This is a genomic window from Nocardia sp. NPDC049149, assembly GCF_043197455.1.
GTDB lineage: Bacteria > Actinomycetota > Actinomycetes > Mycobacteriales > Mycobacteriaceae > Nocardia.
This window is the reverse complement of the sequence record NZ_JBICTD010000018.1, coordinates 1-115,343: the sequence shown is the minus strand read 5'-3', so window position 1 is coordinate 115,343 and position 115,343 is coordinate 1. Positions and strand designations below refer to the sequence as shown.

The window sequence follows — 115,343 nt, the reverse complement described above, 5'->3', positions numbered from 1 at the left end:
AGGAGGCGGGTGGCGAGAAAGAACGTCTTGCCATGGCGGGCGTTGAGTAGTCGGCAGGCCTGATACGACGCTTGCAACTGCGGATCGGTGATGCCCGCGGCCTCGAGTTCTGTGCGTGTCATACCGCTGCTCCTCAGAGGATGGTGCGAGTCGATGTGGCGGCGCGGCGCCTGATGTAGGAGTGCCCGGTGATGCGGTCGGCGGCCAGGCGTCCGGAAATGAGCACCGGCGGAATACCGACTCCAGGAACAGTGGAACCACCAGCTAGCACGACGTTGTCGAAGCCGCGAATCATGTTGGCGGGCCGGAAGGGGCCGGTCTGCGCGAAGGTGTGCGCGAGGGCGAACGGGCTACCCGCGACCATATCTTTGCCTGCCCAGTCGGTCGGCGTGACGACGCGCAACAACTCGGCGTTGCGCCAGGCCCTGGTACCGAGGCGCCGCTTGGCGATATCCATGACCTGTTCGGCGTAGGACTGCTGGAAGCTCGGCCAATCAATCAGCCCGCGTTGCAAATTCGGCGCTGGGGCCAGCAAGAACAGCAATTCGCGCCCGTCCGGTGCCAGGCTGGGATCGCCCGCAGTGGGGCGAGTGAGCAGCAGCGACGGATCCGACATCACCCGCCCCTCGTCGATGATCTCGCGGAAGGCCGACTGCCACGCCGCACCGAACAGCAGTGAATGGTGCGGGATCTCGTGCAGGCCGGGATCACCCGCGATGTGTAGAACGACGGCGGAGGGTGCGGGCCGGGTTGCGAGCGGGCGTCGTGAGCGGTGGCCGAGCAACTCGTAGGTGCGATGCAACTCGGTGGTCAAAACGATGGCGTCACAGGCGATTCGCTCGTCCTCGTCAGTTCGCACAGCGGTAACTCGGCCGCCTGCGCACTCGACCTGGGCCACCGTGCTCTGGTACCGGAAACGCACCCCGGCGTCGGCGGCCGCGGCGGCGAGTGCGTCGGGAACCGCGCGCATGCCGCCGCGCGGAAAGAACACTCCCGACATCGTGTCCATGTGGGCGATGACCGCGTAGGCAGCCAGAGCCTGGTCAGGTGCGACGCCGGCATACAGCGATTGGAAGGTGAAGACTCGGCGCAGGTCGGGATCGGAAATGTACTCGGCCACTTTGCTATTCCAGGTGCGGAAGCCGCCGAGCGCCGTCAAGCGTGCCAGCGCGGGCGTCACCATCGACAGCGGCGAATCGAAATTCGCCCCGATGAACCGATCGAACTCGGCTCGATACAGTTTGTTCAGCCATTCGCGCAGCCGCCGATACCCGGCGGCCTGCTCAGGACCGGCGAATTCGGTGATCGCGTGCACCATGGTTTCCTCGTCGCTGTGCACGTCGAGGGTGCGTCCGTCCGCGTAGACCGCATGGTAGGCGGGTGTCACCGGGCGCAGGTCCAAGCGATCCTCGGTGCGCTCACACACCGCGTCGAAAACCTCGTCGAGCAGATCAGGCATCGTGAGCACGGTCGGGCCGGTGTCGATACGGTAGCCGCCCAAGTCCAGTCTGCCCATTCGCCCGCCAGGCACCGCTTCTCGCTCGACCACGGTGACCTCGCGACCTCGCCCGGCCAGATGGATTGCGGTGGACAGCCCGGCCAGTCCGGCGCCTACCACTACGACCTGATCACTACGTCCGGTCACGGTGCGCATCGTCTTCTCCTCATCACAGCTGCCGTGCGGTGCACAGCAGCGCCATCTCGTGCAGTGCCGAACGCTGAGCGGGATCCAGTCGGGCGGTGTCCACTGCCCGCTGTGCGTCCTCCACCCGCTCGGCGATCATGGATTCGATCCGTTCCGGGGCACCCGACGTCGCGATCAAGTCACGGCACCGTGCTATTGCGTGGGCATCGAGTTCAGGTAGGTCGAGCAGGGCGGTCAGCTCGTGCCGATCCGCAGCGTCCGCGAGACTCAGCGCGGTCACCACAACGCTGGTCGCTTTGCGCTGTCCCAAGTCGCTGTCGCCCGGCTTGCCGGTGGTCACGGCCGAGCCGAAGATGCCGAGCAGATCGTCGCGCAACTGGAACGCCTCCCCGATCCGTGCTCCGTACCGGCCGAGCATCCGCAGTGTTCGATCCGAGCACCCGGCCAGGTCCGCACCCAGTTCCAGCGGGCGCAACACGGTGTAGTTCCCCGACTTGGCGCGCGCGATGGTAAGCACCGTATCCAGGGTCGGCACCGCGCGCACGTCGTTGGCGAGGTCGGCGAACTGGCCGACCGCGAGCTCGATCCGCATGGCGTCGTAGCGTGGCCATATTCGTTGCAGCGCAGACGATTCCACACCGCTGGCACGCAGCATCTGCTCTGCCCAGACCAGACACATATCGCCGAGCAGGGTGGCGGCCGAGGCACCGAAACGGGCGGACGAGCCGGGCATTCCTCGATCGCGGTGGCGGTCGGCCAGGCGCAGATGGGCCGCAGCACCGCCGCGCCGCAACACGCCGTCGTCCATCACGTCGTCTTGCAGCAACGCGAACGCGTGCAGCAGTTCCAGTGCGGCCGCCGCGCGTAAGGCCGCCGGGTCCGGTTCGGCGCCGCACAGCCAGCCCAGGTACATGAAGGTCGAACGCAGGCATTTGCCGCCGATTGCGTACTGGCGCAACACTTCATCCACGCCTGCACCCTGCAGTTCCTCGACGCGGACCGAGGACAGGAAGGAATCCAATTCGCTCAGCACCCGCTGACGGACGACCACGCGCCAGCGCTGGAAGTCTGTGCCGATATCCGTGTCGTCGGCCGGGCTCAGCGCGCTGACCGAGAACGGGCGGCCTCGATCGAAAGACAGTGTGCTCATGGGCTGTTCCTCTGTCGACCGGCGGCGATGTCACTCACTGGCGGGCATTCCCGTTGTCGCACAGCGGGTGTGGCGCCGAGCTCCTCGAGCACCGCGGCGATGGTGTCGAACGGTGATGATCGGGAGATTTCGGCGGCGATGCGCTGTGCCGCGATACGAAACCGCTTGTCCCCCAGTACCTGATCCACCGCCGAGGCGATGGCTGCGGAACTAGGGCGCGCGCGCCGCAGGTCGATGCCCGAGCCGGTGTACGCGACTCGTGCCGCGATTTCTGGCTTGTCGGCGTTCTCCCCCGCGACGATGAGGGGGACGCCATAACTCAATGCCTGCTGTACGCCACCGTAACCACCGTTGGTGATCATCACATCGACGTGTGGCAACAACTGTGGATACGAAACATATTTGCTGACATAGGCATTCGAGGGCAACGGCCCGAGCCGATCGCGTGAGCCGCCGGTGCTCGCCACGACCACCAGATCGGATCGCCGACCCAGCGCGGCCAGCGTCGGCCGGAGCAAGTGGCCGAGATCGCCGTTGTCCCAGGTTCCTTGCGTCACATGGATGATTCGCTTGCCGGTCATCAGCGCGTCCCACCATGGCGGCAGTGCGGTCTCAGCAACAGCCGGACCGGGTATCGGCCCGGTGAACACCACCGAGTGTGGTAGGTCCCGTCGTGGGTATTCGAAGCCGGGCACGCTGAACTGCAGCAGACGATCGGCTAGCACGGGCCAGTCGAGCAGGAAGACCGACGCGGATCCGGCGCCGAGTTGACGGATGGCGGCGTCGAGCCGACCCTGGTCGGCACGGAAAAGCACTTGCCGCACAAACGTATTCATCGCCGAGTAATCGCGTCCCGCCACCGGTTGCCAGCCGATACCGAACGGTGGGCAGTCGGTGCTGCACAGCGTCAACGGGCCGACCCCGCACACCAGCACCGGCGGGCGCGCGCCGCCCGAAACCAATAGCGGAATCGCGCCGGTGAACATCGAATCGACCAGCACGGCATCGTAATCCGCGCGGCCGAGCTCGGTGACCAGCGCCGCGTACTGTGCGGCCAGCGGTGCGAGGAATGCCGAGCGGAGTTCAGCGCGGCCGGTTCGCCACCGTCGTATCACCCTTGGGCCGTGTCTCGATGCGGTCGGCCTGACCACGGGTTCCGCGGGCAGCGCCGACAACAGCAGATTCTGGTCGGTGGCGGTGTCCCGAAACGCCGCACCGCTGAGCATCCGGACTCGATGCCCACGCTGCCGCAAGGCACCGGCGACGGTGATCATGGGCAGAACGTGTCCCGGAATCGGGCTCGCGGCAACCAGATATCGACCCATCCAGACATTCCTTCGCTGATCCGTCATCCGACGACGATGTGTCCGCGCACGGCCGCGGATCGCGACATCGTGCGGCCACACGACGCTGTGCGGCCGCACCACGCCGGCACCGACCGGTACCGCACTTCCGTGCCGCATCGAGCACTCCCGCGACCCGCCGCGGATCGCGAATGGCGAGCGAGTAGGTCCGGCCAGATGGGGAACGCCTCCGCACGATGGACCCACATCGACTCCTTTCGAGTGCGGGCACAGCACCATCGTACGCCAAAACGATGCATAAGTGATGCACACATTGCTGACAACTATTTCAGAAATTTAACTATCTGACAACCTCGCGGGCAAGGGCGACATCGAACCGTGCGACCGTTCGACCCGCCCATCAGACAGGACAAGCGAGCCGAGCCACCCGCTCGACAGCGTCCTCCAACGAGTTCACATGCTGTATTCCGGCAGGCAGATCACCGCCATACCATCCGGGCCCAGCCGCGACCACGCCGGAGGCACCGGCCTGCGCGACGCCGACCGATCCCAGGTCCGCGGTGGCGTTCGATTGCGACCACAGCACAACCACCGGCGTCCGACCAGGACGCGAGACTGCTTCGGCGAGAGCCGATTCCGGCATCGACTGACCGAGAAACACAGCGAGGATCCCGCGTTCGGCGAGCGCGGCGCGCAGCACCTCGAGTGGCAGCGCGTGATTCTCCCGCGTCGTACACGCCAGCAGGACCGGCACCTGCCCGGCACCGTACTGCGGTGGTGGAATCACCCGGTGCAGGCTTGTCGCAACCGCCCAGGACAGGTGATGTTCGACGTCGATGAACCCGCCGCCGCGCTCTTGACGGCCGACGATCTCGGCAAAAGCAGGGCGGCACAGTCGATTCCAGGTATCAATCACCCCGTGATGGATCATGTGGGCGGTCAGCACGGCCAGCAACGCCGCCGAGTCGAGCTGTTGCGCCGCGTCGAGCACGGGAGTGACATCGCCGAGTACGGGCACCGTGCTGGCCACCCGCGCTGCGCTGGCCGGGCTCATACCGGCCCGCACCAATGCCACCATCTGACCGACAACCGCGACGTCGGTCCGGGTGTAGAGGCGATGCTTGCCTGGCCGGTGCCAGCCAGGCGGAAGCCCGTAACGCTGATTCCAACTCCGCAACGTCGCCACCGGAATACCGAGCGTTCGCGCCACGGCACCGACGGTGAATTCACCGCCGGACTCTGACTGCTGCCGCGAGCTCGTCACCAGCGCACCAGGAACACACTGATCGGCCACCCCGCGAGGACATCCCGTTGTCGATCGTGGGGCGAGCCGCGACGACCGGCCCCCTGCGTATTGCGCGGGGCGGCGGTGCTCTGCTTGCTGCCGTGCATTCATCCTCGCGCCGTTGTTGCGTGATATAACGAATACCCAGCCTATCTCAGATATGATGCAGTAACGATGCACTCGATAGGTAGCGTTGAATTCCTGGAGTGAGGTTATCGACGAGGCGTAGCGGCCCCAAGCACTCAGCCCGCAAACATTTCAGATTCTTAACTATTAAGCAAACAAGGTGATCGCGAGCGTTAGGCTGACGCTCATGACGGAACAGGATGTACCGCCGGCCCCAACCGGGGTGACCTCGAACGAACGCGCGGCACTCGAAACCGAGATTGCGACCGACATCCGCGCGCTCACCGCCGTCTCCGATCAGCTCGGGCACCTGTTCGCACGATCGAACGACCTGCGCCCCAATGATTTCCGGGCACTCCTGCACATCGCGACCGCCGAGTTCGCCGGCTCGCCGATCACGCCCGGCCAGCTGGGCAAGCTCATGGGCATGACCTCCGCCGCGGTGACCTACCTGGTAGAACGCATGATCGAATCCGGCCATCTACGCCGAGTCATCGATACCAACGACCGTCGACGGGTCATCCTGTACCACGACGAACGCGGGTCGACGGCAGCGCATGAGTTCTTCATTCCAGTGGGCACGCGGACCCGTGCTGCCATGGCGGAGTTCCCCGATGCCGACCTGCGCGCCACTCACCGCGTGCTGTCCTCCGTGATCGCCGCACTGCGAGCGCATTTGGCAGATCCCACAGGTTCGCAGTAACCGGATTCAGCTCCGATACCGCCGCCGTCGCAGGCGGAGGCACCATGACCGTCCATACATCCCGCGAACTCGGCGCAGCCACAGCCGCTTTCGAAGCCGTGCCCACCGCACCCACCGGCCACACCTACCAAATGTGGTTGATCAGCCGCGACGGCCGAGGAGTGCTCGACACCCTGCCCCTCAGCGGTGCGCCCATGCTCGTGCGAATCGGTGACGCCGGACAGGTCGCGATGTCGATCGAGCCACTTGGCGGGTCACCCATGCCCACCGATCCCCGCGTCATGGCGTCGCTGCGCTAGGAGTAGCGGATTTCGTTCGAACGCAGCACAGTTCGACGCACGTTACCGACAGCGCCATCAGCGAGCGGATGGCACTTCCGCGAGTTCGGTGTCGATGGCGCCCGGTGGATTGGCTCGGCCAGAGCGCTGAACGCACACTGGGTGGCACGGCGACGACTGGTCTGAGTAGCCTGGCGAAGCACGGCCTGACAGCTCCGGGGCTTCACTCCACCCGCTACGGACAGGATGCGCCAATGACAGTGCTCGTCGCGGGCTCGACCGGCTTCGTCGGCAGCCGATTGTGCCAGGAACTGGCCGCCACTGGCCATGCCGTTCGTGCCATGACCAGGCATCCGGAGTCGTATCGAGGCAGCGGTGACCCCGTTGTCGGCGACGTTGCCGAGATCGGCTCGCTGCGTTCCGCCCTCGCCGACTGCACCGCCGCGTACTACCTCGTCCATTCACTGGCGGAAACAGATTTCGAGCGCCGTGATGCTGAAGCAGCCCGCAACTTCGGCCGTGCCGCCGCCGATGCGGGCGTGCGCCGGATCATCTATCTGGGCGGGCTCGGCGAGGATTCCGACGACCTGTCCGCGCATCTGCGCAGCCGACGCGAGGTCGAGGGGCTGCTTGCCGCGGCGGGCGTTCCGGTCACCACGCTGCGTGCGGGAATCATCGTCGGCCATGGCGGCATCTCCTGGGAGATCACCCGGCAACTAGTGGAGCATCTGCCCGCGATGATCACGCCACGCTGGGTCCGCACCCGGACTCAGCCGATCGCGGTCGACGACGTGGTCCGCTACCTGGTCGGAGTTCTCGATTCGCCCGAAACCATCGGGTGCACTTTCGACATCGGCGGACCGGACGTGCTCGAATACATCGACATGCTGCGCCGGGTCGCCCGGATCGAGGGCCGCCCTTTGCTGGTGGTCCCGGTCCCGCTGCTCTCGCCACGACTGTCCTCGCTGTGGCTATCGCTGGTCACCGACGTGGACACCACCACAGGGCGCGCACTCGTCGATTCGATGAGCAACGAAGTGGTCGTGCGGGACAACAGCATTCGAGGTCTGGTGCCCTTCGAGCCGCTGGGCTACGACGACGCGGTGCTGCGGGCACTCGGCGAACGCGCCAAAGCCGGGCGAACCACATGACTCGTGAACTCAGCCTCGCCGCACGGCGACTCCGGGTCGCCGCCGGCGCGGTCGCCGGTACCGGACTGCTTGGCGCCTCGTTTGCTGCCGAACCGGATTCGCCCGAGTTCTACGGTCTCACCCTCACCACCGCCGCCTCCTGGGCGCTCGGCGGTCTTCTCCCCGACATCGGCGACGTCAAACCGGAACGGCCCATTACCTCGCCTATCCTGATCGGCGCTGGAGCATTCGCCGTCTTCTACGGATGCGCCCTCATCGCCCGCCGAATCCCCTTCCTGCGCAAGGAAATCGCCAGCGTCCTCCGGTACGCCGAAGAAGGACCGACCCCGCGGGTACTGCTGATCACCCTGGCCAACGGCGCCGCAGAGGAAATCTTCTTCCGCGGCGCGGTCTACTCCGTCGCAGGCAGAAACCCCGTCGTCGTCTCGACCGGCGTCTACGCCTGCGTCACCGCCGCAACCCGCAACCCCGCACTGGTGCTGGCCTCGATATTCATGGGTGCCCTGTTCGGTATGCAGCGCCGAGCCACCGGCAGCATCCAAGCACCCCTACTAACCCACATGACCTGGTCGGCCCTGATGCTGCGTTATATGCCACGCCTGTTCCGCTGATTGTGTATTCAGCTGGGCAGCTGTTCGTCGTCAGTAGGTCACGGAGGCTTCCACCGAACGGTCGAGAATCTCGCTGTGTCGACTGCCCCAACTCGCGTTTGCGCTGGTCGAGCCCGGGTATTCGGCCGCAGAAGGAGAGGTTGCGCGATGCCGATTCAAGACGTTGTGGCAGAAGCGAAGTCGACCGGACCGCTGGATCTGCGGTGGCGAACCTGGCGGGACGCGTTGTGGCGCACGGTGCTGCAGTTCTGGAACGATAAACTTACCGATTGGGCTGCGGCGCTTACCTATTACGGTGTGCTTTCGCTCTTTCCCGGCATCATCGTGCTGACCGCGATACTCGGGTTGCTGAGCCCCGCCGCGACCCAGTCGTTGATCGCCGCCATCCAAGACGTCGGATTCGGAAGCGAGACCGGCGTGGTGGTGGACTCGATCAAAGAGCTGCAAGCCAGCCGCTCGTAGCAGGTCCCGTGGCAATTCTCGGACTTCTGGTGGCGTTATGGACGGCGTCAGGATACGTAGGAGCATTCATCCGCGCCGCGAACTCGATCTACGAGGTCGGCGAAGGCCGCCCAATGTGGAAGACGCTTCCCCTGCGGATCGGGTTGACCTTGGGGCTAGTACTTTTGGTGACACTGTGCGCATTCGGGATCGTAACCACAGGTACCCTCGCCGACCGTCTCGGACAATGGCTCGGCATCGGCGCGGCCGGAATCACCGCATGGGAAGTCTTGAAATGGCCGGTCCTCGCACTGGTGATCGGACTGGTGATCGCGCTGCTGTACTGGGTGGCACCCAATGCCGAACAACCCGGATTCCGTTGGCTGACACCAGGTAGCGCGCTCGCGGTCCTCCTCTGGATCGCGGCCTCAGCCGGATTCGCCTTCTACGCCGCCAACTTCGGCTCCTTCAACAAGGTCTACGGATCCCTCGGCGGCGCAGTGGTCTTCCTGATCTGGTTGTGGCTCACCAACTTAGCGGTGCTGCTCGGTGCGGCATTCGATGCCGAACTGCTGCGCGGGCGCGGGATCGAGCAAGGCCACTCCCCCGACAAGACGCCTTTCCTGCCACTACGCGACGACCCGACGAACTAGTGAACTCCGGCAGCAACGGCTCGACCAGCGCCCACAACCCGTCCGGTGCCAGCCTGCGCGGCAACTCGTCGATCACGGCCGGACATCATGCCGCGCAACCGAATCCGACACACGGCAAACGAGGAGCGGCAAGCTCAGGAGCCGATGGGTCGGAGCTTCTCGCCTTGGACGGAGGGACTCGTCACGCAGACGACATCGGGTTGCTTGCCCGTCGCGGCGAGTCGATCCACGGCAGCAAGACTCGGAGGATTGCTCGGCCAGCCGTTGGGGCCGGCCCCTGCCGTCCGATCAAGTCGAGGCGATACCGAGTTGATGGGCAACGTCACAGCGGATCGACCCGATCGATGCTCGGCGGCTCGGGCAGGGCGGCGCCTTCTCCGCGGCAGCGACGGAAAGGCCTCTCGCGAGTTGGGCGATACCTCCATCGGCGATCCGTTATCTGATTGTCTTGCTGGGGCTTTGGCTGTTCTCACGCAGAGTGGTGTTGTCGTCGCGCAGGCGAGCGTTGTCTGTATGAAGGTCAGCGTTGGCGTCCTCGAGGTCGAGGATGCGGCCGATGCCTGCGAGATTCACTCCAGCGGCCGCCAAGGTGGTGATTCGCCGTAGGCGTGCGATGTCGTTGCTGCTGTAGCGGCGGGTGCCGCCCTCGCTTCGAGCCGGGGTGAGCAGGCCGTGGCGTTCGTAGAGCCGCAGCGTCTGCACGCCGATCCCCGCCAGATCGGCAGCCACGGAGATCCCGTACACCGCTTGATCGGGGTTGGGCAGATGTGATTCCAGCTGGGGCTCCTCGGGCATCGCTCTCCTCATCTGTCGGCCTAGGTCAGTTTTTCTATTGTAGCTACTTGCATTCATCTGTCGATAGTGCTAAAACAAATCTATGCCAGATGACAGAGGTTATCTGGCCCGATGATGAAGAATGGAGTGTGTTGGAGGTGGCGACCATGCTGATGCGTACCGATCCTTTCCGCGATCTGGACCGTTTCACGCAGCAGGTGTTCGGCACAGCGGCGCGGCCCGCGGTGATGCCGATGGACGCCTGGCGTGAGGGCGACGAGTTCCTGGTCGAGTTCGACCTGCCGGGAATCGACCCGAAATCGCTTGACCTGGACATCGAACGCAATGTGGTGACCGTGAAAGCGGCGCGCCCGGAACTGGATTCGGGGCGGTCGATGATCGCCGCGGAACGCTCCCGTGGCGTGTTCAGCCGCCAGTTGTTCCTCGGTGAGGGTCTCGATACCGACCACATCCGCGCCGACTACACCGATGGTGTGCTGCGCCTGGCGATTCCGGTCGCGGAGAAGGCCAAGCCCCGCAAGATTCAGATCGAACACAGCGATCGGCGTCAGGCGATCAACGCCTGACCGGCCCGCGCTGGGCGGCCCCGACAGCTGGGCCGCCCAGCCATCATTCGACAACGGCGGCCAAGAGGCAGGCTATGACCACCACCGACTACGTCGGGCAGCGCAGCGTCGCCCATGATCCCGACTCCGCAGCGGCAGTGACGCGATGAACGCCGAGTCCCGCGCAGTGAAAATGCGCCTGAGCTGGGTTCACTCGGCTGCGGTGCTCACCGTGTCCGGTGAGGTCGACGCAGTGTCGGCACCACAGCTGCAATCAGAGATCGAGAATGCACTCGGTTACGAACCATCGTTGCTCGTGGTGGATCTGTCCCAGGTGGGGTTCTTCGGATCTGCGGGGCTCAGCGTGCTGCTTCTCGCGCTGGAGACGATGAGAGAAGACAAACTGCGAGTGGTCGCGTCTCCGCAGGTGCGGCGACCCATCGAGGTGACCGGGCTCGACGCGATACTCGGGCTGTTCGAAACATTGCACGCCGCGCTGACCTTTGGTGAAACCCCCAGCACCACTGGCTAACCCGCGATTTCGACATCAGGACCGGATACCCCGCGAATACCGCGTATCGACCAGGGTGAGATCGCGCCGAAATCATTGCGCGGTAACCCGGATCGTGCGCAGTCGTGCCGCGCCCCTGCCGATGGCCCGGCGGAGTGAATCCGTATCGGCCCCGATCGTGGCCAGCGCGTCTACGAGGGGTGCCTCGGTGTGGTCGTGCGGGCTGTTCGTCACGTGCACCTTCCAAGACGGAGCGTCAACCGCCGCCGGCCTTCGCGTGAACCAAGGTTCTGTATCGAAGGTTTCGCCGGTTCCAACGCGGGAAAGCCGGGCATGAACCCAGCTCGAAACCGTTACCCTAGCTAGGAGTTCCGATGTCTACCGACGCAATAGTGCTGTTACGCGACGACCACAAGGCCATCCGCAAGCTTTTCCGCGACTTCAAGAACGCAGGTCCCACTGCGCATGCGACCAAAGGCAAACTGGTCGACAAGATCATCGAAAAGCTGACCGTGCACACCTACCTCGAGAACGAATGCATGTACCCGCAGGTCCGCAAGCTGCTGCCCGACCTGAGCGACGACATCCTCGAATCCTACGAAGAACACCATGTTGCCGACGTGCTGGTGATGGAACTGCTCGGCATGAGTCCCGACGACGAACGGTTCACCGCCAAAGCGACGGTGCTGATCGAGAACGTCGACCATCACATCGATGAAGAAGAAGGCGAATGGTTCCCCAAGGTGCGAGAACGGTTGGGGCGCAAGGAACTCCAAGAGATCGGAGAACAGATGATCGAGCTGCGCAAGAAGGCGCCGACCTCCCCGGCGCAGCCGTCGGCACTGAAGAAGACCGTTGACGCGGTGATCTCCTGACACGGCACTCGGGCCTGCCCGATCGACGGGTTTACCTCTCCCGTCCTGAGGTAGTCGGCCGAAGAAATGGCGTAACTGTCGACGAAGGAGTTGGTCATGGGATTTGCTGAACAGCAGCAGCCGGTTCCCGGAGTACAAAGCCAGATGAGCCCGGTCCCGGATTGCGGTGAAAACAGCTACCGCGGGTCGGGCAAACTCACTGGCAAGGCCGCCGTCATCACCGGCGCCGACAGTGGGATCGGTCGAGCGGTGGCGATCGCCTTCGCCCGCGAAGGCGCCGACGTGCTCATTTCTTACCTGAACGAGGACGACGACGCCAAGGAGGTCGCCGATCTGGTGACCCAGGCCGGCCGCAAAGCGGTCCTGGTGTCAGGCGATCTGGCTGACGCGGGTCATTGCCGGGCAGTCGTCGAGCGAGCTGTGCAGGAATTCGGCAAAATCGATGTGCTGGTCAGCAATGCGGCCTATCAGATGACGCACGAGACGTTGGAAGAGATCAGCGACGAGGAATTCGACTACACCCTCCACGTCAACGTCAGCGCCTACTTTCGCCTGGTCAAGGCCGCATTGCCGCACATGCCCGCAGGCGGGTCGATCATCGGCAGCTCTTCGGTCAATTCCGATATGCCCTCGCCGACCCTGGCCCCCTACGCGGCGACCAAGGCCGCCATCGCGAACTTCTCGGCCAGCCTGGCACAGCTACTCGGCGATCGCGGGATCCGCGTGAACAGCGTTGCGCCAGGACCCATCTGGACACCACTGATCCCCTCGACGATGCCCCCGAAGAAGGTCGCCAACTTCGGCGACGATGTCCCGCTCGGCCGTGCCGGCCAGCCCGCCGAACTCGCCGCCACCTATGTCCTGCTGGCCTCGGACGACGGCAGCTACATCTCCGGCGCGCGCATCGCCGTCACCGGCGGCCGCCCGATCCTGTGAACGACGCCATTCGAACCCCGATGACAGCGAAATCGACCGGGTATCCGCAGCCCAGGAAGGCTATCAACGGCCGCTCGAAGATGGACACGAGCCAACTAGCGAGGTAGTTGTCGAGCTCGGATCGGGGCAGATCCTAGAGCGCGGCGACGATGGCTACGGCACGGTCGATCTCTTCCTCAGTGTTGTAGTAGTGCGGCGACAAGCGCACGGCCGGGTGGATGCCGCGTTGTTCGGTGTCGAATTGGTTGTGTTCTGCGACGGTTGTACTGACGTTGATCGAGTGTCGGGCAAGTTCAGCGGCGACGTGGGCGGCGCTGCGGCCGGTGACCGTCGCGGTAACCAAGGCACACTGCACCGCGCCGAGGTCGTGCACGCTGATGGTGTCCAACTCGCGCAGGCCATTACGCAGACGGGCACCGAGTTGCTGAGTACGTTGCCCGATCACCTCCAGACCCAGATCGAGCGCTTGGGCGACCGCCGCACCCAGCCCGACCACGTTTATGTAGCTGTTCTCCCAAGTCTCGAATCGCCGCGCCCCCTCAGCCCAGGTGAAGGAGCGGCCGCCATCCCAAGTGGCAGAACGAATTTCGGCAACATGAGGATCGATGCGCGACAGCGCCGCGGTGCGAGCGTAGAGAAAACCGGTGCCACGGGGGCCACGCAGGTATTTACGTCCGGTGCCGGTCAGGAAATCGCAACCGAGTTCGACGACATCGGTGGGGAACTGACCGACCGCCTGTGTCGCATCGAGTAGGTAGAGCACGTCGGCGGCGCTGGCGATTCGACCGACCTCAACTGCGGGATTGACCAGACCTCCACTCGTCGGAACCCAGGTCAGTCCAATCAGTTTGACGCGCTCGTCGATCAAATCGGCTAATGCCGCCGTATCGATCTGCCCGGAGTCGTCGTCGGGAACGACCACGACTTCCGCTCCCTGACGCTGGGCTGCCTGCAAGTACGCGAGCACGTTGCTGCCGTACTCATTGCGGCCGGTGAGAATCCGATCACCAGCGCGCAGCGGGATCGAGTAGAACGCGGCGTTCCACGCATGTGTGGAGTTATCGAACAGCGCAATCTCTGAACTGTCGGCGTTGAGCAGGCGCGCGAGCGCTCGATAGGTCCCCGCGATCTGATCTGCCGACTCCTCGGCCGCCTCGTAGCCACCGATAGACGCCTCCAACTGGAGGTACTCAGTCATCGCCGCCAACGTCGCGCGCGACAGCAACGCCGCGCCCGCATTGTTCAGGTGGATCCGGTGCGCACACCCAGGTGTATCCGCTCGCAACTGTTGGATATCGAACTCGCGCACGATTCTCCTTTTGGCCCACCGGTTTTCGCGAGCGTACCTGGTCACCGCATTGCTCGCGCACCGGTTTCATAGGTCGGCCCCTCGGAGTCGTCATTGAGGAAGAACTTCCAGGGCGCACTCGACCAGTCTCAGCGGGAAACGCGTTGGCCACAACGGAACACAGCACGGACTTCATACGGCACCTACCTGTGGCAGAACAGCGCTCGCGACTTGTTCGACATCGCCATCCGACAGCAAGGCCGAGTCAATGACGCCCGACTATGGGCAGGCCACCATCTGGCAGCTGCGGCCCTGGAAAACGGTTGGGTGGCGGTGGCGGTGTCCTGGCGAACGGCGGCCTTCTTCCACGGTGGCCCCGGTGCCGGCGAGTACCTTCGGATCGAGGGCTACCAAACTGGGCGGTCGATTCGCCGATCGAGAGCGCGACCTTGGGAGGCTTCCATTGCTCGAACATCAACGGGCGCATATCCCCCATGACTGGAATCTGCCGGGAGCTCCCCCGCATGCAGACCGCACCAGTCGATTCGGTGATCCTGATCGACGCCTTCGGCCGCCGGCAAGTGTGGCCACTGTCCGCCGGAACCGTGAGCCCGGCAGCCTGGCGAGAGGCGAGAAACGTCACCCGATGAGGATGAACCGCTCACCATAGGCTACTGTTGATCAAGCGCGTGACATGTCACGCCAAGCGTCGTAGATCGCATTCGCTTCGCAACCAGCGCTTGCCGCATCCGCTCTTCTTACGGCGATCGATTTTGCCCATCGGCAATCTCGCCATTCGTGCCCCCGGCGCGGACCCGCAGGTCCGCAGACGGCTCGGGCACCACCTGATGCCCGAAAGGCACCGCAATACCTATGACTTCTGCTGACATCTCTTTTGCCGCGCTCGGCGTGAGCGCACCCCTGGTGAAGGCGCTCACTCGCGCCGGAATCACCGAACCTTTTCCGATCCAGACCGATACCCTGCCCGATTCGCTGTCCGGACGCGACGTGCTTGGCCGCGGCCGAACCGGCAGCGGCAAGACGCTCGCGTTCGCCATTCCGATGGTCAACCGTCTGGGCGGCGGCCTCGCCGGCAGACGCGCACCCAGCCGCCCCACCGGCCTCGTGCTGGCGCCGACTCGGGAACTGGCCACCCAGATCGCGGCCGCGCTGGAACCCCTCGCCGCGGCCTATCGGATGACCGTCACCACGATTTTCGGTGGCGTCCCGCAGAACCGGCAGATCCGGGCGCTGCGCGCCGGCGTCGACATTGTCGTCGCCTGCCCCGGCCGGCTCGAGGATCTGATGAACCAGCGCCTGATCTCGCTGGATGCCGTCGAGGTCACCGTTATCGACGAGGCCGACCACATGGCCGACCTCGGCTTCCTGCCCGGCGTGACCCGTATTCTCGCGGCCACCCCGAATGATGGTCAGCGCCTGCTGTTCTCGGCCACCCTGGACAATGGCGTCAACAAGCTGGTCAGCCGCTTCTTGCCGGATGCCAAGCTGCATTCCGTCGATGAGGCGAACTCCCCGGTCGCCGCCATGACCCACCATGTTTTCGAAACCGCGAGCGTCGAAGCCAAGCGTGAGGTCGTACACCGGCTTGCTTCGGGCTCCGGCCGGCGAATCCTGTTCATGCGCACCAAACATCAGGCTCGCAAACTGGCCAAGCAGCTGACCCTCGCCGGAATTCCGGCTGTCGACCTGCACGGCAACCTCTCGCAGGGCGCCCGCGACCGCAACCTCGCGATCTTCGCCGCCGGTGACGCCCGGGTGCTGGTGGCGACCGATGTGGCCGCACGCGGCGTGCACGTCGACGACGTCGAGCTGGTCGTACACGTGGATCCGCCCGCCGAACACAAGGCATACCTGCACCGTTCGGGCCGTACCGCACGGGCAGGCAACTCCGGTGAAGTGATCACCCTGGTGCTGCCCGGCGAACGACGCGACCTGGCCGACCTCATGCGCAAGGCCAAGATCACTGTCACCCCGCAACGGGTCACCGCCGATTCGCCCGTGGTAGCCGAGCTCGTCGGCACGATTGCCCCATTCGTCGCCCCCACATACAGTGAGCGGGCAGCACGGGAAGACGACCGCCGCAGCAGTGGTGGACCGCGCCAAAACAGTGGCGGACCGCGCCGGAGCAATGGCGGACCGCGCCAAGGCGGCGGCCGTCGCAACGGCGGTCTGGCGCAAGGGCAATCGCGCGCCAAGCCGCGCGCTCACTCCGCGCGCCGAGCGGCCGTATAGGGCCGATTCGGCGACAAGACCGCACTGCAGCGTTCGATCCCATCCCCGGATGAGAAGAGCGACAGCGGTATGAGCTGATAGCGAATCCTGTGGAGGTTTGTCGGCAGAAGCGCGTCGAGGCTGCTGAATCTGCCTGTTTCCCAACGCAGTCGAGCTGGTCAGGTCTTGACGTGTGCGCCTGCGAGTTTGACCTGACGGCCGATGAGTGACGACTCGACTCGAAGCACGCCGTCCAGGGCGCCGATGCGGCTGGCCAGATAGTCGTACAGCGCGTCGAGGTCGTGGAATACCGCGAACGCCACCAGATTGGTGGTCCCGGTGGTGGCCGCAGCGTAGGCGATCTCCACGTGCCTGGCGAGTGTGTCTGCGACGCAGGCCAATTCGGCGGGCGCGACGGTGAGCCACAACATCGCGTGACAGTGGTAGCCGAACCAGGTTGGATCCAGGTCGATGTCGAAGTAGAGCACTCCGTCTTGCCGCAGTTGCGCCAATCGCCGCCGCACGGTGGACTCCGAGCAGCCCGTCACGGCGGCCAGACCCGGGTACCCGGTCCGGCCGTCCACCGCCAGGGCCTGCATCAGCGACCGGTCCGCATCGGTGAACTCGACCGGCTCGGGTTCATTGGAACCACCGGTGCTCTCGACTGGGCGCAGGCGCGCGACCTGGTCCGGACTCAACGCAACGAGCCGACCGGGCCACCCACCCACGCCGGCTACCCCACGCAGCATGCACTGTGCCGTGACGCCGATGATTCGCGGTGTGCGACTGAGCTTTTCCAGCAACAATTGATCTCCGGCACCGCGCGTCCGCGTGATGCAGACGATTTCCGTACCGCCCGACGCCAGGTGGACCCAGAATGTGTCGTCGCGGCGCGCCAGCGCGGTCGCCACCTCAAGCGCCGCATCCGGGGCACAGCTGATGCGGATCAGCCATTCGACGTAGCCGAGTCGTCGACCGTCGAGGGCACCGACCACTCGTAGCCCCGCAGCCCTGAGCTTGCGGTATCGGAACGCGATCGTCCGGTCCGAGCAGTCGAGCACCTCCGCGATCGAGCTGAATGACGCTCGACCATCGACGGCAAGCGCATGTACCAACTGCTTGTCGAGTGAATCCACCAAAGTTGCCCCCGAATCTTCGGAATCCGTCACGTTGGACGTGCATCCATCCCGGATCTGCCAACTCCGCGTGACACTCCCACTATGGCAGACCATGAGCAGACCTCAGATTCCACCGGCACCGACACCCTCGACCCGGTAGCTCTCACCGGGCGACTGACAGCCCGCATGCGCGCCGTGGAGTCGGCGCGTCCGGACCGCCTCTTCGATGATCCGTTCGCGGCCCGCCTCGCGGGGGTGGCCGGCCAGGAGCTGCTCGACGAGTTCGGCGACAATCCGGCCATCGTGGTGCGGACGCGATACTTCGACGACATGCTTGCCGCGCCAGGCCCGTTCCAAATCTGCATCCTTGCCGCAGGTATGGATTCCCGCGCCTTTCGGCTCGATTTTCCGGCAGGCACCACGGTGTTCGAACTCGACCGGCCTGCCGTGCTCGCGGTCAAGGCTGAACTCATCGACGCAGCACCCCGATGTGTCCGAGTGCCGGTGGGCGTCGACCTGGCGAGCGACTGGACCGGACCACTGCTCGCCGCCGGTTTCGATCCGAACGCACCAACGCAATGGCTGATCGAGGGCCTGACCCAATACCTGCCCGAGTCCGACGTGCTTCGCCTGCTCGACCGGGTCACCGCGTTGTCGGCGCCCGGCAGTCGCCTGCACATGGATGTCGTCGGACGGTCGTTCCTGGAACATCCGGCCATGCGCCCCCTACTCGACCGCATGGTGACACTGCAGGCACCGTGGCTCTTCGGCACCGACCGGCCCGAGGACCTGCTCACCACACGCGGCTGGCGACCCGAAGTCATCCTGATGAGTACCGTGGGAACCCAATTCGGCCGTTGGCCGCATCCCGACCTCCCCCGCGACACCCCTGGCGCGCCGCACGGCTTCCTCGTGCGCGCGGAATGCGGCGCCTGACCGCCTCGACCACGCCGCAGCGCGATGAACCCTGCCCGGTACCCGTTCGTGCGCGCGGCGGTCACGCAGCTGCGCGAGCACGACAACGCGAACAATTCCTCGTTGGAAGCGACATTGTTCTGAAGGGCATCTCAGCCCTGCGCTGAAAGGACCGCGAGCACGCGCTGACGGTGGGATCGACGGACACTCGCGCCGGAATTCCTTTCCCTATCTGCGGGAATGAGATCGATGACGGGCTCATGACGGCTTAATGACCCCCGAGCGGTCGAGTGCTGGTTCGCTGGAGAACGTGTTCCGCCGTCAGGCAAGGTTGAGTCGTTGATGGTGGGTCGTTGGGTTAGGTACTCCCGCGGACGGTACCGCGGGAGTACAGCGGTGCGTTTGAGACAGATCAGGAGTCGGTGTGCAGTTGCGGGTGGGAGCGGTTTTCGCGGGCTACACCATTGAACGGCTCCTCGGTGCGGGTGGTATGGGGTCGGTGTATCTCGCGTGGCATCCGCGGCTGGATCGTCGTGTCGCACTGAAGGTTCTCCACGATGGGTTCGCGGCCGATGCGAAGGCGCGCGCCGCGTTCGAGCGTGAGGCGGCGCTGGCCGCGCGGCTGGATCATCCCAACATCGTTGCGGTGTATGACCGCAGCGACCCCGGCGACCCGGCGCTGTGGCTAACGATGCGACACATCGAAGGTGGTGACGCGAACACGCTGTTGGCCGAGGCGCCCGAGGGGCTGGCCGCGGAGCGGGCGGTCTCGTTGATCGTCGACGCCGCGCACGCCCTGGACTTCGCGCATCGCAGCGGCGTGCTACACCGGGATGTGAAACCCGCCAACCTGCTCGTCGATCGCGACCCACGTGCCGGGGAACGCGCCGTGCTCACCGACTTCGGTATCGCCCGCACCCTCGATGACACGGTCACCCTGTCCAGCGTTGCCGCAACGCTCGCCTACGCAGCGCCGGAACGTTTCCTCAACGAGACCGCCGACCATCGTGCCGACATCTATTCCCTCGGTGCCACTTTCTACCAGCTACTCACCGGGCAGCCGCCGTTCCCCCGTGCTGACCACATCGCCGTCATGGCTGCCCACCTCCACGACAACGCTGCTGCATTGAGCAGCCTGCGCCCTGATCTGCCTGCCGGCATGGATGTGGTGATCGCGACCGCACTGGCCAAACGCCCCGCCGACCGCTACCCCACCTGCACAGACTTCGCCGACGCCGCGGCGCAGGCACTGTCGGTCGGGAGTACGAGCGGGTCGGGCAGATCTCGGCTGCGCACGCAGTCGCGCGTCGCTGTGCCGACACCCGATACCGGACCGGCCGCGGTCACCGCCGTGTCTGCTATGCCACCGGTGCCGAAACCGGCGACCGCGTCGCGTCGGGTCAGCCGCCGGCTGCTGATCGGTGCTGCTCTCGGGCTGCCGGTCGCCGCTGCCGGGGTTGCCGCCGGAACCGTCACGTTCCGATCCGGATCGGAACCAGCCCCGAACTCGGACAACGGAATCGCCACGTTCCGATCCGGATCAGAACCAGCCCCGAACTCGGACAACGGAATCGCCGTCCTCACCGGGCACACGAATCGCGTGAACTCGGTCGCGTTCAGCCCCGACGGGACACTGCTGGCTTCGAGCAGTGCCGACACGACGGTGCGACTATGGAATGTGCGCAGTCGCCAACTCGACGGAGCGCCGCTCACCGGCCACACCAATTCCGTTGCCTCAGTGGCGTTCAGCGCCGATGGATCCTCGCTGGTATCCGGTAGCTATGACACGGTGCGGTTCTGGAATGTGCGCAGTCGCCAACTCGACGGGCCGCCCCTCCCCAACGACCTCTACACAGATGAGGTGGCGTTCAGCCCAGACGGCACCCTGATCGCCCTCGGCTGCCACTGCTATTGGGTGCAGATATTGGATGCGCGAACCCGTGCACAGGTGCAGCTCTTCCACAACAACACCAACGTCAACTTGGGTGCGATCGCGTTCAGCTCGGACAGCGCGCTGCTGGCCGTTTCCGGCGTCGGCGACGACGATATGGTGCAGTTGTGGAACGTCCGTACCGGCCAACCCGACGGACAGCCCCTCAACCAGCGCCGCGCTCGGTCGATGGCGTTCAGTCCGGACGGCACACGACTGGCGATCAGCGACAACAATGCGGTGCAGCTAGTGGATGCCCGCACCCGTCAACCTGTCGGACCACCATTGACCGGCCACACCGACCATGTGCAAACGGTCGCGTTCAGCCCGAAGGGGACGCTACTGGCCTCCAGCGGTGACGACAGAACCGTCCGACTGTGGAACACGACCACCGGTCAACCTGTCGGCCAACCTCTCACTGGCCACACCGACAAGATTTGCTCAGTCGCATTCAGCCCGGACGGCACACTGCTGGCCACCGGCAGCGCCGACAACACCGTGCGGGTGTGGGCGACTCCGTAACCATCACATATTGCCGGGTAGGCCGGGCGCATTGCTGCGCCCGGCCCCCCTCAGAACCGGACGTGCACGATTTCCATGCATCCGGCTCAAGGCAAGCCCTTGGCGGGCTGATGTGGTGTCGGGCTGCCGTTGTCGGCAGCGTGTGTGGATGAGACGGAGTTCGGATTGGTTCGGTGCCCGGTCCCGTAAGGTGATGGCGTTGTTGGTGATTGCCTTGCGGGTCGCCGCCAGCCACTGTTCCCATTCGCCCGGGGTTTGTGGCGGGTGCTCGGCGTGCAGGAGTAGCTCGCCGCATCGTGTGCAGTGGCCGTGCTGGGCTTGGAGTAGCTACGCCGACCACGCCGCGATCGGGGCATCGGCGTTCTCGCCCAGCTCACGCTGATGCCATTTGGCTTCGGGGTGTTCGTCGATGTACTGGATGAGCATCCCGAATTGAGTTCCCCAGTCTCCCAGATGATTCTGCCTGATCACCTCAGCGCCCAGGAACGTCAGCACCCGAACCAAAGCGTCCCCGATGACAGTGGTCCGCAGATGGCCGACGTGCATCTGTTTGGCGATGTTGGGTGAGGAGTAGTCGATCACTATTCGTTGGCCGAGCAGGGGTCGTCCCACACCCAAGCGGGAACCGGTGCGGTCACGCAACTGGTTCCAGATCGGCGCATCGTTGAGATCGATATTGAGAAAACCCGGCCCGGACAAGGCGACCGACGCGACGAAGTCATCGACGATGCGTTCGCGGATCGCCGAGGCCACCTCGCCGGGCGGCTGTCGGAGTCGTTTGGCCAGCGAGAGTGCAACATTGGACTGGAAATCGGCGTGTTCCGAGCGTCGGATCAGCGGGTCATTGCCAGCGACCTCCGCGGGAAGCGCGGCTGACATTGCCTCCGTCACCGCAGCAGCGACCGCTGCTGCCAGCGGACGCACCGAATCCTGCACTCCAACGCCGCCTCAGGCTCGGCCTGGAGTTTCGACGCAGTCGGAATGAGGCGGTATGCAATCAGCTGACTCAGCTCTGCTGGATCACCCCCCGCGTGCAGGCCAGGAAAATCCCGCCGGTCTAATTTTCGACCTTGTCGGCGAAATGCTCGATATCGTTGCCTATACCTTCTATCCTGCTTGCAGCTGCCCTGCCATAACGCGGAAGTGAATCATTCTGCAACCGCGTCCTAAGCTGACGGAGCAGTTGAGCGGCAACGTCGTCCATCGGCCTCACTCTGACGCGGCTTCGTCGAGAAGCCCGGTTGACTGTCGAAGGAGATACCGTGAGCACAGACCGCATTGCTGTAGTCACACGAAGGCATCAGCGATGCATCATAGCCGCAATGTCGCTCGCTCGGAAAATGGCCCACTACCTTCACCGGTGGAGAGGTCTTCAGTTATAGACAGACTGAATCAGGTAGACCCACTACTACCTTCGCCAAGAAAACACAGTTACGCCTGGATGGATGGCCTGAAACAGCAGCGGTGCTGGATTCACTCCACATATGCAGAAGGTACTGCCGCGCAACTGTTAGCTGGTCCTGTCGTCAGCCGAGAATACCGGTGCGCGGGCATACTTTGCGCAAGCTTGAAAACGGAGTACCACCGCATTCTGGTCGACTCTGGATGGTGACGTCCGTCGCGTATTGCGCTGGGACGCCACAGCGGTGAATGGGCCGGAACGACGGTGATGCCCCGCAGCAGTGCAGTGCGGATCTCCTTACGCACCCAGTCGTCCGGGTCGGCGAGGTGTCGTTGCAATATTAGGTCAGTCGGACTGCGATCCGGATTCTGTCGAGTCCGGACGTTCGAGGGCGTCCTTTCGCCACTGGCTCGGTGTGATGCCGTAGGTGGCGCGGAAACGTCGGGTGAGATGGGAGGGATCGCGCAGGCCGTGGCTGTAGCCGATCGCCGCGATCGAGCGGTGCCTATTGCTGGCCAGCGCGAGGTCGCTGTGCACGCGCGCCAAGCGTTGGTCGATGATCCACTGCTCGAGGCTGAATCCAGCGCGGGCGAAGACCTTGTACATGTGGCGCACCGAAATGTTGTGGTCACGAGCTACTTCCGCCGGACTCAGATTGGGGTCACTGAGCCGACGCTGAACGTAGTCGCGAATCTGGGTCATCAGGATATCCTCGGGAAAGGATGTCCCGTCCTCGTTTCCGCGCGCAGCTGCCGACATCAAGAAAGTGCGCGTCAATTGAGCTAGCGAATCCCCTAGTTCTGGCGCAGCGAAATCGCGCTCGAGTTCATCTGCGGAGTTTGCCAGCAGGACAATGCTGTTGGCAGTCATGTCATACAGTGGACTGTGTTGGCATCCGCTGAGGGCGGCGCGAATCGTTTCGATCGGCAGATCTATTTTATCGGTTGGGACAATCAGGTTCGCTGACTCGCCGCCCCGCCAGTCTACTGAGTAGGGCAGATCGAGGTACATGACGAACAATCGACCCGCTGAGGCCTCGTATTGCGTGTCAGGATAGGTCAGGCGAGTAGTGCCCCTCGTCTGCACTATGACCAAGAGTCCCGGAGACGACGAACTCCGGATCTGTTTCGGCGTGCGGGTGACGCCGAGTCCGGAATTCGACGACCGCTGCAGGCCGACCTGCCCGAACTGCCAGCGGTGGTAACGCGCGTGGACCACTCCGCCCGAACGTTGAACCACCACGTGCGACGGCGCGGTAGACTCCTGCACAGCGGTCGCTACCACATCGACCCGGTCCCGCGGATCATATCGGTCGGTGTCCAAGATCAGCGCCAAACCGTCCTCCACCTACCCACTCGGGTTCAACCGTGCACGGTCGGCCAATGAGCGTGCACTGACAACCAATTATCGGTTGCCCTGGCGTCGTATGGTTCAAATCCGGGGAACTACCGGAGTAGCTGCGCTACCACGGCAGCCAACCGCGCACTGAGAACCACCTCGCACGGTGTTCTGGTGACGGTGTCTGCTGCACACCCCGCCAATGATGCCGTCGATGTGGAGCAGGCACCGGTCCGCGCGGTGGTCGATCAGTGAAAATCGTTGCACCAGCGCGAGTCTTACCCGCCTGCGGGAATTTTGGACAGTGCCGGGGGTGCCTCTTTAGTGACTCCGAAGCGTGGCGACCGGTCTGCGTCTTTCCAACAAGATCATGCAACTCACCGGAGCATTGCCCAGCGCACCCTTGCATCCACGCTGACGATCCGCGCCGCATCCCTCCGAGGATGTCTGCTACACGCCTCGACGTGTAGCAGACACCCGATACCAGAACACCGTGCCGTGGTTGTTCTCGACTAGGCAGATCACCGAGGAGGGGGGTCGATGATCCGCCCGAGCTGGAACACTACGTTGCATTCTGGTCCGCCAATTGATTGTCGGTGCACGAAGATTGAACGACAGTGCACGCCGTGCCGCTGAACAACGTACAGACTGGTACGCCAATTGCTTTGGATACCAACCAGTTCGGCCACACGGCGACTATCGATCGCACGTCCCACTCGAACGCATCCGGCCGTAACCTGACTCGGATAGCCGGGAAGGCCGCGTCGACCGCCCTCGATGTCGCCGCCCTCCGGAATACATCCGATCACCGTGCCGCGCCTCGGGCAGAAAGCACGGGAAATCGCCGAAAGCTCCACGGCAACGGCGCCGACCCGAGAGTGTGGTTCGGCGATACCGAAGTGGCGATCACCGCGATGAACATCGCGATACAGCTCGGCCACGCCGATGACGCGATACGACTCGCCGCTGAGGTGGAGCTACCGGAGGACGCCTCAGCCGACTTGCAAGCCCTCTACTACCTGACCACCGCCTACGCGTACAGCCTGCGCGGAGCAGACTTCGCCGCCGTCTTCGCGCTGCAACAAGCCGAGCGCGCCTGCCCCGAAGGCATCCGGTACGACTCGATGGCCCACCAGACCCTGCAACGCCTGGCCCGCCGCAACCATCACCTGATCAGGCGAGACTTGGCGCGGCTGCTGAAGGCTTCCGGACTGGACTAGCTACGCAGTCGAGTCTTCGTGTGGGACAACGATGTTCACAAAGGCCGCACATCCGATGGCGGTATCACAGAAGACGCAGTCGGCCGACACGCCTGCGGAGATGCGGTGCCGCTGGGAGCTGGTGGCGTGGTTGGAGAATGTGTCATCCGGAACCATCCGCGCTCGCCCCGGCAACGAAGATCACATCGACACCTCTCGTCGACGCAAGATCGCGTCCTGCTGTCGAAGGGGACTGCTTACCGGCGTGCACTGACGGCCGATCGGAACACGAGCGTCCCCATGTTTCGGTCCGCCGAGAGGTAGCGAGAACAGCGACACTCGTGAGCGCCGGCTTCGGAGGTGTTCGGCAATCGGCGGGTGTCCCGGCTCTGACGACACAGGACAGGAGTTCATCGATGCATTGCCTCAGACCCGCGCTCGGCGCCGCACTGCTGGTGCTTGCCGCGGTGAGCGTACCGGCACTCGCACCGCAACCCGCCAACGCAGATTTTCCGAAGGTCCCCTTCAGCATACGATCCGAGAAATTCAACGACCGGTGCTGGACAATCGTGCCGCTGGAAGACCACCCTGAAGAACCCAACATTTTACAGCAGAAGTGCGACATGTACAACAGTGCACAGCGGCTCCGATACGAACCGGCCAGCAAACATATCGTCAACGACAAGACCGGCGACTGCATAGGAGTCACCTCGACCATTGGCGCGTTTCTGAGCGCGGGCGAATGCTCCAAGTTCCGCTGGAAGCCCGGCAGTCTGCAATGGACATTCGACCAGCAGGGGCGGCTTTCCGTCGGTCCTTTTGATCGTCAAGGCTTTATTTCGTGCGCGGACGCCGGGATAGCCGACCTGCAGGGTCGGCTGTGGGTCCCTGCCGTGGTTTGCCGGGATAAGGCCAGTCAGAAGTGGCGGGCCGACACCAACATCTGACGCTGACATACGCCCGAGGGTCTGCATCGGAACATGTGGCGCTTCAACTGGATTGGGGTAGTACGTGACTCCAGGATCCCCCGGGAGTCTTTATACGCACTGCCCCCGTTCAGGATCGAAATGTGTTCCTGGTGGGCAATTGCGCTCGTAGCGTGCGTACGGGTTACGCACGACATGAACTTGGTGGTGTCGCCGGCCGGATGTGGGTAGTCGCCGTCCTCCTTGCCCGACCAGTCGTACCAGTCGACCAAGCGATCCTCATCAGGCATGACAGGCGTCCCTTCGCGGTGCTGGCGTGCGGCTTCTTCATCAGAGCACGCAAACGACTTCAGCGTCCGCGTTATACGCGAATTACCCTCTCCCAGTTACGTTTACACTCGATGGACGACACGACAGGTAGCCGATGCCGTTCGACCAGGTAGCCAACCACCGCGCGTCGGACACTCGGCAGGGTTATGCGGCCTCGTGGTACAGGTGCTCGAACACTCCCCCGCTCAAGGTCACACCGGTGAGCCTGGCTTCGGCGATCCTCAGCAGATCCAGTGCTACCGATCGATCCGGTGACACGGTGCGATGCACATGATAGAGCCAGCCCGAGGCCCGCAGTAGCTCGACAACCGCCTTGTCGAAATCGGAAATGGCATTTGCCAGATCGAGATTGTTCACGAGAGCCCTTACGCCGTACAGAACAATGGACGCTACTCCCCCGCGAGACGGAATTCGAGAACGAGAGGTGGGATATCACTCACACCACCTCGGGTAGCGCGCCAGATATTTCGCCCGTTCGGCACGTTCACGTTCAGAGGGCCGGGAGCTCACCACACAAGCGCCGATAGGCGGCAAGCAGGGACCGAGTGCCGGAAGCGCCTGTGGGCACACCCGTTTCGTTCCACTCGGTGAAGGCGGCGAACAGGACCGTGCCGGCGACGGCGAGCATGAATCGCACCCGCGAGCGTTCCGCGGCGGGAATGGTTTCGAGCAGTCCGTCGGTGCGCTCGTTCGCCCTGGCCGTTGCCGCCCCCATCAGCTGCGGCGAGGACATGAGGATCTTGTACATGGACGCCGTCGCCTCGACGTCCGCGCTGTCGTCCATATTTGCCAGCACACTGCCGAATGCCTCTTCGATATCGCGCAACCGCACTTCGTGAGGAGCCTTCCGAGTGAACAGCTCGTCGATGGCGTCGTCGAACCCCCACCGGTCGTGCACGAGCGCGCGATCCCTGGTGGCGAAGTATCGGAAGAACGTGCGCGCGGACACCCCGGCGCGCGCGGCGATGTCATCGACGGTCACCTGGTCCGTGCCACGCTCAGCAGCCAATGTCACTGCGGCCGTGTGAATCTCGAGCTCGGTCTGCCGTCGCCGGCGCGCCCGCAGATCCGGACTTCGGCGCTCCACTGAAGCATCTGTGTTCTGCATCACTCCACCCTAACAAAGTGACAGAAATTACCTACATGGCAGATATAGACAACATGGCAGAGTCTGACACAGACGGTTAGCCTAAGGGTAGCCGACCTCCCCTATCAGTGCCGCTGGGGGTTGGTTTCAGGCTTCTCTACCCCGTGCAGTCGAAGGAGCCGAGTCATGACGTCACCACAACTGTTGGTTCGCACGCTCGCACCGAGCGAGGTGTTCTATTTCCGGTCCGGGGTCTACATCGGATATGCCACGCAGGTCCGCGGCACACTCGACTCGGCGGCACTGGCGCAAGCATTCGAAATCCTGCGCAAGACCTATCCGATCCTGTCCGCCCGACTGGTGCTCGACCCCACGAACCAGCCGTCCATCGAGGCGGCCCCAGGACTACCTGCCGCGATCGATGAAGTGGCGGGCCCTATCGATGACCCGCTGTTCGGACTACCTGAGCTGAAAGGCCATGCCGCAGCGATACATACGGTGCACGGAAACGGCGACACCGCCGTGGTCACATTGCTGACCCATCACTCCATCGCCGATGGCCACCACTCGCTGTACCTGCTATCCGAACTGTGGAAGCTCTATACCGCCTGCGCCGCCTACACCGCGACCGCGCCGCAGCGTCATGACTTCCCCTATTCGCTCGAGCAGCTACTCGATCAGCGCGGCATCGACGCCGTTCCCCTCACCGACCTATCGGACCTGGACGCGTTCGCAGCCTTCCCCGGCGTCGACAATCCGCCGCACCCGCCCGAACGCGTTCGCATTCGACTGTCTGCCGCAGACACCGTGGCCCTCCTCGCGACCGGGCGTAGCCATGAGACCACGATCAACGGGCTGGTCTCCGCCGCACTGCTGGCGGCCACCGCACAAAGCCGCGGCATCGACATCGACACCCTCCACTACACCTACCCGGTCGATCTGCGGACCAGACTCACCCCGCGGATCGGCTACCCGGAGGGGACCAACGTGCTGGGAATCGCCCACTTCGTCGCCGACCCGCACAGCGACGACGACCTCCTCGCGCTGGCCCGGAGTGTCACCAGCACGCTGCGCGAGGGACTCGCCACCGGTGAATTGTTCACCGGGAGTGACCAGTTCATGAGCAGCGCCGACGAACTACTCACCAGCGCCGAAGGCCTGTCGAGAATAGTGGTGTCGACGAATTGGGGCGTCATTCCCCGGTTCGCCACCCCCGCCGACCTCACCATCGAAGACTTCCTCCCCGCCATGCCGAACACGCTGATGTCACCGCTGGCGGCACACGTCATCACAACCTACGACGGCCAGCTCACCATTGATACCGCAGATTCCGCCCCCGACGAGAGCAGACTCCTCGCCGACCACCTCCACAATTTGGCGCGGCTCGCCCAGTAAGGCACCGCGTGATCGGGTAGCGACTTCATGGCTCCAGTTCGAGGCACAGGCCGACCTGGTGGCCGCCTGCTCTGGTCTGAACAGGTGCGGGCATGCTCGAGCCATCTGTGCCCAGCGGAACCGGCGTGGTGGACAGCATCGAATACGCCTGGGCGAGCTGGTACAGCGCCTCAGATGCCTTGCCGTGCTTGGCGTCACCGATCGCACGGGCCTCCAGAGCGATGGCTTCGAGCAGAGCGGTGCGGGCGTCGAGCGCAGCGGGGACTTCCCGCACCCGGACCACGGCAGGGGACAGATCGGATTCGGCAGCGGGTTCGATGGGTGTCACGTCTTGAATTTCCACAGTGCTCCTTCGAACGGAAGAGTCTGTCCAAGGCTAGCGTTGCGAACATCCAATGAAACGCGAAAACGTCTTACCGGCACGATAGTTGCCCGTGATGGGATGTTGCGCGGCGTACGCCTCACGTCGATGCAGTTCGTCTCTCGGGCCGTAACCCGTTGTGCCGCATAGTCGGCCGACCCTGGCCACGGCCATGAGGGCGGCGGCTGTGCGTCGCCCAGTTGCTGCTCCTACATTAGGAGTGGTCACTGCGAAAGCGCAAGCGTTCCTACTCGGATGATCCGATGCTTGGCTATGACGACCCGTGTGGCATCGCCCGAGCGCTGGGCCTCATCGGGGAGCGCTGGGCACTGTTGGTGGTACGTGAACTACTCCTCGGTCCGAAACGGTTCAGCGACCTGCGCCGCGGACTGCCAGGCATCAGCGAAAACGTTCTGTCCCAACGCCTGCGCGAGTTGGAACACGCGAACCTCGTGCGCAGGCGCAGGTTCGCGCCGAGCAGCACCTCAGCCTACGAACTGACCGACCGCGGTCGCGAACTCGAGCCCGTGCTGATGGCACTGCGTCGATGGGGCGAGGATGCTCCCCTCAGCGACACCACCAGTCCGGATCTCGGCGTCGACGCCCTGATCCTCGCCTTGACAGGCAAGTTCACCGTCAACGATGCGCCCCTTCCCGACGCCGTCGTCCAGCTACGCCTCGACGATGACCATTTCCGGCTGACGATCAAGAACAGGCAACTCCTGGCCAAACGCGCCGAGGTCGACGGCGCCGACATCACTATCACCACGACCGCTACCACCATGCAGTCACTCGTGTTCGCCGAACGCACAGTCGCCGACGCCGAACGGTCAGGCGACGTGACCATCACCGGCGACCGCGACACCGCCGAGCACCTGCTGCATTCTTTCCAAGACAGTAGGAAAAGCATGTCCGGCACCAAGCACGACGGAGTCGTCATGTGATCCGACAAGGTCCGACCCAAGGATGATTTTCGAGCCGCATGGACCGATTGTCGCGATTGTTTGCCGTGCCACAAGATGTCAATACGCCTGATAGGAGGGCAGGCATCATGTTCGACGGCTTCACTGAGTTCGACCTCACTGTTACCGGTACCACCATCCATGGACGCTGCGGCGGCGAAGGGCCTCCCGTCCTGCTGCTGCGCGGGATTCCGGAAACGCATCTGATGTGGCACCGGGTGGCTCCCGTGCTCGCGCAACACCACACCGTTGTCGCGACCGATCTTCGCGGCTTCGGTGACAGTGGAACTCCGGCGAGTACCGAAGACCACGCACCTTACGCTATGCGCGCCATCGCGCTCGACCAGGTCGAGGTGATGGCAGCACTTGGATTCACCAGTTTCGCCGTCGTGGGCCATGACCGGGGTGCGCGGTGCGCCTATCGGATGGCGCTCGATCATCCCGATGCGGTCACCCGTCTCGCCGTACTCGACATCGTCCCCACCCTCGACGCGTTCGAGAACGCCGACATGGAGTTCAGCCTCGGATACTGGGTCTGGTCGTTCCTGGCTGCGCCGGCACCGATCCCGGAAACGCTCCTCCGCAATGCTCCCGCGATGATCGTCAACCATATGCTCGACTCATGGTCGGCGCACCCCGAAGCCTTCTCCGAAAGCATTCGGGCAGAGTACATTTCGAAGTTCTCGAACCCCGCGACCGTGCATGCGATCTGCGAGGAATACCGCGCGGCCGCGACGCTGGATTGCCAGAACGACCACACCGATCGCGGGAACAATCCGATCCGGTGCCCGGTACTCGCGCTCTGGGATCGTGAAGGCGCAGTAGCCAGCTGGTACGACAGCCCGCTCGACATCTGGCGACGATGGGAGTCTGATGTTGACGGAATGGCGATCGAGGGAGGTCACTTCCTCCCCGAAGAGAATCCCCGCGAGGTAAGTGCCCAGCTACAACGATTCCTCGCGCCCTGAGCGAAAGGGCCGATCACGGCTACCGCACGGTCCTCGGCGAGGAACCCCAGCGCCAGATCTGCAGCAGTTTCTGCACCGACTCGAAATCTCCGACGACACCGGCCATAGCAGCACGATGATCGAGGCGTATCGCTCTCGCACCGCCGCGATACCGGGATTTTCCGATGGATTGCGAAAACGAGACCAGTTCATCGGTGACAACGTGGTCGGCGCAGCCCGACGGTGTAAGGACGGTCAGTATTGCATAGGTATTGATGACGTAGATATTGATGACATACCTATGCATATCTGGACACTCTCAGGCCATGCTCTCCAGTCGAAATATTCCAACGCCTGCCGATGGATTCGCCGCGAAAACGCGCTACCATGCCGATGTGAACTTGGGTATTGTTACTGCGAATCTGGCAATTTCTCTCGACGGTTATACCGCCGGTCCTCAGCAAGACGCCGAACATCCGTTCGGCGTTGGCGCAGACGCATTGACGGCGTGGATGTTCGAAACTGAGCAGCCAGGTCGGGAACGAGACGGACAGCTGCTGACCGACCTACATGCCGGCACCGGCGCGCACATCATGGGTCGCAACATGTTCGGCCCCGGTCGCGGCGAATGGGATCTGACATGGAACGGATGGTGGGGCCCCGAACCGCCCTACCATGCACCGGTATTCGTGCTCACGCACTACCAGCGCGCGCCCGTGACCATGGAGGGCGGCACCACATTCACCTTCGTCGACGACGGCATCGAGTCTGCGCTGAAGCAAGCACGTGAAGCCGCTGGCGGCAAGGATGTCGAGATCGCCGGTGGAGCTGGCGCCGTTCGGCAGTATCTTGCCGCCGGACTACTCGACGAACTGGTCCTGCACCTTGTACCGACGGTACTCGGTGCTGGAGAAAGACTCTTCGACGGCGTGGACGGCCTCGCGCTCGAGCCAGTAGAAGTTATCGCGTCCCCGACCGTCACCCACTTGCGGTACCGCCGACGCAGCTGACAGCACGACACAACTCTGAACCGGATGAAGAACCGCCCGGAACAACCTATCCGGGCGGTTCTCCAACGAACACAATTGGTCCAGGCGGCGCAAACAGCATCGTCGAACGTGTGCAGCAGCACCGCCTCATCATCTTCACCACTCTCGCATCGGGCCACCCGTTTATGCCGATCCGGCCATTCCCCTCCACCCTGCTCGCTCCGCACGATCGACGCGACATAACCGAACCGAAAAGCACTCCGATACGCAAAGTCGTCCTCTACGAACTGATGTCCCTCGACGGGTTCGCCGATGACCCCGGTCGAAGCGACTGGATGGGCGGCGCCGACGAACGCCTCGTCGACAACCTCGGCCGCGTCATCGCAGACCAGGACACCGTCATGCTCGGTCGCCGCACTTTCGATGCCTGGTCGGTGGACTGGCCGGAGTCGACGATGCAACCGTTTGCCGACATGACTGAATGCCCGCTGCCACCCGGCCTTCTGGCTGTCCGCTCGGCCATGGACGCTTCCATCAGACCGGTCGCGAGAGCCTGACCTGACTCAGGCCGGTTGTGCCCTCGCGGTCCTCAATTCGCGGTGCGGCTCGTTTCGGCACCTGAGCACGGGGGCGCGAACTACCGTGACCACGGGTTCGGCCGGGGCGTATCCGGACCCGAGCGAGTCGCATCTCGGTCCGCCGGAGGCGGCGCTTCCCCGCTCCGACCCCACACCCGATGACCCGTAAACCGCCTGTCCGCGAACGCGCCCGGCCATATTTCGGACGGCGGTCGCCACGCTTGCGCACCATGCTCACAGGCGTACGCGTATCCCAACAAGCTCGTCTCTGTACCGGGCCGACCGACCCACGTTCCGGACAGCGGATGGCCGGTGCGGGGGTTGTATCCGATCGGCTGTGTGATCACAGGATACCGTGCTCGGCTGTACACCCGGTGGACGCTGGCCTGCACAAACAGCAATGCATCCGCGCCACTGACTGCGAAGGCATGTTCAAGTCGCTCTATCGCATCAGTCATCACAGACGCGCGATGAGCGTGGTAATTTTCCAACACGGCGGGGTCGGTCAGGTCGATACCCGCTGCAGTGATCAGCCTGTTCTGCCCGTAGGGGATTGCGCGGCCGAAGACGGACTCTTGATTGAATCGGATCAGATCATCCAGCGTTTTGATCCGCGCACTCTCGGGCATTCTAGCCAAGTAGCGATCGAAATCCCGCTTGAATTCGTACGGAGCGAGCGCTTCGGGCAGATCGGCCTCATGCACCTCGACCGAAATCAGTGTGGCGCCCTGTTCCGCGAGTACCGTGTGCATTCCCCCGAAGAAATAGGGTGCACCGACGACCCCGATTCTCGCGCCACGCAGAGCGTCGACGGTCAGCGAGGCGGTGTAGTCCGGCAGTCCGGCGTCGGAGTCGACCGCCGGATCCTCCGGGTCCGCGCCGATCATCGCGTTCAGCACGACCGCCGCGCCGTACACTGTCCGCGCCATCGGCCCCACGGTATCCAAAGTATCCGAAAGCGGCATGACCCCCGAACGGCTCACCTTTCCCGGGAATTTAATGGTGACCACCGAGTTCTGGGCTGCCGGGGAAATGAGCGAGCCCGAGGTATCGCCGCCTTGGGCCACTGCCGCAAAACCCGCTGCCACGGCTACTGCCGATCCGGTACTCGACCCACCCGGCTCACCACCTCTGTCGTAAGGGTTGCGTACCTGGCCACCCAACGCGCTGTAGCCGTTGGGCAGCCCGTCGGCAAGGAAATTTGCCAGTTCGCTCATGTTGGTCTTGCCGAGCACAATCGCACCTTGCGACCGCAACTGACGGACCACAAAAGCGTCGCCCGCAGGATACAGATCACGAAGCCCTACCGCTCCGCCCGTCGTAGGCCAACCAGCCACATCGACGTTGCTCTTTACCAGGATGGGAATCCCGTGCAGTGGCCCTCGCACCCGACCACGTCGCCGTTCGGCATCCAGAAGTTCGGCTTCGGCGAGCGCATCCGAATTCAACATCTCGATCGCGTTGAGGCGCGGGCCTGCCTTGTCCCACAGCGCGATCCGCTGCAGATACGCCTGCACCAGCTGCACCGAAGTCAGCGCGCCGTCGGCCATCGCCCGCTGCAACGTATCGACATCGGACCGTCCCACGTCGACCGTCGCGGTTCGCGGCGGTACGCCCGCCCCGACCCGCAGGTCGGACGGAAACCCACCTGTTTTCGCGTGCAGCAAACGCAACGCACTGCCTGCCTGGTCGAAACCCATCAGCCAGCGACGCCGAACAGGGATGTCATTGATCGTCGTGACGTCCCAGGGCTCGTACTGCACCGTGACCGGGTCCTGCAGCTCGATCCAGTCATCACGCCCTCGCTCGTCACAGTGGTATGTCAGGCAATAGGCCAAGGCATCGACTCCATGCTGCGCGGCCTCAGCTGTCTCGTCGACCACCACAACCGTGACACCGGCACGTCGCTGCACGGGTAAGCGCGACATCGTCGTACGGAGTGCCTGCTCGACCGTCCAATACGGACGTTCCGCCTCGACAGCGACTTCCTGCGGTTCACCGTGCAGCAACGACGCGAAGCGTTCGAACGACAGGCCCGGCCTGGCTCGCTCCGAGGCGACGACGCTGCCGCCCCTGTCCCCCAGCAGCACCGCTGTCAACGGCACGCGTCCATCCACCGCATCACCGCGGTGCGCATCGGGCACGTCACCGAACGGCCGAACGAGGTCGGCAGCCTCCGCCGCGACATCCAACGCCGTAGCCAGCCACTCGTCCAGATCCGCGTCGAAGCGCGTTGCCCGGTAGCCGATCTCATCGGCGGTCGCAGCGTCGTCATGTCGGCCTCGGACCATTCGGTCGAGTGCCTCGCCAAGCCGGTGCAATTCGTGGTGGCGACGCAGCCACGGGGTTTCGGCATCGAACGCGTCGATCAACCGTCGCAAGCCGAGATAGCGCTCAGCAGTATGCATCTCGCGATCGGCCGTGCCGCTGGCTCGCAACGCGGCTACCCGCGCCCGTACCTGGTCGAGCGTCGACTTCCCCCACCCGGCGCCCCGCAGTTCGGCCTCGCACTCCCGTAACGCAGCCTGCATACTCATCGGATCAGGCTCGAGCTCACCCCTGCTCATTTGCCGATCCTGCGGATACCTCCGCAGATGGTCAGCCTGGAGGCGCATGCGCTTCTCCCGCGCGAGTTTCCGCCGATGGTCTGTCTCATCCATTGCCGCGGCCACCGTGGCGATTCGCGCGAGTTGGTCTCGGGTGCGGGCGATTTCGTGCACGAGACCGATGGTGGTCTCGAGCCGGCGCGATCTTGTCGACTGCAAACCCATCAACCGCATGAGTTCTTCCCCGCCCGCACCGAGTTCATCGAGCACTGGCAGGTCGAGCTCGAACTCCCTGGCGAGCCCGTCCAGCAGGGCGACGAATCCGGCTCGTCTCCGCCGCGCGACGCCATCTCGTACGGCGGCCAGAACTTCGCGGATGCGGGCCAACCCTTCGCTCGATTGCGTTGGCTCAGGTAGGCAGACCGTTCCGGATGCTCCCACCGCTACACCGGCCAGCGCCTTCGTTACGTGCTCGATCGCAGCGTCGAGATCCGCATTCAGTCGAATACTCGCCGCATAGAGTTCGGCAACCGTAGTGGCACGGTGCATCAGCCGGCGTAGTTCGTCCTTACTGGACACACCTTCGGTGGTCAGCAGGCGCCGGAGGCGCACAACCAGCAGCGACATCCCGGCCGCCGAATCCTGGGTCGGCATCCCGTATTGGCTTGCGATCCAAGAGATCTGGCGATAGGAAGGCCCGAGAGTTCGCTGCGCCTGCTCGTAGTCCTCCACGACCACACCCAGCATGTACAGCGACTCGGCATGTCCCTCCAAACGACGTGTTGCCTCGTTTTGTTCAGTTACCGCATCGAGGATTGCCCCAACCAGTCGAACCGAGGCACCCAACGGGCCGAAACCGGCAGCGACACCAGCCAGCGCGTATGCACCCGCGAGGGAACCGAACGCCCGCGCGGCCCGCCGCGCCAACTCCACTTCGACCGCATCGACCGTCCGAGCCCACCGATTCAGACGGAGGATCTCGTCGACAAGTCTTGCGGCGGTACTGGATTCAGTGAATCTTCGCCCGAGGGACGTGAGTTCGGGTGCCAGGTATCCCGATTGCTGTCGTTGCGACAGAACATACTGTACCCATTCGTCGTCCACGGCGAGACCGCCTTCGATACCGAGCCCCGCGACCAAGTCAGCGCGCAGTTGCCGACACGCGCCGAACCACGTCTCACAGGTGGGCGAGCCTGCACGCAACAGTTCGTCGATGTCGATATCGTCGGGCCGAAGCAGTTCGGCCAGTTCCTGCCGCAGCGTGGCAGCCCACTCATCGACCCGACGGGCGACCGACCACCGGACGTTCGAGTCAGAACCGGCGATCTCATGCAGTTCGAAGGTTCCTGACGGCCGATCGCCTGGTCCGGCCACACCAGCGACGTCCCGCTGTCCGAGACTTCCCGCAGGGTCCGCACCACGCCGCGATGGATCAGCCTCTTCCGCAATGATGTCCCTACCTACCTCAGCGCTCGCGGTCCGCGTCGCGGACGACCGTGTCCACGGGGTCGGCCGCGCCGAATCCGTACTCGGCCGAGTCGCAGTTCGATCGGCTGCGGACCGCGCAAGCCCGCTCGGCGGCAGCAACTGCTTTCCGGCAAACGCTGCCGGATTGATCTCGGACGGCGGACGCCACGCTTGCGCGCCGTGCTCGTAGGCATACGCGTATGCCAACAAGTTCTTCTCTGTACCAGGCCGACCGACCCAGGTTCCGGACAGCGGATGGCCGGTGCGGGGGTTGTATCCGATCGGCTGTGTGATCACCAGATACTGTGCCCGGGCGTACACCCAAAATGCACTCGCCTTGACAAACAGCAATGCATCCGCCCCAGTGCTCTCGAAGGCATGTTCAAGCCGCTCAACCGCATCAGTCATCACCGCGTCACGATGAGCGTGGTACTTCGCCAGCACGGCTGGATCACTCAGGTCGATAGCGGCGGCGGCAATCAACCGGTCTTGTCCGAATGGGATCGCCCGGCCGAAAACGGATTCCTGATTGGCTCGGATCAGGTCGTCCAGCGTCTTGATCGGCGCACTCGCAGGCAACCGGGCCAAGTAGCTATTGAATGCCTGCTTCTGTTCAAAAGGGTAGAGCGGTTCGGGCATACCGGCCGCATTCACCTCGGCCGAGATGAGTATTGCACCTTGCTCTTTGAGGACAGCCTGCATTCCTCCGAGGAAATAGGGTGCACCGACGACCCCGATTCTCGCGCCGTGCAGAGCGTCGACGGTCAGCGAGGCGGTGTAGTCCGTGTGATCGGTGCCTGCGTTGACCGCTGTCGCCGGATCCTCGGCGTCCGTGCCGGCCATCGCGTTCAGCATGATCGCCCCGTCGCGCACTGTCCGTGTCATCGGCCCAACGGTGTCCAATGTGGGGGAAGTCTGCATGACTCCAGAACGGCTCACCTTTCCCGGGAATTTGATGGTGACCATCGAATTCTCCGCCGCCGGCGAGGAAAGCGAGCCCGAGGTATCGGTGCCGACGGACGCTGCGGCAAAACCCGCCGCCACAGCGACCGCCGATCCGGTACTCGATCCACCCGCCTCGCCGCTTCTGTCGTACGCATTGCGTGTACGGCCGCCCAGCGCGCTGACACCGTTGCTTAACCCTGTGGCGAGGTAACTCGCCAGTTCGGTCATGTTGGTCTTGCCGAGAATGACCGCACCTTTCGCCCGCAACTGACGAATCACAAAAGCATCGCCCGCCGGATACGAATCACGAAGGGCCCACGCTCCACCCGTCGTAGGCAAACCACTCATATCGACGTTGTCCTTGACGACAACGGGAATTCCGTGCAGGGGGCCCCGTACCTGGCCTCGCCGACGTTCGGCATCCAGGAGTTCAGCCTCGGCGACCGCATCTGGATTCAGCACCCGAACTGCATTCAGACGTGGGCCCGCCTTGTCGAACACCGCGATCCGCTGCTGACACGCCTGCGTCAACTGCGCCGAAGTAGTCACGCCATCGGCCATCGCCTGCTGTAACGTCGCGAAATCCGCCCGCTCGAGATCGACCGCCCGCGCCGGAACACCCGCACCGATCCGCAACTCGGACGGAAACACACCCATTTTGAGGCTCAGCAAACGCAATGCATTGCCTGCCCGGTCGAAACCCATCAACCAGCGACGAACAGGGACGTCAGATATCGTCGAGGAATCCCACGGCTCGTACCGCCCACTGACCGGATCCTGCAGTTCGATCCAGTTGTCACGCCCTTGCTCGTCACAGTGGTACGTCAAGCAATATGCCAAGGCATCGACTCCATGCTGCGCGGCCGAACGCGTCTCGTCGACCACCACGATCGTGATACCGGCACGTTGCCGCACGGGAAGGCGCGCCACCGTGGTGAGGAGTGCACTTTCGGTCGGCCCTGGCCAATGCTCTGTCTCGACAGCGACTTCCTGCGGTTCACCGTGCAGCAACGACGCATAGGTTCCGAACGACAGGCCCGGCCGGACTCGGCTCGACGCGACAACGGGTTCGTTGCCTGCCGGATCCGTCAGCAGCACCGCGGTCAACGGCACGCTTCCACTCACCGCAGCCCCAGGAGAACCGGACACTGAGGGCACGTCACCGAACCGGCGAACGAGATCCTTGGCCTCTGCCGCCATGTCGAGTGCCGCATCCAGCCACTCATCCAGATCCGCCTCGAAACGCGTTGGCTGGTAGCCGATCTCGTCGGCCACGTCGACTGTCGCGTCGTCGTCTTGTCGGCGTTGCAACAGCCGGTCGAGCGCCTCGCCATGCCGGTGCAGTCTGTGATACCGATATATCCACGGGGTTTCGGCATCGAAAGCATCAATAAGCCGACGCAACCCGAGATAGCGCTCCGCAGTGCGGATCTCGCGATCGGCCTTGCCGCTGTCCCGCAACGCGGCTACCCGCGCCTGCACTTCGGCGAGCGTCGACTCCGCCCACCCGGCTCCTCGCAGTTCGGCCCCGCACTCCCGTAACGCAGCCTGCATACTCATCGGATCGGGCTCGAGCTCAACCCTGCCCAGTCGTCGATCCTGCGGATACCTCCGTACGTGGTCCGCTTGGAGGCGCAACCGGGTCTCCCGCGCAAGTTTCCGCCGATGGTCCGCCTCGTCCATCGCCGCGGCCACCGTAGCGATCCGTGCGAGTTGGTCTCGGGCACGAGCGATTCCGTGCACGAGACCGATAGTGACGTCCAGCCGCCGGGAACTCGTCGACTCCACGGTCATCAACCGCATCAGTTCTTCCCCGCCCGCACCCAGTTCATCGAGCGCAGGCAGGTCGAGCTCGAACTCACGCGCAAGCCCGTCCAACAGGGCGACGAACCCGGCACGCCTCCGCCGCGCGACATCGTCTTGCACCGCGGCCAGAACCTCGCGAACGTGGGCCAACCCTTCGCTCGATTGCGTTGAGCCGGGCAGTTCGGCCGTGCGCGACAGCGCCCCGGCGGCTCCCACCACTACTCCGGCGACGTGCCCGATCGCAGCATCCAGATCTGCATTCAATCGAATGCTCGACTCATAGAGCTCGGCAACCGTGGTGGCTCGGTGCATCAATCGACGCAGTTCCTCCCTGCCCGCCACACCCTCAGTGGTCAGCAGGCGCCGGAGGCGCACAACCAGCAGCGACATCCCGGCCGCCGAATCCTGGGTCGGCAACCCGTATTGGCTTGCAGTCCAGCAGATCTGGCGATACGAAGGCCCGAGCGTGCGCTGCACTCGATCGTAGTCCTCCACGACCATACCCAGCGTGTAGAGCGACTCGGCTTGCCCCTCCAGACGACGCGTCGCCTCGATCTGTTCAGCCACCGCGGTAAGCATCGAGCTGACCAGGCGAACCGGCGCGCCCAACGGGCGCAGGCCAGCAGCGACACCGGCGACCGCGTACACCCCCGCGAGCGACCGGAACGCCTGCACGGCACGCCGCGCCAACTCCACTTCGACCGCGTCGATTGTCTGAGCCCACCGACTCAGGCGCACAATGTCGTCGATAAGCCTTGCGGCCATTGCAGATTCGGTGAATCTCCGCCCAAGGGCCACGAGATCCGGAGTCAGGAACCCCGATTGCTGTCGTTGCGACAGCACATGGTGTATCCATTCGTCGTCCACGACGTAGCCGTGCTCGATACCGAGCCCCGCGACCAGGTCGGCACGCAACTGTCGATACGTGCCGAACCACCACTTCCAGGTGGACGAACCTGCGCGCAACAATTCGTCGATGTCGAGGTCGTCGGCCCGAAGCCGTTCGGCCAGTTCCTGCCGCAGTACGGCGACCCGCTCATCGACCCGACGCGCGACTGCCAGCCGGATGTCCGACTCGGTACCGGCAACATCGTGCTGTTCGAAGGTTTCAGACGGTCGTTTGACTTGTCCGTCCTCGCCCGCATCGCCCAGTTGTTCAAGGCTTCCCGCTGGGCCAGCACCACCGGGCAACGGATCCACCGCGATCGCCTCTTGCTCCGTCGCCGCGTTCGATTCGCGCCGGTGCTCGAACACGCCGCTGCTCGCCGACGCCCGGGCCCACGGGGTCGGCCCGGGCGAATCCGGACTCGACCGATCGGTGCTCGCCGGGTTATTCGCTACTCCCGGCCGTCCATGCGTCGCGTCGGTCCCCACCACATCGGGTGTCTCCTGGACCGGATCGAGATGGTCGATCGCATCTCCTGCTTCGCCGTCTGAGCTCATCGGCGGCGGGCCATCGGGAAGAACGGAGTTGGGCTCGGAAGTCGAGATTTCGTCCGGGGTCGCCACAACGAACGACGAGCCGAGCGTCGCGAATCCCTCGATCGGCTCGGACGAACGCAATGCCCGATGGAATTCGGTGACCAGGTGGCCCTCGAAATAGTTGCCCGGCGGGAAGGGACGTTCCGTGCCACCGGCAGCCCAATACCGCTGCCGCACCGACTCCAGCTCGAACAAGGCGACAGGGTCGATCGCCGGATCCGATTCGACCCGATCCCGCCACCTCTGGTATCGCGAACTTCCCCGGCGGACTTCCTCTGCCCACTCCTGTGGCGTGCTGAAGATGTCCTTGTTGAAGTCGGGCAGCGCACTGGGCGGCTCTCCGACACGCTCCAGCGCCCAAAGCAGGGCCAGCCGCGAGGCACGGCCATTCAAATCGACGCTGAACGGGTGCAGTGAAATCACACCCTGCTGTAGATCCCCGGCCACTCGGTACGGGCCGGCCCCAGGTTCGGCGGCGGCCTCGTTGTATCGGATACAGAGCGGCGTCAGTTCGTCGCGCATGGCCGCGGCCGAGCCGTACCACGGATAGACGATGAACGCTGCTGAGGCCAGTCGCATGGTCTCCTGGGTCGTCCGCCAGAAGCCGACGAGCGGGTCGGACAACAGATCCGCCAGTTCCCGATCAGACAGCGGTGACGACACAGGCCGCACAGCGAGAGCACCGGGTACCCCAGTGATACGCGGAACGGCCACAAACCCGTAAGGTTGGGTCCCTCGTCCGTACGGTTCATGAACATACGTGAGCAGCGGATTGCCTTCGACCGCGCTGACTTCACGCGCCGTCAGTGGAACTCCCTGGCAGGCCACCAAGACGTTGGTGTCCGCGGCCTGTTCCGAAGTGTCATCGCCCCGGAACCGACCGGCGATCCCGGGAGCCACTCGCCATGCCAGCCGACGATGAATCTCCGTAAGGAAATCCACCGACAGTTCCGCATCCGACCTCGATCGTGCGAAGAGGCGCGCATCCAGCCAGCCCGCCCATCCCTCGGGACCATCGAAAATGTCCTCCGGCCGATCTTGGCCCGAGACCAAGACCACCTCGCGGTATCGGTCCTCCATGAACAGCGTCAATTCCAAAGCACGCTCCGCGGCAGTGGTGATTCCCATCGCATGCTCGAGCACCCGAATCTGATCGTGGATCTCCAGGTCCCGAAACCCTGCGGCGCCGCCAGGATCCGCCATACCGGCGTAGCGTGCGCGATCGGCAGCTTCGCCCGAATTCCCCGGCGAGCCCTCGTCCCTGCCAACCCGCAAATCCGGCGGCGGAGTGTCGTCGTCTTCTGCCCCGGGCAAATGCAGAGAGCGGCCCTTTCGGTCGAAGGCCATCACCCAGATACCGGCCAACTCGGAAGGAGGTGACGAGTCCCGCCAGACCTCCAACTGCCCTTTGCCGGGATCCTGCAGTTCGAACCATCCGTTGCCCGCGGGTTCGTCGCACCGGTATTCCAGACGGGAGATGTGGGCGCCAACGCCGTGTTCGTCGGCCTCGTGTGACATGTCGATCATCACAAGTGACATCCCATTGCGTTCCTCCATGGGCAGCGTGGCGATGAGCGCCCGTGCCGATTGCTCCAGCCGGAAATGAGGAGTGATCGGATCCGGAGCGAACCGTTGCAGAGTCCCGTGGAACGCCTCGGCACACCTCCCTATCGACACACCGCTCAGGCCGACAGTGTCCGGAATGGCGACATCGATTCTGCCGGTTCGTTGCCGATGCAGCTCTGCCGTCAGCGGTACGCAATGGTTCTCTGTTGGCGAGTCCGTCGGCGGGTAGGGCCCGATGCCTTCGCCCTCGACGGCCTGCACGAATGGCGGAAGCGGCGTCGGATCCAGCAGAACACCGAATTGATTGTCGAGAACAGCCAATTCGTCGCGCCAGGACTGTAGCGCAGCGAGACCTTCCTCGTTCGTGCTCGAGCCTTCGAGGTCGACACCAGCGTCGGTAGCGAGTCGGCGTAACTCGCCAGATGCTTTGACAAGTCGCGATTCGACATCGTGTATCCGAGAGACCCGTTCTTCAAGGCCTTCCGTATCGGCCCGCAAGCGATCCCGATAATCGGTCCACCGTGTGCGGTGGTCATCCAGCTCGAGGATGCGGCTAAGCGCGCGGTATCGCTGAGTTACCGCATACGTCTGGGTCGGCTCGGCGTCGACACCCGAGATATCGGACGATCGAGGCGATGCGCTGCCACGGCCCATCGCCCAACCTCGCACACTCCGCCACAACCCAGAGGGAAGCACGGTCGCGCGCGACGCCGATCGGTCGCTACCGGATTCCATTCGGAAAAGGTTGCGATGCAGCGGAAAACGCCGGAGATGATCCGCAACGAGACCGGCAAACCGATCATCAGCGGCACGGATCTGTTGCTCGGCCTCGCCGTATGCCGCCGCAATCGCATCGATCTGGTCCATACGCACCGTCGCGCGCACCAGCAGATTCGCCGTGTCGATCGCGTGGTCGAGCGAATCACGCCACTCCGCGTCCGCATGTTCGGCAACCAGCTGTGCGCGCAGCCCACTCAATCGAGTCAGCTCGTTCGCGCCGACTATGCCCGAATCCAAGCGGGTCGGGTCGATACCGAACCGTGCGTCCGCAGTTGTCAGCGCTGCGAACAACGCGCGACGCCGCACCACAAGCGCATTTCGTGCGGAGATCAGTTCGCTAGTCAGCCTTCCGGAACTCGGTGCTCCACTCGTCCCGTCGACAGCCGTCGGGCGGCCGGCCAGCTCTGACTCCGCCAGCGCCAGCGCTGCAGAAATGTCTTCTTTCAACCGGTGGGTTGTGTCGTCCAGTGCAGTGAGCAGCTTTGCGTCTCGAATCATGTGCCGAAGCTGTTCGGCACCCTCGGATTCCGGCTCGTCGGCAAGCAAGCGTTCTTCCAACACCAGGGAGATCGCGCGAAGTTCCTCTTGTGGCAGACCTTGGTCTCGGACAGCATCGTGAAGGGCCGCTCGTGTCCCCTCGCGCGAGAGGCGTTGCGCCTCGGCATCTTCCAAGGCTGCGCCGAGCTGATACAGCTGGTGTGCTCGGGACTGCCACTGCCGGAAGAGGGCCGCTTGATCGGCCACCCGCGCCAGTGCATCCCGAAGGGTATCGAGCTGCACGTCATATCGACCGAAACCGATGCCGGGCATCAGCCCGTACGCCCACGCCAGCGACCGGAACAGGGACGCACCATGCCGGGACAATTCCTGCTCGACCGCATCGACCGTTCGTGCCAACCGCTCCAGGCGATGTATGTCATCGTCCAGTTGCGCAACCGGCTGGAGCTCGACGAAATATTTTGTCGCAGTATCGAACTCGGGCGCAGTAGGCCCCAGGGACCGCAGCCGCGCCGCTGCGCGCGCGACCCACTCGTCAGTCGCTACGCCGTCTTCGGCTCCGAGCAGCCGCCGCAACCGATCACGGACAGCGCCATATGACGTGAACCAGCTTTCCCGGGCAGGTGAACCGGTGTGCAGCAGTTCAGACGGAGTGACCTCGCTGCGCCACAGCAGCGTCTTCAACTCCTGTCGCAACGCTACGGCCTGTTTCTCGACGCGACGGGCAACCGCCAGCCGGACTGCCGCTGCGGTCCGACTCTCGCTCGGCCGCAGTCTTCTTACGATGTGACACCGCGTTTCAGCGATCAAATCACGGCCGAGATGAGGATTGTCGCCGGTCAGCCGGATCAATTCAGTTGGCCTAGGGAAGTCGGCCGTTCTTCCTGCGAACTGGTGCACCACATTTTCCAGAAGTGCCTGGTCATTTTCGGTGCTGTGCGCGCACAGATATTTCGCCGACTCTCGCACATTGACAAGCACACCGTTGAGGTCGATGGGATCGTCGACCGGCCAGTCCACCCCCGCCAATATTGCTGCGGCGCCATATTCGTACAGAGTCGTCCCGACGATCCGATCTACCCCGTTGTTCCTGAAGTAACTTTCTGTCCGCGCCGCCAAAGCGGCATGGAATCCGTTGTCGGGCACACCCTCGAAAAGATACGTCAGGTCGTCGACGACAATGTCTCCGGAACCATCCAGCTGTATGTCCAGATGGAAGATTCCGACGTCGCCACCGCGGTCGTCGACCACCTGCCCGAATATACTGAATCCCGTAACGGTCGAACTCTTCGGCTGCGTCGAAACATAATTGCCCTTCGAAATTACGAACTCCCAATTGACGGAGTACGTAGACCTCGTCGAGAGCACCCGATACGGCCCGCAGTGCCAGTTGCCGGGTAGCACGCCGTGCAGCAGCGCGCTGTAAGGTTCTTCGTGTGTCAGCAACTCTCGGAATGAAAGAGTTCTGGTCGATGCTGCCGAACTCGGCACCTTCGGGTCGATCCACGCCGACGCCGGGGAGGCCGTGCGGATAGCAGGATCTGCAGCCATATACTCGTCGTAGTCACGGACGAGATACACGGAGGCCGCCTGGAGCAGTCGTTTGCCGAGTTGCGGATCATCGGCACCTCCGAAATGGAGCACGTCAGCAGGTGACGAACCCCCGGGGCCCGCTTGCTCGAGCTGCGCCAGGAAGGCTGTCACTCGGTTGCGGTCTGCGGGAGTGAGATCGGTGAATCGCGACCGGACAGCTTCATTCAACAGTTCGAGACTCTGTTCGAATCGCTTCTCGGTCGGATCCCAGCGTACGCCGGGCTCCCCCACGACCAGCGGGGCCGCACGGAGCGGGGCGAACTCCATGCGGTCGGCATACGATCCGAAATATAGATTGTCCAGTCGAGCAATAAAGGAATTGTAGATCTCTATTTCATACCGAAATTCCGCTGCATTGCCACTGCGGAACCGAACCACGATTCGGGCCAAATCATCGATATCGACATCAAATACAGGCCACCACACCACCTCGCCATTCTCCGAATTGACGATCGTGCCGGAAAAGGCTATTCCATGGCCTCTGTGTCCCGAGGGGACGGCGACATTCTCCGCCACACGATAGCGGGCAGCGGTAACCTGGAAGACGAGACGGCCATATCGCCCGTCGAGTTCTCCGAGCCTGCGCAAGAGCAGAGAGTCGTCCGGCTCGGTAACGGCAAGCAGTTCGGTCAGTGGGGTTGCCGAAGCCGGGTCCGCAGTTCGCACGCGAGGTGTCTGGGCGGCCGATTCGGCGCTGTCTCGGTAGCGGTCGATCAGTCGATCCAGTCGCACGCACTCGGTGACGTCGTATGTCAGCGCGGAAGTTTCCAGGTATTCGACCACAGCAGTGACCAGGCGTGCGGTCTCGCTTCCGCCGAGAGCCGCCAATCGCCTGAGATCGGCGAGCGGGTCGGCCCCGCGGTCGGGCCGAGGCTCGTACGGTCTCGGCACGCCCGTCATCTCGATCAGCGCGGCCGCCTCGGAGGCCTGGCGCGCTGGGAGCGAGGCAGCGAGGGTGGTGTCGCCCTCGATGACCTGGGCGGTCGCCGCCTGCGTGTCGTTCTCCAAGCGCATCGCGTCGACAATCCACGCCCGAAGGGCGGTGGGATCGGCTTCGCTCGCTCGCGTCCATCCAGCGCCGTCAAGCGATCGCAAATGGCGCTGCAGTCGCTCGACCGGCTCCGCGAGGATTTTGCGGTCCGCCAGATCCGACGGATCAACCACAAGTAGCGCGGCCAACCTCGTACGCGCACCTTTCGCGTGCTCCTGGAGCGAGTCGAGCGTGGCGGCATTTGGCTCGAACGACGGCATGCCAAGCCGAGCCGTCACCGCATGCAGCCGCTCCGCGGCCGTTGCCCGTTGCCGCCGAGCTTCGTCGAGATTTCGCGCGGCAATTTCGTGCGAGGGATCCGGATCTTCTTCAGGAGGTGCCCCCATCGCGGATTCACTGTTCGGCGCGAACTGCCACCGTCCGTCGTGGTGTTCGACGGGGATCCCCACCGCCTGGGTGTCGCCGAGATTCCCCTGCACGAGAACGATATCCAGCGGTTCCTGGGGGTCGGGGCCGCGCACAGGCAAAGGCGGGATTTGCCGGGTCCACAGCCGGTGCAGCACGTACGCGGGATGCGTCCGCTCGATCATTGGTTCCGCCCGGACCATCTGATGGCCCAGCCACGCCAGCCGATCGAAATCGCGGAGCGGATCTTCGACCGCGAGCATGCCGAGCCACTGACGGAATCCGAGCGGCGTGACGCCGTCCGTTCGAAAGCTCAGGTAGTGGTCGAGCAGCTGGGCGAGGATCTCAGCGCCGGACTGCTTGCGGCGGTGTCCCTCCGCCTCGGCTGCGGATATTGTCCGAACGTCGACGCGGCCGTCCGTGCCCGTGGTCACCTCGAGGTAGCGCTTCTGCAGCTCGTCGCGCCAGAGTGCGTCGGCGAACTCGGGACGCTCGGCGGCCAGGCTCAGCATCCTCGTCATATGGCCGCCCGGCGGAGCGGCGACCAGCAGCAGACCGCTCGCGCCGTGCGGCACGTGACCGATCCCTTCACTCACCATGTGCCCCGCACCGCGCGCATGCAGATCTGCGGCGACGACCCGGCCGGCCGGGAAGCTGTCGCGGCGGCGCGTGGTATCGGACGACTCGGCCGCCGCGTTCGCCCGCTGGGCGAGCAGTTCGGCATAGTCACGCAAATCCGTTTCGCGCCGCACGATCTCGTTGCGGCGAGAGGCAAGACCGTTGTCCGACACCGGTATTGACGTCAATTCCGAGGCGTCGACGCCGAGTTCATCGGCCAGATTCGCTCGCTCGTCGAGCACCTGGTCCCACAGCGCAGTCACGGGATCAGGCCCGCTTGCACCCTGTTGTGCCAAGCCGAGCCGTGCCGCCATCGCGTCGCAGGCCAGCTGCCACGCACGCAGCCGGTCCGCGGCCGCGTCAGCGTCCCGGACGAGATCGTCGTATCGGCGAACCTCTTCGGGCGACATCGTGACGTCGAGGTCTATAGGCGTGAGAAGAACAGAATCGCGGCTCCGCGCATGCACCTGCGCGGCCACCCGCCACACCAGCGACGGCAGGTCGGGTTCGACGATTGGTTCGAGGGCGCCGTCACGTTCGGCTTGCGCTGTCGGCACGGCCCACCACCCGTATTCGCCAAGTCGGATGTTGACCGTGAGTTCCTTGGAACCTGTTGTCGCGGACAGCTCCCAAAAATGACGCGGAGCTGCCGCATTCACCTGCGTCGTTGCGGGCGCCGCACCTGCGGCTACCGCCTCCTCGATCCGCCGCAACAGCCGGTCGGGATCGCGATCCGACATCCCACGCAGCCATCGGTTCAGCACATCGCCCGCGCCGCCGTCGCCCCGGGGCGGCGCGACGCGCCAGAGCAGGCCGTCGGGGGCGATCTCGACCACGGGCCGCACCACGCCGAGATCGACCTCGCCACGTAAGACAACCCGCCCTGCTGCACGGGCATCCGGCTCGGCAGGCAAAGGAATCTGGCGGGTTGCGGCCCGGATCAATACTGCCGCCGGATGCGGAAGATCCATGATCGCTTCGGAATTCGCCTCGGCAGCCGAGTAGGCGAACAACTGCAAAGTACGATCTCGCTTGAGACGCCCGGCAACGACCGCGTGTCGGGTACCGCGCGACTTTCGCGCTTCCTTCCTTCCGTAGAAAACGTGTGTGCCCAGCTGACCGACCCAGTCGCGGAAGCTGTTGGAGATCAAGCCGAGCCGGCGGAAACGCAGGTACTCGTCAAGCAGGATGCCCTCGAGTTCGGCGTGCGTCGCCGCACGATATTCGCCTTCGGCGATGCGAGCGGAGACGGCCTGTACAACCGGCCCCTCCGCGCCAGTCGTCACTTGCAAGTATTGCCGGTCGAACCGCGGATGCCACCGTGCCGCAACGAATCTCGAATCCGCGATCACCGCATCCAACAGCGCCCGGCGATGCAGACCCGTCGGCGCGGCGACCACCAGGCGTCCGCCGTCACCCGAGGACAGGAACGCCACAGCCTCGGTGATCCGCTCGCCCTCGACTCCCTCCAGCCGCCACGACTCGAGCTGTCGGTCGATGGCCGCGTGTGCCGCAGCCCATTCCGCGTTCGTGGCTCTGTCCGGCGGCGCGACAGCGAGTGAGGCGGGGGTTGGCGTGGCAGCGGAACCGGAGGTCTTTGCGTCCACAGTATCTTCTGCCACAACAGGTTCGACGGCAGGCCGGATGTCTCGAAGGAACGCCCGGCCCTGTTCGTCGATCGTCACCTCGGTGAAATGGAATCGGGCCCTCTGCTCCGACAGGGCAACACGGACATCAGAGGGAACCGAGTCCATCACACGATCCAGCCCGGTCACCGCCCCGGCGACGAAGACCTCGGGCGGGACACCATCCTTCTCGACGACCGCCACCTGAGACGCCAGCCAGCGCCCGCCTCGGCCGTCGATCACGTTCTGCGCGAGCAATTCTTGCGCCACGTTGGCGGCTGCTTCGGCGCGCACGGCGCGCTCCGCGCCGAACCCGTGATCGAACAGCGCGAGGTCGCGACGAACGATGTCACCGAAGGCGCCGACTTGCGCAGCCAATTCCTGCTCGGACTCGGTTCCCGGCGGGTGCGACGCCGCGGCGCGGAAGGCATGTGCCCACTCGACGAGTTCGGCGACGGCGCAAGCGAGCTCGCGCGAACTCGCCTGCTCTGGGCTCGCCACCCCTAGCCGACGGGCACGCCGCACCGCCGCTTCGAACAGGTACCGGCGTTCGCCGGCCGCTTCCGCGATCCGTTCGCCCCACTCCCGCAGCACGCCGATCTGCTTCGGCCGGAACTCGCGCGGATCGCCGACTTGCACCCAGCCTCGCGGATCATGCTCTGCGGGCTCATATTCCGAACTCGGCGATGCATCAATAGTGGGCAACTGCCGCAACGCGGCATCGATCGCCGATTCCATTCGTTGGCATGTGCCGATATACCCCAGCAGCTGACCGAGCCTGCGGTGGCGCGCGGCTCGGGCGGGTAGGTCATGCCGCACGGTGGCGTGCGCGTCCTCGACTTGACGCAGCAGGTCGGGGGTGAGTTCGGCGTCAGCCGAGAGTATCCCCTCGGCGTGCAGGTCCGCAGTGAGACTCGTTGTCAATTCCCGCAATTCGCGACGCAAGCGAGGCGTGGCGAAGTTCGCGTCCGCGCGCTCCTCGCCACAGAGTTCCAGCCAGTGGTCACGCAGCGCACGCACCCGGGCGAGCGTATCGATGCTGCGCGACAGCTGCTCGAGCTCGACTCCGGTTTCCGCATCCCCGGGAGTCGGACCCGATCGAAGTCCGTCCTCCATCGTGCCGATGCGGGCGAGGAGCTTGCGTTCTTTGTCCAGTCGCGACGGAATTTCGACCAGCCGGGCGAGCTCCAGGTATTCGGTCACCGTCTCGATCAGGCGCCCCGGTTCGGAGGTTCGGCCGATCTTTTCCCCCAGCACGCGCAGCTCCGCGACTGCGTCTGCGATCCATTCGTGTGCCGTGTTCTCCCCGGTGTCGGGGTCAGGCACGTCGAGGACATCGGTGAGGCTCAGCGCGGCATCCGGATCGATGATCGAGCGCATGAACCACACGGGCAGGTGGCAAAGCGCGCCGTCCGAAGCCCCCTCGACCACGTGCTGCCACTGACCAGGAGCCAGGTGGCGAAGTCCGTGCTGGAAGAAGGTGGCGATCCGCAGCACCAACTGGGGCCCGCCGTCGTACCGGCCCAGACGCGCGGATAGCCGCGCGCGGCTATCCGGCCCGTCCCAATCCCCGGTATCAGGATTGCGACGCCAGGCCACCAACATCGAATCGGCCAGTTCCCGCGCTTTGGCATCGAAATCCGCCAACCACTGTCCGAGGTATTCCGAGATCGGGGTCAGCCGATCGGCCTGCGCTCCCCGCATCCCGGCCGCCTGGTCCAGCTCGGCGGACAGCCTCTCGGCTCGTTCCTGTGCAGCACGCCTGGCGGTGGTAAGAGTGCGCAGGACCGTCGCGTCGTCATATCTCGCCCGCAGCTCGGACAGCCGATCCTGGTACAGCTCTGCCGCCAGCACGTTGCCCGCGGTCATGTCCTGTACCACCCTGGTGATGTCGCTCCGCGTGAACTCCGGCAGTTCGGTTCGAGGCGTGGTTCGGGCGCGCATGATCTCGGTGTGCCGAGCGATTTGCTGGTCGGCGCGCAGCGGTGTCCATCGGCCGGAGAGCAGGTTCTCACCGATGAGCTGGGACTGCTCGGCGTGGATGAAACGGGACCGGATGTTTTTCAGGCTCCAGTCCTCCGGATACTGATACCCCTTGTCCGGATGCACGAACTTCGCGTTCGACAGATAGAACAGGCCGAGCGCCTGCCCCAAGCTTCGCTCCGCGAGCTGGCCATTGCCCATGGCAGGACGTAGATCGCGGTACTCATGGAGGAAACGGGCAGCGTCCTCGTGGGAGGTGATCCTGGCCGATTCCTGCTTCAACGCGTAGGCAAGTATCTGCGAGAAGAATCGCGCCGTCCGCAGCGAGGCGAGATCTTCAGGAGCCAGCAATCTGGCTACGGCCAACGCATCGAATTCCGAGAGGTGTTGCAGGTCGATGCCGCACACGGCGCGCACCACCGGATGCGGATGGAATCGTCCCTTCTGCCTGCCGGCACGTTGATCGTAGGCGGTGTTTTCCACCGCCTCGAACAGCAGCTGCGCCTCGTCCCGCGCGTCCGGCGCCAGGGCAAGCGCCCGCTGCCGCAGGATCGTCGCCGACACCAGTTCGTCGTACGCTTCCGGCCGGTCCGCCATCCGGCCACCGCCGAATTTCAAGTCGCTGTTGGCATCGGCAGCCATCGCGAGGAGCCGGTCCAGGGCGCCGGCCCGGATGTTCGCCATATGGTCCTGCAACCGCCGGAGACCATCTTCGAGACCGAAACCATTGTGATACGAAGCGGGCACCAGGAATTCGGGCTTTTCCAGCTCCCCTACTATCTGCAGAATCGTGCCGACCTCGGGGTCTCCGTACATGGCGTTCACCGCATGCATGCCATCTGCGGCGAGCCGCACCGCCACCCGAGCATACGGATGCTCGAGGACCCAGTCCGGTAGCGTCGCCCGCACCTTCCGGATCTGCCGCTCCAGCACATGGTCGGGCAGCGGCGGCCGCTGCGGATCGAGCAGTACTGCCCGCACCCAGTCCAGGTCTTTGAAGTCCTTCGGCAATCCCCGCCGCCATTTCGCCGCGGTGATATCGGACAGTCCCGCAACCTGAATGCCGCTGTCCGTTCGCCACCCGCGGGCAATCAGATCGCCGTGGGAAATGCCGCTCCACCCCACGGTGGCCTCGATCTCGCCGTTGGTCACGACTACGAAGCCGTCCGCGAAACGTCTTTCGGCCCAGCCCTGTTCGCGAAGGTGGCGGAACACGTTTTCCGGTACCGAGATATCCGTGTCCTGCGCAGGCCGGGCCCTATCGGGGAAGGTGGCCGCGATCGCCGAACTACCCACCACCACAACGTGTCTCGCGGCATCTCCGAGGCTCGCGAGAGTTGCTTCCAATGCGCGGCGCTGCGCGGGCGCTGTCGCACGCCCACCGTGCTCGCTGGTACCCGCGACAGCGCGCCGCGACGCGGCGATGCCCTCCCCTACCCAGACCGCTTTCCATGTTTTGGCGGTCGCGCCGGCCCGATACAGCTGGGCGAGGCGGTCGGGAAAGGCTGTCTGGTCCTTTTTGGCGCGCTGCCGGATGTTGACGACGAGGCGGCGGGTATATCCTGCCGCAGTGTGCTGGCTATCTCCACGCTGCTGATACTCGAGGTAGCGGTCGAGAACGAACTTTCTCGCATCACGCGCTACAGCTGGATCACACTCGGCAGACTCCACATATCCGAGTGCCTGGAGCAGTTCCTTCGGCAAACTCGTGGACGTGCTCGGCTCTCGCGAAAAGTCACCTGTGGCGTGCGTCGCATCGCGCTGTACCTCGCCTTCGCGCCGGCGGGTATCGATACCGGCGACCGGGGCCGGGGCGGGGCGGAGCCATTCCTCGCCGGTGATTCGGCCGTTCTCACGGATCTCCTCGAAACGGCGCAGCACGCCGTGGATGGCCCCGCGTTCGAGGCCGATGTCAGTCATGATGGCCTCGAGCTCGGCGGGGTTGCGGGCGCGGTCGCGGGCCTGGTCGGCCGGGTCGAACGGACGGTTCAGCGCATCCTCGACGAAGACCGACATGAGTTGGCGGCGGGCGTCGATCATCTCGGCTTCGGACAGTCCCTCCGGCAGGAAGGACTGCAGGTCGACGGGTGCGCACTCATCGTTGTCGATGGCGAGCGGACGTTCGTCGGGCTTGGTGAGCCAATTGCCGACCCGCAGTTCGCGGTCCATGATGCCGGCGATGTAGTCGGTCTTCGCGAGCAGATTGCGGTCCGCGAGTAGGTAATTCGGGACCCAGCCGCTTGGCGTGGTGTCGGGGACGAATCGCATCAGCGAACCCTTGCCGCGCGGGCCCTCCCACAGCACGGTCTCCGGCACCAGCCCGGCACGAGCCGCCTCGTGCGGACCAGCCAGCCATTGGTAGAGCTTGTAGTAGAACACCGCGCGCGACGCGAAACCAGAAGGCGGGGTGACCATTTCGCCGACCGCTTCGCCTTCGCGCGGCTTGTAGATCCATTCGCTACCGTCCTCGAACCGGACCCGGTAAGCCTCGTTCATCGCGGGCCCGCTGTTCAGCGGCGCCAACTCGACAATTCGACCCCGGTCCACCCCGGCAATCACGTTCGGCCGATCACCGATCGGCGCGGACGGGCGGCCCGGCTCGGCCACCGCATGGCCTTGCGCACCTGGCATCGTCGCGCGATCCTCCGGCGACGGCGGTTCAGGCGCCGCCGAACGATCGTCCGGCGGCCGACTGCCCACCCGCCCGCGCACCGTCGCCGAACGCATTGATTTGCCGATCTCCCGGATTTGTTCCGGCGACAAGCCGACGTCGGCAGGCACGACCCGATCCGGAACGAGATCACCGTTGCGGTCGAAATCGATGGTCCAGCAGTATCGTTCGGACTCAGGCAGGCCTGCGATACGTTCCCGCTGGCGGCCCAGCCAGTCGTCGAAAGCGATGGCTTTGTCCAGCAATGTGTTTCGGTCGGCCAGAGCGGGCGCGTCGAAGTCGAGCCTGCCGTTCTTGTCGGCGGCGAGATCGATCACGACCAAGTTCGGGCGGGCCAGGTCCTCGCTGTTGTTGACCACCAGCACCAAATGGTCGTAGCCCTGGGGACTGTGGCCGTCTTTGGTGTGCTGCCACTTGTAGACCAGGACCTGAATGCCGCCGGGACGCCCCTCCAGGCGCTGCACCGCTCGGTCCACGGAGCCGGCCCACGTGGGCGTACCACCACGGAACGAACGTCGGATCGTGTCTCGATCGTGTCCGCGCAACGGTAGTTCATCGGGCGGCATGATGAATCGGTCCCGGTTGCCCTCGCACAGCACTCGCATTGCGGTGACGCCATTGTTGACGCAGTTGTCGGTGGCGCGTCGATGCATCTCGGTGACCAGGTCGAGCAGAGCCGCCGTGGCTACGTAGTAGGAAGCGGCAGTGACCATTTCGTCGGTGACCGGGCGGTCGGAGGTGGTTTCGTTCGGGTCGGCCTCGGTGGTGGCATGGTCATGGAATGCCCCTTCCGGCAGCTTCCGGGCGACCGCATCGCCGAGAAGATCGCGGGCGGTTACCGCCGTGACGTCGGCGGGTGCTGCCCCCAGTGCATTCGCGAGCTCTGCGTGTGCGATGCGTAGCTCCGCGCCGACATTGCGGAGTCCTTCCGCACCCTCGATCCGATCGCGTTGCCAGTGCAAGTGCTCGGCGAGGATGTCACGGCGTTGGGTGAGGTCGTCGAGTGCCTGTTCTCCGGTGCGCAAGGAGTGGTGGACGGCGGATTCGGGTGATCCCGCGTCGATGTGCCGCCATCGGCCTTTGACCGCCGATTCCGACTGCGGCGCAGTCACTTTCGGCAGACTCGACGGCGTCGATCGCAGGTAGAGCTCCTGCCATCGCGTACGCAGATCTGCCGCGCTCATCCGAACCAGACGCTCGAGCCAGTCCGATCCCGGCTTCGGCCCGTCCGGTACCGGGGAGTTGATCTGTGCGGACAACCGGTTGAACATCGTCGCCGAGTACAACAGCGACGTCATGAGCAAATAAGTCCGCGCGAGGTCGACCACGCGTTCGAGCTCGTCTCGCTCGCGCTCGGGTGGTGCGTCCTGCTCGCCGAGACCGCGAAGAGCAACCGACGCTGCCTCGAACGCCTCCTCGACCTGACGCGCGTCCAACTGGTCCGCGGTGGTACCGAGCAGTCGCGCGAGTTCAGCACCCACGTCCGCGTGCTGCTCACGCAGGCGTGCCAGCTCCGCAGAATCCTGGCTGAGCGCCCAAGGATCGACCGTGTGGTCTGGCGAGATCCGTGCGAGCTCACGGGCCTCCTTGCCGCGCTTACGGCCCCACCAGATCCACCCGTCGCGTAGCAGCGAGGTCGACCACGAAGAGGCACCGGCCGGTGGCACCGAATTCACCGCTGGCGCAGGCTGTTCCGGCGTGCCGGACGGGCGCGTCGGCGCGTCGGCGGTAGGCGTGAAGTCCGTGCGCACCGATTGGTGCGACGCGGGCCGCATCGATGCTCGATCCTGCTGTGCAGCAGCGTGTTCGGATGACCAATAGTCCGGAGCCCAATACTTGGCGGTGCCATCCTGGTGGTACCCGCCCGACTGCTCGAGCTCGACATCGGCGGTGAGATAATGCTCGAGCGCGTCCGCGATCTCCGCCACCGCGGCCGACTCCGCCATGGCGGCGAAGCGGCGCAGCTCACTCAGCCGCTCGGGTTCGGGTCGGTCTGGCGCTGTATCGGTCGGCGCAGACAGCGGCCGATCGTAGTCCGGATGCCGCGCTGTCTGCGCACTGCGCCACTCTCGCCCGAGCAGCTCGCCGAGGTCCGCCGTCAGGCCCGCGCGCGCAGCCGGGCTCAGCTGCTGCCATCGCTCGAAGTCCAACGCCCGCAACGCCTGTTCGAACCGGTCGATCGCCTGTTCCAGCTCGGGCCGCCCGGCGAACCGCAAACCCTCCGGCGACTCGCCGAGCATCGCTGCCACGGCGGCGCGTGCCGCATCACGCCAGCGCACCAGCTCGTCCGTGTCCGGAGCGACCGACTCGACCGTGCCCGGAGCAGCCGACTCGACCGTGCCCGAAGTGACCGGCTCGACCGTGCCCGAAGCAGCCAGCTCGACCGACTCGACCGTAGCGACCGACTCGACGGTAGCGACGACCGGCGCGACCGGAGTCGAGTCTTCGGTGAAGTCGGGCTGTGACGACGAACTTTTGCCGGAGCGACCGGAAACGGACTCCTGGTGAGTCGCGTCGGGCTCGGCATGGGTCGAGTCGGGTTGCGGCAGGGTCGAATCCGGCTCGGGACGCCCGGTACCGCGCTGCAGGGGCGGCGAACCCTCCCGGGGTAGCGACGAATCGGACGTGGTCTGGCCGGAATCGGACGGGGGCAGCTGTTCGCGGCGCTGTGCATCGGCGAGTTGGCGATACAGGGCCGCTTCGTGGTCGGCGGGCACCTGGGTGAGCTCGGAAAGCGGGGCGGGGCGCTCGCGCACCTGGACCCCTGGAGCATGGTCCGCGCCGGTACGCGGGCTGGCCTGTGTTGCCGGGGTGGGTGCTGCGGGCTGCCGACCGACGCCGCTGTCCGGCTTCGAATAGTGCGCGGCCCCATCGAATCCCGGCCTCGGCGTTGCCGCGGAGGGCGCCGCTCCGACCGCCGGAGCGCCGGAGCGTGGCGTGACCAATGCATCGGCGGCAGCGTGTGCATCTGTCCAGCGCTGCAGCGCTTTCACCAGTTCGGCATTGCGCACCGACCCGCCTGCCTCGACCACGCTGGAGAGCTGGTCCCGTAGTGCTGCGGTCAGCACCTGCGAACCGCGCAGCTCACCGGTCGAGATCCGCCCGGCATTGCTGTCAGCGGCCAGGTCGGTGCGGATCAGCTCGCCGACCAGTGGCCCGACATCGCGGCCGAAGCGGTCCTGCAGCACCTCGGGCGGACCGTCGAGCACCCGGTTCAGCGCCTCGCGCAACTGTGCCGGGTTCGACCGCGCGAGCTCCGCCCCGCTCATGCCGAGCTGTTCGGCCAGTCCCGCCCGTGACTTGCCGAGCTCGCTCCAGACGGCCGCCGGATCCTGTTGCACTGTAGGTTCTTTCACCGGTGCCACGGCTTCACCGGGCTGCTGCCCGGCCAGCCGCGCATGGTCGTGTGCGGTTTCCGCCGGTTCTCGCTGATTAGCCTGTCTGATCTGCTCGTAGAGACTGTCCTGGTGCCTGCGCTGAGCTTCTCGGGTCTCGGCCAGCTCCCGAAGCTGTGCCTCCCTGATCTGCTGATAACGTTGCGCCTCCCGGTCCTGCTGCTCGCGCCGATCCTGCTCGGCCTCGGCCAGTTCGCGCAGGCGAGCCTCCTTGATCTGCTGATAGCGCTGGGCATCCCGGTCACCCGCTGCGGGATCGGACCGCGCCGGATCGGCGGGCGAGGGCTCGCTCGGCAGCACGGACTCAGGGCGCGCCCGCTGCTCCGGCACTGGGTGATCGCGATCCACCGGATAGTCGAGCGCATACTTGGACGCCCCGTCGTGCCTGCCACCGCCGAGTTCCTGTAGTTGTGCGTCGGCCGCGGTGTATCGGTCGTAGGCCCCGACCAGGCGAGCCAGGGGCGACTCAGGGCCGGCATCGATAGCCATGTGCCGCAACGCATCCAGGCGAGCGCCACCGGATTCCGGCGCCGTACTCGGCGGCGGGTTCTCCCCGTGGCTCAGGTGCTCGAGTGCCCGCTCGTGCTCCGCCTGACCGGACCGGCGCAGCTCCGGCGCAATGAGATCGGGGCCGATCTGCGCCAGCGCCTGCTCGCGCACCTCCGGTGCGAGCCCATCCCACCACCACGCGCCCGACGACGATTGCCTGCTGAAACGCTCGACCGCGCCCTCCAACGCACCGCGCCCCCACAGCTTCAACGCCCCGGGCTCCAGCCCCAGCAGCCCCTCTACCTCGGCACGGTCGGTCGCGTGCTGCGCCACCAAAGCTTCCACATCGGAAACGGGAGTCGGCACCGCCTCGGCGACCGATCCCGGGTCTGACGGTGACGGCGCCTCGGTTGGCTTCAGCTGTCCGTCACCGGTCGCCTGCCCCGCGCCATTCCCCGAAACCGGTAGCGGCGCTGTGGTTTCCGTGTTGACAACCGCTGACGGCACCGAACCCGGCGGGAGCGGCACAGGGTCCGGGTCCGCATGCACGCGCGGCTCCGAACCTTCAGTAATCGCCGTGTCCGGGACCGGTGTCCGTGGCTCTCGCGCGGTCTCCCACGCCTGCCGCGACTCCTCGGAGATCTTCATCGGCGACCCGGCAATCGGCGGATCAGGGCGGGTGAACACCCCGCTGCCGTCGACCGCAGGGCCGCCGCCGGGACCAGGACTGGGGTGCGCGCCGGGTTGCGCACGAACTGTCCCGGCGAAGGCGCCGTTGAGCAGGGGCGCCAGCACGTGGTCGAAACCCTGCGGCCAGCCGGTGACCATCGCGGCTGCGCCCAGACCCGCACCCGCACCCGCGATCCCGTGTACCAGTCCGGCCAACGTCCGGCTGGTCTGCATCCCAGGAATCACCGCAGGCGCGAACCGCGCTGCCAGCCTGCCACCCACTGCACCACCCGCACTTGCCACCCCCGCAACGAGAATCGAGGTCAAGTCCATTCCGGTCGGATTCTCCCGATCAGCCCCGATCGGAGACAGATTCCGGTCGCCCGCCGCAGCCTGCAGCAACTGCACACCCCCGTCGACAGCCACCGGCAACCCCACCGTCATCGCGAATCGCACCGGCCCCAACGCCGACAACCTGGCCATCGTTTTCGCCGCGAGGAGACGATAGGTCTCCTTCAGCCCCGCGCGCATAAGCACGACCTGAGCCCGGCCTTCTAACAGTGTGGCCTCCACCGCCGGTCCCGCCGCCACCTGCCCAGCGGGCCCGGCCGCGGCGGCGGCCGCCAGCATTCTGCTTATCCGCCAAGCCAATTCGATACCGAACACGTACATCACACACAGTGTCTTCTCCGCGTCGTTGGCCGCACCACTCACTTGGTCGGCCAGCGTCAGAGCCTGCTGACCAAGCGTGCCTGCACCCTCTTCGGTCGAGCGCAATACCGCGCGCAATCGGTCCCCGAACACCCCGGTCGAATCCTGCCGCGCCCCGATGACGCCCACATCCTCGCCGTGCTCGGCCAACGCCGCAGCTTGCTCCCGCAATTCCGCGGCGAACTGCCGCATCCCGGAGATGTCGGCCCGGGGCAGATCACCACCGAACACCACCATCTCGATCGGCCGCCGCAAGAACTCCAGCAAGCTCTCGAAGATTTCCCGCACCGCCACAACAGAGTTCGACGACGACACTTCGCTCATTCGCGTCGGCCAGCCGACAAGGTTGCCGCATCGACCAGCGCTCCATGGAGAGCCTTCGCCGGCGCAGTCGCTTGTGCACCATTCAGCACAACATCAGCGAACGCGCCACCCAAGGCACGGCGCGTATCGAAGCCACCGTGCTCGTCGGTCGCGCTGAACAGCTCGGCCCGCCAACGCCGATATCCACCCAGCAGCTCGGCCAGTGTTGTGTATCGCCCGGCCACCTCGCGGAAGTACGCGGTGACAAGAGTGCGTTGGGCGGACTTGCAGGCTACCCCGCCTCCAGCGTCGTTCAGCGCAAGGCCGAGTTCACCCAACGTCGCCCGATAGATCGCCATATCATCGAAACCGGTTCCCGCTGGCTCTGTTTCGGTGTCGCCATGCAGCGAGCAGGCGACCCGTCGATCGAGGGTGATCGACCGGACAGTGGTGGAATCACGCCACTCCCGCTGCCACTGCACGGTGGTGTCATCGCCCAGTTCCGCCACCGAAACGACGTCGAGCTCGATCATCGGATAGTCGGTGAGTACTCGATCCACCGCCGCCACGAACTGGCGCACAGGCGTTTCCTGCAGGCCTTGCAGGTCGAACCCAACGACGGCAACGCTGTGCCGATCAGCCAGTGCCCGTACCAACCAGGCAAGAACCGGTGATGCCCGCCGCCCGCCGGTCGGCCGTTCCCTCTTGCGTCGCTGAGCAGGGTTACGCTGCTGACCCGCCTGCGGCGAACGGGACGGGACGTCGGAGCGAGGGCTGGCCGGAGGCTGGTCGCTGGACGCGGATCCACGAGGCACTCGCGACGGCGGTTCAGCCCACGGCGTTGCGCGGTTGGCACCGCCGACATATCTCGGATCTCGCGCGGGTGTCACGCTAGAACCGGCGGTGGGGGCGATACGAGGCACATCCCGCCCGGTGGGCGGCGAAGTCACCTTCGGCTGACTGGGCGCCACCTCGGCGGGCCGGGGCCGGCGACCAGGATCCCCAGCAGGCGTTGAACTCCTCGGCAGATCGGGTCGCTGCATACGAGGATCCGCTGCTGCCGGTTTCTGCGCTGCAACCGGCCCAACGGGCCGCGCCTGCGGTGTTGCGGATCGCGACAGTGGACCCGGATCGGAAACTGCGGGTGCTTGCGCCCCGGCGTCCGCCGCGACGGGCACAGAAGCCGTTGTAACAGAACGGTTCTCAGGCGCTCCCTGGCGGCCGGGCGGCACGGGCCGCGCGGCTGCGGAGTGCGGTTGTCTCTGCGTTCCGTTCTCGAATGTCGACGGTTCCTCAGCCGCCCGACGGATTCGATGCGCACCCTCGAGATCCTGGGATACGAAGTCGTTGGCGGCGTTCGCGATGTGCTCGCCGGTAGCACGCAAGCTTTGCTGCAACGCCTGGATATTGGCCAGCAACTGATCGAAGTGTGGAGTGAAGTCCCTGGCGAAGGCCGCGCCGAGATCGTCACTGCCCCAGTAACCCTCCGCATCGAGCTCGCCATGGCGCAACAGGGCATGGGTGCGACCGACACGGTCGCTCAATTCGGTCAAGTCAGCGCTGCCCTGCCGCAAAGCCTCGGGATCCAGCCGAACCTCATCGCTCACGGCGACTCCTCCAGCGCGCAACGACCGTCTCGGCGGACGAACGCAAACAGCCTGCATTTCTGTACATCGAAAAGCCAACGCCAAAGAGATCGAACCTCGACCGCGATCTCACACCACCACTCGAACGAACGTCATCACCGGCATTCGACGCATCCCACGAACACACAGCATTTGCGAATCGATCCATCGTGATCGACGCACACTCCTCCAGCCCGAATTAATTGCTACAAGCTTGCACGGATAGGTAGCCCCTGGCCATCGGGTGCGCATATACACCCGACTGCGCAACTCGTGCGGCCACGAATCCCCGACGGCTCGATCGGCACGTACCGCGGCCACCGCCGACCTCGGCGAATCCGTCGAGAAACATTTTCGTCCATTCCCCACGAATGGGAAGTATTATTAATGTATAGGTAGTGCAGGAACATCACACCTAAAAGCTTCTCTACCGATCGTTCGCTACGATATGCATTCAGCCTGCACAGCGCCCATAAGGAAGCGCTGAGTGCCATGCGTGAAATCGCTACCGGAACCACTCTGTGGCGAATCATCACCATGCGCTTAGTCATGGAAGGTATAGGTATTCCATTCCCTCAATTCGTAACGCCACCGATGACGATCCGGATGCACTCAGGATGGCTCGCTCGATAAAGTTTCGCCGATGTGCCAACCCCACCGACGCCGTTCCCCTGAGACCTCCGGCGCCCCGCCTGGACATTGCGCTGGTCGAGGACTTGGCCCTGTCCAACAGACAAGCGGTCCGCTGTTTCTCCCCCTCGCACAAGGATCGCCCGGAACCTGACGGCGCGTTCGTGACGAGGACAAGACGGAAGCGTCTGCCCCGATCTGGCGCTGCGGTAGATACGCGAGACAGACATCGTGCAACGGCTCGGAGACCGTGAAGACGGGATCTGGGGAAGAAAGACCTGAATGGGATGAGAATCCGGTGTCCTCCCACTTCAATTTATAGCCGACTGGGGGCCTTGCCGCAAGACCCGGGTCGTGCCGGACAATGGCCGTTCGGCTGGCCAGAACCTGCGGAAATGGAGGCGCGGAGTGCGTGCGTGACTACCCCCGCCATCGCCGCGCACCTCGCCGAAGCCGTGCCATCGCCGCGATGACAGCGCCGCACGAACCTGATCATCACCGACGCTTCGAAGGGATTGAAGACGAGATGTCGGACCAAACCCGACACCACACGATCGAACCGCCCGTGGTGAGCGTCGGGTTCCTAGGCCGTGACATGGAGCTGGACACCGTGCTCCAGTTGTTGATGAACAGAGGCCAGCTCATCACCCTTTCCGGCCAAGGCGGGATCGGCAAGACACAGCTCGCGGCCGCAGCGATCCGCCGATACCGCAAGGCCTTCGGTGCGTCGGTGAAATGGGTGAGACTCGCGTCGCTGACACGAGATGCCGACCTTGCCGCGGTCGAACAGCAGATCGGTAGTGCTGTCGCGAACGCAGGCAACTCGGGGCACTCGGCGTGGAGTGCGATCGTCGACGCACTCGCCGACACCAACGCGATAACCGAGCGATCGCCGCAAGTACTGGTCCTCGACAACTGTGAACACGTCCGCGTCGCCGTCGCCTCAGTCCTCACCCGCCTACTGGACGAACTGCCGCGATTGACCGTGCTCACCACGAGTCGTCAACCAATCGGGATCATCGGCGAAAAGGTGGTACCTGTCCCGCCGCTGCGGCGGCGGGAGTCGTTGGCGTTGTTTCGGCATCGGGCCGAAATTGTCGATCACCCGCTCTCCGACGACCAGATCGAGACGGCGACCGAGATCTGCCGTCACCTCCACGACAATCCGCTCTACCTGCGATTGGCCGCAGCGCGGCTGGTGCGCCGCCCGCTTCGCGGCATCCTGGCCGAGTTGAACGGCGAGGTCGACGTCGACCAGCGGCTGCGATGGTCGAGCACATCACTCGTCGGTGCGGAGGGACGACACCGCAGCGTCGGGGATTCGATCGCATGGTCGTACGAGCTGTGCAGCGAGCGCGAACGCCTGCTGTTCGAGCGTCTGTCCGTGTTCGCTCCGAGCGGAATCGGGCCTGCTGAGCATGCCACTTCCGACGACTCGGTTGGGGTCAGCTTGGCTGCGATCGAGGCTGTCTGCGCTGATCTGCCCTACGGCGGATCTGCGACCGATACCTCAGCTCGGCTGTCCCGCAACGACATCGGCGACCTGCTCGCTCGTTTGGTGGATAAGGCGCTGGTGCACGTGCACATTTCGGAGAACCAGGCGCGGTACGGATTGCTCGAATGCACACAGGTTTTCGCCATGCAGCGCCTCCGGAATCGTCCAGCCTGGGAGGCAGGTGATCAGCTGCGCAGGCACCTGAGCTATTACCACGACAAGGTCACCGACCTTGCGGCCGACTGGTTCGGGCCGCGAGAAGTCGAGCTGGCCGACTGGATTCCGTCTATTTGGCCGAACGTGCTGATCGCGATGCACACGAGCTTTCGTACACCCGCCGACAGTGCGCTGGGACTGGAGATCTGTGTCGCTCTGCAGGCTCTGCCGGCAGCCCGTATGCCGTCGCTGGGGAAAACGCAACGATGGATTGAACACGCCATGAGCGGTACTCGCTTGCTCGTTGCACCACCGACGAAGTGGCAACTCCATGCTGCGGCCCTACTGGCGTGGAATGCGTTGTGCCAAGGCCACAACGATGAGGCCGAACGTTTGCTGGAACAGCTCGTCGGCGCCTGCGATCTCACACCTGGTGATCGCTTGCAGTGGCGTGCCACCCCGCGTACTGATATCGGGCTGCCAGCGGCCGTCGACTTCGCCTGGGGGTACGAACTCTGGATGGTCGACCAGGACGCCGCCGCGATCGCGGTGTTGACTCGTGCTCGAGACAAATTTCAGTGCGACGGCCACCGAGGCTTCGCTGCTCGATGCGACCTGGCGGCGACCGCTGCGGCAATACAACTCGACGCCACCGGACGGGGCGCCGATCTCCTACAGCAGTTCCGTGCGCGCGCCGTCGCGGCGAAATCCCGCTGGGGAATAGCGTGGGCCGATCTGCTCGGCGCGGTCTACCTGATCGAGGACGACCGTGCCATGGTGCTGGCCCGTATCAAACGATGGGCGGCCTACCTGACAGCCGTCGGTGACCAGTGGGGCGTGACAATGATGGCAACGCTTCGGATGTGGGTGCTGGCCCGGACAGTGATGATGCGAACGGACGCAGACCCGCTTCGCGGCGCCGACTCGGCCGAAATCGCTTGGCTGACCGGCGCGCTCGATACATTGCGCGTCAACGTCGGTATCGACGTCTGCAGCCCTGCGGACTGCACCGAACAGACCGAGGCAGCCCTGCTGTTGGCGCAGGAAGTACTTGGACACGAGGCTTTCGAGTCCGCACGCGACGGTGGCGCGCTACTGCCTCTCGAACGACACGGGCTGGAACGTATGGCAATGGAAATGGGTGATGCGGACAGCCGCCCTGGACAGCCGCGCACGCACCGGGCCTCCGGCGATCCGCGGTGGTACCGGCTGTCCGAAGCAGAACAACAAGTTGCGTTGCTGGCCGCGGCAGGTTGGACGAACAAGGCGATCGCGGCCCGGCGTGGCACATCGGCTGGCACTGTTCGTGCCCAGATGGCAGCCGTGCGGTCCAAGTTGGCGGTCTCTTCGCGACGCGACATCGTCCGCTTCATTCCAGAAGCTGATCGACTCGACGTCAGGCGAGAGGCGGCACGTCGCTTACGAACGAGAGCGGGTGCCCATCCGTCGTCATCCGAAGCCCGGGCAGTGGAAAAGCCCCACCACACAAGGTTCCAGCAATCATTCGTGGCACCACGGACTTGACCCCGCATGCAACCAGGTCAAGGGATGTGACCAGGAAGAGGGTGCCGCCGGCGAAACAACGGAACCTCACTTCACAACACGAATCAAACTCAACAGGCGAGGACGTAAACGATGGAAAAATCCGACGATCAGCCTGAAGGACCACCGACCATCAATAATCCGATAGCGTTCTGGCAGCATGCTTTCGATCGGAGACGACAAATATTGGAGGAGAATCCAGATGTGGAAACACAAGGGCGGCAGAATTAGCCTCTGTCCTCGCCAGCGTGGTTCGGCTCGGTCCGCCGCGATTTCATTCCTGTCCGTCACCAGTCGTGTTCAGGAACCGCGACAGCCACCGGCATGGCGACCGCCGAGCCAGGCTGCTACCAACCGAGGAGCACGAAGACACCGCTCAGCGCTGATGATGAGCCGGCGCGACGTTGCTGCTCGCGATCCAGCCGATAGGTAGCAGCCAGACGTCGGTAGAATGGCGTATAAACGGCGATTCGATTGCCGTGTCACCGATCTGCTGGTTAATCTGCCCGCTGTGTCAGGCCAACGTCAACCCGTAAGAGGTTCACTTCCCATGGCAACCAGCGATTTCGTCGGACGTGAGCGCGAGCTGGAAAAAATCGCCACACTATTTTTGTCGTCGACACGGCTGATAACTCTCGTCGGGTCCGGCGGCATCGGCAAGACCCGCCTGGCGACCGAGGCTGCCCGCCGCTACAACAAAGTCCGGACTGTACCGATCCATTGGGTGCGCCTGGCCCGCCTTCCCGCTGGATCGGGCACAACGGCGATCGAAGATGAACTCGCCCGCTCGATAATCGATATCGACTTCTCCAATAGATCGAGCTGGGACGCCTTGATTGATACGTTCTCCAGAAACGACAGCTCGAGCCGCAACCCGCAAAAGATCCTCGTCATGGACAGCTGCGAGCACATCCTGGCCAGCGCCGGACAGGTGATCGGTGACTTGCTGGAAGCAGTACCGGGGCTGACGGTACTGGCCACCAGCCGGGAAGCCATCGGCTGGGTCGACGAGCAGTTGATACCTGTCCCAGCACTGTCACAGGCACAAGCACTGACCTTGTTCCGCGCCCGCGCGGAGTTGGCCGGTCAGTCGATCTCAGGTGATGACAACGCCTTGGCCGAGTCGATCTGCCGACACCTGCACAACCATCCTCTCTTCATCCGGCTCGCCGCGGCCCGATTGCGGCGCCAACCGCTGCCGATGATCCTGCGCGATCTCAGCGGCACCGACGGCGACCGGCGGCTGAGTTGGTCGCACGGTCCGCAAGTCGGCGCCGATCAAAGGCATTGGGGCATCCACGATGTCATCGCGTGGTCATTCGACTTGTGCCAGGACAACGAACGACTGCTCTTCGAACGGATGTCTGTCTTCGCGGCCGGCTACGACAGCAGCCACGACAACAACCAGAGGTCTGGGCGTGAGGTAGGCGCCGAGCTCGAAGCAATCGAGGCGGTCTGCGCGGATGCCGGCAACGGCGGCATCACGAACGCGGAGATCGAGGGGTTGCTCGAGCGCCTGGTCGACCGATCGTTGGTCACGGCGCACATAACACCGGACACGATCCGATATTCCCTGCTGGAAAGCATGCGCGTCTTCGCCCAACTGCGACTGCGTGAACGCTCCGGAGGCGCGGAGGCGGAGCGGTTGTCCCGGCAACACCGTCGCTACTACCGCGACAAGGTCGTTCGCGCCCAAGCCGAGTGGTTCAGTCCAGCTGAACACGAAATACTGGACTGGGCTCGCGCAGCGTGGGACAACCTGCTCATTGCCATGGACAGCAGCCTCACGACGCCAAGCGAATCCATCATCGGACTCGAGATCGCCGCAGGGTTGATCGCTTTGCGGTTGCCGTTCTTCCTGGGTTCCCTGCGGGAGTCCCGTCGCTGGGCGACACGCGCGTTGGAAGCCACTCGAAGCCTCGACCCACAGCCAGTCGAACTGCAAACCACCGCGCTTGCGTTGACCGCGTGGGTCACCATGTGTCAGGGCATGCACGACGACGCCGCACGCATGCTCGACGAATGCATCGCCACGTGCTGCGGGGATACCGCTGTCCACGCGACTTGGCGTGACGATCCCACCACAGACCTAGGACTGCCGGCACCTGTCGACTTCGCATGGGGCACCGAGTTGCTCTTCGCGAGCGATCCGCGGTCGGTGCTGGTCCTCGCGCGCGCACGCAAGCGCTTTCTCGGAGCGGGAGATCGCGGAAGCGCAGCAATGAGTGAATTGTTCCAGGCACTCGCGGCCGGGTTGCTCGGCACAGCGGAACAAGCAGTCGATATCGCCCGAGGCTATCTGGACCGCGCCACTCGATCCGGCGCTGGATGGGCCCAGTCGTGGGCCGCATTGGCCTGGGTGATCACGCTGACCAAGCATGGTGACCCGCGGGAGGCAGTGGCGCTGGGGCGCACCACGCTGACGAATCAACTATCGATGGGAGACCGGTGGGGAGCCGTCTGGGCCGTCCATATCCGGGCATGGACGTTGGCACGGTTGGTCGCCGATACACGCACCAAACACGGCAATCAGCCCAACTCGGTGCTCAAGTCAGCCACCGAAATCGCGACCCTCATCGGAGGCGCCCGAACAATGCGGCAACAGATGGGCGTGGACATCACCAACCTCGGACCGTTCGCGACCGAAACCGACAAAGCGATCGCGATTGCGCGAGATGTGCTCGGAGAGAAGGCTTTCGACATAGCAGACCGTGAAGGCTCACTGCTTCGACCCGAACTCGATGAGGTTGCGCGACTGGCGCTGGGCACCCTTTCGGTGCACAAGCTCGAGCGCGACCACCCGGCGCGCCAAACACAACCTTCCCTGTGGAACGAGTTGTCGACAGCTGAACTCGAAGTGGCGATCCTCGCCGCTGGGGGCTGGACCAATGCCGAGATCGCAGCGAGCCGCGGCAGCTCGTTCAAAACGGTCGATGCCCAGATCGCCTCGATATTCAGCAAACTGCTGATCAACTCCCGAGTCGACATTGCCACCTTCGCGCCCGCCGACACACAGAACCTGGTCGCTCAAGCGGCCGCCCGCCGGCCGCGCAGGCAAAAGCATCGACAGTGACGTGTCCCAGCCCTGGCTGCGGCACATCGACACCGACAACCATTGGCAGACAAGCTGTTCCACGGCGGACAGACGATCTGGCCGTGTCGGCGTCACCGGACGGTTCGCACCGATGGTTGCCGAGCTCGCCGGACAGCCACCCATGCGACGGTATCGGCGGCCGGATTCGATCCGGCCGCCGATACCTCCTCTGCACCCCGTCGCTTTGTCAGTGGGCGAGTTGGTATCGGATGAGGGTATTGGCGGAGCCGGGGAAGGTACGGGTTTCGACGGGGTGCAGGCCTTCGACACGGGTCGTGAAGAGTGGGGTGCCGTCGGTGAGCGGAGTGGCGCCGACCATGAGGTGGAGTTCGTCGACCAGGCCGGTGGAGATGAGGGCGTTCCAGAGGACTCGACTAGCGAAAATTACTATGTCGCCACCGGTTTCGGACTTCAACGCCTCGAGGGTTGCGTCGGCTTCGGCCCGAGGAACGATGCGAGTGTTGGTCGCCCACGGGTGGTCGGCCGACGGTAGTTCAGCATGGTCGGAGATGACCACCTTGTCGATTGCGTTGTAGCGCTTGGCGAAATCCTGGTTGGTGGCCGACGCGGACGCGTCGGTGGCGACGTGCGGCCAGAAGGATTGGAAGAGTGCGTAGGAGTTGCCGCCGAGAACTACCGTGTCGGCGGAGCTGATGCGTTCGAGGTTGTAGCCGTCGAAGGCGGCGTCCATCGGCAACGCCATGACGTTGCCGCCGGGGCCCTCGTAGTAGCCGTCGATGGACATGATGTTGGTGACGATGATTTTGCGCATGCGCTGGGTCCTTTCAGTGTTCATTGGCCTGTCCGTCACGGGTTCGACCACCCCGCTTCAAGGTCAACGACTTCGCGTTCAGCTTGACCGAATAGGTGATGCCGAGCCATCGGTTGCGCATATACAACAGGCCATCCTGCTGAGCGCACAAACCATTCACGCAGGACGAGTCACCCCCGATAGCGGAGATTTTTGCAGGACCCGGGACTGCATGAATGATTCTCAGCAGACGCCTCCGGCGGCGACGATGTTCTGCCCAGTCACCCACCGTGCACGCTCGCCGACGAGAAACGCGATCACCTCGGCGACGTCCTCCGGTTGGCCGACTCGTTTGAACGCGGACATTCCTGCGGCTACCTCCCGATCCCGGTCCGGCAGCAGATCAGTGTCGGTGAATCCGGGCGAGACGGCGTTGACGGTGATCTGACGCTCGCCGAGCTCGCGGGACAGCACCCGGACGAATTGCTCAATCGCGCCCTTACTGCCGAGGTACAACGACAACTGGTCGAACAACAGCCGAGTGCCGCTGGTCGAGGTGACCACGATCCGACCACCATCCGGCAGCCGTCGGGCGGCCTCCTGCAAACAGAAGAACACGCCTTTGGTGTTCGCGTCGAAGATCCGGTCGTAGTCCGCCTCGGTGCAGTCGACAAGGGGCTTGATCAGTGCGTCAGCCGCGTTGGCCACCACGATGTCCAAGGTGCCGAAGGCCGCTTCGCCCTCGTCGAACAGCCTGGTGACCTCAGCCGGTCTGGACAGGTCGGCGCCGACCGCGATCGCCTTGCCCCCACCGCCGACGATCTTGTCGACCACTGCCTTGGCCAGCCCATCATTGGTCCGGTAGCCGATCACCACCGCCGCACCTTGCGCAGCGAGCTCGAGCGCGGTCGCACGACCGATCCCGCGAGACGCCCCCGTCACCAAGGCCACTTTGTCCGCTAGGGAAGTTGACACTGAATTCTCCTGACGACACCGAATATCAACACCCCGATCACTCCGCCCCGAGGCCGACGAATTTGTGACCAGCTTGACCGAATAGATGCTTCCGAACCATCAGGTGCGCCTATACATTCACCGTTCGAAGCCCACAGCCAGCGGGTCCGTCGGGGGAAAGACGACCGGAAGGGCTGTCAATGCGCGATGGAACGGACCCGGCCGCCAGGTCGGCGCGCCAGCGGCCGGATCCAGCCGCACGTCCGGCAAGGCGTCCAGCAATTGGTCTATTGCGTCCTGGGCGATCAAGTAGGCCAATGACTGCGCCGGGCACGCATGCTGTCCCGCTCCCCAAGCCAAATGCGAGCGATTCCCCGACAGATCGCCACCTCGCGTTGCCGGATCGGTGTTGCAGGCCGCCATGCTGATGACAACCGGCTGATGGGCGGGCAGCCAGACTTGATCAATGAGGATCGGATGACGTGGATAGGTGATCAGGAGATTCGCCAGCGGTGGGTCGTTGAACAACAGTTCGTCGAGCGCGTCGCGAGTGCTCAACGCGCCGCCAACGACGCTGCCGCCGAAACGCTCGTCGGTGAGGATCAGCAGCAAGGTGTTCACGATCAAGTTCAGCAGGAATTCGATTCCCGTGCCGAAGATCTGGGCGACGTGCTGGGCTACCTCTTCCGCGGTCAATCCGGCGGGATGCTGCAGCAGCATGGACGTGATGTCGTCGTGTGGGTGCTCCTGCTTCAGCGTCACCAACTGTGCGAGCGTCGCACTCAGTAGCTTGTTGCCGGCTTCGGCGGCGGCGCCGACGCCCTCGACGATCGAGGCGACCGCGGCTGCCAGATTGTGGCCGATCTCCGGTGAGCAACCGAGCAGTGAATTCGTCACCTGGAAAACCAGTGGAAATACGTACTGGCGGATGAGTTCTGCCGAACCGTCCCGGCAGAAGCCGTCGATGAGCGGGAGGGCGATCGCTTCCACGGTGTCGTGGAACGCGTACAAATCGACGGCCTGAATGCTGTCGGTGGTCGGTGGCCGGTAGCGCAAGAAGTCCAGCCCGGTGCTTCTACTCGCGACAGGTCGCCACTCGAGCATCGGACGGATCGGACAGTCGGAAGGGATGTCCCGCTGCCACATTCGGGGATCGGCGGGAAAGCGATCAGGATCGTTGAGGATCTGTAGCGCGGTCCGGTAGCCGAGCACAAGCGTGGCCGGGACACCCGGCGCAAGCTCAACCGGAGCCATGGACCCGTACTTGCTGCGCAATGCTTGATAGACGCGATGTGGATCAGCGGCGAATTCGGGGGCATACAGACGTACGGGCGGTTCGCCTGTATCCGTCAGCGAACCCGAGACGGTCAGGTCGGACGGAGACAGCGGCGTATTCAAGTGGCGGGCTCCCTGTTGTCGAATGCGGCGCAGGGGGTTTACCACTGATCCGGTGTCTTCAGCACGACACTGTTCCCACCATCGGGACGACGATGCGTCACACGCCCAACGCGCCGAGCGAATCGAGGTCATCCAACGCAGTCGTTATCCGCCGCATCAGCGTCAAACATGTTTCGACAGACTGCATTTCGGGTTGGTAAGCGGCTCTGCCGATGGTGAAGGCCCACGCGGCGTAGGCAAACATCGACTGCTGACGATAGGCCAGCCACGCATCGGGGAACGACGGCACAACTCCCCCAGCGCGTCCGAGTTCGTCGAGATACACCTCGAGCAGCGCACGGTCCCATGCGCGCCGGTCTTCAGGCTCACACCCGGAGTTGACGGTATATGCGAAATCGTGGGCCCAACCACCCCGCATGACAACCTGCCAGTCAGCCAGCCCCATCCGGCCATCGCTCGTGACATAGGTCTGCCCGATGTGCGGATCACCGTGCAGCAACGTCGGCGCCATGTCGTTGGTTGCGATGTCCAGTGCACGCTCGACACCGAGCCACAACCGTTCACCCGCGCCATGCAGCGCCGCAGGCACGACTGCCTCGGCGCGTTTCAAACCGACCACACTGCGTGTCTTCATGTCGATCGCCGAGCGGACCGCGATCAGCATCTCGTTCGGCGTATGCAGTGCCGCAATCGATGGATGCTCCCAGAACGTGCCGTGCAGCCGCGCAAGATTGCGCACCAGATCCTCTGCCTGCCCGCGAGTGATGGGAACACTCGGCTCGATGAACTCGGCGCCGCGAGTCACGGCCACGTTCTCCATGAGTGCAATGGATCGCCACGATCCGGGATCGAAGGCACCCCAATACCCCTTCGGCGCCTCCATCTCTACCAGAGGACGAAAGGTCATGAAGAAGGTGGTTTCTCCATCGATCACCCGTGCCCCGCCGAGCAACATGCGCTGACGCAAGGAGGTGCTGGTCTTCGCGAACAGCTCGCGGGGCAACCCCGCCTGCTCGCCCGCCTCGTTGTACTCGACTCGAAGCGCCACCCGCGTGGAGGTGCCATGGCTGCCATCGAAGACTTCGAACGAACGCACCTCCGCACCGGCAGTGTCGCGGCACAGCACGGCCGTCAACCACTCGGAAGTGATCGTCGCACCGGAGATGGGGACATCGTCGACCGTCCGCGCCTTCGGCCGAATCACCTTCTCTTGCAACACATGTCCACCGACCGCCAGAAACCTACCAAGCAACCAGAGCTTGGGATGCATACACTTGCCTCGATTCCAGTACCGAGCCGCTACCAGTCGCCGCACCCGATCCGAGCTCTGACCATGCAGTGCAACAACACCTTTGACTGATCGCAGAACCAAGAACCCACTGCCAGAGGCGACTCCGACTCTGCGACCATCAACAAATAGTCGAGTATGCGATACCGACTTCTCAGCCACGGGAAACGCTTCAGGCTGCGCGCCTGGACAGCAGGCCAGCGTAGCCACAGCTCAATGACTTCGGTGCGGACGACAACGCCGATGACTACCGCGAAATACTTCTGCCTTGCGGATGGTTTGCCGGTATGACGTGTGTCACCGACCGGAAGGATTTCCATGGCGAAGATGACCAGCGACGAACGTGAGGCGTTTCTTGCCGACCTACACGTGGGGGTGATCGCGATCGAACGGGCGGATCGCGCGCCGCTCGCGGTGCCGATCTGGTACGGGTACGAGCCGGGTGGCGAGGTGCTGATCTGGACCGAGACCGGATCGGTCAAGGAAAAGCTGATCCGCGCTGCGGGACGTTTCTCGCTGACCGTGCAGGTGGAGCAGCCGCCGTACAAGTACGTCACCGTCGAGGGCACGGTGACCGGCATCGAGCAGGCCACCGCGGACGTCGTGACAGCCATCGCCGTCCGATACCTGGGCGAGGCCGAGGGTAAAGCCTTCACCGATCAGAACCTCACCCCGACCTCGCTGCTCGTGCGCCTGCGCCCCGAGCGCTGGTTGAGCACCGACTACTCCAAGGAGTAGCGACCACTCGCTCGTAGCGGTCGACAGCGGCCGCTACGAGCACTCATCGGACCGCCGATCGACAGCGGAAATGCGCGCCAGTTCAGAGAGCGGATTCGCGATGCACATTCAGTAGGTTGGTGCGGGCCTCGCGCCAGATATCGTAAAGCTCCTCCGCGTCGGCGGCTTCGACGAATTCCGCCTCCGCCCTCGTCACGGGGATCAGGGTGATCACCTGTAGTACGGGGTCGCCGTCCGCGTCGCGCTGGAGGTCGAACGTAGCGCCGAAGTACGGACTCGGCGACGCGAGCAGCCCGCAGATGTCCGTCCCAGCCAGCAATGGTCGATCGCTGAGTACGACCTGGTCGTAGTCGAGTCCGCGGCCACTCGCCACGGCCTGCGACGCTGTCGTATCCACCAGGTACCGCGCGTGGTGGCTCTGGTCATCCTGTAGCGAGCAGCTGAATTCCTCGGGCAGCAGAGAGGTGATTCGGTGCAACCGCACACCGTCCGTGACCACCGACCACACACCCGGATCGGCCAGGTGCGCGGCGAGGAGCGTGTAGCCGTAATCGCCCACGGCGGGCCGCGATTCCGCGATCGGAGTGATGGCGCCGAGATTGGCTTCGAGGTGATCCAGGAAGGCAGCGCGCTGCCCGAGCGATCGCGGCTCATTCATGCGTCGAACACCTTGTCCGCTATGACCACCCGCCAAGGGTAACGCTCCTTCCGTTACACCTCTAGGTACATGACATGTCCATCGGCGGTGGGAGCACCTTAGGCGGCACCTCCAGCTACCGATGCGCGTGCACTGCCTAGACGCCGAAGCTCGTCTTGGTGCAGGCAACGGAGCCCGACATTACCGATCGCGGTGGCGTGCCGCAGTCCGATCCCGGCAGCGAACGATCGAGAGCAAGATGGAATATAAAGAACAAGCAACGAAGCTTGTCGAGTCCTTATTCGAAATTCCGGAAATTCGTGCCGAAATAGCTCATCTCCAGCGCAGGCATTCGATCACCCGGCAGCAGATCGTCGAGGCCTGGCTCTTCTACGATCTCGCCATCATGAACTATTCGAATGAATCGTATTCGTCGACGACACTTCGAATGGCGATGCATCTGCACAATTACGTGCCAGGAAACTGGCACGACCGGCGACAGGATGTCGTGCTCGGCTTCCTCGAACGGTTAGCGCCAACTGCCGTGTGCGACATCGGCTTCGGTACGCCGCAACGCTATGTACAACACCTCCTTGCCGCGCGTACCACGGAGATCGCCCTGTGCGAATTCGAGTACGCAAGCTTGGAGTTCGCGATGTCGGTGCTGGAGCACTGGCGGCCGGACTGGAGTAGTTCGGTCAAGCTCATCGAGCACAACATGGACCGCGATGCACTGCCGTCAGGCTATCCGGTCTACATCTTTCAGGATTCGATAGAGCACGCGTTACAGCCGACTGAGACTTTACGCGGATACGTGGACAGTGCGGCGGCGGACACGCATTTCATCTTCTCACTTCCCATCGAGGTAGCCGATCCTATACCAGGGCACCACATTTCCTGGTCCGAGGAGTCGGCGGCGATCGATTGGCTCAGCGCGGCCGGGCTGACCGTGCTCGACAAGGAAGTGATCCAGTTTCGCCGGGACCTCGACCTCCACGCGCACGCATTGCACCCGGACACCAGGCAGCTGGCAATACTCGCCGTGAAGAAGTAGCAGCCGGAAGTCGAAGTTCGACGCCGAATCGAGAAGAGCACGTTGTGAATGCCCTGAGCATTGCCTGCCATTTGGCACGAGATCCGCTGGCAGGCTTGACCGAGTTGTCCGCTCGCGGTGCGGTAGTCCCGATCGGGCTCCGTCCTTGGCAGGCGTTCGTGGTCTGCGATCCAGAGTTGACCAGACGAGTACTCGTCGACGACCGGACCTACGACAAGGGCGGCGCGCTCGCCGCGCGCGCCAGAATGGTGGCAGGCAACGGCCTGGTTACCTGCAGTCACGCGGACCACCGTGGGCAGCGGCGGCAGTTGAACCCCGCGTTCAGCCGCGAACTGGTGTCCGGTTACGCCGACGTGGTGGCCGAGCAGGTCGCGGCGGTGACGCGCACGTGGCGGCATGGCGAGACAGTCGACGCGGTAGCCGTCATGCACACCCTCACAGCTCGAATCACTTGCGCGACAATGTTCGCCACCGAACTTCCCGCCGACCAGCTCGCTCAGATCACTCGCGATCTCGATGTCTTCATGTCGGGTACCTATCGGCGCATCCTCGTCCCGCGCCTACTGGACAGTCTCCCGACACCGGGACAGCGCCGCTACCACCGGGCCATGGCACGTCTGCGCGCTCTCGGCACCGGAAGCGTCCTCGCTGCCGACCGCAGCACCATCCACGCTGTTTTGACCGAGGTCCGCGACGAGAACGGCGTGGCGCTGTCGCCGACGGAACTCAGCGACCAGGTGGTGACCTTGTTCATCGCCGCGGTCGACACCACTGCGGTCGCGCTGGCGTGGGCAATCCATCTGCTGGCGAGCCATCCGGATATCGCCGAGCGGGTCGGCCGCGAGTCCGATACGGTCCTCGCCGATCATGCGGCGACCGCCGCCGATCTACCGGCTTTGGAACTGACCCGACGCGTCGTCGTCGAAACATTGCGGCTGTATCCCCCGCTCTGGTTCCTCACCCGGGTGGCAACAACCGATACCGAGCTCGGCGGACACCGTATTCGGGCAGGCAGCACTGTTGTGTGCAGTCCATACCTCATTCATCATCGCGGCGACCTTCATGCCGCTCCCGAACGTTTCGACCCCGATCGGCACCTTGCCCAACCACCGCGAGACGCGCTGGTCCCGTTCGGCGCAGGCGCCCGCCGGTGCATCGGTGACCAGCTCGCCACCGCTGAGGCGACCCTCGCACTGGCCACGCTCGCGAGGCGATGGCGCTTCGAACAGGTCACCGAAGAACAAGTCCGGATCGCGCCCCGGTTCGTACTCGCGCCGCGGCGACTCCGAGTGCGCCTCGTGGCGCGGCGACCCCAAACCGTAAGCAGCGAAACATCTTATGTTGCCTGAAGTGACCCACACGTTCGGTGACGTGTTGCGCCGCAAGCGATCCCCGCAGCTGTGATAGGTCACTCCGTCCTCGGCCAGGTCGAACGTCGCGACGGTGTGCAGAGCCCTTTTCGTTCGGGTGGCAGCGACCGAATGATCCGGGATGGTTCAGCTTCGATAAGTGGGCTACTCCCTTAGAGCGGAAGCCCGCATGACGACAACACATGACGCCCGAAAGTTCGCTGGCGTCGCAAACCGAGGAGACCATCGTGGAGCCTGCCGAGCAGGGTAAGCCGTCTGCACACCGAGGACACCACGACGACCCGCGCACACCGCCGCCCCAACCACCGACGATCCAACCACCGCCGCCCCGACCACCGACGCCGACCGGGGTCTCCCGGACCAGAGCAGGCAGCATCTGGGTGAGCCTGGCGGCTGGCGGTGCATTCCTTGTGGTGCTCTTGATTTTCGTAGTTCAGAACACGACCAGCGTTCGGTTCGGCTTCCTGGGATGGCATTTCGCCCTGCCGGTCGGGGTCGCGATCCTGATCGCCGCCGTCGCTGGTCTACTGGTCATGGCTGTGGCCGGCGGAATCCGAATCGTCCAGCTCCGCCAGGCGTTCAATAAGCTGGCCCGATCCCGCAAAAGCAGCGCGGCAAGGCCGTTGCGCTGACCAGCACAGATCAAGAATCGAACGACTCGCTGCGAGCCAATGTCTCGTATGCGGACGCTAGGCACGGACAGTTCATCGGGGAGCAGTAGGCATGCCGAGGGTGATACACAACGTCCTCGGCAGCGGCCACCGTGAACGGCGATTCGGGAGCGCTGTGCCAATCAGGCGTCCAAAGCCTGTCGCTCCCTGGCCGCCGGAAAACGTTGTGTACCTGGCGTCGATCTGCACCGGGATCGTCTCTCAACCTGTTCCGGCCGCCGGTGACGAACAGGCAGAGGCCGACTAGTAGTGCGAAGACCGCCACTGCCGCGATGGCAACGAATACTGACAACGAACTCACTGTCGGCATGCTAGGCGCGGTTCGACGCCTTCTCAGCCATGGCAACCGACCGGTCTCTACTGTTTTGCCACCGACTCCTCGCCTCGGTGTCCGACCCGCGATACATCAGCCAGGCACCCAGGCGCGACCGCCAAGGCACCGGCAGGCGGCCAGTATCGGGTTTTCAAGTACCGGTGCGATGGGAACCTAGAGGGTGACACACGAGCGCATACCCTGGCGCCGGGCTCACGGGCGCACCCCCTATTACCCCCTACCCCTAGCCACGCATCTCAGCTCGCGGCGGCATCGGCTGATCTCGGGCGAGTCGAGCCGACCACGCCCGACCTGCGGAATTCCGCAAATGTTGTTCCCGTGCAGCGTCTTTCAGGCCCACGGTGACCTCAGTTCGGTCACCCTGACCACCCGAAACCGTGTGGCAGGGTGGTCGGCTATGAAGACGATCCTGATCACGGGGGCGACATCGGGTATCGGCCTCGCGGCCGCACAACAGTGCGCTGCGAGCGGACATCGACTGGTGCTCGTCGGACGAAATCCGCGGAAGCTGGCCGATGCGGCGGCGACGGTTCGAGCCGCAGGCGCGGGCGGCGTGGACACCCTCGAATGTGACTTCGCCTCGCAGGATTCGGTCCGTCAGCTAGCCAAAAGCGTGCTGGCGCAATACGACCGACTGGATGTGCTGGCCAACAATGCCGGCGGCTATCACAAGGATCGCGTCGAGACCGCGGACGGCATCGAGACCACGTTCGCGGTCAATCACCTCGGCGGCTTCCTGCTCACCGAACTGCTCACCGATCTGATGGTGCGCAGCGCCCCCTCGCGCATCCTGTTCACCTCGTCGGTACTGCATTTCGGCGTCAACCTGGATTTCGACGATCTCGGCTTGCAGCGAAAATATTCGGGCGAGCAGGCATACAGCCGATCCAAGCTGGCAAATATCCTCTACGCCAAGGCATTGGCGCGCCGCCTCGAGGGAACCGGCGTGACGGTCAACGCCTTTCATCCCGGCGCGGTGGCGACCGGGATCTGGGATTCGCTGCCGTGGTTCGGGCAGCCTGTGGTCGCACTGGCCAAGCGCCTGTTCATGATCACCGTCGAGGAAGGCGGTCGGGCGCTCACCTATCTCGCGACCGATCCCGAGGTGGACGGGGTCACCGGCGCCTATTTCCAGAAGAACCGCATCAAGACTCCGTCGCGTCGTGCGCAGGACGACGCGCTCGGACAGCAACTGTGCGAGGTCAGCGCGACCCTGGTCGAGCCAACCGGCTAGGCGCAGTTGCTGTATGCAGTCCGCGACAACGTTGTCGGAAGTCCAAGCGACACAACTTGTTTGTCATCGACTGATCTGCAGAAAGCAGGGGCAATGCAGCGTACGCGTTTCGAGTCGATCGGCTCGTACACTCCGGAAACCGTCCGTTCCACCGAGGAATTGATCGACAGCCTGGCCGTGCCGAGGTCACTGGATCTGGAGCGGATCACGGGGATCAAGAATCGGCGGGTCTACGACTCGCATCCGGACCGCTATGAATCGTCTTTCGCATTGGCGCTCCGGGCCATCGACGATTGTCTGCGACATTCCGACTACCAGGCGGATGAACTCGACATCATCATCTCGGCCTCCATCACCCGCACGCGCGGTAAGGAGATCTTCTGCTACGCACCGGCATTCGCGCTGATGCTGGGCAACGAGATCGGCGCGACGTCGGCCCGGCATTTCGACGTCTCGAACGCGTGCGCGGGCATGATGACCGGGGTGCTTGTGCTGGATCGGATGATCAAGGCGGGAGTGGTGCGCAACGGTCTGGTGGTCAGCGGCGAACAGATCACGCCGATCGCGGAAACCGCGGTGCGGGAGATCAGCAAGCCGTACGATCCGCAATTCGCGGCACTGACCGTCGGCGACGCGGCGGTGGCCGTCGTGCTCGACGATCGCGGCGACGACCACGACGAAATCCACTACGTCGAACTGATGACCGCCGCCGCCGGGGCTGAGCATTGCCTCGGCATGCCCAGCGATCAGTCCGCAGGCATCGCGCTCTACACCGACAACCGCGCCATGCAGAGCGAGGACAGGTACATGCAGGCCATCAACCGCATCGACACCTTCCTGAAGGAGACCGGGCGCACCTGGGAGAGCGAGAAATACGACTATTGGATCAATCATCAATTCAGCGGACCGGCCATCGATTACATCGGGCAACTGACCGGGCAGCATTTCGGCACGCCGATGCCGCAGACCCTGAATGTGTTGCATGACTACGGCAATACCGCGTCGACCTCGCATTTTCTGGTGCTGCACGAGTATCTCGGGCAGCAGAAAATTCCCAAAGGATCGAAGATCCTGATGCTTCCCGCGGCGTCCGGGACCGTCTCCGGCTATCTCGCCGCCACCGTCTCGCGTCTGGAGGCCTGAGCCATGGGTACCACGATTGTCGCGGCCGCGGCGAACACCGATCTCGACACCGGCAGCTACTTCGAGCTGGCCGCTCGCGCGTCCCGTGGCTGCCTGGCCGGCTCGGATGTTTCCGTCGACGAGGTCGGCATGCTGATCAACGTGGGCGTCTTCCGGGATGACAACATTTCCGAGCCCGCGGTGTCGGCACTCATACAGAAACGGATCGGCATGGGTCTGGAATACCAGCCTGGCCGGGTACCCGCGTTCTCGTTCGACCTGATGCACGGCGCGACCGGCCTGCTGCACGCCATCACCGCCGCGGAATGCTTCTTGGTCACCGGCGAAGTGGAGTACGCGTTGCTCGTGGCGGGCGATACCCACCCGTCGACCGAGCGCTACGTCGCGGGATTCCCTTACACCACGGGGGCCGCCGCGATCCTGCTCGGAAACTCCCCCGCCGCAGGCGGTTTCGGTCGACTGCATACCAAGGAGACCGACGGGCAGGCTGACCCATCCGCCTGGGTCGACCTCGGTACCGTCGGCGCGAACGGCCGCTCGGCCATGCGCGTTCGGCACGGCGTTGCGGATCCGATCGAGCTCGCGGCGTCGACGGTGCGTGACTGCATGGACGACGAAGGTCTCGACGACGATGATTTCGCCGAGGGACGAGCGGTGCTGCTCGCACCGGCCCCAGCGCCCAGATTCCGGGCGCGCCTTGCCGAAACGTTGCGGCTGCAAACGGAATCGGTGGTCGGTCTCGCCCCGGCGGTCGGCGATCCGTACACGGCGGCGCCCGTCCACGCGTATCTGAACGCCCGGAAATACGGTGTGCTCGGCACGGCCGACACCGTGCTGTTCCTGGCCGCCGACGAAGCCGCGGCAGCCTGTCTCGCCTACCATCCGCAGCCGACGGCCGTGGTGAGCGCGGCAGGTGTTTCAATAGGCGAAAGACGTTGATGTTACTTGGATTCCGACATTCGCGTCGGAATTGTGCGGGCGATCTTGTTGCCGGGATTCGATGACAGGTCGCCGTCGGCGACCTACGCTATTGGCACCGGCTGGATCAATGGGGCATCCGGAAACGCCCCTGCTGCGACGATGCCGCATCTTCAGTGCACCCGAGTTTCTCTCTTCGATGGTGCCCTTCCACAGTCGGGCACACCTTGTCGACGAAGGGAGCTCGGGTATGCACCAGCAGATCTCGCAATCGGAGGTCGGCCAGGCCATGGCCGTGCTTGGCAACGCCAGCACGGTCGGCTTGGTCGCTGAACTGCTCGCCGCCGACGAGACAGCGGTGCGGACGGCCGTACGGCGCCTGGCCGTCGGATCGTCCGCGCGGGCGTTGTTCGATCTCGACATCGGTGCTCGAATCCTGCGTGACACCCCGGCGCAGGTCCGCAGGGAATTGCACTGTCGTGCCGCGAAGCTGTTGCACGACAATGGGTTTCCTGCAACTACCGTAGCCGAGCAGCTGGTCGCGGCCGGTGCCGCCGATTACCCGTGGGCGGCCGAGGTGCTGCTCACCGCCGCAGCGGAGGCGTTGGCCAACGACCAGATCGACCGCGCGGTGGATCTCTTGGAGCTGGCCTACCGGGCGACGCGTGACCCCGCCGATCGCGCCGCGATCGCCATCCGCCTGGTGCGCGCCGAATGGCGGATCAGTCCGTCGAATCGAACTCGGAACTACACCCGGGTGCGCGCGGCCGTTCGCGCAGGCCGGGTGCCCACCGCGCGACTACCCTCCGCCGTCATGTTCCTGCTCTGGCACGGCCAGGTGCAGCATGCCGATCAGGCTCTCGGCCAACTGGATTGCGGTCGCCTCGACGAGGCGACGCCCAAGGTCGACTTCCTGTGTGCGTGGCTGCGGTCCTCGCATCCGCCACATGCACAGCGGCATCAGCGGCTGCTGGCGGCGCAGGCACGGCGGCGTCCGGCGATCGCGGCGCGACCGTCACCGCACGTACTCGGCGCGCAACTGCTGACCGGCCTGTTCACCGGGCGGCCGCTCGACGAAACAGTCACCCTCGCCCAGCGTTTGCTCACCTGCCATCGGCTCGCCTCGAGCACAGTGGAAACCCTTGCGGCGGCGGTTCATTGCCTGATCTACACCGACCGGTTGGATACCGCGGCGGCCTGGTGCGACTCGCTGCTGGCCGAGGCCGAGGCGCGTCAGGCTCCGACCTGGCAGTCGATCTTCGCCGGCCTGCGCGCGGAAACCATGCTGCGCAAAGGCAATGTGCGGGCCGCGGCCGATGATGCGGTGCTCGCGCTGAATCATGTTCCCGCCGAACATCTCGGCGTCTGGATCGGGACCCCGATCGCGGCGCTCGTGCGCGCGCTCACCCTGGCAGGCAGGCACGCCGACGCTGAGGCACAACTCCAAAGACCCGTGCCCCGAGCCATGTTCGAATCCCGGTTCGGCCTGCCCTACCTGCATGCACAAGGCCACCACCAGCTTGCCGTGGGGCGTGCCGACGAGGCGCTGCGCACGTTCCGCCGCTGCGGATACCTGATGCGCCGCTGGCACATGGACTTTCCCTGGCTGGTGCCGTGGCGCAACGACATCGCCGCCGCCCACCTCGCGCTGGGCGACTCCCGGCATGCCCGCTCCGTCGCGACCCGTCATCTCGATCTGCTCGGCGCCGCGAGCCAGCATCGCACCGGCGGCGTATCGCTGCGCTTGCTCGCCGCGACCGCCGACCGGTACCAACGCGTGCGTTTGCTCCGCGACGCCACGGCAATCGCCCGATCCGGCGGCTGCGACCTCGAATTAGCCACGGTCCTAGGCGAACTCGGCGCCGCACACCGCGCCGTCGGCGACCACGACAAGTCACGCATGCTGATCCGCGAGGCAACCCGCCTCGCCGAGTCCTGCGGCGCCGACACCCTGCTCCACGACCTACTCGGCCACCGCCCTCATCACCCCCGACAACCCATCTCCCGACTAAGCACCCACCCCAACGGTCCCGACACCCTCAGCCCCGCCGAACGCCGAGTCGCCGAACTCGCCGCCAACGGCAAACGCAACCGCGACATCGCCGCCGCCCTCGACATCACCACCAGCACCGTCGAACAACACCTCACCCGCGTCTACCGCAAACTGGAGATCGCCCGCCGCACCGAACTAACCTTCGTCTTCGGCACCCACCCGAAAACCGCCGTCACCGCAACCCACTAATGCTGGGGACCAACCGGCCTGGCCATGTGAGCCAGCAGCTCGGACAGCTTCGGTCCACCGGTCCACCGGTCGGCCTGGAGCCGCGCGGCACTACGAACTGTGATCGACCTTCACCCTGGTAGTTCACTCGCAACGAAACGTTCGAAGGACAACGCGAAACCCTTGAGTGGATTAACGATCCAGCCTGGCAAACCCTACGCGGCAGGACCGACAAGCGAAGGCGAACCGAGCTGGTAGTGATCGTGACTAAGCCGTGCGGCCGTGTCACTTAGTGGGATTCGAGTGGATCGAAGTTCCACTTGCGTGGGAGTTCTGTATCGCAGACGGCGCAGTAGAAGTGCTCGTCTTTGACGAGATTCCGCTGCCGGCAGTGGGGGCAGGAGCGGAACACAACCGGGTCGGTGAACTGACCGGGATGGGCCAGGCCGGCGAGATCGAGGGTGTCCGCGACCGCGAACCAGGAGTCCGGGTCCGGGCAGTAGCCGGTCGACTGGTTGCTGATCGAATCCACCACCCAAACACCGCGCCGGAGCTCGAAGGCGATTTCACCCGCGCCCAAAACCGCTGCGCCGCCGGCACAAACGACGTGTTCGCTGCGCCTCGGCGCCAGCCGAAGCAGACCGTCCAAACCGACAATGTAGGTGAAGGGCTCCGTCGACTCATCGGCGTGCTGCGCAGCTAGCCAGGTCACCAGGTCGACAGATGATTCGATCGGCTGCCCCGTACCACCGGGCCGCACCTCGGCCAGCAGGTCCGCAGGGCCGACGTACTCGTAATGTCGCCGTGCACCGTCCACCGCGTCAATCTACCGTCCGACCTCCGGACCGTGCTCACAGCGAAGCGACCGATAGTTCGCCGTAGCGGATGCCCCGAAAGACCGCCGATACGAATGCCTCTACCGATGCGGGTGGCACACCTATCTGAGCACTGTTTACCGAAGCGCGTCCAACAGGTCCATGGACCGATGCTCGACACGGATAAGAAAGGTAAAGCGCAGTGTCCGTTGAGGTTTCGGTGGTCTCCGAGGCAGTCGCAAACCGCGGAACCGTGCGGTGCGCTGAGGTGACCGTGCGATGACGGCGCAGGAGCGGTCGGACCCCAGGCAGCAAGAGATCATTGCGATCCTTTCCCGCTTCACCGGCTATCCCGACCTCCCCAATGGCCGCCCCTGCGGTCTCTTGGCGTACATGATCGCCAACTCCGCGAGCCCGGTGACATTTGTGCAGCACGCGGACGGGCGAGTCGGCAGAGCACGAGATCCTGCGCTCCGCGGCGGTCGCGAGCGGCAGTACATCATCGACGTGCCGCAACTCGACCCTCGTTCGGCCAGTCCGCCGACTCTCTACTACGCCGTGATCGAGACCAATCCGGTCGGCATTGCGGTCCCGACGTTACCGAAGGGAACGCAGGACGCCATTGCGCAGAAGGACGGCGCACACATGGTGGTCGAGTTGGGGCAGAAGCGGCAACTCGTCGAGCTCCTAAGAACTTTCGGTATCGAACCGGACCTGTGCGGCTTCGATTACCTCGCAGACCCTCGCAAGAGACGGGAAGCCGAGCTCGATCGGTTGCACATGCTGGTGATCGAAACGTTGTTGGCCCGTGGCTACGACGTCGACATCGAATCGACGTTCCGCGCCGCCGCACGAGAGACCAAGGAAGAGCACGGATTCGATTTCGACAGAGAGCGGCCGAAGATCTCCAGGGTCGACATGTTCATCGAGCAGGCATTCAGCAAACGTCGCCCGGAAAAGGAGATCGAGCACTATATCTACGCGGCGCACGTTTCCGATTTCGACGAGACCCTGCCGAGTGTCAGCCGCATCACCGAAGACAAGGATCCACGCCGTGAGGGCGAAACATACTTCGAGCGAGGCATGTTCCTCACGCTTCCGCAGATGTGGCAACGGTTCCGTGCGGCGTTCGGCGTCGCCACCGCCGCGCCGTCGAACTCCGCCGCGGACTCGGAACTCAACGCGACCATGAGTCGCCTGCGCATGCTGGGCAGGATCGAGCGGAGACTGGTGCCGGTCCTCCGCGGACAGGGGATCGAAGTGGACAGCCCGACCGCACGCAGTCGATAGCGATCAGACAGCCGACCTTCGGTGCCGTTTCCTGCATCGGTGCCAGCATGACCCGGTGAACGCGGGCGACAACACTGCGATCCAGCGTGGTCGGCACAGGCGTGCAGCAGTGACTGCACTGCGCACCGGCCAAGGTCGGCCTAGGCTGCGTGGATGGTGCCCGTTTCCAATCTTGTGGCCTGCATCGTGGCCGCGTTCGTCATCATCGTGATTCCCGGCCCGAATGTGTTGTTCGCCATCGGAAGAGCGCTGGCACACGGTCGTCGACAGGCATTGCTGTCGGTGCTCGGCGCCACGCTGGGTTCGACTGTGCCGCTGGTGGCCGTCGTGCTCGGGCTCGGCGCGGTCCTCGCCGCGTCAGCCATCTTGTTCACCGCCGTCAAGATCGCCGGTGCCGCCTATCTGATGTATCTGGGCGTCATGGCAATTCGCCACCGCAAAGAATTGGTCGGCGCACTCGAATCCACGCCCGGCGAATCAGATACCGGCCGCATGGTGCGGCAGGGCTTCGTGGTCGGCGCCACCAATCCCAAGACGATCGTATTCTTCGGTGCAATCCTTCCGCAGTTCGCGACGCCCGAAAACGGTGCACTACCAGTGCAATTGCTGTTGCTCGGCGCGATCTGCCTGACCATTCAGGTCATCTCCGACACAAGCTGGGCGTTGCTCGCAGGCACCGCCCGCTCGTGGTTCGCCCGCTCACCGCGACGCCTCGAGGCGGTCGGCAGCACAGGCGGAGTCATGATCATCGGTGTCGGCGCGAGCGTCGCGTTGAGCGGAAACGCCTGATCGCTCACCACGGTCGAGTTCACGAACCGTGCGCGCGCACCGTGTCGGTTGGGCGATGCGGTGGGTGAATGTGCCGTGGAATCCCCAGGGGATGTGGTGGTCGAGCCAGGCGGTGGCGAGGGGTCCGCACTCGGGATCCCGAGCATCGAGAATCAATAGCTGCGAACGGTTTTCGGTGAGTTGGTGGTTGAGCGCCAGTAGCCAGCCGTCGTCCTCGGCGGCGTCGGGGGTTCGGGGGACGAACAAGGGTTCGCCGACCGAGCTGGCGCCGAGTTCGCAGCTGGTGACGGCACCGGTCTGGTGGTCGACCTTGATCACCGCGTTGAACACTCCGGCAGGGCCGCCCGCACCCGCGAGGTAGCTGTAGCGGTGTTCGCGGGTGCCGCGACGCCAGTCGTATTGCGGAAATTCACCTGAGCGGTTGGTGAGCTCGCGTTCGATGACGGTGCCGCCAGGGGTGATTCGGTATTGCATGAGCGTCGAGTCGGGGAACTGCGGCGTGTCCAGTGAATCGAGGTTGACCATGCCGGTCATGCGCCGGAAGTCGTTCCATTCGGTGTCTAGCCGCACGAGTTCGACCACGACGTCGTCGCCGTGGTCGTAGGCATTGGTGACGTGGACGTGCAGCAGTGCTTCGTGCTCGACAATGCGCGGGCGACCCCCGCTCCTGGGGACAAGTAGGAATCGAGTTCCCTTGGCGGGCTTGAAGTTCAGCGAGTCGATGAACGAGTGGGTGGCCAGCGCGAGCTTGGCGATGTCGGGCAGGATCGGGTCGAGGACGAACACCAGATAGCGGCTGGTGAGGGCGAAGTCGTGGTTCCACGGCAGGTCCAGCATCGCCACGGTGGCCAGCCGGTGCAGCCGTCCCGCGCGGTCGATACGGTAGGTGCGGATGCGTGGGGTGGGCAGCAGATCCAGCCCGAAGTTGTACATGTCGCCGGTGACCGGATCCCATTTCGGATGCGCGGAGAACGCGCCCAGAAATCCGAGCCTGCCGTCGAAGTCGGTGGGGCCCAAGGTGTCCAGGGTGTCGGGGTCGATGCGGTACGGGTTGCCGAGTTCCCACAGGGCGAGCAGACCGCCGTCGTAGTTGACGATGTTGGTGTTGGCCACGTTTTCCGGTAGCCGCCCGATATTGGCCAGCGGTCCACCCGGAATCTGTTCTCCCACACCGCGATAACGGATCCGATCCGAGCGTTGCCCGTGCTGGAAGTGGCGGGTGCGGACATAGCGGTTGCGGAATCGCACCGAGGTTCCGTCGAGCACGAATTGGGAGATCATGCCGTCGCCGTCGAACACGTTGTGCAGCAGCGACTTTCCCACCTGATGCTTACCTGGGCCGATGCGGTAGAGGGTGCCTCGCAGATCCTTCGGCAGCTGTCCGTCGATCTGCTCGATTCGGTAGTCGAGCTCGTCGAGCAGGGGTGCGGTGACCTGATGGTAGGCAGTCTCGGCGGTGGGGCGGGTGTGGGTCATCGCGGATTCTCCCTTGAATCGCTAATCTGATGACAGTCGTCATCTGATGACGTATGTCCGCAAATGTAGGAGAGTGCCTAGAGTGTTGTCAATGACGACCCCGGCCATCCGCACCTACGGTGGTGTCAGCGCCGCAGACCGCCGCACCGATCGCCGCGTCCGCCTGCTCGCCGCCGCCCGCACGACCTGGGGCGAATCCGGAATCGGCGCGGTCACGGTGCGCGGGGTCTGCAAAACGGCTGGGCTCACCGACCGCTATTTCTATGAACACTTCGCCAACCGGGAAGAGTTGCTGGCCGCGGTCGCCGACGAAATCCGCGATCAACTGCTCGCGATCCTGGTCCAGGCAGGCGTCTCAGCCGAGGGTTCCGCGGAGGACAAGCTGCGCGCCGCGCTTCAGGCGTTCCTGGAAACCGTCGCAGGCGATCCGCACATCCACCGGATCGTCGCCAGCGATCCCGGCGACATACCAGCACTCGTGCAGCGGCGGCACGACGTGCTCGCCACCATCGCAGACCTCGTCGTCGCCCACTCCCCCGCGGTCCTCGGCGTCGTACCCGATCCCCCCTCGCTGCGCCGCGCGGCCATGTTCATCACCGGCGGCGTCAATCAGCTCATCGAAGGCTGGCTCGACAACACCGTCGACCTGACCGCCGCCGAACTCGCCGCCGAATGCGCGCAGATGTGCATCAGCGTCATCGGCAACTCCCGCGCATAACCCTTCCAGCACACGGGAATTCACTTCCTTGCCCGCCTGGACAACCGCCCGGGTCTTGGACCGCCTGGGTGAGCGCAATCTCACCGCGAACCGCTCCTGCGCGGCGAGTGGGTACCCGGTAATCTCCCCGGTGCTCGACGGCATGCGCCCCACCGACGGAGGCTTTATGAGACCGCAAACTGATGCCAACCTCTCGACGGAAGGCTGGGACCCACATCGAATCGGCGCGTTCGCCGATGCTGTTATCGCGATCGCGATAACCCTGCTCGTCATCGAGATCAAGCGGCCGGAGGGCGAGGACCTGGACGATCCGCACGCCCTGGCTGCCTTCCTCTCGCACGAGCGGGCGTCCTTCGTGGCGTTCGTGCTTGCCTTCTTCCTACTGTGGTCGGTGTGGCGCCGCCATCACACGCTGATATACGAGGTGCACCGCCTTGACCGGCACACGCTTGCCTGGCATGCGCCACTACTGCTGTTCGCCGCGCTCCTGCCTTATGTGACAGCGGTATTCGGCCATGCGCCGGACAACCGGCTCGCTGTCTGTCTGTTCGCGGCAACGGCTGCTTTGCTTTTTGCCAGTGAGGCCGTTGTGAAAGAGCTGGCCGCTCGCGGCTCGGTCCTCACCGAAGCCACGACCCCAGCCGACCTGCGGTCGAGTGCCGATGCGTCCTTTGCGGTCGCCGCAGTCTTCACCGCTACCGCGGCATGCGCCTGGCTGACGTCCTACGTATGGATCCTGTGGTTCCTGGCCCCGCTGTGCGCAACCTTCGGCGGACGCCTGATCACCAAGGCCCGCTCGATCGGCCGGTGAGCCGAACCCACAGCGCACCAGGTGATTCGGGAGCCCTCCGGGTGATTCCGACAACAGTCTTGCATGGTTAATATTAACCATGCAAGACTTGAGGTATGAACTCGATCTCGTACCTCGCCCAGACCGCTTTCCCGCTGATCTGGCCGCTCATCGCGGTTGTCGGCGCACTGATCCGCACCCGGCACAGCCCCTCCCGTGCCGCCGCGCTGGAAACCTGGCAGCGGTGGTGGGCCGTCGCCGCACTCGGGTGCGGCAGCCTGTGGATGACGATCGCGTTCCTCACCGCACCGGACGTGATGGCCACCGCGATCGGCTTCAACGCGAGCCCGTTCCAGTTCGAAATCGCCTTCGCCAACCTCGGACTCGCCGTCATGGGATTCCGCGCCGTCTCGGCCACCGCCCGCGAGCGCATCACCATCGGCCTCGGCGCCGGCATGTTCCTGTGGGGCGCGCTGATCGGCCACGTCTACCAATGGTTCGCCAACGGCGACCATGCTCCTGGCAACACCGGCGGAGTTCTGGTGTGCGACTTGCTGTTTCCGGCAGTCATGATCATTCTCGCCCGCTACTCGCAGCGACTGTCCGCCAACGAGCAGCTCGTGACTGCGGCTCTCGCGGGTGTTTCCTCGTATGAGGCCGCGGACAGGAAGGCATGAGCAAGGCAGTGGTGGTCGGTGGCGGAATCGACAGCGATCCGCGGGTAGTTGACCCGCGGACCGGTGCGTGTGGCGAGGCCTGCGTGTGGCGACCGCCAGTCGGATGGCGCGCGGTGGTCAGCGAGGGCGTTTGGTGATGACGACCGGCTTGATATCTGTGGGGATCTGGCCGAACGCGGTTTCGGGGACGCCGAAGCAGACGGCGAGGACATCGCGAGGGATGGAGTTGAGCGTGCCCACGATGCCGATATCGTCGTTGGGCTCCTGAGCACTGGTGTTGAACATGACCAGCACTTCCAATGTGGTGTCGGTGGTGTGGTTTTCGAAGTAATGGAAGTAGCCTTGCGGCGCGAAGACGAGATCACCCTTGTTGGCTTCGAACACGTCCCTGCGGTAGGTGCCGTCAGGATGCGTGCCGAGGATGGTCCACCGAGTGGTGCCGGAGATGACGTAATTCAACTCCCAGGCGGTGGGATGCCAATGCGGTTCGCGAATACCGCCCGGCTCCAACCGGACCAGATACACCGACCCCTGCTGACCGGCCAAGACCGGAAAGTTGCCTTCGTGCGCGCCCTGCAGCGTGCCGCCGTCGAAACGCAGAGGTTCCTCGGCATCGAGATGGAACAGGTGCGACGCCGTACCGAGGTTGTTGTCCAGCTCCCCCGCATTCGGCAGCGCCGAGGAGTTGGTTTGCCGTGCCCTGGCGGCGGCGAAACCGAGACCGGAACCCACGGCGGCGCCGCCGAGCGCGGCCACACCCGCGCCGATCGCCGCCCTCCGGTTGGGCTGGGCGGAATCTTCGTGGTTCGGGGTTTCTGTCATGGGGCACAACTCCCTTCCGAGATACCCTGCGGACCGTATTTCGACCTGCCCTGGACAATATCGATCGAGCCGGTGTGCTCGGCCCGCTGCGCCTAGAACCGGCGCGTCCGCTGTTCGCGGACGTGGCTGCGACCGAAATCCTCTTCGGCGTGCCTGTCGCCGTCGGTCACCGCCGGAATGACGGGCTCACGGCTGGCTCGTGCCTGCGGGAGCCGGTCCACCACGGCAGTGGCGACCGCCAGCATGATGATCGTCGTCAGACGGCGAATACCTGGGAGTCGTCGGCGAATGCCTTGAACTCCAACGCATTACCCGCAGGATCGAGTAGGAACATGGTCCACTGCTCGCCGGCCTGACCCGCGAACCGCACATACGGCTCGATCACGAACTCCGTGCCAGCGGCCTGCAGCCGCGCGGCGAGCTCATGAAATTGCGGGATCGTCAGGATCAAGCCGAAATGCGGGACCGGGACATCGTGGCCGTCGACCGGGTTGTGGATACGCTGCGGTCGAGCCGGTGCCAGATGGGTGACGAACTGGTGGCCATGCAGATTCCAATCCACCCAGGTCTCCGCGCTGCGCCCCTGCGGAAGGCCGAGCACCTCGCCGTAGAACCGCCGCGCGGCGTCCAGGTCGTCGACCGGCACGGCCAAATGGAATCGCGGAATCGGAGAGTCGAGAACGGTCATGGTCACAACCCTATTCGTCCGGCGACCGCAGATGGCCCCGGCCGAACAGTGTCGATCAACGTGCCAGAGGTATCAAGCCGCGACGATGCTGTCCGGCACGAACGCGACCCCAGACGTGACTCGTCGTACGGGTCCAAACCACACAGCGTGGGAACTGGCGGCGGCATCGGTCTCGGTATACGGGACCGTTTCGGGTGAGGGGGCACTGGTGTAAGTGGCTTCTCGCACGATGCCGCCACCAGTGCCCCTTGATCATGGTCTCCGCATGGTTGCTGGGTCGGGGAGGTGCCCGTGGCCTCGGTAAGCACGATGCCGCAGCTTTCCACGAAAGTCGCTACCCGACTCTCACTCTGGATGAGGTTCGCATCGCCAGCTGTTTCGTTATACCGGACTCCCTGAATGACCCTGTGCGGAGACCGGATTCACCAACTAAGGCGATGCACAGGTGACACCGCGACGGCAAGCCGACGCTCGCCGTCGCCATTCCCAACCTCCTGCGCCAATTTCTCTGCGCTGGAACGTAGACGGGCGCCCGCGTACGGTAGCGAGACGTTGTCGCTGCCAGTACTCGGGTGATAGGTCCTTGGTCGGCATCCTGGATCACTGACAGCAGGAGTCGCGCGCGAGTCTTGGGGTCGGCCGTCGGGACCCGCACGGAGCCTCGATCACCAGATCGCTACAGCGACGAGTAATTTCGGAGTCCGTCCGCAACGAGCACGACTCCGAAAATCAGGAACAGGACGCGAACCGACATGGGACCGAAACGCCCCAGCATCCGAACAAGAGCGCGGTAGAACCGCTGGGCGCTGACAGAGCGACGTGTCGAGGTGAACAGCACCAAAATCGGGGGAAGTAACGCGATCAGGCAGTACACACCCACGATCAACGGCCACAGTGCCGGTCGCGGTTCTCGCACCGAGAGCATCGCCAACGCCGCGAGGTACGGGACCGCGGTCGGCGCCTGTCCGAGGCCGACGCCGGCACCGACCAACCCCAGAAGCAACGGTCGTCGACGGGCCGCAATCGCCCAAGGCGGTATCGCTCCGACTGCGCTGTCCGGCAACCGAATACCACCGAGAACCAGTAGCACCGCACCGACGACGAGCTCCGCCCAGTACCGAACAGTCGGCGTGAGGTCGAAGGCGACAAGATCTGTCAAAAAGCTCAGACCGAGCACCGTACAGATCCCGAAAGCGGTTGTGACAACGAAGATTCCCGCGATGAAGCTCAACGCTCCCGGAACCGGCGAGCGACGACCCAGTCGGCTGTCAACGACCACCGCGGCGGTGATCCCCACGTTCAGAACGTGAAGGGAATCGAGGAAGGCAAACCCTGCAAGTGCCAGTAAGAAGATCAGCATGACACCACCGACACTACGACAGCCACCGACCAGGCCGGTTCACGGCGTCAGCGAGCTGGTGCTCGACCGGACCGAGCTCGCTCTCGGGCCAGTGAACGGTCTCGCTGCTCCTCGAATTTGGGGATCCGCACCTGGGCGAGGTCGTCGAGGTAGGCGGCGAGGCGCTCGCGGATCTGCTCGCCGCGGGCACTGAAATCGGTGCGGCCGAAGATGTTCCATTGTCGCAGCACCGGTGTCAGCACCTCCTCCAGGTGTTGGCGGAGATCGTAGACGCCGTGTTTGGCCATCAGCACGCCGTGGCGGCGAAAGTTCGGCATGCCTGCACCGGGCATCCGGAAGTTCTGCACGATCGCGTCGATCGCCTCGATCGCTTGATCCGGCACCAGATCCAGTGCCGCGCCGCAGACCGTTCGATAGAAGATCATGTGCAGGTTCTCGTCGGCGGCGATGCGCTGCAACATCTTGTCCGCGATCGGGTCCTGGCACACTCGGCTGGTATTGCGGTGGGTGACCCGGGTAGCCAATTCCTGAAAGCTCACGTAAGCGACCGAATGCAGGAAGCCCGCACCGCTGTCGACCTCGGCGGCGGTCGCGCCGGAAGCAAAACCGTTGGTCATGTGGACCATTCGCGCTTCTTCGAGCGCGACCGGGTCCACGCCGCGGGTCACTACCAGGTAGTCGCGGATGACGGTGCTGTGGCGCATTTCCTCCGCGGTCCAGCGGCCGACCCAGGTCCCCCACGCGCCGTCACGGGAGAAGTTCTCGGCTATCTCCCGGTGATAGGAAGGCAGGTTGTCTTCGGTGAGCAGATTGGTGATCATGGCCGCCTTGGCGACTTCGCTTAGCTTCGATTGCTCTGCCTGCCAATCGATTCCGCCAAGCAGGGCGAAGTTGCGGCCCGCTTCCCACGGAATGTAGTCGTGCGGGTGCCAGTCCTTCGTCATCGCCAGATGCCGGTGCACGCAATCTTCGGCGATCGGCTCCAGCTCGGTCAGGATGTCGCGTTGAGTCAGCTCGCGCGGCAATCTAGGTGCCTACCTTTCGGTTTCGGTGGATTCGGCGGGTGCGATCAAGGCGAGGTCGCCGTCGTAGCGGCGATAGAGCAGCCGTCCTCGGTCGTCACTCGGATCGGTGTAGAACAGGAACGGCAAGCCGTAGCGGCACAACCGATCTGCGGCTTCGTACGCGCTGAGAAACGCGGTCGGATACGGATTGACGGTGAGCGCCAACGGTTCCATGGAGGCAGGCGGCCCGAGCCGATGTTGCCTGGCAAGGCGCACGCCCCGCGGGCCAGCACGGTAGACAACGGCGTCCATCTCGGTCTCGGCGTCGGTGAACAAGTGGACGTCGTAGTCCATTGCCTCCAGCACCGCGGTCGCCTCGGCCACCGTTGCGCTCGACAACGCGCACACCTTGCGGCGCACAATCGGACGAAGCTCGGTGGGCAGCGCCAACTGCGGGCGCTGCGGATCAGGCCACCGCGGCCGCTGTGCGCCTGCGGTCACTCCGGCGAGTATCCGATCCAGACGTTCGGCGGCGAACGTCGTCGCGAACCGGCCGGGGCCGACCGCCTGCGCACGGACCGGCATCGTCCCGAAATCGAGGTTGACCTGCACCAGCATCGGCCCATCTGCGCACGGCGCACTGCTGATCCGCATCCGCGCACTGCCATCGATACGGTGTCGCCACATGATCCGCTCGATCGCGCAGATCGCCTGGGCGAGCTGTCCATCGCCCACTGAGCCATGGGTCGAGACCAGGATCGGTATGGCGTGCGCCTCGGTCGACCTCACTTCGGAAACAATCATGGATAGGCCCGCTTCCCACTTGGTCCGGCATTTTCAGCGGTACCCATGTCACCACCGAGATCATTCGTCAAGCAGAGCCGAAGGTCCCTGGAGGTAGGGACCGACTACCCGACAAAGACCTTTCGCGGAGCAGTCCGACCGACCGCCGGAGGGGCTACGACATGCCTCACCGTCGGAGCGAAAGGCGATCACCACAACGAATCCGCTCGTCCCTGCAGATGCGCAGAAGCTGCCTCGGTCACGAACGCATGCTCCAGATGCACGCCGGGGTGGTTGATCGCCTGATGCCGTCGAGCGATCGACGCAGGAGCGGCATGCCGGGTCAAGAAGGGCCGGTGGAATCACTCCATACCGGCCCAGCGCCCAGCAGGCGTTGCCGGGCGAGCCGCTCTCCGAGCTCGGGCATGGCACCAGGCGGATTGCCCGCTAGATCGTCGACGCACCGCCGAACCACCTGCGCCACCCACACTCTGAGGAACCGGCCATCGAACTCCGAGCACAGACGCTCGACCGTCTGGTCGAACACATGCGGATCGATCATCCGAATCGGCTGATGCGCCGTCGACACGTTGGTCACGGAGACAAGCCTGCCAATCGTGCCCCGCGGTGCGGCAGAGCCGAAGGACCCTGGGTTGCATGACCAATAACCTGAGTCAAAGACTGGTACCGCTGATGCTGACCGTGTCGGTCAACTGTGGACGTGAACAGCGGTCAACGCTCGCGGACAACAATCATCGGCACCTCGACTGAATGCAGCAATACGTTGCTGGTGGAGCCGAGCAGCATGCTGGTGAATCCGCCCCGTCCGCGGCTGCCGACGACGACCAGCTGACTGCTGGCTGATTCGTCCAGTAGGGAGCGAGCCGGCTGGTTGGCCACCACGATTCGGCGCACGGCCACGTCAGGGAAGCGTTCGGTGTAACCTGCGAGGCTTTCTGCCAGGGCGGCTTGCGCGGATTCCTGTGCGGCGTCCCATCCAGGGACAGGCACGTCAACGCTGCTGACATCACTCCACGCATGCAGCGCGGTAAGGCCGACCTTGCGTCGTGACGCTTCCTCGAAGGCGAGTTCGAGCGCGGGAACGCTGTTGCTGGTGCCGTCGACTCCGACGAGCACCGGTTGGCCCGCGGACACCGCGTCGATGGCCGAGATCCCGTGGATCACCGCGACCGGGCAGTGCGCGTGGTGGGTGGTGGCGGTGCTGACCGAGCCGAGCAGTCCGCGCTGGAACGCGCCCATCCCCCGGCTGCCGACGACAAGCATCCGCGCGTGTGCGGAGCGTTCGATCAGCATCGGCGTGATCAGCTCGAAGCAGACCTCGGTGGTGATGGGCGGTTCGTTGCCCGGTGCCGCGGTACGGGCGATCCTGGTGGCCTCGGCGAGGATTCGCTCCCCGTCGTTGCGCAGCCATTCCAGGTCGGCCTCGCCAAGAGACATGCCTGGCCCGAATCCGGTCTGGATCGCCATCGAGATCACCACATGCAGTCGGCAGTGCCGGAGCCCGGCTTCCACCGCAGCCCAGGCCACCGCCTGGTACGAGCTCGCGGAGCCGTCGACGGCAGCCAGTATCGGGGCGTCGAGTCGCGTTGGCTGTGAAGAGCTTTCGGTGGTCATGACATGCCTTCCTTCGACATCGGGCTGCTGTGGTGGGTGTCGGCGAGCAGCGCCATCCACCACTGTGGGCCGTCCCCGTACCGATAACTCATTGCCTGTCCTCTCTGATCGGACGGCTGAACTGCCGCCACTCGTATGCCCATCGGGCGCTGCGACGTACGTCGAGCAGCCATCCGATGCCGCGCACCATGGACCAGCCGACGAGCCAGGTACTGACGAGCACGAGGACACCGACACCGATGCCCGTCATCGCGGCAGCGGCAGGCTTACGTGGTTCGGTCGTCGGCGCGCCGTCCTGGCCCAACCAGATCGTGATTTGTGCGTCGGCCCGCACGCCGCGGGGCACCTGCACGACTGCGGTGCCACGAACACCGTTGTCGTCCCACCGCACCCGAGCGTGATATTCGTACGTCGCCACCTTCGCCGGATCCTCGGTGAGCACCGCGTTGGTCCTGTGTTTTGTCACGTTCTCGGTGTGGATCTGCGCCGCGCTCTCGGTGTAGGCCGCGGTGCCGAGCGCACCCGCCACGGGCACAGCCACGATCACTGCGGCCACCGCGACGAGGCGCAGCAATGCTTCGAACCGATCCGACTTGCGCAGCAACGGGTTCGGACTCCACGGCTGCCGCGCCCACCAGCAGATCACCTGCCGCCATGACGAGTGGATCGGGATGATCACGTGTTCGGACATCGCCATTCACCTCGTTTTCGGCGTCTACCGTCGATAACGAGCATCCCGCTCAGCTGCGGGCGAGAGCAGAGAAGAAGGTCACCCGGTGGGCGGGCCGTGTGGCCCTGAATTCTGTTCCGCTTGAAAGGCCGCGACCGCGGTGGGCAATGTGGGATACAGGCGGTGCGCTCCGATAGCAGCGGTGAGACCGGACGCGTCGAGGTCGTCGCGAAGGTCCTGTTTGACCCGCGCCATGGCGAACACGATGCCCTGCGCGGCCAGATCTGTGCGCAACTGCTCGACCGCATCGAGGGCAGTGAGATCGACTTCGACATTGGCCTCGGCGTTGAGCACGAACCAGCGCACAGGCTCGCCGCCTCGTTCGGTCCACGACTGGACGGCGGCGAGTGCCCGACGGTGGAAGTCCTCGGCGTTCGCGAAGCACAGCGGGGCGTCGTAGCGGTAGATCACCAGTCCAGCAATGGGTTTCGCAGCTGGATAGTCATCGATGTCGTGCATGCCCGCGAGCCCTGGTACGAAACCGAGAATGGCGTCGTGGCCGCGGGCGATCCGCCGAAGCAGATCGAAGATCGACAGCGCGATCGCCACGAGCACGCCGTACAGCACACCTAGGGCGAGCACCGCGGCTACCGTCCCGAGCGCGAGGATCAGCTCGCTGCGCCGGAATCGCGCGATCCGCCGGAACTCCGTCAGATCGATCAGTCGCGTCGCCGCGTAGATCACCAACGCGCCCAACGCCGCTGTCGGAAAGGCCGCCAAAACGCCACGGGCTCCGAACAACACCGCGAGCACGCCACCGAGCGCGACAACGGAGTACAGCTGCGTACGCGCACCCATCAAGTCGGCGATCGTGGTCCTGCTTCCACTGCAGCTCACGGGAAAACCGTGCATCAAGCCGGCCGCCACATTGGTCGCCCCCAGCGCGGCGAGTTCGGTGTTCACCTCGACGCGCTCGCCGTGCCGCGCAGCGAAAGCCCTTGCGGTGAGGGCATTGTCGGAGAAGCCGACGACCGCGATGCCAACGGCGGGCAGGATCAGCATCCCGATGTCCGCGATCGAGACCCCGGACAGGCCGGGCACCGGTACCTCGGACGGTATCGACCCGACAACTCGAATACCGAAGCGCTGCAACGAAAACACCGCGACAACACCCGTGGCGAGCAACACCGCAAGCAACGGGCCCGGCACGCGCGGTGTCCGCCAGGCCGCCAACAGCAGACCACACAGCACCGCCGCGGCAAGCACACTCGTCTGCCAGTGCCATTGTCCGAGGTTCGTGACGAACGAATACAGCTGCGCGAAAAGAGATTCCCCCTCCACCCGGATCCCGGTGACGCGCCCGAGCTGGCCGACGATCATGATGCCCGCGGTGCCTGCCAGATATCCGACCAGCACCGGTTTCGACAGCAGATCCGCCAGCACCCCCAGCCTGGCCACGGCCGCCACCAGGCACAGCCCACCGACCAACAGGGCAAGCACCGCCGCGAGCGCGGCATAGCGGGCGGGATCCCCCAGCGCGAGCGGCGCAAGCGCCACGGCGGTGAGCAACGCGGTCGTCGACTCCGGCCCCACCGACAGTCGCCGCGACGTGGCGAGCAGAGCGTACACGGCCAACGGCCCGATTGCCGCCCACAGCCCCACCACCGGCGGCAGCCCCGCAACGGTCGCATATGCCATGACCTGCGGAACCAGATAGGCGGCCACCGTGATCCCCGCGACCACGTCGGACCGAAGCCACGCCCGTTGGTAGCCCTCGAATTGCCGGAGACCCGGTAGTAAGCGTGTCAGCACAGTTCCAGCATTGTGCGCTTCGCGCTCCGGCGAGACGGCCGAAAGTCACCGATCGCGACTTCCGGCCCGCGAGCAAGGGACGTCCTGCCCTGCCTCAGGCGCACCCGGACAGGAAACAGTGGGGAAATGGCACTCACAACATATGTACGACAGATAGGCACACGGCAGGCTGTGCTGTGCCTGGTCTCCGGTTTCGTCGCGATCTGGGCGTTCGCGGGCGCCCTCGGTCTGATCACCGGGGTGATCAGCCTCGGGACCAGCATCGATAACCAAATCCCTTTCCACAGCCCGGTTTTCGGCGGCGTGATGCTCGCTGTCGTCGTCGGCGTGCCGATGCTGACGACCGGTGTCCTCGCGATACGAGCGGACGAACGAACGCCCATCGCGGCGATAACGGCGGGAGCCGCGCTCATCGGCTGGATTGCGGTGCAGGTGGCGATCATCGGCGAACTCAGCTGGTTGCAACCGGTCTGTGTCGGCTTCGGCCTGCTGGTCCAGTTCCTCGGTATACCGGGCAGCGGCCGCGTCCCCAGCTCGCCGCCGAGTGGTGGCCGAAGGTCCCTCGGTCAGCGTCGGTTCGGCACTGTGCGCCAACGGACCGCGATCGTAGCGTCAGTGACGAACCGTTTTCACAGGTGATTGAGGAGACCGAGATGCGGTCACGAGTCGTATATGAATCCATGTTCGGCAATACCGCCGCTGTTGCTGAGGCCATCGCCGCTGGACTGCGCACGCAGGGCACGGTCGAGGTGCTGACGGTCGCCGAAGCCGCGAACACGCCCGCGCCGACTGTCGACCTGTTGGTGGTCGGCGGTCCGACACACGCCTTCGGGTTGAGTAGAAAGCGCACCAGGCTCGACGCGGCCGAACATACCGACAAGTCCATTGCCGTCGAGATCGGCATCCGGGAATGGTTGGACGCGGCCCTTCCAGTCACCACAGGCCGCCGCGCCGCGGCCTTCTGCACCAAGGTCGCCAAGCCGCCATGGCTGCCGGGCTCGGCCGCACACGGCGCGGGTAAACGGTTGCGCCGCCTGGGATATGAGCTCGCCGACGACCCGGCGGACTTTCTCGTCGATGGGATGACCGGACCGCTCGCCGACGGTGAATTGGCCAGGGCACAGGCCTGGGCCGAACGCCTTGCCTATACCGAGCACGACCGCCTCGCTCATCGCCACTGAACGCACTGCCTGACCTGCAACCGACTGCGGCCTTTGCACCCACGTCTTCGTAACCAACGACAGACGCGCCGGGCCACGCCTGATTCATCAGCCCGGCGCTGGTCACCCACTCGCACCGACCACCCACCGCAAACCCGGAAAGGCTCGAATCACTATGTCCCCCAACACCATCAATCCACCGGTCCTCGTCGGCACGGACGGCTCCGCCGCCGCCACCGACGCCGTCCGCTGGGCTGCCCTCGACGCGGCTCGCCACGGCGCTCCACTGCATATCGTGCACGCGATCGACGCCCCGGTCGACTACGGACCTGGCCTCGCCTTCACCCATATCGACTACGACGCCTACCGGAAATCGGGCGCCGCCATCGTCGCCGCAGCACGCGACGCCGCAGCAGCGGCGGCCGCACCGATCGCCGAGATCGACATCAGCACCTTCGTGGTCGAGGCACCTTCGATCCCGGTACTGCGCGACCGGTCCCCGGACGCGCGCCTGCTCGTCGTCGGCACGCACGGATACGGCGTCATCCGCCGGGGTCTGCTCGGCTCGGTGAGCACGTCACTGGCCAGGCACGCGATGTGCCCGGTCGCCGTGATTCCCGAAGCGAAGGACGGTGCATCCGAAAATGCCCACGGCCCAGTGGTTGTCGGCGTGGATGGCTCAGCGGGCGGTGCGCACGCCCTCGATGTCGCGTTCGATGAAGCGTCTCGCCGCGGTGCGCCTCTGCTCGCGGTGCTCACCTGGTCGGAATTCAACCGCTACATCGCACGCACGGACATGCAGAAGGAGACGGAAACGCTGCTCGCCGAGACCATCGCCGGCTACCAGGAGAAGTATCCCGATGTCCGAGTGTCCCGGCTCGTCGCGGAGGCACGCCCGGCCAAATCCCTGCTCGACACCGCCGAACTCGCCCAACTGCTCGTTGTCGGCAGCCACGGCCACGGCGGCTTCCCCGGAATGACCCTCGGCTCGGTCAGCCAAGCCGTACTACACGGCGCCCACTGCCCGGTCATCATCGCCCGCTCACCGAACTGACCCGGTCCAGAGGAGAACCCGATGCATGCCATGACATTTCGCGGTCCCGGCCAGCCGAGCTGGGAGGAAGTCCCCGACCCGCAGATCGAAGACAGCACCGATGCGATCGTGCGTGTCGACGCGGTCACGATCTGCGGAACCGATCTGCACATCCTCAAAGGCGATGTCCCCGAAGTCACACCGGGACGCATCCTCGGCCATGAAGCGGTTGGCACCGTGACCGAAGTCGGCCAAGGGGTACGTACCCGCAAAGTCGGTGACCGCGTGCTGATCTCGTGCATCTCGGCTTGCGGTGCGTGCCGATTCTGCAAGGAAGGCCGCTACGGGCAGTGTCTCGGCGGCGGTGGCTGGATTCTCGGCCACCTGATCGACGGCACGCAAGCCGAGTCGGTGCGAGTTCCCTTCGCCGACATGTCCACCCATCCGATTCCCGAGGACATCACCGACGAACAGATGCTGATGTTGGCCGACATCCTGCCGACCAGTCACGAGGTCGGTGTGCTCAGCGGCCAGGTACGTCCCGGTGACGTTGTTGTCATCGTCGGCGCCGGGCCGATCGGACTGGCCGCGATCATGACCGCGCGGCTGTACAGTCCCGGTCACATCGTGGTCGTCGACGTGGTCGACAGCCGCCTCGACGCCGCAGCCAAACTCGGCGCGGACAGCACGCTCAACAGCGGCCGCGAGGACGTTCGGGCGTGCATCGCGCAACTCACCGACGATCTCGGTGCCGATGTCGTCATGGAGGCTGTCGGTGTACCCGAAACCTTCGAACTCTCGGTCGATCTCGTCCGCCCCGGCGGCCATGTCGCCAATATCGGTGTGCACGGCGCTCCCGCCACGCTGCATCTGGAACGCATCTGGATCCGCGATCTGACCATCACCACCGGACTGGTCGACACCAACTCGACGCCTACCCTCATCCAACTGATCCGCAGCGGCAGGCTCGACCCGGCGCCGATGATCACCCATCGCTTCGATATGAGCGAATTCCCCCGTGCCTACGACGTTTTCGCGCGCGCCGGGGAGACGGGCGCGCTCAAGGTGCTGGTTTCCCGCACCGCCCCGCAGTAACTCGCACACGCCAGCCATCCCCGCTATCCGAGGACGATCGACATGAACACACCCCACAGCAGTGATCCACACCGCCTGGCCTCCGCGCTCGTCGTGGTCGGGGTCGACGGCTCCGCAGGCTCCGACGCCGCGGTCCGCTGGGCAGCCGACACCGCCGTGCAGCGCCGCCGCGGGCTGCACATCGTGCACGGCCTCGACCTCGCCGCGACCCGGGCGAAACTCGCCTACCACGACGTTTTGACCGCACCGGTCATCGAATCCATTCATCGGCGCGGGCGCAAGATCGTCGATGAAGCCCGCAGGCGCGCCACCGAGCTCGCACCGGAACTCAGCGTCACCACCGAGGTTTCGGAGGACAACGGCGCCGAACTGCTCATCCGGGCGTCCCACACGGCGCATCTGGTGGTGCTCGGGGTGACCGACAACGCGGGAACGTTCGCGCACCTGGGGTCCACCTTGCTCGCGGTCACCAGCCACGGTCGTGGCTCGGTGATCGTGGTGCGCGGCACTGGAGGCGAGCAGTCCGGCACGAAGACCGGGCCGGTGGTCGTCGGTGCCGATGGCACCGCAACCGGTGAGGCTGTCGTCGCGGCGGCGTTCGCCGAGGCCGCGGAGCTCGACACCGACCTGATCGCTGTGCACGCCTGGAGCGATTGGCACTTCGACGGCTTCACGGGGGCAGCCGAACTCGGCATCGTCGAGGCCGACATCGAGAACGCCGAGGACGCTTTGCTCGCCGAACGTCTTGCCGGTTGGCGGGAGAAGTATCCCGATGTGCGGGTGACCAGGCAGATCCATCCCGGCGGTCCGGTCGGGCCGTTGATGGATTTGTCCACCTCGGCTCAGCTGATTGTCGTCGGCACGCGCGGGCACGGCGCTTTCACCGGCCTGCTGCTCGGATCGACAAGCAATTTCCTTGTCCAGCATGCCCATTGCCCCGTCATGGTCACCCACCAGGAATGACCGAGGAACCATCATGTCGCACAAACGAGACCCCTTCGCCCCGGCCGTCCATTCCGCCAACGTCTGGTTGCGGCACATCGCGGACGGCATCGCCACCGACGATCGCACTTTCGCCTACCGCGCCACCCGGGCCTGGCTGCACACCGTGCGTGACCGTCTGGAACCGCACGCCGCCGCGCATCTGAGCGCACAGCTGCCAGAACTGCTGCGCGGCGTATTCTTCGAAGGCTGGGTGCCGGGCCGCACACCGAAATCGCAGGACATCAACGACATGCTTGCCGAATTCGCCTCCGCGGCAGGCATTACCGATGACGAGGCCGTCGGCCTGATGTGGATCGTCACCGACGCATTCCGCGAGCTGTGCTCGCCCGGTCTGCTCGAGCATCTCTTCGCCCGGCTGCCCGCCTCGATGAAGCGCGTCCTGCTCGGCGCCTCGCCCGGACCGAACGACGAAGAGACGGTGGAGGATCGACTCACCGATCTGGCCGATCGCTTGCACACACTCTCCGAAGCGGTCGCGGTGCTCGCGCGCGGTCTGGAAGCCCGCCCCGATATCGAACCGGACAGCGACCGAACCGCATTCGCTGCTCAGGAAGCACACCGCATGCTCATGGCGGAACACACCGGGATGTGAATCATGAAGACAACGACAGCGATCACCGTCGGAACCGCAACGTACCTGGCCGGATTGGCGGTGGGATATCAGCTGCTGCTGCGGCGCAAGTGCCTCATGTGGGGTGCGACTACCGATGAGGTCGCTCGCATCATGCCGGGTGACGAATTGCTTGCCGACCCGGACATTGTCGCCACCAGGGCGATCACGATCGACGCGGAGACCACGGCGATCTGGCCGTGGCTGGTCCAACTCGGCCCGGGCCGGGGCGGCGCCTACACCTACGACTGGATCGAGAACCTGCTCGGGCTGAACATGCACAGCGCGGACAAGATCCTCCCGGAGTTTCAAAACCTCACTGTCGGAGACACTTTCGAACTCGGCAAGAGTGGACCACGGCTGCGAGTCGCCACCATCGAACCCGAGCATGCCTTGGTGTTCGTCTCCACCGACGGCCACTGGGTGTGGGCGTTCGGGCTCTATCCGGGCACCGAAGGCACCCGGCTGGTGAGCCGCAACCGCATCACTCTTCCGGACTCCGGTCTGCCGACGAGGCTGTTCAATCGGCTCATCATGGAGCCGGGCAGTTGGATAATGGAGCGCAAGATGCTGATTGGCATCCAGCAGCGGGCCGAACGCGGCAGCACGTCTGTTATCGATCGGCCGATCGCTGTGCAAGCAGGCTAGTGGGAAGGCCGGGATCGGCTATGGGCCATTCCGATTCATCCGGTCCATTCGGCGCCCGCCCGCCCTATGACGCGGTGCTGTTCGATATGGACGGTGTGGTCACCGATACTGCCACCGTCCATACCGCAGCGTGGAAGCAGTTGTTCGACACCGTGTTACGCGACAGCAGAGTGTCCGCGGCGGTGTCACGGCGTCCGTTCGACGACGAGGATTACAGCCGCTTCGTCGACGGGCGGGCCCGGATCGACGGCGTGCAGGCCTTCTTGGCTTCGCGCGGCATCGACTTGCCGCTTGGCGCAGGCGATGACCCCGATGACGCGTGGACCGCGCACGGGCTCGCCAACCGAAAGAACGCGATCTTCCTGACACTGCTTGCCGAGCAAGGTGTCCGGGCCTTTCCCGGCACCGTCGATCTGGTGTGCAGGCTGCGGGCCGGCGGCGTGCCCGCAGGGCTGGTCACGGCCAGTCGCAACGCGCACGCGATCCTGGCCGCCGCGGGCCTGACCGATCTCTTCGATGTCATCATCGACGGCACGGTCGCCGACGACCTCGCGCTGCCCGGCAAGCCCGACCCCGCACTGTTCCTCGAGGCGATACGCCGCCTGCGTGTTCCTCCCGCGCGCGCAGTCGTCATCGAGGACGCCCCTGCCGGTGTGGCAGCCGGAGTCGCGGGCGGATTCGGACTGGTGGTCGGCGTCGATCGCAGGCTCCACCCGGATGGCTTGGCCGCCGCTGGCGCTGAACTCGTGGTGCGCGATGTCGCCGAGCTCGACCTCGGCGTGCTGCTGACCGATCCGTGGCTGTTGAGCTACGGTGGCTCCGATTCGGCCCACGAGGGACAGCGTGAGGCGCTCACCACGCTGTCCAACGGCTACCTCGGCACCCGCGGCGCGGCACCCGAATACCCATGCGGTGGAGTGCATTATCCAGGCACCTATCTTGCCGGAGTCTATAACCGGCGCACCGGCACCGTCGCAGGCCGCACGGTCGAGGACGAGCAGATCGTGAACATCCCCAACTGGTTGCCGCTGGATATTCGCTTCGGCGGCGTGTGGTGGTCGAGCGACGCGGTCGCGGTCCGCTATGAACGCCGCGATCTCGACCTACGCACCGGGGTCTCGAGCCGCACCGCGGTGCTGGTGGAACCACAGGGGCGCACGCTGCTGGTCACCCAGCGCCGCCTGGTTTCCCTGTCCCATCCGCACCTGGCCGCGCTGGAAACCACACTCGTGCCCCAGGGCTGGAGCGGTGCAGTCGAGGTGCGCTCCGGCATCGATGCCGGCGTCATGAACACCAATGTCGCGGAGCACCCGCCGTTCACCCACCGCCAGCTGACTCGGATCGAGGTCGCCCCGATCGACCCGTGGACGTTTCTCGTCCAAGCCGAAACCAGCTCCAGCCGGATCCGGGTCGCAGTAGCCGCACGAGTGATAGTCCACGGCGACACCGGGGTGGGCCCGCCGATCGCCGAAAATGATGGCGCCGACAGCTATTCCCAGCGTTTTCCGGTCGCCGTGCGGGACGGGCAGCCCACCGTCATCGACAAGATCGTCGCGATCGCCACGTCAAGGGACAACGCCATCGCCTCGCCCGCGCTCGGCGTCATCGCCGAATTGACCCGCGCACCAGGTTCTTTCCCGGATCTGCTGGTCGCGCACCAACGGGGTTGGGCGCAGCGGTGGGACCTCTTCGCCATCGAGCTCGACGGCACCGATACTCAAACCCGCCTCGTGCTCAACCTGCACCTGTTCCATCTCGCCCAGACGATCACCGAGCACACCGCCGAGTTGGATGCCGGCGTACCGGCACGTGGGTTGCACGGCGAAGGCTATCGGGGCCACGTGTTCTGGGACGCGCTGTTTCTGATGCCGCTGCTCACGATCTACCGCCCCGAAACGGCGAAAGCCATGGTGCGGTACCGATCCCGTAGGCTGCCAGCCGCCCGCTTCGCCGCGGCCGAGCACAGCTGGGCTGGCGCACTGTTCCCGTGGCAAAGCGGCAGCGATGGCCGGGAAGAGACGCCGAGCGAGCTCTTCAACCCGCGCTCGAATCGGTGGATGCCGGACAATTCCCGACGGCAGCGCCATGTCGGGCTTGCCATCGCCCATAATGCCTGGCAGTTCTACGAATGCACCGGTGACCTGGACTGGCTCGCCGAGCACGGTGCAGAGTTGATTATCGAGGTAGCGCGGCTGTTCACCGCGATGGCACGCTACGCCGCCACCGACGATCGCTACCATCTCGACGGCGTCATGGGTCCCGACGAATTCCACGACGGATACCCCGACGCACCAGGCCTCGGGGTGCGCGACAACGCCTACACCAACGTGCTTGCCGCTTGGGTGTGCGGCAAAGCCGTCGAAACCCTGAATCTGCTCACCGGTCACACTCGCGAAACACTGTGCCGCAGAATCGGTATCGATGACCCTCGCGAGCCCGATCAGTGGTCTCGGCTCAGTCTGCGGATGGCCGTGCCGTTCCACGACGGGGTGCTCAGCCAATTCGACGGCTACGGCGATCTCGCCGAATTCGACTGGGACACCTACCGACACCGCTACGGCAACATCGGTCGCCTCGACCTGATCCTCGAGGCCGAAGGCGACACTCCCAACCGATACAAGCTCTGCAAACAAGCCGATGTACTGATGCTGGTCTACCTGCTCGGACCAGGTCACCTGCTGTCGCTATTGGAACGCCTCGGCTATCGATGCACCCGCGAAACCCTCGACCGCACACTGGATTACTACCTACAACGCACCGCAAACGGTTCGACGCTCAGCCAGGTCGTCCATGCATCGGTGCTGGCGCGTATGCGGCCCGACCAGGCTTGGGCAGTATTTCAGCAGGCACTGGTCGCCGATCTCGACGACACCCAAGGCGGTACCACCAAACACGGCATCCACCTCGGCGCCATGGCGGGCACCGTCGATATTGTGATCCGCGCCTTCGCCGGGCTGCGCTGTCATCGCGACCGGCTGGTCTTCAACCCCCGCCTCCCGGTGCAACTCGCCGGAGTGCGGTTCGGCGTGCACTACCGCAAACAGCAGATCAAGGTCGACCTAGATCACCACCGCCTGCGCCTCGAGAGCAGACCATCCGCAACGGCCGCGGTCATCGACATCGATGTCGCTGGAACCCGGTCCACCCTCAGCGCCGGGCAGGTCCGCGAATTCGTCCTCACACCGGCCGACGACGGCCTGCTGCCCGTCGAATAATCGAAGCAGAGTCGGACGGTCCTGGCACTGAGGACTTTCGCCAGGCTCGCCGAGGGCCGAGACACGCCACGCTCGAGGGGACACGAATTCATCCCCCCAGAGGTGGTCACAGTGAACAGTTTCAGTGGGCGCAGCGCCATCGTCACCGGCGGCGCGCGTGGAATCGGCGCCGCCATCGTCCGAGCGCTGGCGAAGGAGAACATCGCGGTCGTCATCGCCGACCTACTCGAACAAGAGGGCACGGAACTCGCGCACGCGCTCGGGCCGAACGTCATGTTCCAGCGCCTGGACGTCACCGACAAGTCGATGTGGCGCGACGTCATCGACCAGACCTCGGCGACCTTCGGGCCGCTCGCCATGCTGATCAACAACGCGGGCATTCTCGACTTCGGCAGCATCGAGTCCGAGCCGCCCGCGATGTTCCGACACGTCGTCGAGGTCAACCTCTACGGCGCCTGGCTCGGCATGCACATGGCCGTGCCGCACCTGCGGGCCGCAGGCGGCGGGGTAATCGTCAATATGTCCTCGACCGCCGGGTTGATCGGCTACCCGAGCATCGGCGGCTACGTCGCCAGCAAGTGGGGACTGCGCGGGCTGACCAAGGCCGCGGCCATCGAGCTCGGTCCCGACAACATTCGCGTGTGCTCGGTGCATCCCGGACCCATCCACACACCGATGACGGCGGGCCTCGACGAATCGATCGCGGCGACACAACCGTTGCCCCGTTTCGGCGAGCCGGACGAGGTCGCGGCGATGGTCCGCTTCCTCGTCACCGAAGCCACGTTCTCCACCGGTTCGGAATTCGTCCTGGACGGCGGCGCGACCGCGGGCCGCTAGGCCTGGTCGAGAGAGATATTCGGGATGTCAACGATCATCAGCACTACCGGGTTGACCAAGCTCTACGGGCGCAAGCCCGCGCTGGTCGACGTGAATCTCGAAGTGCCCACCGGAGTTGTCTTCGGCTACCTCGGGCCCAACGGCGCCGGGAAGACCACGACCATACGTCTGCTGGTCGGTCTGATGCGGCCGACCCGTGGCAGCGCCACGATCGGCGGCGCGGACATCGTACGCGCACGATCCGCGGCGCAACGCCACATCGGCTACCTCCCAGGGGAATTCGTCGGATACCCCGACCTCACGGCAGAGCAGTATCTGCGCTATCTCGCCAATCTGCGCGGTGGTGTCGACGACAAGGTCCGCCGACGGCTGATCGAGCGGCTCGGACTGGACCCCACCGTACGAATCGGCGCGATGTCACACGGCAACCGGCAGAAGGTCGGCATCGTCCAGGCGTTCATGAGCGAACCCGATCTGCTCGTCCTCGACGAACCGACGAGCGGGCTGGATCCCTTGGTACAGCGCGAATTCCACACGCTGATCCATGAGGCGAAGTCCGCGGGCAGCACGGTGTTCCTGTCCTCGCACGTGCTGTCGGAGGTGCAGGAGGTTGCCGACATGGTCGGCATTCTGCGCCAAGGCCGACTGGTCGAGGTTCGTGCGATCGATGAACTCACCGCAAGGCCACTGCGCCACATCGATCTCGTATTCGCCGGTGCGGCACCGGATCTGGACCGGCTTCGGCATATCAACGGTGTGCGGTCAGTACACCACAACACCAAGGGTGTGCATGTCGAACTCGAAGGCTCCACGGCCGCACTGCTGCGCGCGGTAGCACCGTTCGAGGTCATCGACATCGTCAGCCACGAACCCGATCTCGAAGACATCTTCCTCAACTATTACGGATAGGACTGAAACACCATGTTGCGCACCGTGTATACCAAATGTCTGCGCGATCAACGGCGCGGGCTTATCGGCTGGAGCATCGGCATTGCGCTGCTTGTCCTGCTCGAAAGCGCCATCTGGCCGACGTTCTCGGACATGTCCGGTATACAGGAGTTCCTGAAGAGCTATCCAGAGGCCATGCGCAAACTGTTCAACCTCGACCAGTTCGCCACCGGCACCGGGTTTCTGAACGCTGAGCTGTTCAGCATGATGCTGCCGATCCTCTTCCTGGTGTTCACCATCGGCCGAGGTGCGCGTGGCATCGCCGGTGAGGAAGAACGCGGCACCCTGGAACTCCTTCTGGTGAACGGTGTTTCGCCGATACGATTGGCGCTGGAGCAGGCCGCCGTCGTCGTCACATCGGTGGCGGTGCTCGGGGTCGTGCTGTTCGGGTCGGTCGTGGCGTGCTCGGCGATCTTCGGACTCGGTATACCGATCGCGTTCGCCGCCACCGGTGCGTTGTCGATGACCTTGCTCGGTATGGAGTTCGGTCTCATCGCCGCCGCGGTCGGCGCGGCCACCGGCAAGCGCGTTCTGGCGCTCAGCGCTGCCACCATCCTTGCCGTCGGTGCATACATGCTGTATGTCGCGAGCCAGCTCGTCACGGCGGTCGCTCCGTGGGGACCATGGTCACCGTTCCATCAAGCCATCGCGGCCGGGCCCATGGGTGCCGGACTCCCCCTACCCCTTCTGTGGCTCCTCGCCGGTGGAATCTGCTGTGTGCTGGCCGCTTTGCCGATTTTCGACCGCCGAGATATCGCAGGCATCTGAGCCGAGCCTGGTGCTGTCATACGCAGGCACCCTTGGGGTCTGCGTTATTGCCGACCCAGCCATCGTCACCGACCAGGACCGGCTCACCGACGCACTCGCGGCACGGTTCGACTGCCTGATACCAGCGCACCGGTGATCCGCGCCGCTACGGCGCACCAAAAGATCACAGGACCAGGTCACTCTGACGGAGGACCATCGGCTTTCCCGGTTGGTGGCTTTCGGTCCTGCCGACCGAAGTGTGCTGCGCCGACCATTGAAACATGACAATCACGACTCGATACGAGGCGTCAGGGTTCGGCGCATCGGTCATGTTGAGGATGCTGCACTCGCCCATGGCGGTCAGGTTGCGGCGGACTCTGACCGAACTGCGCTACCAGGGCCGGCGTTCGGGTCGTCATCTCGCTTTGCCCGTGTCCTTTGCCCGCTCGGACAACATCGTCGTCGTCCGGGTAGCTCGCTCCGACACAAAGGAGTGGTGGCGCAACTTTCGTACACCCCGGCCGATTTCGGTGTGGCTCGACGGCAGGTGGCACGAAGGTACAGGTCATGTGGCACCACCTGGATCGCTGGAACACGAAGAGATGGCCGCGATCTATCAGGCGGAGTATCCGCGCACGGAAATTCCCGTGACAGATCCTTTCGTCGTGATCGAGCTATCGGCCGCACACAACCTGCCGGGCAGCACGCCCGGCGCACCGCGGCACCAGGGATTGTGGCGACGCTGGTGGGTCAGCGTCACCCTCGGTGAATTGCTGGGTTTCGCGGCACCGGCGATGGTCGCAACGCTGGTGCGGGACGCCGCACCGGCCTCAGCCGCTCTCGCACTCCTGCTGGCAGGCGCGATCGAAGGGACGGTACTCGGCTGGTTCCAGGCCCGCGTACTGCGCACCGTCGTGCACGGATTACGTTCCGGCGATTGGATTCTCGCGACCGCGCTCGGTGCGCTGCTGGCCTGGTCGATAGGCGTGATCCCCGTGGCGGCCGACGATAGTCTCGCCAGTGTACCGCCTGCCCTGCTCATCCCCGCCGCAGTGGTGGGCGGGACCATAATGCTGCTGTCCATCGGCCTCACCCAGTGGTCGGTGCTACGCCACCGACTCCATCATGCGGGCCAATGGATTTGGGCCACCGCCCTCGCTTGGCTCGCGGGCTTGGCCTGCTTCACCGCCTTCACCACACCCCTGTGGCAACCCGGCCAATCCAGCCTCCGCATCGTGTCGATCGGACTCGTCGGCGGACTGCTGATGGCCGCCATCATGTCCGCCGTCACCGGCGCCTTCCTGGTTCGCATCCTCCGCGCGCAATAGTCGAATATCGGAGGGACAGTTGGCTATTGCTCGCCCAACTGTCACGGAGAAGGGTTCTCGACCGCAGTCAGCCGCCACCATTCGCCGACATCGCCCTGCTGGTGGACCGATTCGAACAGGTCGGCACGACGCAGCCCCGGCAGAATGTGGTAGCCGATCGAGCCGGGCACGCTGACCAGAGCGAGGACTCGCCACAGGGCGCGAGCGTAGGATTCGGCGGCGGCGGGGCCGTCCTGCGCAGCACGCTAGTGCGACACACGCCGTTGCGACTGGCAGCGGCGCCTGGGGAGGCCGCGTATCCCAGTGTGTTGCCCGGCGAGCGGGCGACGAAGAGTCGAACGGCAAGGCCAGAAGTCCTCCGATCAGGACCGTCCCGGCCGCCGAGGGACCTAGTGCCCTCCAGATCGGGCTCAAGTCCCGTATCCGCCGCGCGCCGACGAACGGACACTCGATACATGACCGCAAGTGATGCAGTTCCCGAAACTTTCGTACCGGATCGGCCGACGATCACGGCGGCTGTGCAGCTGGCCGGGCGGGCCCCTTCGGTGCACAACACGCAGCCGTGGCGCTGGGTTTTCGACGGCACCCGCCTGCACCTCCATCGCGACAACGACCGACTGCTGATATCGGCCGATCCGCATGGCAGGCAGTTGGTGATCAGCTGCGGCGCGGTGCTGCACCATGTGCGCACCGCGTTCGCCGCGCACGGCTGGCACACCGACACCGTGCGGCTGCCCGACCCCGAGCAACGCGACCTGCTGGCGTCGGTCGAGTTCCGCCCGTGGGCCGATCCACCCGCCGGCGTCGCCGCCCGTGCCCACGCCATCGACCTGCGCCACACCGACCGGCTGCCGATGCTGCCACCGAATAATTGGCCCGAGCTGGTGCACACCGCCCGAATGCTGGCGAATCCCCACGACATCGAACTCGATGCGCTCGACGCCGAGGCAGGCGTCCGGCTTGCGGCCGCGTCGCAGCACGCGACCGCGCTGCGCCGCTACGACATGGAGTATCAAGCCGAATTGCATTGGTGGACCGGACATTCGCCGGCTCCCGAAGGCATCCCGCGCACCGCGCTTGTCTCGGACGCGGAATTCTCCCGTGTCCCGGTCGGTCGTACGTTCCCGTCCGCGCCGCATTCGACGCGCCGCAGCGAGTTCGAGGATCAGGCACAGCTGTTGGTGCTCAGCTCCGCCAACGACTCGATGCTGGACTGGCTGCGCACCGGCGAGGCACTGTCGGCCGTGCTGCTCGAATGCACCGCCGCAGGCCAGGCCAGCTGCGCGCTGACGCATATCACCGAGCTGCCTACCGCCCGCAAAACCATTACCGGCTTGCTGCCCCACCACACCATGCCGCAGGTAGTGATCCGGGTCGGCACGGCGCCTGATGGCGAAGTACCGCCGGAGTCGCTCCGCCGCCCGGTCACCGACATCCTGTCGTTCCGTCAGGGATAACGGCGGGAACGGCCTGGGGTACGACGTCGCCCGTTAGTCGTCGTGCCCCAGGTGCCGAAAACCTGGGCGCACCAACGACCAGATCGAAGGCTGTTGCGCCAGTTACGATCTCCCCTGTTACTGCTGCTTGCGGCAACCGCCTCCGCATCGTTCTTCCTCGGCCAACGGACCGACGCCGTGATCATCGGCCTCATCCTGACCACGTCGGTCGGCCTCGGCGTGCTCAACGCGTACCGCGCCGAGCGGGCCGCTGAGGTGATGCACGATCGAATTCAGCACCGCGCCACGGTGGTCCGTGACAGCAGCGGACAATCCATCGCCGTGGCCGATCTGGTGCCCGGCGATCTGGTGGAGGTACGGCTCGGTCAGCTCGTGCCCGCCGATCTCCGGCGTCATCTATCTGACGCTGACCGAAGCAGGCAAGCACTTCTTCTTCCGAACACCGAAACCTGTTGCGCCTCAACGCACCCGGATTCCGGGTCATCGGGTACACCGTCGGGCGGCCCACTTCAGCACCGGCCGAGCATGATCCTTCACGACCGACGCGCACCGCGAGCTCGTGCTCAGCAGGCGGTTGCTTCGTATCGCTCCAGCACGTCGTCGAGCGCACGCCGCGGCGTGCACGGCAGCGCGACAGCGCCTGCCTGCGCCCAGCCGATTCTGAGGACGGCCTGCGGATAACCGCGGCCGTCCAGCACGCCGACGCGGATGCGGCGGCGCAGCTCGGGAACCGCAAGCGGTTCGGTCAGCGCGCAGGTAGCCAAGCCCACATTCGTCGCGGTCAGCAGTACCGCACTGAGTGCCTCTCCCGCGCACAACTGCGCAAGCCGATCGTCAGCCGAAGTGCTGAGCACCAGCAGTTCGGCGAAGTCGGCATCGACACGCGAAGCGACGGACCTCCCCGCGGTGATGGTCGTCGGGCTGCCCTCGGGAGCCGAGCGCTGCGGGATCTTTCTGGCGGGCAGGCCGTCCAGTGTCGTTGGCCTGCCGCTCCAGTCAGCCAATTCCAGCCGATAGCTCGGATCGCCGACCGCCCGCGCCGCCGAGTCCTGGAGCACCGCAACCAGCCGGGTGCGCGCGCCGTCCACGGCCTGCCGGATGCTTGCCCCCTGTGCCACGGCTCGTTCGTTCACCAATCCGAGGTAGCCGGGCGGGATCGGGGCGGAGCTGAAATGTCGACGATCGGTCTGCCTGCGCGGAATCGCGGCGCTCAGTGCGCTGTCGAACATGGTCGGCCGATGTGGCACCAGGTCGATCGACGCCAGATAATTCGGATCCGCCGCATTCGGCAACCGGCGCACCACGGCCGACCAGCCCGAGGCCGCCAGCGCGATCCGCAGATGGTGCAGCACGGCACCACAACTCACGACGGCGTCGCGCTGCCCGGACTCGGTCGCCGAGGGCACCCGCATCGAGTCGAGAGACAGGTGCACCCGGTGGTCGCTGATCCGGAATCGCCACGGCTGCACATTGCCGACCGACGGCGCCCGCACCGCGAGCGCAAACGCGGCACGCAGAGTGTGATCGTCGGGCCATCCGTAGTTCATCGTCGTCCACCATCCTTCTCGTCGGTTCCTACGCTGCCACTGCACCGATGATGCAGGTAAGGGCAGGACGTCCCCACGTGGAGGGACTTCGGGAAACGGTCCGGAAGTCCCCCGGCATCGAGGACCTTCGGCCCGTCCCTGGCAACGCTGCGGTGGGCGATCCTGAAGACACGAACCGAACCCCCGAAAGGCTGTGCCCCATGCCCGAACACGGATCGCCCGCCGAGCTGCGGGAAACGCACACCGGGTTGGTGGTGCTGTGCGGCGACCGGGCATACAAGGTGAAGAAACCCCTCCGCACCGACTTCCTCGACTTCAGCACGCCGGAGTCGCGCGAGCAGGCGTGCACGAGGGAGGTCGAATTGAACAGTCGCCTCGCACCGGATGTGTATCTCGGCGTTGCCCACCTGTCGGACCCGACCGGCGGCAAAGACGAGCCGGTGGTGCTGATGCGGCGCATGCCGGAGGACCGCAGGCTGTCGAACACCCTCGACGACCCGACGCTGTCCCGGTCACGGCTGCCGGCATTGATACAGGTGCTCGCGCTGTTTCATCACTCGGCGCGCCGTGGTCCCGAAATCAACGCCGAAGGCACCCCGGACGCGCTGCGTGGCCGCTGGCGAATACTGTTGCGTAGCCTTGCCGAACAGCCGCCCGAGGTGGCCGATCCGCATCTGGTCAACCGGATAGACTGGCTCGCGACCCGCTTCATCGACGGCCGGGAAATGTTGCTGATGAACAGGATTGCCGACGACCGCATCGTCGACGGGCACGGCGACCTGCAATCCGAAGACATCTTCGACCTGGCCGACGGCTTTCGGGTGCTCGACTGCCTCGACTTCGACGACCGGCTGCGCTACGTCGACTGCGTGGACGACATCGCCTTCCTGGCAATGGATCTGGAGTTCCTCGGGCATGCGGGACTGGGTGATCGGCTGCTCTCCGATTATCTGCTGATCACCGCCGATCCGGCGTCGAGGTCGCTGTGTGATCACTACATCGCCTACCGCGCCCTCGTTCGCGCCAAGGTCGACGCGATCCGCTTCGACCAGGGCGACAGTGCCGCCCGCGACCGTGTCCACCGGCATCTGTTGATCGCCACCCACCACCTCGAGACGGCCGCCGTCCGGCTGGTACTGGTTGGCGGGCTACCGGGAACCGGTAAATCCACTGTTGCCAAGGAACTTTCGGCATTGACCGGGGCGGTGGTCTGCTCCAGCGATCACGTGCGCACCCAGCTTCGCGCGACGGGGCAGGTCCAAGGAGACGGCGGAACCTTCAGCGCGGGAGCATATTCCGCAGCGAACAAGACACAGGTCTACACCGAACTACTTACTCGCGCTCATCGGCTGCTCTCGCTCGGAATCTCGGTGATCCTCGACGCCAGCTGGATGGCCGCGGACGAACGTCACCGTGCCGAGGTGCTCGCCGCCCACACCCACGCCGACTTCCTCCAATTGGAGTGCGTGTGTCCGTCCGCTGTGGCAGAACAACGCATCGATCGGCGCGGTGCCTGCGACTCCGAAGCGACTCCGCAGATCGCCGCCGCGATGTCGAAATCCGCATCGGCGTGGCTCGGTGGCACGGTGCTCAACACGGAATTACCGCTCGCCGACACCGTGCACAGCGCATTCCGCGCTTGGCAAACAGTGATCTCCCCGACTATGTCAAGGGACCTTGGCCACCAATCGAGGGCCCAACTCCGCGACGCGGGCGAGAAAATCTTCGTAGGCTGAACCGACAACTCAGGGAGGTGCATTCCGAATGGTTTCAGTGTTCTTGGTGGACGACCATCACATCGTGCGGCGCGGGGTGGCCGATCTGATCGATGCCGAATCCGACCTCGAGGTGATCGGCGAGGCGGGCAATGTGTCTCAGGCGATGGCGCGCATCCCGGCATTGCGGCCGGAGGTCGTCGTGCTCGACGTGCGACTACCCGACGGCAACGGCATCGAATTGTGTCGCGAGTTGCTCGACCAGCATCCTGGGCTGCACTGTCTGATTCTGACCTCGTTCACCGACGAGCAAGCGATGCTCGACGCGATCCTCGCCGGGGCGAG

88 protein-coding genes and 2 pseudogenes (1 of these 90 running past the window's edge) are annotated in these 115,343 nt (G+C 64.7%); 52 read left to right on the top strand and 38 right to left on the bottom strand.

The annotated features are described in order from the left end of the window. The 5 genes from ACGFNJ_RS42600 to ACGFNJ_RS42580 form a co-directional block, all read right to left on the bottom strand. On the bottom strand, positions 1–122 hold the start of the coding sequence (locus ACGFNJ_RS42600; RefSeq protein ID WP_393462084.1) for a phytoene/squalene synthase family protein. It extends 865 nt beyond the left edge of the window; 122 of the gene's 987 nt are visible here — the first part of the coding sequence; the start codon lies at positions 120–122; its stop codon lies beyond the left edge, outside the window. 11 nt (positions 123–133) lie between these two features. Next, on the bottom strand, positions 134–1,654 hold the full coding sequence (crtI, locus tag ACGFNJ_RS42595; protein ID WP_393462083.1) for a phytoene desaturase family protein: 1,521 nt from the start codon (positions 1,652–1,654) through the stop codon (positions 134–136). A 13-nt stretch (positions 1,655–1,667) separates the two neighbouring features. Next, complete coding sequence (locus ACGFNJ_RS42590) at positions 1,668–2,795, bottom strand: polyprenyl synthetase family protein (protein ID WP_393462081.1); 1,128 nt, start codon at positions 2,793–2,795, stop codon at positions 1,668–1,670. Further along, positions 2,792–4,120 carry a glycosyltransferase gene (locus ACGFNJ_RS42585; protein WP_393462079.1) on the bottom strand — a complete coding sequence of 443 codons (1,329 nt, stop codon included), beginning with the start codon at positions 4,118–4,120 and terminating at the stop codon, positions 2,792–2,794. Before ACGFNJ_RS42585 ends, ACGFNJ_RS42590 begins: the two co-directional genes overlap by 4 nt. Positions 4,121–4,499: 379 nt before the next feature. Continuing rightward, the gene (locus tag ACGFNJ_RS42580) at positions 4,500–5,363 is read right to left on the bottom strand and encodes a MerR family transcriptional regulator (RefSeq protein WP_393462077.1); all 864 of its coding nucleotides are present in this window, start codon (positions 5,361–5,363) and stop codon (positions 4,500–4,502) included. A 334-nt stretch (positions 5,364–5,697) separates the two neighbouring features. On the opposite strand from ACGFNJ_RS42580, the gene ACGFNJ_RS42575 reads away from it, so the two are divergent. From ACGFNJ_RS42575 to ACGFNJ_RS42550, 6 genes and pseudogenes are all read left to right on the top strand, one after another. After that, positions 5,698–6,213, top strand: a complete 516-nt coding sequence (locus ACGFNJ_RS42575; protein WP_393462075.1) for a MarR family winged helix-turn-helix transcriptional regulator — start codon at positions 5,698–5,700, stop codon at positions 6,211–6,213. Between the two features lie 32 nt (positions 6,214–6,245). Continuing rightward, positions 6,246–6,512 (top strand): annotated as a pseudogene (locus tag ACGFNJ_RS42570) (anti-sigma factor); the annotation flags it as partial. 233 nt (positions 6,513–6,745) lie between these two features. Continuing rightward, positions 6,746–7,642, top strand: a complete 897-nt coding sequence (locus tag ACGFNJ_RS42565) for an NAD(P)H-binding protein (RefSeq protein ID WP_393462073.1) — start codon at positions 6,746–6,748, stop codon at positions 7,640–7,642. Next, a complete protein-coding gene (locus tag ACGFNJ_RS42560; protein WP_393462071.1) occupies positions 7,639–8,253 on the top strand; it encodes a CPBP family intramembrane glutamic endopeptidase in 615 nt (204 codons plus the stop codon). The genes ACGFNJ_RS42565 and ACGFNJ_RS42560 overlap by 4 nt, the downstream gene beginning before the upstream one ends. Before the next feature lie 147 nt (positions 8,254–8,400). Next, on the top strand, positions 8,401–8,715 hold the full coding sequence (locus ACGFNJ_RS42555; RefSeq protein WP_393462069.1) for a YhjD/YihY/BrkB family envelope integrity protein: 315 nt from the start codon (positions 8,401–8,403) through the stop codon (positions 8,713–8,715). An 8-nt stretch (positions 8,716–8,723) separates the two neighbouring features. Next, a complete protein-coding gene (locus tag ACGFNJ_RS42550; protein WP_393462067.1) occupies positions 8,724–9,347 on the top strand; it encodes a YihY/virulence factor BrkB family protein in 624 nt (207 codons plus the stop codon). Between the two features lie 435 nt (positions 9,348–9,782). Here the strand turns inward: ACGFNJ_RS42550 and ACGFNJ_RS42545 are convergent, their stop codons facing one another. Next, positions 9,783–10,142, bottom strand: coding sequence for a helix-turn-helix transcriptional regulator (locus tag ACGFNJ_RS42545; protein WP_069167427.1), 360 nt, complete (start codon positions 10,140–10,142; stop codon positions 9,783–9,785). 146 nt (positions 10,143–10,288) lie between these two features. Between ACGFNJ_RS42545 and ACGFNJ_RS42540 the strand changes: the two genes are divergently transcribed. Together ACGFNJ_RS42540 and ACGFNJ_RS42535 are read left to right on the top strand one after the other, a co-directional pair. Continuing rightward, the gene (locus ACGFNJ_RS42540) at positions 10,289–10,708 is read left to right on the top strand and encodes an Hsp20/alpha crystallin family protein (RefSeq protein WP_141718135.1); all 420 of its coding nucleotides are present in this window, start codon (positions 10,289–10,291) and stop codon (positions 10,706–10,708) included. Positions 10,709–10,853: 145 nt separating this feature from the next. Next, positions 10,854–11,219 (top strand): STAS domain-containing protein, encoded by a 366-nt coding sequence (locus ACGFNJ_RS42535; RefSeq protein WP_393462065.1) that lies wholly within the window; start codon positions 10,854–10,856, stop codon positions 11,217–11,219. A 72-nt stretch (positions 11,220–11,291) separates the two neighbouring features. Here the strand turns inward: ACGFNJ_RS42535 and ACGFNJ_RS42530 are convergent, their stop codons facing one another. After that, positions 11,292–11,432, bottom strand: a complete 141-nt coding sequence (locus tag ACGFNJ_RS42530) for a hypothetical protein (RefSeq protein ID WP_393462120.1) — start codon at positions 11,430–11,432, stop codon at positions 11,292–11,294. 140 nt (positions 11,433–11,572) lie between these two features. Here ACGFNJ_RS42530 and ACGFNJ_RS42525 point away from each other — a divergent pair, with 140 nt between their 5' ends. Continuing rightward, positions 11,573–12,073 carry a hemerythrin domain-containing protein gene (locus ACGFNJ_RS42525; protein ID WP_393462063.1) on the top strand — a complete coding sequence of 167 codons (501 nt, stop codon included), beginning with the start codon at positions 11,573–11,575 and terminating at the stop codon, positions 12,071–12,073. Positions 12,074–12,169: 96 nt separating this feature from the next. After that, positions 12,170–13,009 (top strand): glucose 1-dehydrogenase, encoded by an 840-nt coding sequence (locus ACGFNJ_RS42520; protein ID WP_393462061.1) that lies wholly within the window; start codon positions 12,170–12,172, stop codon positions 13,007–13,009. A gap of 133 nt (positions 13,010–13,142) precedes the next feature. On the opposite strand, the gene ACGFNJ_RS42515 is transcribed toward ACGFNJ_RS42520, so the two are convergent. Beyond that, entirely contained in the window at positions 13,143–14,318 is a 1,176-nt protein-coding gene (locus ACGFNJ_RS42515) for an aminotransferase class V-fold PLP-dependent enzyme (RefSeq protein ID WP_393462059.1), read from the bottom strand. Positions 14,319–15,170: 852 nt separating this feature from the next. Between ACGFNJ_RS42515 and ACGFNJ_RS42510 the strand changes: the two genes are divergently transcribed. After that, on the top strand, positions 15,171–16,550 hold the full coding sequence (locus ACGFNJ_RS42510) for a DEAD/DEAH box helicase (protein ID WP_393462057.1): 1,380 nt from the start codon (positions 15,171–15,173) through the stop codon (positions 16,548–16,550). Positions 16,551–16,708: 158 nt separating this feature from the next. Here ACGFNJ_RS42510 and ACGFNJ_RS42505 read toward each other — a convergent pair whose 3' ends face one another. Then, positions 16,709–17,698 carry an Lrp/AsnC family transcriptional regulator gene (locus ACGFNJ_RS42505; RefSeq protein WP_393462055.1) on the bottom strand — a complete coding sequence of 330 codons (990 nt, stop codon included), beginning with the start codon at positions 17,696–17,698 and terminating at the stop codon, positions 16,709–16,711. Positions 17,699–17,749: 51 nt separating this feature from the next. Between ACGFNJ_RS42505 and ACGFNJ_RS42500 the strand changes: the two genes are divergently transcribed. After that, a complete protein-coding gene (locus ACGFNJ_RS42500) occupies positions 17,750–18,583 on the top strand; it encodes an SAM-dependent methyltransferase (protein WP_393462053.1) in 834 nt (277 codons plus the stop codon). A 403-nt stretch (positions 18,584–18,986) separates the two neighbouring features. Further along, positions 18,987–21,014, top strand: coding sequence for a WD40 repeat domain-containing serine/threonine protein kinase (locus tag ACGFNJ_RS42495; protein WP_393462051.1), 2,028 nt, complete (start codon positions 18,987–18,989; stop codon positions 21,012–21,014). A 327-nt stretch (positions 21,015–21,341) separates the two neighbouring features. Here the strand turns inward: ACGFNJ_RS42495 and argS are convergent, their stop codons facing one another. Both argS and ACGFNJ_RS42485 read right to left on the bottom strand, forming a co-directional pair. Continuing rightward, positions 21,342–21,905 (bottom strand): arginine--tRNA ligase, encoded by a 564-nt coding sequence (gene argS, locus ACGFNJ_RS42490; RefSeq protein WP_393462114.1) that lies wholly within the window; start codon positions 21,903–21,905, stop codon positions 21,342–21,344. 856 nt (positions 21,906–22,761) lie between these two features. Beyond that, complete coding sequence (locus ACGFNJ_RS42485; RefSeq protein WP_393462049.1) at positions 22,762–23,751, bottom strand: helix-turn-helix domain-containing protein; 990 nt, start codon at positions 23,749–23,751, stop codon at positions 22,762–22,764. A 917-nt stretch (positions 23,752–24,668) separates the two neighbouring features. Here ACGFNJ_RS42485 and ACGFNJ_RS42480 point away from each other — a divergent pair. Together ACGFNJ_RS42480 and ACGFNJ_RS42475 are read left to right on the top strand one after the other, a co-directional pair. After that, positions 24,669–24,974, top strand: coding sequence for a hypothetical protein (locus ACGFNJ_RS42480; protein ID WP_393462047.1), 306 nt, complete (start codon positions 24,669–24,671; stop codon positions 24,972–24,974). Between the two features lie 395 nt (positions 24,975–25,369). After that, positions 25,370–25,900, top strand: a complete 531-nt coding sequence (locus tag ACGFNJ_RS42475; RefSeq protein WP_393462046.1) for a hypothetical protein — start codon at positions 25,370–25,372, stop codon at positions 25,898–25,900. Between the two features lie 453 nt (positions 25,901–26,353). Here ACGFNJ_RS42475 and ACGFNJ_RS42470 read toward each other — a convergent pair whose 3' ends face one another. Beyond that, positions 26,354–26,566 carry a hypothetical protein gene (locus ACGFNJ_RS42470; RefSeq protein WP_393462044.1) on the bottom strand — a complete coding sequence of 71 codons (213 nt, stop codon included), beginning with the start codon at positions 26,564–26,566 and terminating at the stop codon, positions 26,354–26,356. A gap of 133 nt (positions 26,567–26,699) precedes the next feature. Continuing rightward, positions 26,700–27,317: a TetR family transcriptional regulator gene (locus tag ACGFNJ_RS42465; protein WP_393462042.1), complete on the bottom strand. Its 618-nt coding sequence runs from the start codon at positions 27,315–27,317 to the stop codon at positions 26,700–26,702. Positions 27,318–27,482: 165 nt separating this feature from the next. Between ACGFNJ_RS42465 and ACGFNJ_RS42460 the strand changes: the two genes are divergently transcribed. Continuing rightward, on the top strand, positions 27,483–28,691 hold the full coding sequence (locus ACGFNJ_RS42460) for a hypothetical protein (protein ID WP_393462040.1): 1,209 nt from the start codon (positions 27,483–27,485) through the stop codon (positions 28,689–28,691). Between the two features lie 25 nt (positions 28,692–28,716). Here the strand turns inward: ACGFNJ_RS42460 and ACGFNJ_RS42455 are convergent, their stop codons facing one another. Next, positions 28,717–29,034, bottom strand: coding sequence for a hypothetical protein (locus ACGFNJ_RS42455; RefSeq protein WP_393462038.1), 318 nt, complete (start codon positions 29,032–29,034; stop codon positions 28,717–28,719). Positions 29,035–29,315: 281 nt separating this feature from the next. Here ACGFNJ_RS42455 and ACGFNJ_RS42450 point away from each other — a divergent pair, with 281 nt between their 5' ends. Both ACGFNJ_RS42450 and ACGFNJ_RS42445 read left to right on the top strand, forming a co-directional pair. Beyond that, positions 29,316–29,996: a winged helix-turn-helix transcriptional regulator gene (locus tag ACGFNJ_RS42450; RefSeq protein WP_393462036.1), complete on the top strand. Its 681-nt coding sequence runs from the start codon at positions 29,316–29,318 to the stop codon at positions 29,994–29,996. 107 nt (positions 29,997–30,103) lie between these two features. Beyond that, on the top strand, positions 30,104–30,982 hold the full coding sequence (locus ACGFNJ_RS42445) for an alpha/beta fold hydrolase (RefSeq protein ID WP_393462034.1): 879 nt from the start codon (positions 30,104–30,106) through the stop codon (positions 30,980–30,982). A 19-nt stretch (positions 30,983–31,001) separates the two neighbouring features. Here the strand turns inward: ACGFNJ_RS42445 and ACGFNJ_RS42440 are convergent, their stop codons facing one another. Then, positions 31,002–31,268, bottom strand: coding sequence for a hypothetical protein (locus ACGFNJ_RS42440; RefSeq protein WP_393462032.1), 267 nt, complete (start codon positions 31,266–31,268; stop codon positions 31,002–31,004). 19 nt (positions 31,269–31,287) lie between these two features. Between ACGFNJ_RS42440 and ACGFNJ_RS42435 the strand changes: the two genes are divergently transcribed. After that, positions 31,288–31,971 (top strand): dihydrofolate reductase family protein, encoded by a 684-nt coding sequence (locus ACGFNJ_RS42435; RefSeq protein WP_393462030.1) that lies wholly within the window; start codon positions 31,288–31,290, stop codon positions 31,969–31,971. Positions 31,972–32,081: 110 nt separating this feature from the next. Beyond that, positions 32,082–32,507, top strand: coding sequence for a hypothetical protein (locus ACGFNJ_RS42430; RefSeq protein ID WP_393462028.1), 426 nt, complete (start codon positions 32,082–32,084; stop codon positions 32,505–32,507). Positions 32,508–32,587: 80 nt separating this feature from the next. On the opposite strand, the gene ACGFNJ_RS42425 is transcribed toward ACGFNJ_RS42430, so the two are convergent. Beyond that, on the bottom strand, positions 32,588–59,083 hold the full coding sequence (locus ACGFNJ_RS42425) for an amidase family protein (RefSeq protein ID WP_393462026.1): 26,496 nt from the start codon (positions 59,081–59,083) through the stop codon (positions 32,588–32,590). 5 nt (positions 59,084–59,088) lie between these two features. Continuing rightward, positions 59,089–60,678 (bottom strand): hypothetical protein, encoded by a 1,590-nt coding sequence (locus ACGFNJ_RS42420; RefSeq protein ID WP_393462024.1) that lies wholly within the window; start codon positions 60,676–60,678, stop codon positions 59,089–59,091. 1,012 nt (positions 60,679–61,690) lie between these two features. Here ACGFNJ_RS42420 and ACGFNJ_RS42415 point away from each other — a divergent pair. Further along, positions 61,691–62,248, top strand: a pseudogene (locus ACGFNJ_RS42415) (hypothetical protein); the annotation flags it as partial. Between the two features lie 36 nt (positions 62,249–62,284). Here the strand turns inward: ACGFNJ_RS42415 and ACGFNJ_RS42410 are convergent. Continuing rightward, positions 62,285–62,479 (bottom strand): hypothetical protein, encoded by a 195-nt coding sequence (locus ACGFNJ_RS42410; RefSeq protein ID WP_393462118.1) that lies wholly within the window; start codon positions 62,477–62,479, stop codon positions 62,285–62,287. Positions 62,480–62,557: 78 nt separating this feature from the next. Here ACGFNJ_RS42410 and ACGFNJ_RS42405 point away from each other — a divergent pair, with 78 nt between their 5' ends. After that, positions 62,558–64,501, top strand: coding sequence for a LuxR C-terminal-related transcriptional regulator (locus tag ACGFNJ_RS42405; RefSeq protein ID WP_393462112.1), 1,944 nt, complete (start codon positions 62,558–62,560; stop codon positions 64,499–64,501). 568 nt (positions 64,502–65,069) lie between these two features. Further along, on the top strand, positions 65,070–67,592 hold the full coding sequence (locus ACGFNJ_RS42400) for a LuxR C-terminal-related transcriptional regulator (RefSeq protein WP_393462022.1): 2,523 nt from the start codon (positions 65,070–65,072) through the stop codon (positions 67,590–67,592). A 208-nt stretch (positions 67,593–67,800) separates the two neighbouring features. Here the strand turns inward: ACGFNJ_RS42400 and ACGFNJ_RS42395 are convergent, their stop codons facing one another. The 4 genes from ACGFNJ_RS42395 to ACGFNJ_RS42380 form a co-directional block, all read right to left on the bottom strand. Next, the gene (locus tag ACGFNJ_RS42395; RefSeq protein ID WP_393462020.1) at positions 67,801–68,385 is read right to left on the bottom strand and encodes a dihydrofolate reductase family protein; all 585 of its coding nucleotides are present in this window, start codon (positions 68,383–68,385) and stop codon (positions 67,801–67,803) included. 222 nt (positions 68,386–68,607) lie between these two features. Continuing rightward, positions 68,608–69,339: an SDR family oxidoreductase gene (locus ACGFNJ_RS42390; protein WP_393462018.1), complete on the bottom strand. Its 732-nt coding sequence runs from the start codon at positions 69,337–69,339 to the stop codon at positions 68,608–68,610. Positions 69,340–69,456: 117 nt separating this feature from the next. Further along, the gene (locus tag ACGFNJ_RS42385) at positions 69,457–70,716 is read right to left on the bottom strand and encodes a cytochrome P450 (protein WP_393462016.1); all 1,260 of its coding nucleotides are present in this window, start codon (positions 70,714–70,716) and stop codon (positions 69,457–69,459) included. 97 nt (positions 70,717–70,813) lie between these two features. Continuing rightward, positions 70,814–71,842, bottom strand: a complete 1,029-nt coding sequence (locus tag ACGFNJ_RS42380; protein ID WP_393462110.1) for a phosphotransferase — start codon at positions 71,840–71,842, stop codon at positions 70,814–70,816. A gap of 480 nt (positions 71,843–72,322) precedes the next feature. On the opposite strand from ACGFNJ_RS42380, the gene ACGFNJ_RS42375 reads away from it, so the two are divergent. Continuing rightward, positions 72,323–72,742 (top strand): TIGR03618 family F420-dependent PPOX class oxidoreductase, encoded by a 420-nt coding sequence (locus ACGFNJ_RS42375; RefSeq protein WP_393462014.1) that lies wholly within the window; start codon positions 72,323–72,325, stop codon positions 72,740–72,742. Positions 72,743–72,824: 82 nt separating this feature from the next. Here the strand turns inward: ACGFNJ_RS42375 and ACGFNJ_RS42370 are convergent, their stop codons facing one another. After that, complete coding sequence (locus ACGFNJ_RS42370) at positions 72,825–73,400, bottom strand: suppressor of fused domain protein (protein ID WP_393462012.1); 576 nt, start codon at positions 73,398–73,400, stop codon at positions 72,825–72,827. Positions 73,401–73,521: 121 nt separating this feature from the next. Between ACGFNJ_RS42370 and ACGFNJ_RS42365 the strand changes: the two genes are divergently transcribed. The 7 genes from ACGFNJ_RS42365 to ACGFNJ_RS42335 all read left to right on the top strand — a co-directional run bounded on the left by ACGFNJ_RS42365 (position 73,522) and on the right by ACGFNJ_RS42335 (position 82,345). After that, entirely contained in the window at positions 73,522–74,433 is a 912-nt protein-coding gene (locus tag ACGFNJ_RS42365; protein WP_393462010.1) for a hypothetical protein, read from the top strand. 44 nt (positions 74,434–74,477) lie between these two features. Continuing rightward, positions 74,478–75,782 carry a cytochrome P450 gene (locus tag ACGFNJ_RS42360; protein ID WP_393462008.1) on the top strand — a complete coding sequence of 435 codons (1,305 nt, stop codon included), beginning with the start codon at positions 74,478–74,480 and terminating at the stop codon, positions 75,780–75,782. A gap of 401 nt (positions 75,783–76,183) precedes the next feature. Further along, on the top strand, positions 76,184–76,435 hold the full coding sequence (locus ACGFNJ_RS42355) for a lipopolysaccharide assembly LapA domain-containing protein (RefSeq protein WP_393462006.1): 252 nt from the start codon (positions 76,184–76,186) through the stop codon (positions 76,433–76,435). 770 nt (positions 76,436–77,205) lie between these two features. Continuing rightward, positions 77,206–78,042, top strand: a complete 837-nt coding sequence (locus ACGFNJ_RS42350) for an SDR family oxidoreductase (protein ID WP_393462004.1) — start codon at positions 77,206–77,208, stop codon at positions 78,040–78,042. Positions 78,043–78,135: 93 nt separating this feature from the next. Then, positions 78,136–79,185: a 3-oxoacyl-ACP synthase III family protein gene (locus ACGFNJ_RS42345; RefSeq protein WP_393462002.1), complete on the top strand. Its 1,050-nt coding sequence runs from the start codon at positions 78,136–78,138 to the stop codon at positions 79,183–79,185. A gap of 3 nt (positions 79,186–79,188) precedes the next feature. After that, positions 79,189–80,124, top strand: coding sequence for a hypothetical protein (locus ACGFNJ_RS42340; RefSeq protein WP_393462000.1), 936 nt, complete (start codon positions 79,189–79,191; stop codon positions 80,122–80,124). A gap of 229 nt (positions 80,125–80,353) precedes the next feature. Beyond that, a complete protein-coding gene (locus ACGFNJ_RS42335) occupies positions 80,354–82,345 on the top strand; it encodes a LuxR C-terminal-related transcriptional regulator (RefSeq protein ID WP_393461998.1) in 1,992 nt (663 codons plus the stop codon). 268 nt (positions 82,346–82,613) lie between these two features. Here the strand turns inward: ACGFNJ_RS42335 and ACGFNJ_RS42330 are convergent, their stop codons facing one another. Next, positions 82,614–83,141 (bottom strand): hypothetical protein, encoded by a 528-nt coding sequence (locus ACGFNJ_RS42330; RefSeq protein ID WP_393461996.1) that lies wholly within the window; start codon positions 83,139–83,141, stop codon positions 82,614–82,616. Positions 83,142–83,418: 277 nt separating this feature from the next. Here ACGFNJ_RS42330 and ACGFNJ_RS42325 point away from each other — a divergent pair, with 277 nt between their 5' ends. After that, on the top strand, positions 83,419–84,429 hold the full coding sequence (locus tag ACGFNJ_RS42325; protein ID WP_393461994.1) for a hypothetical protein: 1,011 nt from the start codon (positions 83,419–83,421) through the stop codon (positions 84,427–84,429). 153 nt (positions 84,430–84,582) lie between these two features. Further along, on the top strand, positions 84,583–85,218 hold the full coding sequence (locus tag ACGFNJ_RS42320) for a LysE family translocator (protein WP_393461992.1): 636 nt from the start codon (positions 84,583–84,585) through the stop codon (positions 85,216–85,218). Here the strand turns inward: ACGFNJ_RS42320 and ACGFNJ_RS42315 are convergent. After that, positions 85,129–86,694, bottom strand: coding sequence for a carotenoid oxygenase family protein (locus tag ACGFNJ_RS42315; protein WP_393461990.1), 1,566 nt, complete (start codon positions 86,692–86,694; stop codon positions 85,129–85,131). The two genes, ACGFNJ_RS42320 and ACGFNJ_RS42315, sit on opposite strands and share 90 nt — an antisense overlap. Before the next feature lie 91 nt (positions 86,695–86,785). Here ACGFNJ_RS42315 and ACGFNJ_RS42310 point away from each other — a divergent pair, with 91 nt between their 5' ends. The 3 genes from ACGFNJ_RS42310 to ACGFNJ_RS42300 all read left to right on the top strand — a co-directional run bounded on the left by ACGFNJ_RS42310 (position 86,786) and on the right by ACGFNJ_RS42300 (position 88,879). Then, positions 86,786–87,412, top strand: coding sequence for a TetR/AcrR family transcriptional regulator (locus tag ACGFNJ_RS42310; protein WP_393461988.1), 627 nt, complete (start codon positions 86,786–86,788; stop codon positions 87,410–87,412). A 130-nt stretch (positions 87,413–87,542) separates the two neighbouring features. Then, positions 87,543–88,223 carry a TMEM175 family protein gene (locus ACGFNJ_RS42305; RefSeq protein WP_393461986.1) on the top strand — a complete coding sequence of 227 codons (681 nt, stop codon included), beginning with the start codon at positions 87,543–87,545 and terminating at the stop codon, positions 88,221–88,223. Positions 88,224–88,318: 95 nt separating this feature from the next. Continuing rightward, positions 88,319–88,879, top strand: coding sequence for a DUF6790 family protein (locus ACGFNJ_RS42300; protein ID WP_393461984.1), 561 nt, complete (start codon positions 88,319–88,321; stop codon positions 88,877–88,879). 117 nt (positions 88,880–88,996) lie between these two features. On the opposite strand, the gene ACGFNJ_RS42295 is transcribed toward ACGFNJ_RS42300, so the two are convergent. From ACGFNJ_RS42295 to ACGFNJ_RS42250, 10 genes are all read right to left on the bottom strand, one after another. Beyond that, positions 88,997–89,701: a cupin domain-containing protein gene (locus ACGFNJ_RS42295; RefSeq protein ID WP_393461982.1), complete on the bottom strand. Its 705-nt coding sequence runs from the start codon at positions 89,699–89,701 to the stop codon at positions 88,997–88,999. A gap of 92 nt (positions 89,702–89,793) precedes the next feature. Then, positions 89,794–89,946 carry a hypothetical protein gene (locus tag ACGFNJ_RS42290; protein ID WP_393461980.1) on the bottom strand — a complete coding sequence of 51 codons (153 nt, stop codon included), beginning with the start codon at positions 89,944–89,946 and terminating at the stop codon, positions 89,794–89,796. Positions 89,947–89,957: 11 nt separating this feature from the next. After that, positions 89,958–90,389, bottom strand: coding sequence for a VOC family protein (locus ACGFNJ_RS42285; RefSeq protein WP_393461978.1), 432 nt, complete (start codon positions 90,387–90,389; stop codon positions 89,958–89,960). Between the two features lie 676 nt (positions 90,390–91,065). Continuing rightward, complete coding sequence (locus ACGFNJ_RS42280; RefSeq protein WP_393461976.1) at positions 91,066–91,749, bottom strand: GAP family protein; 684 nt, start codon at positions 91,747–91,749, stop codon at positions 91,066–91,068. 47 nt (positions 91,750–91,796) lie between these two features. After that, positions 91,797–92,774 (bottom strand): acyl-ACP desaturase, encoded by a 978-nt coding sequence (locus ACGFNJ_RS42275; protein WP_393461974.1) that lies wholly within the window; start codon positions 92,772–92,774, stop codon positions 91,797–91,799. A gap of 9 nt (positions 92,775–92,783) precedes the next feature. After that, positions 92,784–93,542, bottom strand: coding sequence for a sigma 54 modulation/S30EA ribosomal C-terminal domain-containing protein (locus ACGFNJ_RS42270; RefSeq protein WP_393461972.1), 759 nt, complete (start codon positions 93,540–93,542; stop codon positions 92,784–92,786). Between the two features lie 337 nt (positions 93,543–93,879). Beyond that, positions 93,880–94,134, bottom strand: a complete 255-nt coding sequence (locus ACGFNJ_RS42265) for a hypothetical protein (protein WP_393461970.1) — start codon at positions 94,132–94,134, stop codon at positions 93,880–93,882. A 134-nt stretch (positions 94,135–94,268) separates the two neighbouring features. Beyond that, positions 94,269–95,171 carry a universal stress protein gene (locus ACGFNJ_RS42260; RefSeq protein ID WP_393461968.1) on the bottom strand — a complete coding sequence of 301 codons (903 nt, stop codon included), beginning with the start codon at positions 95,169–95,171 and terminating at the stop codon, positions 94,269–94,271. Positions 95,172–95,259: 88 nt separating this feature from the next. Then, positions 95,260–95,862: a hypothetical protein gene (locus tag ACGFNJ_RS42255; protein WP_393461966.1), complete on the bottom strand. Its 603-nt coding sequence runs from the start codon at positions 95,860–95,862 to the stop codon at positions 95,260–95,262. A gap of 78 nt (positions 95,863–95,940) precedes the next feature. Further along, entirely contained in the window at positions 95,941–97,653 is a 1,713-nt protein-coding gene (locus tag ACGFNJ_RS42250) for a SulP family inorganic anion transporter (protein WP_393461964.1), read from the bottom strand. Positions 97,654–97,779: 126 nt separating this feature from the next. Between ACGFNJ_RS42250 and ACGFNJ_RS42245 the strand changes: the two genes are divergently transcribed. From ACGFNJ_RS42245 to ACGFNJ_RS42190, 12 genes are all read left to right on the top strand, one after another. Next, positions 97,780–98,292: a hypothetical protein gene (locus ACGFNJ_RS42245; RefSeq protein ID WP_393461962.1), complete on the top strand. Its 513-nt coding sequence runs from the start codon at positions 97,780–97,782 to the stop codon at positions 98,290–98,292. A 14-nt stretch (positions 98,293–98,306) separates the two neighbouring features. Beyond that, a complete protein-coding gene (locus ACGFNJ_RS42240; RefSeq protein ID WP_393461960.1) occupies positions 98,307–98,834 on the top strand; it encodes a flavodoxin domain-containing protein in 528 nt (175 codons plus the stop codon). Positions 98,835–98,988: 154 nt separating this feature from the next. Beyond that, positions 98,989–99,867, top strand: coding sequence for a universal stress protein (locus ACGFNJ_RS42235; RefSeq protein WP_393461958.1), 879 nt, complete (start codon positions 98,989–98,991; stop codon positions 99,865–99,867). Positions 99,868–99,888: 21 nt separating this feature from the next. Then, complete coding sequence (locus tag ACGFNJ_RS42230) at positions 99,889–100,941, top strand: zinc-dependent alcohol dehydrogenase family protein (RefSeq protein ID WP_393461956.1); 1,053 nt, start codon at positions 99,889–99,891, stop codon at positions 100,939–100,941. A gap of 42 nt (positions 100,942–100,983) precedes the next feature. After that, complete coding sequence (locus ACGFNJ_RS42225; RefSeq protein WP_393461954.1) at positions 100,984–101,904, top strand: universal stress protein; 921 nt, start codon at positions 100,984–100,986, stop codon at positions 101,902–101,904. 13 nt (positions 101,905–101,917) lie between these two features. After that, positions 101,918–102,538: a DUF2267 domain-containing protein gene (locus tag ACGFNJ_RS42220; RefSeq protein WP_393461952.1), complete on the top strand. Its 621-nt coding sequence runs from the start codon at positions 101,918–101,920 to the stop codon at positions 102,536–102,538. Positions 102,539–102,541: 3 nt separating this feature from the next. After that, on the top strand, positions 102,542–103,204 hold the full coding sequence (locus ACGFNJ_RS42215) for an SRPBCC family protein (RefSeq protein WP_393461950.1): 663 nt from the start codon (positions 102,542–102,544) through the stop codon (positions 103,202–103,204). 20 nt (positions 103,205–103,224) lie between these two features. After that, entirely contained in the window at positions 103,225–106,419 is a 3,195-nt protein-coding gene (locus tag ACGFNJ_RS42210) for a beta-phosphoglucomutase family hydrolase (RefSeq protein WP_393461948.1), read from the top strand. A gap of 111 nt (positions 106,420–106,530) precedes the next feature. Then, positions 106,531–107,256, top strand: coding sequence for an SDR family NAD(P)-dependent oxidoreductase (locus tag ACGFNJ_RS42205; RefSeq protein WP_393461946.1), 726 nt, complete (start codon positions 106,531–106,533; stop codon positions 107,254–107,256). A 24-nt stretch (positions 107,257–107,280) separates the two neighbouring features. Further along, the gene (locus ACGFNJ_RS42200; protein WP_393461944.1) at positions 107,281–108,165 is read left to right on the top strand and encodes an ATP-binding cassette domain-containing protein; all 885 of its coding nucleotides are present in this window, start codon (positions 107,281–107,283) and stop codon (positions 108,163–108,165) included. Between the two features lie 12 nt (positions 108,166–108,177). After that, on the top strand, positions 108,178–108,972 hold the full coding sequence (locus ACGFNJ_RS42195; protein ID WP_393461942.1) for an ABC transporter permease subunit: 795 nt from the start codon (positions 108,178–108,180) through the stop codon (positions 108,970–108,972). Positions 108,973–109,520: 548 nt separating this feature from the next. Beyond that, positions 109,521–110,279, top strand: a complete 759-nt coding sequence (locus ACGFNJ_RS42190; RefSeq protein ID WP_393461940.1) for a hypothetical protein — start codon at positions 109,521–109,523, stop codon at positions 110,277–110,279. A 41-nt stretch (positions 110,280–110,320) separates the two neighbouring features. On the opposite strand, the gene ACGFNJ_RS42185 is transcribed toward ACGFNJ_RS42190, so the two are convergent. Further along, positions 110,321–110,449 (bottom strand): hypothetical protein, encoded by a 129-nt coding sequence (locus ACGFNJ_RS42185; protein ID WP_393461938.1) that lies wholly within the window; start codon positions 110,447–110,449, stop codon positions 110,321–110,323. A 285-nt stretch (positions 110,450–110,734) separates the two neighbouring features. Here ACGFNJ_RS42185 and ACGFNJ_RS42180 point away from each other — a divergent pair, with 285 nt between their 5' ends. Continuing rightward, complete coding sequence (locus ACGFNJ_RS42180) at positions 110,735–111,736, top strand: Acg family FMN-binding oxidoreductase (protein ID WP_393461936.1); 1,002 nt, start codon at positions 110,735–110,737, stop codon at positions 111,734–111,736. A gap of 117 nt (positions 111,737–111,853) precedes the next feature. Here the strand turns inward: ACGFNJ_RS42180 and ACGFNJ_RS42175 are convergent, their stop codons facing one another. Next, positions 111,854–112,132 carry a hypothetical protein gene (locus ACGFNJ_RS42175; protein ID WP_393462116.1) on the bottom strand — a complete coding sequence of 93 codons (279 nt, stop codon included), beginning with the start codon at positions 112,130–112,132 and terminating at the stop codon, positions 111,854–111,856. Between ACGFNJ_RS42175 and ACGFNJ_RS42170 the strand changes: the two genes are divergently transcribed. After that, a complete protein-coding gene (locus ACGFNJ_RS42170) occupies positions 112,025–112,417 on the top strand; it encodes a hypothetical protein (protein WP_393462108.1) in 393 nt (130 codons plus the stop codon). The genes ACGFNJ_RS42175 and ACGFNJ_RS42170 overlap by 108 nt on opposite strands. On the opposite strand, the gene ACGFNJ_RS42165 is transcribed toward ACGFNJ_RS42170, so the two are convergent. Next, positions 112,300–113,283: an Acg family FMN-binding oxidoreductase gene (locus ACGFNJ_RS42165; protein ID WP_393461934.1), complete on the bottom strand. Its 984-nt coding sequence runs from the start codon at positions 113,281–113,283 to the stop codon at positions 112,300–112,302. The two genes, ACGFNJ_RS42170 and ACGFNJ_RS42165, sit on opposite strands and share 118 nt — an antisense overlap. Positions 113,284–113,483: 200 nt before the next feature. On the opposite strand from ACGFNJ_RS42165, the gene ACGFNJ_RS42160 reads away from it, so the two are divergent. Together ACGFNJ_RS42160 and ACGFNJ_RS42155 are read left to right on the top strand one after the other, a co-directional pair. Then, complete coding sequence (locus ACGFNJ_RS42160) at positions 113,484–115,019, top strand: AAA family ATPase (RefSeq protein ID WP_393461932.1); 1,536 nt, start codon at positions 113,484–113,486, stop codon at positions 115,017–115,019. 28 nt (positions 115,020–115,047) lie between these two features. Continuing rightward, a partial coding sequence (locus ACGFNJ_RS42155) for a response regulator transcription factor (protein WP_393461930.1) occupies positions 115,048–115,343 on the top strand: 296 nt, incomplete at its 3' end.

What these genes read in the sequence shown, in the direction of transcription:
- crtI (WP_393462083.1), bottom strand. Translation starts at nt 1,654, where the DNA reads ATGCGCACCGTGACCGGACGTAGTGATCAGGTCGTAGTGGTAGGCGCC.
- ACGFNJ_RS42590 (WP_393462081.1), bottom strand. Translation starts at nt 2,795, where the DNA reads ATGAGCACACTGTCTTTCGATCGAGGCCGCCCGTTCTCGGTCAGCGCG.
- ACGFNJ_RS42585 (WP_393462079.1), bottom strand. Translation starts at nt 4,120, where the DNA reads ATGGGTCGATATCTGGTTGCCGCGAGCCCGATTCCGGGACACGTTCTG.
- ACGFNJ_RS42575 (WP_393462075.1), top strand. Translation starts at nt 5,698, where the DNA reads ATGACGGAACAGGATGTACCGCCGGCCCCAACCGGGGTGACCTCGAAC.
- ACGFNJ_RS42565 (WP_393462073.1), top strand. Translation starts at nt 6,746, where the DNA reads ATGACAGTGCTCGTCGCGGGCTCGACCGGCTTCGTCGGCAGCCGATTG.
- ACGFNJ_RS42560 (WP_393462071.1), top strand. Translation starts at nt 7,639, where the DNA reads ATGACTCGTGAACTCAGCCTCGCCGCACGGCGACTCCGGGTCGCCGCC.
- ACGFNJ_RS42555 (WP_393462069.1), top strand. Translation starts at nt 8,401, where the DNA reads ATGCCGATTCAAGACGTTGTGGCAGAAGCGAAGTCGACCGGACCGCTG.
- ACGFNJ_RS42545 (WP_069167427.1), bottom strand. Translation starts at nt 10,142, where the DNA reads ATGCCCGAGGAGCCCCAGCTGGAATCACATCTGCCCAACCCCGATCAA.
- ACGFNJ_RS42540 (WP_141718135.1), top strand. Translation starts at nt 10,289, where the DNA reads ATGCTGATGCGTACCGATCCTTTCCGCGATCTGGACCGTTTCACGCAG.
- ACGFNJ_RS42535 (WP_393462065.1), top strand. Translation starts at nt 10,854, where the DNA reads ATGAACGCCGAGTCCCGCGCAGTGAAAATGCGCCTGAGCTGGGTTCAC.
- ACGFNJ_RS42525 (WP_393462063.1), top strand. Translation starts at nt 11,573, where the DNA reads ATGTCTACCGACGCAATAGTGCTGTTACGCGACGACCACAAGGCCATC.
- ACGFNJ_RS42520 (WP_393462061.1), top strand. Translation starts at nt 12,170, where the DNA reads ATGGGATTTGCTGAACAGCAGCAGCCGGTTCCCGGAGTACAAAGCCAG.
- ACGFNJ_RS42510 (WP_393462057.1), top strand. Translation starts at nt 15,171, where the DNA reads ATGACTTCTGCTGACATCTCTTTTGCCGCGCTCGGCGTGAGCGCACCC.
- ACGFNJ_RS42500 (WP_393462053.1), top strand. Translation starts at nt 17,750, where the DNA reads ATGGCAGACCATGAGCAGACCTCAGATTCCACCGGCACCGACACCCTC.
- ACGFNJ_RS42480 (WP_393462047.1), top strand. Translation starts at nt 24,669, where the DNA reads ATGAACATCGCGATACAGCTCGGCCACGCCGATGACGCGATACGACTC.
- ACGFNJ_RS42475 (WP_393462046.1), top strand. Translation starts at nt 25,370, where the DNA reads ATGCATTGCCTCAGACCCGCGCTCGGCGCCGCACTGCTGGTGCTTGCC.
- ACGFNJ_RS42465 (WP_393462042.1), bottom strand. Translation starts at nt 27,317, where the DNA reads ATGCAGAACACAGATGCTTCAGTGGAGCGCCGAAGTCCGGATCTGCGG.
- ACGFNJ_RS42460 (WP_393462040.1), top strand. Translation starts at nt 27,483, where the DNA reads ATGACGTCACCACAACTGTTGGTTCGCACGCTCGCACCGAGCGAGGTG.
- ACGFNJ_RS42450 (WP_393462036.1), top strand. Translation starts at nt 29,316, where the DNA reads ATGCTTGGCTATGACGACCCGTGTGGCATCGCCCGAGCGCTGGGCCTC.
- ACGFNJ_RS42445 (WP_393462034.1), top strand. Translation starts at nt 30,104, where the DNA reads ATGTTCGACGGCTTCACTGAGTTCGACCTCACTGTTACCGGTACCACC.
- ACGFNJ_RS42440 (WP_393462032.1), bottom strand. Translation starts at nt 31,268, where the DNA reads ATGCATAGGTATGTCATCAATATCTACGTCATCAATACCTATGCAATA.
- ACGFNJ_RS42435 (WP_393462030.1), top strand. Translation starts at nt 31,288, where the DNA reads ATGCTCTCCAGTCGAAATATTCCAACGCCTGCCGATGGATTCGCCGCG.
- ACGFNJ_RS42400 (WP_393462022.1), top strand. Translation starts at nt 65,070, where the DNA reads ATGGCAACCAGCGATTTCGTCGGACGTGAGCGCGAGCTGGAAAAAATC.
- ACGFNJ_RS42395 (WP_393462020.1), bottom strand. Translation starts at nt 68,385, where the DNA reads ATGCGCAAAATCATCGTCACCAACATCATGTCCATCGACGGCTACTAC.
- ACGFNJ_RS42375 (WP_393462014.1), top strand. Translation starts at nt 72,323, where the DNA reads ATGGCGAAGATGACCAGCGACGAACGTGAGGCGTTTCTTGCCGACCTA.
- ACGFNJ_RS42370 (WP_393462012.1), bottom strand. Translation starts at nt 73,400, where the DNA reads ATGAATGAGCCGCGATCGCTCGGGCAGCGCGCTGCCTTCCTGGATCAC.
- ACGFNJ_RS42365 (WP_393462010.1), top strand. Translation starts at nt 73,522, where the DNA reads ATGCGCGTGCACTGCCTAGACGCCGAAGCTCGTCTTGGTGCAGGCAAC.
- ACGFNJ_RS42350 (WP_393462004.1), top strand. Translation starts at nt 77,206, where the DNA reads ATGAAGACGATCCTGATCACGGGGGCGACATCGGGTATCGGCCTCGCG.
- ACGFNJ_RS42345 (WP_393462002.1), top strand. Translation starts at nt 78,136, where the DNA reads ATGCAGCGTACGCGTTTCGAGTCGATCGGCTCGTACACTCCGGAAACC.
- ACGFNJ_RS42340 (WP_393462000.1), top strand. Translation starts at nt 79,189, where the DNA reads ATGGGTACCACGATTGTCGCGGCCGCGGCGAACACCGATCTCGACACC.
- ACGFNJ_RS42335 (WP_393461998.1), top strand. Translation starts at nt 80,354, where the DNA reads ATGCACCAGCAGATCTCGCAATCGGAGGTCGGCCAGGCCATGGCCGTG.
- ACGFNJ_RS42325 (WP_393461994.1), top strand. Translation starts at nt 83,419, where the DNA reads ATGACGGCGCAGGAGCGGTCGGACCCCAGGCAGCAAGAGATCATTGCG.
- ACGFNJ_RS42320 (WP_393461992.1), top strand. Translation starts at nt 84,583, where the DNA reads ATGGTGCCCGTTTCCAATCTTGTGGCCTGCATCGTGGCCGCGTTCGTC.
- ACGFNJ_RS42315 (WP_393461990.1), bottom strand. Translation starts at nt 86,694, where the DNA reads ATGACCCACACCCGCCCCACCGCCGAGACTGCCTACCATCAGGTCACC.
- ACGFNJ_RS42310 (WP_393461988.1), top strand. Translation starts at nt 86,786, where the DNA reads ATGACGACCCCGGCCATCCGCACCTACGGTGGTGTCAGCGCCGCAGAC.
- ACGFNJ_RS42300 (WP_393461984.1), top strand. Translation starts at nt 88,319, where the DNA reads ATGAACTCGATCTCGTACCTCGCCCAGACCGCTTTCCCGCTGATCTGG.
- ACGFNJ_RS42295 (WP_393461982.1), bottom strand. Translation starts at nt 89,701, where the DNA reads ATGACAGAAACCCCGAACCACGAAGATTCCGCCCAGCCCAACCGGAGG.
- ACGFNJ_RS42290 (WP_393461980.1), bottom strand. Translation starts at nt 89,946, where the DNA reads ATGCTGGCGGTCGCCACTGCCGTGGTGGACCGGCTCCCGCAGGCACGA.
- ACGFNJ_RS42285 (WP_393461978.1), bottom strand. Translation starts at nt 90,389, where the DNA reads ATGACCGTTCTCGACTCTCCGATTCCGCGATTCCATTTGGCCGTGCCG.
- ACGFNJ_RS42280 (WP_393461976.1), bottom strand. Translation starts at nt 91,749, where the DNA reads ATGCTGATCTTCTTACTGGCACTTGCAGGGTTTGCCTTCCTCGATTCC.
- ACGFNJ_RS42260 (WP_393461968.1), bottom strand. Translation starts at nt 95,171, where the DNA reads ATGACCACCGAAAGCTCTTCACAGCCAACGCGACTCGACGCCCCGATA.
- ACGFNJ_RS42255 (WP_393461966.1), bottom strand. Translation starts at nt 95,862, where the DNA reads ATGTCCGAACACGTGATCATCCCGATCCACTCGTCATGGCGGCAGGTG.
- ACGFNJ_RS42245 (WP_393461962.1), top strand. Translation starts at nt 97,780, where the DNA reads ATGGCACTCACAACATATGTACGACAGATAGGCACACGGCAGGCTGTG.
- ACGFNJ_RS42240 (WP_393461960.1), top strand. Translation starts at nt 98,307, where the DNA reads ATGCGGTCACGAGTCGTATATGAATCCATGTTCGGCAATACCGCCGCT.
- ACGFNJ_RS42235 (WP_393461958.1), top strand. Translation starts at nt 98,989, where the DNA reads ATGTCCCCCAACACCATCAATCCACCGGTCCTCGTCGGCACGGACGGC.
- ACGFNJ_RS42230 (WP_393461956.1), top strand. Translation starts at nt 99,889, where the DNA reads ATGCATGCCATGACATTTCGCGGTCCCGGCCAGCCGAGCTGGGAGGAA.
- ACGFNJ_RS42225 (WP_393461954.1), top strand. Translation starts at nt 100,984, where the DNA reads ATGAACACACCCCACAGCAGTGATCCACACCGCCTGGCCTCCGCGCTC.
- ACGFNJ_RS42220 (WP_393461952.1), top strand. Translation starts at nt 101,918, where the DNA reads ATGTCGCACAAACGAGACCCCTTCGCCCCGGCCGTCCATTCCGCCAAC.
- ACGFNJ_RS42215 (WP_393461950.1), top strand. Translation starts at nt 102,542, where the DNA reads ATGAAGACAACGACAGCGATCACCGTCGGAACCGCAACGTACCTGGCC.
- ACGFNJ_RS42210 (WP_393461948.1), top strand. Translation starts at nt 103,225, where the DNA reads ATGGGCCATTCCGATTCATCCGGTCCATTCGGCGCCCGCCCGCCCTAT.
- ACGFNJ_RS42200 (WP_393461944.1), top strand. Translation starts at nt 107,281, where the DNA reads ATGTCAACGATCATCAGCACTACCGGGTTGACCAAGCTCTACGGGCGC.
- ACGFNJ_RS42195 (WP_393461942.1), top strand. Translation starts at nt 108,178, where the DNA reads ATGTTGCGCACCGTGTATACCAAATGTCTGCGCGATCAACGGCGCGGG.
- ACGFNJ_RS42180 (WP_393461936.1), top strand. Translation starts at nt 110,735, where the DNA reads ATGACCGCAAGTGATGCAGTTCCCGAAACTTTCGTACCGGATCGGCCG.
- ACGFNJ_RS42175 (WP_393462116.1), bottom strand. Translation starts at nt 112,132, where the DNA reads ATGACGCCGGAGATCGGCGGGCACGAGCTGACCGAGCCGTACCTCCAC.
- ACGFNJ_RS42165 (WP_393461934.1), bottom strand. Translation starts at nt 113,283, where the DNA reads ATGAACTACGGATGGCCCGACGATCACACTCTGCGTGCCGCGTTTGCG.
- ACGFNJ_RS42160 (WP_393461932.1), top strand. Translation starts at nt 113,484, where the DNA reads ATGCCCGAACACGGATCGCCCGCCGAGCTGCGGGAAACGCACACCGGG.